This is a genomic window from Gluconacetobacter aggeris, assembly GCF_014174395.1.
GTDB lineage: Bacteria > Pseudomonadota > Alphaproteobacteria > Acetobacterales > Acetobacteraceae > Gluconacetobacter > Gluconacetobacter aggeris.
In genome coordinates this window covers 1-96432 of record NZ_JABEQD010000015.1, presented here as the reverse complement: position 1 = coordinate 96432, position 96432 = coordinate 1, and the positions used below count along the sequence as shown (strand labels likewise).

Annotated in this window: 96 protein-coding genes; 55 read left to right on the top strand and 41 right to left on the bottom strand. The window is 61.9% G+C overall.

Features of this window, described 5'->3' with window-relative positions:
• Positions 1-479 precede the first annotated feature (479 nt).
• The 11 genes from HLH36_RS16910 to HLH36_RS19930 all read left to right on the top strand — a co-directional run bounded on the left by HLH36_RS16910 (position 480) and on the right by HLH36_RS19930 (position 9070).
• The gene (locus HLH36_RS16910; RefSeq protein WP_182987474.1) at positions 480-2363 is read left to right on the top strand and encodes a ParB/RepB/Spo0J family partition protein; all 1884 of its coding nucleotides are present in this window, start codon (positions 480-482) and stop codon (positions 2361-2363) included.
• The gene (locus tag HLH36_RS16905; protein WP_182987473.1) at positions 2363-2647 is read left to right on the top strand and encodes a hypothetical protein; all 285 of its coding nucleotides are present in this window, start codon (positions 2363-2365) and stop codon (positions 2645-2647) included. Before HLH36_RS16910 ends, HLH36_RS16905 begins: the two co-directional genes overlap by 1 nt.
• Positions 2648-2840: 193 nt before the next feature.
• Positions 2841-3281 carry a hypothetical protein gene (locus HLH36_RS16900; RefSeq protein ID WP_182987472.1) on the top strand — a complete coding sequence of 147 codons (441 nt, stop codon included), beginning with the start codon at positions 2841-2843 and terminating at the stop codon, positions 3279-3281.
• 592 nt (positions 3282-3873) lie between these two features.
• Positions 3874-4527 carry an LPD29 domain-containing protein gene (locus HLH36_RS16895; RefSeq protein WP_182987471.1) on the top strand — a complete coding sequence of 218 codons (654 nt, stop codon included), beginning with the start codon at positions 3874-3876 and terminating at the stop codon, positions 4525-4527.
• Positions 4528-4598: 71 nt separating this feature from the next.
• The gene (locus HLH36_RS16890) at positions 4599-5222 is read left to right on the top strand and encodes a hypothetical protein (protein ID WP_182987470.1); all 624 of its coding nucleotides are present in this window, start codon (positions 4599-4601) and stop codon (positions 5220-5222) included.
• A gap of 75 nt (positions 5223-5297) precedes the next feature.
• Entirely contained in the window at positions 5298-5603 is a 306-nt protein-coding gene (locus tag HLH36_RS16885) for a DUF5983 family protein (RefSeq protein ID WP_182987469.1), read from the top strand.
• A 4-nt stretch (positions 5604-5607) separates the two neighbouring features.
• On the top strand, positions 5608-6048 hold the full coding sequence (locus tag HLH36_RS16880) for a hypothetical protein (protein WP_182987468.1): 441 nt from the start codon (positions 5608-5610) through the stop codon (positions 6046-6048).
• A gap of 309 nt (positions 6049-6357) precedes the next feature.
• On the top strand, positions 6358-6582 hold the full coding sequence (locus HLH36_RS16875; protein ID WP_182973650.1) for a hypothetical protein: 225 nt from the start codon (positions 6358-6360) through the stop codon (positions 6580-6582).
• A gap of 84 nt (positions 6583-6666) precedes the next feature.
• Positions 6667-7644 (top strand): hypothetical protein, encoded by a 978-nt coding sequence (locus tag HLH36_RS16870; protein ID WP_182987467.1) that lies wholly within the window; start codon positions 6667-6669, stop codon positions 7642-7644.
• A gap of 120 nt (positions 7645-7764) precedes the next feature.
• Positions 7765-8697 (top strand): ArdC family protein, encoded by a 933-nt coding sequence (locus HLH36_RS16865; RefSeq protein WP_182987466.1) that lies wholly within the window; start codon positions 7765-7767, stop codon positions 8695-8697.
• 4 nt (positions 8698-8701) lie between these two features.
• The gene (locus HLH36_RS19930; RefSeq protein ID WP_246376995.1) at positions 8702-9070 is read left to right on the top strand and encodes a hypothetical protein; all 369 of its coding nucleotides are present in this window, start codon (positions 8702-8704) and stop codon (positions 9068-9070) included.
• 98 nt (positions 9071-9168) lie between these two features.
• On the opposite strand, the gene HLH36_RS16855 is transcribed toward HLH36_RS19930, so the two are convergent.
• Positions 9169-9537, bottom strand: a complete 369-nt coding sequence (locus tag HLH36_RS16855; RefSeq protein WP_182973653.1) for a hypothetical protein — start codon at positions 9535-9537, stop codon at positions 9169-9171.
• 320 nt (positions 9538-9857) lie between these two features.
• Between HLH36_RS16855 and HLH36_RS16850 the strand changes: the two genes are divergently transcribed.
• The 5 genes from HLH36_RS16850 to HLH36_RS16830 are packed head-to-tail and all read left to right on the top strand — an operon-like array spanning position 9858 to position 11983.
• Positions 9858-10037 carry a hypothetical protein gene (locus tag HLH36_RS16850; protein WP_182973654.1) on the top strand — a complete coding sequence of 60 codons (180 nt, stop codon included), beginning with the start codon at positions 9858-9860 and terminating at the stop codon, positions 10035-10037.
• On the top strand, positions 10034-10255 hold the full coding sequence (locus HLH36_RS16845; protein ID WP_182973655.1) for a hypothetical protein: 222 nt from the start codon (positions 10034-10036) through the stop codon (positions 10253-10255). Before HLH36_RS16850 ends, HLH36_RS16845 begins: the two co-directional genes overlap by 4 nt.
• 4 nt (positions 10256-10259) lie before the next feature.
• On the top strand, positions 10260-11042 hold the full coding sequence (locus tag HLH36_RS16840; RefSeq protein WP_220792895.1) for an N-6 DNA methylase: 783 nt from the start codon (positions 10260-10262) through the stop codon (positions 11040-11042).
• A gap of 27 nt (positions 11043-11069) precedes the next feature.
• On the top strand, positions 11070-11468 hold the full coding sequence (locus tag HLH36_RS16835) for a hypothetical protein (protein WP_182987465.1): 399 nt from the start codon (positions 11070-11072) through the stop codon (positions 11466-11468).
• Positions 11465-11983, top strand: coding sequence for a hypothetical protein (locus HLH36_RS16830; protein WP_182987464.1), 519 nt, complete (start codon positions 11465-11467; stop codon positions 11981-11983). Before HLH36_RS16835 ends, HLH36_RS16830 begins: the two co-directional genes overlap by 4 nt.
• 43 nt (positions 11984-12026) lie before the next feature.
• Here HLH36_RS16830 and HLH36_RS16825 read toward each other — a convergent pair whose 3' ends face one another.
• Complete coding sequence (locus tag HLH36_RS16825; protein WP_182987463.1) at positions 12027-12536, bottom strand: hypothetical protein; 510 nt, start codon at positions 12534-12536, stop codon at positions 12027-12029.
• 381 nt (positions 12537-12917) lie between these two features.
• Here HLH36_RS16825 and ssb (HLH36_RS16820) point away from each other — a divergent pair, with 381 nt between their 5' ends.
• The gene (gene ssb, locus HLH36_RS16820; RefSeq protein WP_182987462.1) at positions 12918-13409 is read left to right on the top strand and encodes a single-stranded DNA-binding protein; all 492 of its coding nucleotides are present in this window, start codon (positions 12918-12920) and stop codon (positions 13407-13409) included.
• A 75-nt stretch (positions 13410-13484) separates the two neighbouring features.
• On the top strand, positions 13485-13718 hold the full coding sequence (locus HLH36_RS16815; protein ID WP_182987461.1) for a hypothetical protein: 234 nt from the start codon (positions 13485-13487) through the stop codon (positions 13716-13718).
• Here the strand turns inward: HLH36_RS16815 and HLH36_RS16810 are convergent.
• Positions 13683-14204, bottom strand: a complete 522-nt coding sequence (locus tag HLH36_RS16810; protein WP_182987460.1) for a hypothetical protein — start codon at positions 14202-14204, stop codon at positions 13683-13685. The two genes, HLH36_RS16815 and HLH36_RS16810, sit on opposite strands and share 36 nt — an antisense overlap.
• Before the next feature lie 38 nt (positions 14205-14242).
• Between HLH36_RS16810 and HLH36_RS16805 the strand changes: the two genes are divergently transcribed.
• Positions 14243-15145 carry a DNA/RNA non-specific endonuclease gene (locus HLH36_RS16805; protein ID WP_182987459.1) on the top strand — a complete coding sequence of 301 codons (903 nt, stop codon included), beginning with the start codon at positions 14243-14245 and terminating at the stop codon, positions 15143-15145.
• The gene (locus HLH36_RS16800; RefSeq protein WP_182987458.1) at positions 15142-15393 is read left to right on the top strand and encodes a hypothetical protein; all 252 of its coding nucleotides are present in this window, start codon (positions 15142-15144) and stop codon (positions 15391-15393) included. The genes HLH36_RS16805 and HLH36_RS16800 overlap by 4 nt, the downstream gene beginning before the upstream one ends.
• Here the strand turns inward: HLH36_RS16800 and HLH36_RS16795 are convergent, their stop codons facing one another.
• Positions 15394-15669: a WGR domain-containing protein gene (locus HLH36_RS16795; RefSeq protein ID WP_182987457.1), complete on the bottom strand. Its 276-nt coding sequence runs from the start codon at positions 15667-15669 to the stop codon at positions 15394-15396. It lies immediately after the preceding gene.
• A 608-nt stretch (positions 15670-16277) separates the two neighbouring features.
• Here HLH36_RS16795 and HLH36_RS16790 point away from each other — a divergent pair.
• The 14 genes from HLH36_RS16790 to HLH36_RS16725 all read left to right on the top strand — a co-directional run bounded on the left by HLH36_RS16790 (position 16278) and on the right by HLH36_RS16725 (position 29716).
• Positions 16278-17246 carry a DUF3991 and toprim domain-containing protein gene (locus HLH36_RS16790; RefSeq protein ID WP_182987456.1) on the top strand — a complete coding sequence of 323 codons (969 nt, stop codon included), beginning with the start codon at positions 16278-16280 and terminating at the stop codon, positions 17244-17246.
• A complete protein-coding gene (locus tag HLH36_RS16785; RefSeq protein ID WP_182987455.1) occupies positions 17243-18280 on the top strand; it encodes a hypothetical protein in 1038 nt (345 codons plus the stop codon). The genes HLH36_RS16790 and HLH36_RS16785 overlap by 4 nt, the downstream gene beginning before the upstream one ends.
• Positions 18243-20303: an ATP-dependent helicase gene (locus HLH36_RS16780; RefSeq protein WP_246376994.1), complete on the top strand. Its 2061-nt coding sequence runs from the start codon at positions 18243-18245 to the stop codon at positions 20301-20303. Before HLH36_RS16785 ends, HLH36_RS16780 begins: the two co-directional genes overlap by 38 nt.
• 190 nt (positions 20304-20493) lie before the next feature.
• Positions 20494-21030, top strand: coding sequence for a DNA glycosylase AlkZ-like family protein (locus HLH36_RS16775; RefSeq protein WP_182987454.1), 537 nt, complete (start codon positions 20494-20496; stop codon positions 21028-21030).
• Entirely contained in the window at positions 21023-22366 is a 1344-nt protein-coding gene (locus HLH36_RS16770; RefSeq protein ID WP_182987453.1) for a DUF1173 family protein, read from the top strand. The genes HLH36_RS16775 and HLH36_RS16770 overlap by 8 nt, the downstream gene beginning before the upstream one ends.
• Positions 22363-22812: a transcriptional regulator gene (locus HLH36_RS16765; protein WP_182987452.1), complete on the top strand. Its 450-nt coding sequence runs from the start codon at positions 22363-22365 to the stop codon at positions 22810-22812. Before HLH36_RS16770 ends, HLH36_RS16765 begins: the two co-directional genes overlap by 4 nt.
• Before the next feature lie 4 nt (positions 22813-22816).
• Positions 22817-23110, top strand: coding sequence for a DUF2312 domain-containing protein (locus HLH36_RS16760; RefSeq protein ID WP_182987451.1), 294 nt, complete (start codon positions 22817-22819; stop codon positions 23108-23110).
• Positions 23111-23545: 435 nt separating this feature from the next.
• A complete protein-coding gene (locus HLH36_RS16755) occupies positions 23546-24199 on the top strand; it encodes an HD-GYP domain-containing protein (protein WP_182987450.1) in 654 nt (217 codons plus the stop codon).
• A gap of 865 nt (positions 24200-25064) precedes the next feature.
• A complete protein-coding gene (locus HLH36_RS16750; protein WP_182987449.1) occupies positions 25065-25757 on the top strand; it encodes a hypothetical protein in 693 nt (230 codons plus the stop codon).
• A gap of 884 nt (positions 25758-26641) precedes the next feature.
• A complete protein-coding gene (gene ssb / locus HLH36_RS16745) occupies positions 26642-27115 on the top strand; it encodes a single-stranded DNA-binding protein (protein WP_182987448.1) in 474 nt (157 codons plus the stop codon).
• A gap of 414 nt (positions 27116-27529) precedes the next feature.
• Positions 27530-28087: a hypothetical protein gene (locus HLH36_RS16740; RefSeq protein ID WP_182987447.1), complete on the top strand. Its 558-nt coding sequence runs from the start codon at positions 27530-27532 to the stop codon at positions 28085-28087.
• A 124-nt stretch (positions 28088-28211) separates the two neighbouring features.
• The gene (locus tag HLH36_RS16735; protein ID WP_246376993.1) at positions 28212-28400 is read left to right on the top strand and encodes a type II toxin-antitoxin system Phd/YefM family antitoxin; all 189 of its coding nucleotides are present in this window, start codon (positions 28212-28214) and stop codon (positions 28398-28400) included.
• Positions 28390-28677, top strand: a complete 288-nt coding sequence (locus tag HLH36_RS16730) for a type II toxin-antitoxin system RelE family toxin (protein WP_182973676.1) — start codon at positions 28390-28392, stop codon at positions 28675-28677. The genes HLH36_RS16735 and HLH36_RS16730 overlap by 11 nt, the downstream gene beginning before the upstream one ends.
• A 244-nt stretch (positions 28678-28921) precedes the next feature.
• Complete coding sequence (locus tag HLH36_RS16725) at positions 28922-29716, top strand: hypothetical protein (protein WP_182987446.1); 795 nt, start codon at positions 28922-28924, stop codon at positions 29714-29716.
• 158 nt (positions 29717-29874) lie between these two features.
• Here the strand turns inward: HLH36_RS16725 and HLH36_RS16720 are convergent, their stop codons facing one another.
• Positions 29875-30249, bottom strand: coding sequence for a hypothetical protein (locus HLH36_RS16720; protein ID WP_182987445.1), 375 nt, complete (start codon positions 30247-30249; stop codon positions 29875-29877).
• Positions 30250-30583: 334 nt separating this feature from the next.
• On the opposite strand from HLH36_RS16720, the gene HLH36_RS16715 reads away from it, so the two are divergent.
• The 3 genes from HLH36_RS16715 (at position 30584) to HLH36_RS20125 (ending at position 32794) form a co-directional block, all read left to right on the top strand.
• The gene (locus tag HLH36_RS16715; protein ID WP_182987444.1) at positions 30584-31078 is read left to right on the top strand and encodes a hypothetical protein; all 495 of its coding nucleotides are present in this window, start codon (positions 30584-30586) and stop codon (positions 31076-31078) included.
• A 585-nt stretch (positions 31079-31663) separates the two neighbouring features.
• A complete protein-coding gene (locus tag HLH36_RS16710; protein ID WP_182987443.1) occupies positions 31664-32338 on the top strand; it encodes a hypothetical protein in 675 nt (224 codons plus the stop codon).
• A gap of 330 nt (positions 32339-32668) precedes the next feature.
• Complete coding sequence (locus HLH36_RS20125) at positions 32669-32794, top strand: hypothetical protein (protein ID WP_259657216.1); 126 nt, start codon at positions 32669-32671, stop codon at positions 32792-32794.
• 989 nt (positions 32795-33783) lie between these two features.
• Here HLH36_RS20125 and HLH36_RS16705 read toward each other — a convergent pair.
• From HLH36_RS16705 to HLH36_RS16690, 4 genes are all read right to left on the bottom strand, one after another.
• On the bottom strand, positions 33784-34425 hold the full coding sequence (locus tag HLH36_RS16705; RefSeq protein WP_182973680.1) for a hypothetical protein: 642 nt from the start codon (positions 34423-34425) through the stop codon (positions 33784-33786).
• Complete coding sequence (locus HLH36_RS16700; protein ID WP_182973681.1) at positions 34413-35195, bottom strand: hypothetical protein; 783 nt, start codon at positions 35193-35195, stop codon at positions 34413-34415. Before HLH36_RS16700 ends, HLH36_RS16705 begins: the two co-directional genes overlap by 13 nt.
• Before the next feature lie 86 nt (positions 35196-35281).
• On the bottom strand, positions 35282-36187 hold the full coding sequence (locus tag HLH36_RS16695; protein WP_182987442.1) for a hypothetical protein: 906 nt from the start codon (positions 36185-36187) through the stop codon (positions 35282-35284).
• Entirely contained in the window at positions 36163-36483 is a 321-nt protein-coding gene (locus tag HLH36_RS16690) for a hypothetical protein (protein WP_182987441.1), read from the bottom strand. The genes HLH36_RS16695 and HLH36_RS16690 overlap by 25 nt, the downstream gene beginning before the upstream one ends.
• 950 nt (positions 36484-37433) lie before the next feature.
• Between HLH36_RS16690 and HLH36_RS16685 the strand changes: the two genes are divergently transcribed.
• The 5 genes from HLH36_RS16685 to HLH36_RS16665 all read left to right on the top strand — a co-directional run bounded on the left by HLH36_RS16685 (position 37434) and on the right by HLH36_RS16665 (position 43323).
• Positions 37434-37970, top strand: a complete 537-nt coding sequence (locus HLH36_RS16685; protein WP_182987440.1) for a hypothetical protein — start codon at positions 37434-37436, stop codon at positions 37968-37970.
• A gap of 520 nt (positions 37971-38490) precedes the next feature.
• Positions 38491-38916 (top strand): helix-turn-helix domain-containing protein, encoded by a 426-nt coding sequence (locus HLH36_RS20300; RefSeq protein ID WP_182987439.1) that lies wholly within the window; start codon positions 38491-38493, stop codon positions 38914-38916.
• Between the two features lie 182 nt (positions 38917-39098).
• A complete protein-coding gene (locus HLH36_RS16675; RefSeq protein WP_182987438.1) occupies positions 39099-39368 on the top strand; it encodes a hypothetical protein in 270 nt (89 codons plus the stop codon).
• Positions 39368-42568 carry a MobF family relaxase gene (gene mobF / locus HLH36_RS16670; protein ID WP_182987437.1) on the top strand — a complete coding sequence of 1067 codons (3201 nt, stop codon included), beginning with the start codon at positions 39368-39370 and terminating at the stop codon, positions 42566-42568. The genes HLH36_RS16675 and mobF overlap by 1 nt, the downstream gene beginning before the upstream one ends.
• A gap of 455 nt (positions 42569-43023) precedes the next feature.
• Positions 43024-43323: a hypothetical protein gene (locus tag HLH36_RS16665; protein WP_182987436.1), complete on the top strand. Its 300-nt coding sequence runs from the start codon at positions 43024-43026 to the stop codon at positions 43321-43323.
• A gap of 17 nt (positions 43324-43340) precedes the next feature.
• On the opposite strand, the gene HLH36_RS16660 is transcribed toward HLH36_RS16665, so the two are convergent.
• From HLH36_RS16660 to HLH36_RS16565, 21 genes are all read right to left on the bottom strand, one after another.
• Positions 43341-43595: a hypothetical protein gene (locus HLH36_RS16660; RefSeq protein WP_182973690.1), complete on the bottom strand. Its 255-nt coding sequence runs from the start codon at positions 43593-43595 to the stop codon at positions 43341-43343.
• Positions 43592-45844, bottom strand: coding sequence for a type IV secretory system conjugative DNA transfer family protein (locus tag HLH36_RS16655; protein ID WP_182987435.1), 2253 nt, complete (start codon positions 45842-45844; stop codon positions 43592-43594). Before HLH36_RS16655 ends, HLH36_RS16660 begins: the two co-directional genes overlap by 4 nt.
• 541 nt (positions 45845-46385) lie before the next feature.
• The gene (locus HLH36_RS16650; protein ID WP_182973692.1) at positions 46386-46754 is read right to left on the bottom strand and encodes a hypothetical protein; all 369 of its coding nucleotides are present in this window, start codon (positions 46752-46754) and stop codon (positions 46386-46388) included.
• On the bottom strand, positions 46751-46999 hold the full coding sequence (gene icmT, locus HLH36_RS19620; protein ID WP_220791739.1) for an IcmT/TraK family protein: 249 nt from the start codon (positions 46997-46999) through the stop codon (positions 46751-46753). Before icmT ends, HLH36_RS16650 begins: the two co-directional genes overlap by 4 nt.
• Before the next feature lie 46 nt (positions 47000-47045).
• Positions 47046-48167 (bottom strand): type IV pilus twitching motility protein PilT, encoded by a 1122-nt coding sequence (locus HLH36_RS16645; protein ID WP_182973693.1) that lies wholly within the window; start codon positions 48165-48167, stop codon positions 47046-47048.
• Positions 48160-48522 (bottom strand): hypothetical protein, encoded by a 363-nt coding sequence (locus tag HLH36_RS16640; RefSeq protein ID WP_182973694.1) that lies wholly within the window; start codon positions 48520-48522, stop codon positions 48160-48162. Before HLH36_RS16640 ends, HLH36_RS16645 begins: the two co-directional genes overlap by 8 nt.
• Entirely contained in the window at positions 48519-49655 is a 1137-nt protein-coding gene (locus tag HLH36_RS16635; protein ID WP_182987434.1) for a secretion/conjugation apparatus DotM-related subunit, read from the bottom strand. The genes HLH36_RS16640 and HLH36_RS16635 overlap by 4 nt, the downstream gene beginning before the upstream one ends.
• Entirely contained in the window at positions 49652-50587 is a 936-nt protein-coding gene (locus tag HLH36_RS16630) for a type IV secretory system conjugative DNA transfer family protein (protein WP_182987433.1), read from the bottom strand. Before HLH36_RS16630 ends, HLH36_RS16635 begins: the two co-directional genes overlap by 4 nt.
• Entirely contained in the window at positions 50580-51017 is a 438-nt protein-coding gene (locus HLH36_RS16625) for a DotD/TraH family lipoprotein (RefSeq protein ID WP_182987432.1), read from the bottom strand. Before HLH36_RS16625 ends, HLH36_RS16630 begins: the two co-directional genes overlap by 8 nt.
• A 4-nt stretch (positions 51018-51021) precedes the next feature.
• Positions 51022-51723, bottom strand: coding sequence for a lytic transglycosylase domain-containing protein (locus tag HLH36_RS16620; RefSeq protein ID WP_182987431.1), 702 nt, complete (start codon positions 51721-51723; stop codon positions 51022-51024).
• A complete protein-coding gene (locus HLH36_RS16615; RefSeq protein ID WP_246376991.1) occupies positions 51720-52409 on the bottom strand; it encodes a DUF1796 family putative cysteine peptidase in 690 nt (229 codons plus the stop codon). Before HLH36_RS16615 ends, HLH36_RS16620 begins: the two co-directional genes overlap by 4 nt.
• 80 nt (positions 52410-52489) lie before the next feature.
• Positions 52490-53992, bottom strand: a complete 1503-nt coding sequence (gene pilV / locus HLH36_RS16610; RefSeq protein WP_182987429.1) for a shufflon system plasmid conjugative transfer pilus tip adhesin PilV — start codon at positions 53990-53992, stop codon at positions 52490-52492.
• Entirely contained in the window at positions 53989-54465 is a 477-nt protein-coding gene (gene pilM, locus HLH36_RS16605) for a type IV pilus biogenesis protein PilM (protein ID WP_182973700.1), read from the bottom strand. Before pilM ends, pilV begins: the two co-directional genes overlap by 4 nt.
• A 9-nt stretch (positions 54466-54474) precedes the next feature.
• The gene (locus HLH36_RS16600) at positions 54475-54981 is read right to left on the bottom strand and encodes a type 4 pilus major pilin (RefSeq protein ID WP_182973701.1); all 507 of its coding nucleotides are present in this window, start codon (positions 54979-54981) and stop codon (positions 54475-54477) included.
• A 66-nt stretch (positions 54982-55047) separates the two neighbouring features.
• Positions 55048-56172, bottom strand: coding sequence for a type II secretion system F family protein (locus HLH36_RS16595; protein WP_182987428.1), 1125 nt, complete (start codon positions 56170-56172; stop codon positions 55048-55050).
• On the bottom strand, positions 56169-57806 hold the full coding sequence (locus HLH36_RS16590; RefSeq protein ID WP_182973703.1) for a GspE/PulE family protein: 1638 nt from the start codon (positions 57804-57806) through the stop codon (positions 56169-56171). Before HLH36_RS16590 ends, HLH36_RS16595 begins: the two co-directional genes overlap by 4 nt.
• Positions 57806-58999, bottom strand: a complete 1194-nt coding sequence (gene pilO2 / locus HLH36_RS16585) for a type 4b pilus protein PilO2 (RefSeq protein WP_182987427.1) — start codon at positions 58997-58999, stop codon at positions 57806-57808. Before pilO2 ends, HLH36_RS16590 begins: the two co-directional genes overlap by 1 nt.
• A gap of 11 nt (positions 59000-59010) precedes the next feature.
• On the bottom strand, positions 59011-59625 hold the full coding sequence (locus HLH36_RS16580; RefSeq protein ID WP_182987426.1) for a hypothetical protein: 615 nt from the start codon (positions 59623-59625) through the stop codon (positions 59011-59013).
• Positions 59622-61325, bottom strand: a complete 1704-nt coding sequence (locus HLH36_RS16575) for a pilus assembly protein PilN (protein WP_246376989.1) — start codon at positions 61323-61325, stop codon at positions 59622-59624. The genes HLH36_RS16580 and HLH36_RS16575 overlap by 4 nt, the downstream gene beginning before the upstream one ends.
• Positions 61322-62221, bottom strand: coding sequence for a toxin co-regulated pilus biosynthesis Q family protein (locus HLH36_RS16570; RefSeq protein WP_338030483.1), 900 nt, complete (start codon positions 62219-62221; stop codon positions 61322-61324). Before HLH36_RS16570 ends, HLH36_RS16575 begins: the two co-directional genes overlap by 4 nt.
• Positions 62218-63171 (bottom strand): TrbG/VirB9 family P-type conjugative transfer protein, encoded by a 954-nt coding sequence (locus HLH36_RS16565; RefSeq protein WP_246376987.1) that lies wholly within the window; start codon positions 63169-63171, stop codon positions 62218-62220. The genes HLH36_RS16570 and HLH36_RS16565 overlap by 4 nt, the downstream gene beginning before the upstream one ends.
• A 109-nt stretch (positions 63172-63280) precedes the next feature.
• Here HLH36_RS16565 and HLH36_RS16560 point away from each other — a divergent pair, with 109 nt between their 5' ends.
• Positions 63281-64465 carry an RNA-guided endonuclease TnpB family protein gene (locus HLH36_RS16560; protein WP_182987424.1) on the top strand — a complete coding sequence of 395 codons (1185 nt, stop codon included), beginning with the start codon at positions 63281-63283 and terminating at the stop codon, positions 64463-64465.
• Positions 64466-64501: 36 nt separating this feature from the next.
• On the opposite strand, the gene HLH36_RS16555 is transcribed toward HLH36_RS16560, so the two are convergent.
• The 7 genes from HLH36_RS16555 to HLH36_RS16525 form a co-directional block, all read right to left on the bottom strand.
• On the bottom strand, positions 64502-67642 hold the full coding sequence (locus HLH36_RS16555; RefSeq protein WP_338030482.1) for a type IV secretion protein DotO: 3141 nt from the start codon (positions 67640-67642) through the stop codon (positions 64502-64504).
• On the bottom strand, positions 67639-68046 hold the full coding sequence (locus tag HLH36_RS16550; RefSeq protein WP_182987422.1) for a hypothetical protein: 408 nt from the start codon (positions 68044-68046) through the stop codon (positions 67639-67641). The genes HLH36_RS16555 and HLH36_RS16550 overlap by 4 nt, the downstream gene beginning before the upstream one ends.
• Positions 68047-68180: 134 nt before the next feature.
• On the bottom strand, positions 68181-68585 hold the full coding sequence (locus HLH36_RS16545; protein ID WP_182987421.1) for a hypothetical protein: 405 nt from the start codon (positions 68583-68585) through the stop codon (positions 68181-68183).
• Positions 68586-68626: 41 nt separating this feature from the next.
• The gene (locus HLH36_RS16540) at positions 68627-69172 is read right to left on the bottom strand and encodes a hypothetical protein (protein WP_246376986.1); all 546 of its coding nucleotides are present in this window, start codon (positions 69170-69172) and stop codon (positions 68627-68629) included.
• A 1289-nt stretch (positions 69173-70461) separates the two neighbouring features.
• Positions 70462-71754, bottom strand: coding sequence for a TrbI/VirB10 family protein (locus tag HLH36_RS16535; protein ID WP_246376985.1), 1293 nt, complete (start codon positions 71752-71754; stop codon positions 70462-70464).
• Positions 71751-72680 (bottom strand): DotH/IcmK family type IV secretion protein, encoded by a 930-nt coding sequence (locus tag HLH36_RS16530; RefSeq protein ID WP_182987420.1) that lies wholly within the window; start codon positions 72678-72680, stop codon positions 71751-71753. The genes HLH36_RS16535 and HLH36_RS16530 overlap by 4 nt, the downstream gene beginning before the upstream one ends.
• The gene (locus HLH36_RS16525) at positions 72681-73328 is read right to left on the bottom strand and encodes a DotI/IcmL/TraM family protein (protein WP_182973713.1); all 648 of its coding nucleotides are present in this window, start codon (positions 73326-73328) and stop codon (positions 72681-72683) included. It abuts the gene before it with no gap.
• Positions 73329-74596: 1268 nt separating this feature from the next.
• On the opposite strand from HLH36_RS16525, the gene HLH36_RS16520 reads away from it, so the two are divergent.
• The 6 genes from HLH36_RS16520 (at position 74597) to HLH36_RS16495 (ending at position 82970) form a co-directional block, all read left to right on the top strand.
• Positions 74597-75157, top strand: coding sequence for a hypothetical protein (locus HLH36_RS16520; protein WP_182987419.1), 561 nt, complete (start codon positions 74597-74599; stop codon positions 75155-75157).
• Positions 75157-76332 (top strand): hypothetical protein, encoded by a 1176-nt coding sequence (locus tag HLH36_RS16515; RefSeq protein WP_246376984.1) that lies wholly within the window; start codon positions 75157-75159, stop codon positions 76330-76332. The genes HLH36_RS16520 and HLH36_RS16515 overlap by 1 nt, the downstream gene beginning before the upstream one ends.
• Positions 76333-77462: 1130 nt before the next feature.
• Complete coding sequence (locus tag HLH36_RS19925; protein WP_246376983.1) at positions 77463-78026, top strand: BAR domain-containing protein; 564 nt, start codon at positions 77463-77465, stop codon at positions 78024-78026.
• Between the two features lie 4 nt (positions 78027-78030).
• Positions 78031-80340 (top strand): DotA/TraY family protein, encoded by a 2310-nt coding sequence (locus HLH36_RS16505; RefSeq protein WP_182987417.1) that lies wholly within the window; start codon positions 78031-78033, stop codon positions 80338-80340.
• 18 nt (positions 80341-80358) lie between these two features.
• Positions 80359-80850 (top strand): hypothetical protein, encoded by a 492-nt coding sequence (locus HLH36_RS16500; RefSeq protein WP_182975549.1) that lies wholly within the window; start codon positions 80359-80361, stop codon positions 80848-80850.
• Between the two features lie 512 nt (positions 80851-81362).
• On the top strand, positions 81363-82970 hold the full coding sequence (locus tag HLH36_RS16495) for a Fic family protein (RefSeq protein WP_182987416.1): 1608 nt from the start codon (positions 81363-81365) through the stop codon (positions 82968-82970).
• Positions 82971-83026: 56 nt separating this feature from the next.
• On the opposite strand, the gene HLH36_RS16490 is transcribed toward HLH36_RS16495, so the two are convergent.
• The 4 genes from HLH36_RS16490 to HLH36_RS16475 all read right to left on the bottom strand — a co-directional run bounded on the left by HLH36_RS16490 (position 83027) and on the right by HLH36_RS16475 (position 86260).
• Positions 83027-83245: a hypothetical protein gene (locus tag HLH36_RS16490; protein WP_246376982.1), complete on the bottom strand. Its 219-nt coding sequence runs from the start codon at positions 83243-83245 to the stop codon at positions 83027-83029.
• Between the two features lie 521 nt (positions 83246-83766).
• Positions 83767-84798 carry an Abi family protein gene (locus HLH36_RS16485; RefSeq protein ID WP_246376981.1) on the bottom strand — a complete coding sequence of 344 codons (1032 nt, stop codon included), beginning with the start codon at positions 84796-84798 and terminating at the stop codon, positions 83767-83769.
• A 74-nt stretch (positions 84799-84872) separates the two neighbouring features.
• On the bottom strand, positions 84873-85085 hold the full coding sequence (locus HLH36_RS16480; RefSeq protein WP_182987414.1) for a hypothetical protein: 213 nt from the start codon (positions 85083-85085) through the stop codon (positions 84873-84875).
• 254 nt (positions 85086-85339) lie between these two features.
• On the bottom strand, positions 85340-86260 hold the full coding sequence (locus HLH36_RS16475; protein ID WP_182987413.1) for a DsbC family protein: 921 nt from the start codon (positions 86258-86260) through the stop codon (positions 85340-85342).
• 124 nt (positions 86261-86384) lie between these two features.
• Between HLH36_RS16475 and HLH36_RS16470 the strand changes: the two genes are divergently transcribed.
• From HLH36_RS16470 to HLH36_RS16445, 6 genes are all read left to right on the top strand, one after another.
• Entirely contained in the window at positions 86385-86861 is a 477-nt protein-coding gene (locus tag HLH36_RS16470; RefSeq protein WP_338030481.1) for a hypothetical protein, read from the top strand.
• 227 nt (positions 86862-87088) lie between these two features.
• Positions 87089-87592, top strand: coding sequence for a transglycosylase SLT domain-containing protein (locus HLH36_RS16465; protein WP_246376980.1), 504 nt, complete (start codon positions 87089-87091; stop codon positions 87590-87592).
• 389 nt (positions 87593-87981) lie between these two features.
• Complete coding sequence (repC, locus tag HLH36_RS16460; RefSeq protein WP_182987412.1) at positions 87982-89328, top strand: replication initiation protein RepC; 1347 nt, start codon at positions 87982-87984, stop codon at positions 89326-89328.
• A gap of 139 nt (positions 89329-89467) precedes the next feature.
• Positions 89468-89947: a hypothetical protein gene (locus HLH36_RS16455; protein ID WP_182987411.1), complete on the top strand. Its 480-nt coding sequence runs from the start codon at positions 89468-89470 to the stop codon at positions 89945-89947.
• A gap of 104 nt (positions 89948-90051) precedes the next feature.
• Positions 90052-90408: a hypothetical protein gene (locus HLH36_RS16450; protein WP_182987410.1), complete on the top strand. Its 357-nt coding sequence runs from the start codon at positions 90052-90054 to the stop codon at positions 90406-90408.
• A gap of 228 nt (positions 90409-90636) precedes the next feature.
• Positions 90637-96432: two-partner secretion domain-containing protein (locus HLH36_RS16445; RefSeq protein WP_182987409.1), on the top strand; the 5796-nt coding region annotated here is incomplete at its 3' end.

Genomic DNA, 96432 nt, shown 5'->3' with positions numbered 1-96432 from the left:
CAGCGACCACTCCTCGTCGCTGACATCAGACGGATACGGCTTGCGAGGCAGAACAGGGCTCATCCAGTTCCATTAGACCCAAGCGCCGCAAAAGTACATAACACCCTCTAGGCATGGACCCCTTGCCGAGTAATATTCCTAGAAGGGCATTGGCGCAACCAATTTGCAGATATCTCAGCCAGCCGTTGGGAAAGACTAAGAGGCTAATGCCCCGCTCGCTGAGCTGCACATCGGCGCCATGTAATCACTGCCTCCAAATATAGTCGGCGCGTCGAGCTGAAGAGAAAATAGAAGACCCTGAGCACGACAGAGAGGTGGCTGCCACGACCCCGGCGCGCGCTCAAGGCCAAGGCGAGCGCGGCGTAGCCGCGGCCTTGCCCGCGCGCCGTGCCCGTGCCCGCCGGAGAGTATCAGGCAGGAAAGTGATGGCGGGAAGCCGTCGCTTGTCCGGATGCCTGCGCTCTCCGAAAGGCCGAACCATGACCACTGAATTTCGCGAAGTCGACCCGCGCACGCTGATCCCGAACCCGAACAACCCGCGCACCTCTCCGCCCAACGAAGAGAGGGACCGCCGCTTCGCCTTGAATATCCAGATCGTCGGCGTGCTGCAGCCGCCGGTTGTGCGCGAGCAGGCCGACGGGACGCTGATGATCCTCTACGGGCATCGACGGGTGCGTTGCTCGATCATGGCGAAGCTCAAGGTGATCCCGGTGATCGTGCGGTCTGGCGACGAGAAGCTCGACGACCTGGCGGCGGGTTCGGAGAACATGATTCGCGAGGACATGTCGCTGCCCGACCAGTGGCGTTACGTCGACCGGATGCGCCGCGAGAAGAACTATACCGAGCGGCAGTTGTGCAAGGCGCTGATGGTCACGCCGGCCTATCTGAAGCGACTGTCGCTGCTGGCCGGGCTGCATCCGCCGATCCTCGACGCGATCGAGATCGATTACGGTCCGGACGAGCGTGCCCTGCGGGTCATCGCGCGGACGCCGGCGGACGAGCAGAGAGCCGCCTGGGCTGAGATCTGGTCCGAAACGATCGCCGACGACGCCGACCCGGCCGAATATCGCATGACCGAGGACGAGGCGAAGGATTTCGACTGGACGGATTTCGCTCACGCTCTTGAGCACACCCAGTTTTTTGCCCGCGACGCCTCATTCGATGACGTGCTGGCGCGCAAACACGGGATCGCCTGGGAAGAAGATCTGTTTGCGGAAGGTGGCCAGGATAACCGCTACACGGTGGACCGTGAGCGCTACGCGAGCGCGCAGCGCGCATGGATCGAGGGCCAGCTCGGCGAAGACGATGTGTTGCTTGCGACGAATGAATATGGGCAACCGATGATGGAAGACGGCATGCGCCGGCTGTGGCATGCCAAGGAAGGTCCGCGCGCGTTCTACCTGGATTCCCGGACGCTGAAGGTCGGTTGCGTCTTCCTCGAGCGGTGGACACCCCAGCCAGGCGCAGGGGCGGCCATGGGGGCGTCGGCACCGGCTCCGAAGGTCCGCAGCGACATCTCGGGAACCGGTGAGAAGATGATCGGCCAGATCCGGACGCACGCGCTGCACAGCGCCCTGGATGCTGCATGCGCGACCGCGGAGCCGTGGGACCTGGTCGGGGCTCTTCTGCTCGCCTTCTGCGGAGACAATATTGCAGTCCAGGGAGATCCGACGGGCGGATTTGGGAAGCCGTCCGCGCGCAATGCCGCCACTGCCGCACTGTTCCCGGAAGGTGTGCTGGTGAGGGATCCCGAGCTGCTGCGCACGCATACGATGGCGGTGCTCAGGAGCGTGGCCAACTGCGATGTGAGCCTCCACAGCGGTAGCGGGATCGCGGCGCAGCTGCTCGGCGTGCTGTTCGATGCGGACGTGCAGATGCCGAACATGGCGTTCGATGAGTTCCTGAAGACCTTCAGCAAGGCTGGCATCACGACTGCGGTCGAGGCAGAGGGCCTGGCTGCCCAGTCCACGGGGAAGCTGATGCGCGCGGCGCTGATCGCCCATGTCGGGGAGGGACGCTGGGTGCCGGAGGCGGCAGGCTTTGCGCAGTCGACAGCCACGTGGAAGGCGAAACTTGCGAAGGACGCGCACCATGCGGCGCGCCTCGCGGTGCACGCCGAGGACGATGACGGGGACCAGGACGAGGAGCCGTCTGACGCCGACGACGGTGAGGACCTGGTGTCCGCAGAGGATGAGACGGCGTCGGAGGACCCCAATGCAGCGTGCGTGAGCGCGGCTGCGGAAATTGACGGGGCAGGGGAGGCGTTCGACGCTGTTGCAGGGCGGCTGCGGGATGAGTTTGCCTCGACCCCCGAGGCGCGCGCGCATTTCGACAGCCACGTCATGTTCGTGAGGGCGGCGTGATGTCGGGGATCGCCAGTTGGGGCAGCGAGACCGAGCCGTTCCAGTTTGCGGGCAAGAATCCGATCCCGCGCAATGATCGGGACCCGACGATGGCCAGCTACACGGCTGGCCATCTTGGCTTCCACGGTTGGATGTGCGCGGTCGACCGCGCGATCTGGAGGCGGACCGGGCTTGGCGTATTCGATTTGCCCGACCGCTGCTGGCGTGATGCCTACGAGGAGCAGATCCCGCCGGCGGAAGCCGCACAGGAGGCCCTCGAGGACGAGGGATGTCCCCTGGAATAGGCAAGAAGAGGAGAAGGACAGGCGAAGAGCGTGGGGCTGCCAGAGCGGGCAGGCCCTACCGAAAGGTGGGTGCTCCCCATGCTCGCCGGCTACGCCGCCTGCGCGTGGGATGCGCTCCCGGCGCCACGGCGCCGCTTTCGACAGGTCCTCCCCGCCCTGGCCGGCCGATCGGTATTCAAGAAGGAGAAGACCGATGTCGAATGTCTCTTTCCGCTCGTCCGCGGTCGGGCCGCGCCGGCCGGCTCCGATCCGCTGGGCCTGCACTTCAGGGCCAGTCACCTGCAGGCGGTGCTATGCCGCCTTCGAGGAAGGTGACCCCGCCTATCGGGTGGCCTGTCGTGGCTGTGCCGCGCCGGCAGGCGCCCCCTGCCGGCGCTCTCGTGGAGGGAACGAGCGGGTCTGCCACCAGCGCGATACCGATGCCATTGGGATGGGCCTGCTCGATCCATGCGACGGATTGAGCTGGGACGGCCGTCACGACAAGCCGCTGCCGTTGTTTGCTGTGCCGGTCGCCAACGCATGCCGGGTGGTCACCGGCTCGCCGGCGAATGCCGAGCCGAATGGTCTTCCGGCTGCGGCGCCGGCGGATGGACGGAGAACGAGCCTGCCGCTAGAGAAACTCTGGGCCGCCTGAATGAGCCGGTAGCGGCGAAACGGGCGATGCGTGGCAACGACATCGCCCGTCGCGGCCCCATGATCGTAGCCGGGTCAGGCACCTCGGGGCCGTGGTGCCGAAGCCCATCAGAAGAGGAAAACACCATGATCCTCGTGATCGTGGTGGATCGGACTTGGGTTGCGAAGGTTCTTCGCAAAACGAAGAAGGCTCTCCAGGCGGCTGCTACCGTCCTGAAGAGCCTCTCCGAGTAACTCGGTCCGAAACACCGGCCGAGGGGTTATCTTTTCCGGGATGCCCCTCGGCCACCTCTGATGATGGCAAGCCCGGCTGCGATTTTCAAGGGCGGTGTGTCCGGTGGACATGCCGCCCCTGGCTTGTACCGATCCGCGCGCCGCAGGCGGTCGGGCGCGAGGAAAACAGCGAAGCGAAAAGAGAGAAGGGCGGAGAGGAGGGGCGTGCCAGAACATGGCGGCCGCCGCCAGAGCGTCGCCATGCTCGCGCGCTGCGCGCCCTGCGCGTGGCTCCGTGAACGGCGCTGAAGCGCCGCTCTGGCCCCGGCCGCCATGTCCCGCCACGCGGGAAAGCATCCAGCAAGAAAAAGGAGAGCCGGATGTCCGTGCAAAACAACCCGATCGAGGTCGGCACCATGGTGTCGAGTATCCTCTACAACCGTGGTCGCGGCTACGTGACGAGGATCCATGGCGCGCAGAGGCCCGACACTGTAAGGCGGCTGTCAGGCACGGCGACCACCGCCGGCGGCGCTGCCACGTTCGACATCGTGTTCGAGTCCGGGAGCTACTCCCGCCTGCTTCCCGAGGCGATCCTGCATGGCGTTCAGTGGACGATTCATGACCGGGAGGAGGGGTTTGCCGACCAGGAACAGCTTGCTGCCCTGTGTCGCCATGCAGACGAGGTGATCGCACAGCAAAGAGCCCAGGCAGAGGCTGCGCAGGAAGCGTTTGAGCAGGAGATCGCCAGGCTGCGTGCAGACACGGCCCACGCCATGCTGACGCAGGGCGATACGGGCGACGGAACAATCGCCGCGAAGAACATCCGTGTCCTGCTGAAGGCGGCATTTCCCGCCGTGAAATTCTCGGTGCGCAAAAGGCATTACGGCGCGCTCACCGTCAGTTGGTCGGAAGGCCCGGATTCCAATGCTGTCGAGGCTATCACCGACCTTTTCCGGAGCGGGCACGATGGCAACGCCACGCCCTGGATGATGGTCTTCGGCCACTCGGAGTACATTTTTACCTCCCGCTCCTGATCGGGGGCGATCGCAAAACACTGCATCAAGGCCGCCCGTGAGGCGGCCTTTTTCGTATCTGGAGATACAGCATGCCGACAATCATCCTCTCCGCTCACCCAGCCCGCCGCTATAAAACGCCGTCGTTGAGCGGCACCCAGATCGAGTTTGGCCGGCAGGTGGCGCCCTCTGTTCGCATCGAAGCCCGTGCATTGCCGGAGATTGCCGAACAGGCGCTCGCCTTCGGCGGGTCTGTTGCGACGGCGGCGCCGCGTGTGTCCTTTATGATCTCTGTCCGGGTGGCCAGCGGTGAGCGGAAGCCGCGTGGCTTCGATGCTGCCGATCGCGCCGGCCAGTTCCACAATGCGGACTGGATCCACACCGAGATCGAGTGCCCTGTCCGGCACGTCGACGGGCCCGGCGTCCGCATGTGGGGAAGCCGCCTCGCACCATTCCAGATGGATGGGCAGGACCCATTCTGGCCTGGTGAAGAGCCGGACGATTTTACCTCGCCCGCCGATGGATCCATCGGCCTCTATGGTTATCTGCGGGCGGTCAACGCGCGCGTGCAGCGCCGCACCCACAGTTGGCAGAGCCTGTTTTCCATCGTGCATGAGGTGCCGCTGGGCGACCGCTACGCCGCTCGCGTCCATCCGTTCGATGTGGCCGCCGAACTGTTGGCCGGCCGGCTGTCGCCGACCTCAGCCGCGGCCTGAAGAAACGCAATGCAGCGGAGCCGTAATGTTCCGCCCCGCTGCCGCAACGAAAATACCGGATAGGCGGAGAGAGCCATGCCGAAAGCAGAATCCATCCCGCGTGGGGTGCGCAAATTCCTCGACCTGAGCACTGGCCATCTGCCTGTGTCTGATCGCGTGCTCATGGTGTCCTCAGCAATTGAGGCGCTCTCGTTCAGTGCTTTTGCCGGGCCCTATGGATGGTTTGTGCACGTCCCAGAGGATGGAGCCTCCATCTGCTGGACAGGGAGTGGGGCACTGAACGCCGTGCTCGCGCGCGCCCGCGAACTGGACTGCGATTACGTGCTGCTCGACGCGGATGGCCCGCGGGACGAAGCGTTGCCATGGTTCGATGAGGATTAAGAGAATGGCCGAATATTTCACCAGATTCTCAGCGCGCCTCCCAATGACAAGCGAGAGCGCTGCGCATGAGGCTTTGCTGGCCCTGGAGGGGCGGCGCAAAGCCGGAGAGGCCCATGGCGATCCGAACCCTGAGGGTTTCGAGGCGGCGTATGACCATCTTGATGCAGCCGGAAGGCCGGTCGTTTGGCTCCACAGCCGTGCAGGCTCGCCCGATAACGTCGTTGCCTTCGTCCAGGATTGCGCAGAACGCGGTCTGACCGAGCCAGGTCTGTGGACGCTCATATGGTCGTTCGATTGCAGCAGGCCCCGGTTGGACGGCTATGGCGGCGGCGCCTGCATCGTCGACCTGGCGACGGGCGCAATCGTGGAGAGGATCGACCTGAACCATTGGGCCAGCGTCCAGACAGGACGATTGCGCGCGACGGAACGAGACGGATCGAGCTGATCGTGCCGTCCTTCGGATAGCGGCTCGCAAAACGGGCTCCCGCGCGATCTGATCGCCCAGACTCCGCGAGCCATTTTGGACACAAATCCTCCGATGTCGCGGGCAATGGCAAGGCGCCGGCGACGTCGGAACGGGAGAAGAGAACGAGGAGAGAGGAAAAGAGAGAGAAGGGGAGGGGAGACCGCTCTCATGGGGCGGGGAACGCTGCAAGGGTTCGTCGCAGGCTCCCGGCGCAAGCGCCGCCCTTGCACCGTCCCCCGCCCCATGAGGCTGCCGATCAGGTCGAAAACAGACTTGAGAGAGGCAGAAATGACGCGGAATACGAGCGATCCCGACCTGAACGCCGCGCGGGCGGCAGCACGACGGTTCGGTTCCGAAGCGATGATCTTTGAGGATCTGGCGGTCGGGGAGCGGTTCTGTTTTGCCGGCAGTTCGAGCCAGACGGTCTGCATCAAGATCCGCCGGAGACGATACAGTCTGGACGGTCGGGTCTGCTACGCGACGGCCACGCGCGCGGTCGTCAGAAGCGCGTAGCCGGCAGAGACCTCACTTCTCGTCGCACTCTTCAGGCGCCCGTCAATGGGCGCCTTTTTTCCTATCAACACAGGATTTCCCGCCATGACGACCGATCCGCGGTGCGCAGAAGCCCACGGGCCGAAGGCGCGCGCGCCAGGCCCATTTTCTGGGTGCGAGCACGGTTGCCGTCTCCGCGTGACGTTTGCGAGCGGACATCCGGTCGAGGGTGAGCTTCAGATCTTCGGCGGACACCGCATGCTCATTATCCGCGATCCCGCTGCCCCGATGGGTCACCGGGTGGAAGGGCCGCTTCGCCGGGCCGACGTCACGCGCGTCGAGATTCTGCAGAGCCGGGAAGAGGTGCGCGCGGAGCAGCGGGCGCAGCGCTTTGGCAAGCTGGTCTTCACCTGGGAGCCGAAGACGCGGGAGGACTACCGCGCTCAACTGGAGGGGATTGCGCGCGCGATTGCCGATATCCCGCGTGACGGCGATTTTCATCGCCGGCTTGAGCTGGAGGCTCAGTTCGCGCACCTGGCCGGCCGCATCGCGCTTGGCCTGGCCAAGCGCGCGTGGGTGCTCGCGGAGGCAGCGTGGTATCGGGCTCACAACAGTCCCCCCTCGATGGCGGATCTGTGGGGAAGCGACCTCGCCTCACCGTCCTGCTTCCGCCGGCCCCGCGAAGAGGATTTCGATCCGGATCCGGCCGTTCGCAATCGGCCGGTGCCGGTTCCGACCTGGGCTCTGCAAGATCCGCGCTCGATCAGGAACATGCTTGCCGCCTTGCAGGAAGCAGGCCTGTCTGCCCGCATCCATCGCCTCGGCGACCCGCCTCATGCGCATGGAGGCATCCTGGTGAAAATGCCGGTCAGCGGGCGAGCCCAGTTTGCGTTGATCGGCCGAAGAAATGGCGCCGGTGTCATGGACTGGACCCACGCATGGGACGTGCTGGATACGCCGACAGGGGCCAGGCGCCTCGGCGCGGTGCGGCGATGCGCTGCGTACCACCGGATGCTGAAGGTGCTTCAGGTCGGACGGGCCGCGCTTCAGCTCGATTTCGCCACCATGCTCGAACGCCTTTGAGGTGGATGGGTCCGCCACACGCGCGCCATCCGCAATCGAGCCATTTTGGACACAAATCGCTTCGGCGTCGCAGGCAGACGGCCGCGCCCGAGGCAGCCAGAAGAAGAAGGAATCCGTAACATGGCAACCAGGGCCAAAGCCTCTGCCGTACGCTCTTCGGGTGAACGCGCCGACATTTACCAGGAGGTCACGGACCGGATCGTCGCTGAACTCGAGAATGGGCGCCTGCCGTGGGTCCAGCCGTGGTCGAATACTGTGGCGGCGCCCTCGGTGCCACGCAACGCCACCACAGGACGTCGTTATTCCGGGATTAACGTTCTGTTGCTCTGGGGCAGTCTCCAGCAGTGCGGGTTCGCAACTCAGCGCTGGCTGACGTTTCGCCAGGCATTGGCCGCCGGCGGGAATGTTCGCAAGGGAGAGAAAGGCACGACGGTATTCTTCGCGAACACCTTCGTGCCTGAAGGGCAAAAGCTGGAAGCCGAGCCGCGGGCGGTGCCCTTCCTTAAACGGTTCACGGTGTTCAACATCGATCAGTGCGACGGTTTGCCCATCGAGATGACGGCGGCGCCGTCACCTCAGGCCGATGGTGACATTGTGCCGCGAGCGGAGCGTCTGATCTGCGCGACGGGAGCGGATCTGCGTATTGGAGGTGACAAGGCTTTCTATATGCCTGCCCTGGATTACATACAGGTTCCTCCGCGATTTGCGTATTTCGACCAGGTAAATTGGTATCGAACCGTCATGCACGAGACCGGGCATTGGAGCGGCCATGTAAAACGCCTGAACAGAGACCAGACGGGAAGTTTCGGCACCCATGCCTATATGGGCGAGGAGATCGTGGCCGAGCTGACAGCAGCTTTTGTTCTTGCGGAACTGAGCATCCAGCCGTCGGTGCGCCACGCTGATTACATTGGCGCGTGGATCGATATGCTCCGCGACGACAAACGCGCGATTTTCAAGGCCGCGCGGCTCGCCACGCAAGCGGCAGATTATATTCTGGCCTTCGAGGACGCCACGGTCGAGCAGACCGGTCCCGATCAACTGGCGGCATAGGAAGATGCGCGCCGTGATCACCGTGTTCTGGGGTAATCCCTGCACGGTACCCCCGCCCGATATCCCGACACTCGACGACGGACGGACGCGCTGGGCCTGCACGCTCCTGGCGGCAGGCGATAGCGAGGCGGTCCGGGCTACGCATGCGCCGGCGGTGCGGCCTGGCCTCGGGTGGTGCCATGGCTGGTCCCCCCTGCTGGATGCCCCCAGGCGCTGGAGCGGCGAAAGGAAGGCCGCCGCACGGCGGCGCAATCTGCGGCGCCGTCTCGATCGCGCGGTGCCGCTGTTCGCTGATCAGCTGGAGGCAGACGAACTCGCAAGACGCCCCGCCTATTTCGATGCCAGCAGTATCGAAGACGAGGAGAGAACCTGACATGCTCACCCGACTGGAGGATGAGGGTTCCAGTAGGAGTGAGCATTAAGCTGCCTTCTCGGTGCTGCATGCTGCAACGGGTCGCTACATGGGTGGGGTCAGCGGCAGATTTGCGCCGCAACGGCGTCCAGTTTGCGCTCGTAAGAGGCCCGCTCGGCGGCGCTGAGAAAACCCTGTTTCTGCGCAAAAGCATCCGTGTTCGCACGGACCCGTTGCACATCTTTCCATAGCCGGTCCGCAGTGGGCTGACTCAGCCGGCGCGCCTTGCGCGCAGTGCTGATATCCGCCTGCAGGATATTGGCCCGCATGGAAATATGGGCTTGCCCCGGATCTTTGATCGTCCCGCCCAACTCCCCCACCAAAGAGTGTTGCTCCCCAAGATTGCAACTCGGAAACGCATCCGAGCGGGTTTGTGCGTGGGCTGAGGACAGACCCAAAATCAGCCCAGAAAAAATGATTAACTTCATCGATCACTCCAATTCCGCACTGCTCGTTATAGTCTCCTGGGCGTCGATTTCACACCAAGCGTGTCGCTCGTGCCGTCGGAGCCGCCAGACGAGGAGAGAAGAAGAGAGGAAAGAAATTAAGGAAGAGGGCAGGTCGCTCTCATGGGGTGGCGGCCGGTGCAAGGGTTCGTCGCAGGCTCCCGGCGCAAGCGCCGCCCTTGCACCGGCCGCCACCCCATGAGGCGCGGAAAGCATCGAGGAGAAGAAGAAAGAGGGGTCAGCGCCGTCTGCCCTGTCTTCGGCTCCCGATGCCTTTCCATCCGAGCCGCAGGAGCGCCCTCATGGCAGACCATCGCAAAACCCCGACACGTCTGACCGATACGTTCGAAGCCATTGCGCTGATCGGTAGCAGCGTTGTGATCGCATTGACCGCATGGCTGATCATCGCCGCGCCGGCCTTTCTCGCCGGGATTCCGTCGGATCTGGATCACCGGCACCCGGTTCAGGTAGCGGCCCGATGAGCGGACACGCCGAAGCCCACGACGGATCGGGGGGCGCCATCACGGCGTCTCCCAATTCCTGCACCGAGACAGTGGATGCGCTGGTCGACGAGGCTCTTGCCTATCAGGCCGAGTCCTTCGACGCCGATGAGCCGATCGACGGCGGCGACCTGGTGGAATGGTTTGCGGCCTGGCGGATCGCGCTGCGCGAGGCGCGGCGGCACGAGCGGCAGGTTTGAACCGATGTCCGCACGGATCAGGACGATCGCGAAGCTGCTGGAAGCGGCCCGGTATCGGCACGACCTCTACACGACGTTCTCCGACTGTATGGAGGCAATGGCGATTTCCATGGCGAACGCCGTCGACCTGACGCAGCGCGAGGAGCGGGAAGCCCGGTATCTGAAGATCGTCGGCCGCTATGACCGGCAGACGATCGATACCTGGCCCCAGATCCTCGCAGAGGTTGCCCTCGCGCTGGAGGAAAGCCCGACCGACATTCTCGGCGCCGTCTTCGGGATGCTGGAACTGCACAATGCTGATCGGGGGCAGTTCTTCACGCCATTCGAGGTGTGCCGCCTCATGGCGGGTGTGCTGATCGGCAATGGTGGGGACGCCCGGGGAATCATCGAGCAATCCGGATTTGTCACGGTGCAGGAGCCGGCCTGCGGTGCCGGCGCCATGGTTATCGCCCTTGCCGAGGCGTTGCGGGACACCGGGATCAATTACCAGCAACACATGCACGTCACCGCGATCGACGTGGATCCCCGCGCAGCGCACATGGCGTTCGTCCAGTTCTCGCTGCTGCATATCCCGGCGACCGTGATCGTTGGCAATTCGCTGACGCTGGAGACCCGCGAATACTGGTTCACGCCGGCACATATTCTCGGCGGGTGGTCGCGCAAGCTGGCCGCAAGTGCTGCTGCTGCGCCTGAGGCTTCAGTCCCGGTCGCCCCCGTGGCGACGCCAGGTGTGCCCACCCAGCCAGTGCCCGCCGAGCGCCCGCTGCTGCAACTTTCCCTGTTCTGAACCGCGCCGAAGCGCTGGAGAAACGCCATGATCCGCCAATATTACGCCTCCCCCTTTCAGGGGGGCGATAACCCGCTGCGCGTCGGCTGCGTTGCGGTCGGCACCATCTTCCGCCTGCCGGCGCCCAGGGAGCGTTACGCATCCTGGATCGTGGAGGCGTTTCTGAATGGCCAGTGCATGGCCTGTGCCTACAACCGGCGCACCGGGCGCTGGGAGGACCGCTACCTGTCCCGCCGCTCCGACACCGTGCTTATCCGCTCTCTGGCGCATGGCAAGCGTGTGACCGTCGCCTTGCGTTGGCTTCTGCACGAGGGAGGGGACGACGCGATTGCCGCGCCCTATCCCGACCTGCCCGACGTGCACCGCTTCCATGGCGGCTATCGCCGTGCGGTCGGGGCCCCGTGCGCCGGGAGGATCGCGGCATGACGGTCGGCGTTCAGTTTCCGGCCCTTCGGCGTCCGGCGCTGGCCGCCGGGGGCTTTACCGCGACGCGCTGGCACAGTGCCGACGAGAAGGTGCGGATGGGCGACGCGATCCTGGCCTTCATTGCGCGGGGCATGCCGAGGTCGGGTTGGACGAAGCCGCTCTATGAGCGCGTGTCGAACATGTTCGGCTTCATCGCGCATTACGATCGGCACGGCTTCTGGCACACCCATTTCGCCAGCACGGCAGGGCGGGTCGCGTTCCTCGAGCAGATCGCGGGTTATCCGTGCTGGGGGCAGCCGACGGCAGTCTGGTCGGATGTTGAGCGGGAGATCCGGGCTCGCGTTCTCGAGTCCGGGCTGATTGCGGCGTACCGCGCCCAGGAGAGGCAGGAGACGGCATGCGCCGAGCGGGAGCAACTGGCCCGCCTACTGGTGAAACATGGCCAAGCGCAGCACGGAGACCTGCATGCTGCCGCAGCGAGGCCCGGACCGGCTTCGCAATTGTCGCTCATCTAGGCGCAATGCACCCGGCCCGAGAACAATGCGGCCGGGTGTCGGATTATGCCGCTTGTGCGGTCAGCAGGCGGCCGTGGCCGTCCAGTTTGGACTCCATGAAGGGGACTGCCATCCGCGGTACCCTGCGGATGATGAACTCGGAGCCGGTTGGAATCCACAGCCACCACTGGAGACCCTTGTGCTCGAGGAGAGGCTCACCCCGCACGAACCGAATGCCCTTCCCTGGTCGGGGGATCAAGCGGCCCTTCAATACGCCCGCGACCTGCCGCCCGCCGAGATAGATATCGTCGTGGAAGCGTCGAAACAGCGGGGAGCCGCCGTTTTCTTCAACCGCGACTGTGAGGTCGACCTGATCTGCTACCGTCTCCGGCCGGCCGTCCACGCCGAAGAGCATAAGGCACATGGCGCGCAAGTCGGATTCCCATTTGGCTTCAAACCGCCATCTGCCCTTGCCGACGAATCGTCCGCGATATCGGCGAGCCTGGGTGGAGAGCTCGGGGTGGAACGGCGCTTCGAGCGTAATGTAGGCCCCGTCGACCGAAAGTATCGCCATGATGATGACCTCAGTGTGAGTCGAAACTGTCGTGATTCTATTGGCGTCGATTCGCGATGTACAGACAAAAATGTACCGGGACAGAAGAAAAGATCGTGATTGAGCAAAGAGAGTCACGAAAGAGAAGGTAGGGGTGGGGAAGGCAGTGGCTGTAGCCGCTTCGCCCTCGGGTTGCTGCGGTCTGGACCGGGCGGCACTCCCGTTAATCCCCGGCCTGCGGCCGCCTGCGGTTCCGGCGTCACCGTGAAGCGGCACGCCGCTTCCGCACCACTGACGCCTTCAGGGATCAACACTCGCTTTCCGCCCGGTCCCTGTCGACCGCACCCGAGGGAGACGCGGCTACCGCCACTTCCGGGGCGAGAAACGAGAAGGAAATCAGAGATGGCCGGAAGCGTGAACAAGGTGGTCCTGGTCGGCAACCTGGGCAAGGATCCCGAGGTCCGGAACGCGCAGAATGGCGCGAAGATCGTCAGCCTGACTCTGGCGACCAGCGAAAGCTGGACCGACAAGGCATCCGGCGAGCGCCGCGAGAAGACCGAGTGGCATCGTGTCGTGATCTTCAGCGAGCGGATTGCCGACGTTGCGGAGCGTTTCCTGCGCAAGGGACGCAAGATCTATCTGGAAGGATCGCTTCAGACCCGGAAATGGACGGATCAGTCCGGCCAGGAGCGCTACACGACCGAAATCGTGGTCGATCGCTTTCGGGGCGACCTTGTGCTGCTGGACAGTGCCGGGAGCCACAGTGACGAAAGCCGCTACGGGCTCGACGACCGGCCCTCGCGTAGCGCACCGGCCCGCGATAGCGCGTTCGGTGGCGGCAGCGCCGGCACCGGGCTCGATGACGAAATTCCGTTCGCGCCGTGCGTCGACTGAAGCCCGTGCCGCCGTGCCGCCGGACACGGCGGCAGGACCGCTGACGCGGTCGCATCCGGAAAAGGAAGAATTGCCATGTGCCAGGTTTCTACGGGGCTCGATCCCGTACTCTCAGCGCCCGTTCTCCATCGTGCGACGGCGGGCGGCATTCGCATCGGCGCCGCGCGTCGCTCATTCGCTGAAGCGGCCCTGCTGGTGGATGAGGCGGCCGATGCAGCCGTCAGCGCCGCGTCCCGCGCCGCGTGGCGGCGCGAGGCCACTGCGTTCCATCGCTCAGCGCGTCGCCTGCTGCTCGATGCGGCCCATTGATGCGTCGGCATGCGCGATCAGGGCCTCGTCCAGCACCGACCACGCGGCAAGCAGCCGGGTCCCCGTGCGCCAGGCGATCATGGTGGTCCTTGCCACCCGGGCCTGATACGCCTCATTCCAGATCTCGTCTCTGGTCTGGCGTTCGGCTTCCCATGTCAGGTCGCGCAGCTCGCTGAAGCGACGGAGCATGCGTTCGACGAGCGGTTGAAACCAGCGGGTGACGTCCTCACGCGCGGCTTGCGGATCCGCAGGCAGCGTGATGTCGCCCAGCATTTTCATGCCGGTGCGACGGCCTTGTGCCTCCACAAGCGCAGGTTCGGGCGGATCGCCCAGGTTATGGCGGGCGAGCAGGTTGTACACCGTGCCGTATTCGGGCAAGAGGTTACGAATCAGCTCTGGAGTGGGCGTCGTCCGACGCTCAACCGGAAAGCGGAGCAGGGCGCCGTTGGAGGGGCCGGCTTCGGTCGGATCGTGCATGAAGGACATACAACACCATCACGCGCGACAAAGTAAAGGATAACAATATGTTGCGAGCAATCCTGTTCGCCGGCGCCGGCGCGGCGCTCATGTGCGCGGTGACATGTGCCCGTGCTGCTCCCTGCGACGGCTTCGGCTTCGACAACCAGCTTCCCCGGCTCGTCAATTCCAGGCTCGCCGCACGGACCACCCTGGTCTGCAACCGGAATTACGCATCGCTTGTCTCGGGGCTCGCACATGAGCCGCTGTGGTCTGCAGAGCGGTTGGCCGAGGAGGACATCGAGGGCGCCGAGCGGACCGGCCGGGTAACACGATATTTCCACGTCGACGCTCGTGTTCCCGCAGGCGATCAGGCGACGTTGGCGGACTACCGAGGCTCTGGTTACGACAAGGGCCACCTCACCCCCTCGGGGGATGCGCCTGACGCGCGGGCGCAGGAGCAGACCTTCTCCCTCGCGAACGTCGTCCCCCAGACTCCCGCACTGAATGAAGGGATATGGACCGGCGTCGAAATGGGGGTGCGTGAGTTGGCGGAGCGGGACGGCGTTCTGTACGTCGTGACCGGACCGGCATTCCGTGGACAGAAGCAGGCGATCGGCAGCGACGATGTGCTGGTTCCGAGTTCGACCTGGAAGGCCGTCTATGATCCCGTGGCCGAGAAGGCCGGGGTTTATGTGTGCAAGAACAACGATGCTCCGACCTGCACGACCGTCAGCGTAGCAACGTTGATACAGGAGGTCGGGATCGATCCTTTCCCGGGACTTTCAGACGCCATGAAGGCGCAGGCCCCGGATCTTCCACAGCCCGAGGCCAGCCCCTATGCTCCTCGCGCGCGAGCGAGGCGGACGGGCTGGGAAGGTGCCGGGAGATCCGGCATGCTTCGCGACGCGGAGAGGGCGGGAACAACGGCGCTGTACGGATTGGCGCGGACATTGGAGGGCGGCCAGTGAGCTTCACACCTTTTGTCGATGATGGTGGGAGCCTGTCGGTCGACGGCCTGACGATCGAGAATGGCGAGGAGCGTGTTGCGTTCTATGGACGCCTTTCCATCGGCAAGGATCAGGCCGGGCTGAAGGACGCGAAGGCGCTGAAGGCGATCGTCGACGCGCTGGTCGCCCGTCTGGAGCAGGAACCCTCCCTGCCGAGCCATCTGCCGCCCGGAGAAAAGGCGCATCCGGTCGACGACCCGTTCGCCTGATCAGGCTGCGGTGTAGCCGCGGCGCCGACGAATGACGACCTGGTCGGCCAGCGCGTTCACGGCGGCGCCTTCATCAGGGTGTAGATCGAGGCGTTGCGTGCCTCGTGTGCCGATCCGTCCCCACTGGCGAACCAGGACGGCGCCGCCGAACAGCTCCGGCTGAATCGACAGTGAATAGAAGCGCCATTCGTTCTTCTCGGGCCGGATCCGGCGAAAATGGGCGCTGACGGGAAACAGATTTATCTGGGAGGCAGCCGGCCGGCGTTTACGGGTCATGCTCCTCTGGTCTCCGGACTGTTTGGCCCAGGACCTATCATGTCGCGATTCCGGGTACCAGAGAAATCGCGCCTGCGCGCAGTCACAAACGCTTCCTCCATGATGCGAGGAAGGCGTGGACTGCGGAGAGGACGCAATGGAAACACAGACGGGGATGGCGGCGAGAGGGACGACGATCCCTGGAATGCTGCCGTGTGCTGCGCGGGAAGCAGTGGGTGCCACAAGCCTCACTCCGGGCAAGACGCCTTCCACCCCATCTTCCTCCGCTGCGCTCCGTGCAGACGGGTCCCCTGAGAAGGCATCTTGCCCTGCGCTGCGTTTGCGGCGGTCCTGAAAGTGTCGGGACGAAAGGCGTCGCTGCGCATCGCTTTCGCCCTGTCGCCTCCGGCTCGGGTCGAACGAAAGGCTGTCGTCTTCTTTTTCTTTGTGCAAGCGGTAAACGCGATACGACGCGGGTAATTCCGTTGTGTGTATTTGGTTTTTATGAAGTGAATTGCGGTTTTGTATTGTAATTAATGCGGTGAATGCCTATACTGACTTTGAAATCAAACGGGTGTTGAGGCTCACCTCCGAGAAGAGCGCCACCTGGACTGCGAAAGGGATCCGAAATGGCTCGCTTCGAACTTTCCGATGATGACCGGGCGAACATCGCCAGTGGTGTTCCCTGCGCAGCTCTGCTCGAGCGGCATGGCTACGCCCTCGATCGCAGCGAGAGCACCCGCAATTGCCTCAAGTATCGTGCGGCCACGGGCTATCCGATCATCGTCAATCACCATGGGCGCGGCTGGTGGGACACCGGGTCCAACGAAAAGGGCGACGTGTTTGACCTGATCCGCCGCCTGGAACCGGCGCTCAGCTGGCGGGATGCCTGTGCCGAACTGGGAAAGATGATTGGTGTCGAGCCCGAAGGCGCGGTCTTCGTTCGGGAACGCAAGGCAAAGGGTGGATGCGATGCGCCACCGGCGCCGCGCTGGGAACGGTGCGCGGTGTTGGCGCCAGGTAGTCAGGCGTGGACCTATCTGACCGTTGAGCGTGCGCTGCCGGAATGGGTGGTTCGCCGGGCCGTGGCCGCCGGCGTGGTCCGGGACGGGCTGCATGCCGCGTGGTTCTGTCACCGTGATGCCCAGGGCCAGATTTGTGGCGCCGAGCTGCGCGGCCCGGAGCGTCATCTCTGCCTGAAGGGCACCGTCAAGACGCTCTTCCGATATATGCCGGGAGGTGCTCCGGTCGTGCGGCGCCTGGTCGTCACCGAGGCCGCGCTCGATGCACTGTCCTTCGCGGCCCTCGATGGTGGTCGCACGGTGGACACGCTCTACACGTCCACGGCCGGCGGCATGGGCCCGGAAACCGAGGAAGCTCTCAGGGCGCATCTGCGTGCGATGGCGCGCGAGCCGGGCGCCAGGCTGGTCATTGCCACCGACAACGACAAAGCCGGCGATCGCTACGCTGCCAGGCTCGCATCCCTGGCGGATGACTCCGGCGTGCCCTGGACGCGCGAACTGCCGGCATGGGGCATGAACGACTTCAACGACGTTCTGCGCCGTGTGGTGGCCGAGCGCGCGGCCGCGGCCGCATGATGATGACCGCACAGGAGTTCGCAGTCTTGCGGGAGCGTTTCCTTGCACACCCGCGCGCTGCCTCGATCATGAGACGTTGGCCTGGTGGCGAGGCGCAGGCGCTCTGGGTAGCCGTCGAGTGCGAGAACATCGAGATAACCGCACGTGGTCTGGTGGTGGGCGGAGACGTCGTCGACGGGGACTGGGACCTCGATGGACGATTCCTCCTGTTCGACATTGATGACGATTCCGCAGGCGCCTTTTACACCGTGAATGGTTGGTGTGGCTCCGTAAAGGAGATTGCTCGCCTCGTTCCCGATGGCGCAGGCCACGGACCCACGACCCTTATGAGAGATGGAGGAATGGACATGGACTCTGAACAAACTCGCCGGGAAATGGACGCACTGTTTCCGGGCCTTGAGCAGAATGAGGCCCTGCAGGCTGCATTTGAGGCGCATCCCGGATCCGTGGCCTTTCTGGAACTGCAGCCGGAACTGGGGCGGACCATCCCCTGGGTGCTGGTCGGGTGCAATGTGAATGGCCGGCAGATCACGGGCCTGGTGGTCGATGGGATCGTCGTCCGGCACGGTTGGGATCTCCGGGAGGAGTTTGTCCTGTTCAGCGTGGACATCGAACCCGCCGGGCGTTTCGTCACCATTCCGGGCGGTGAAGCGACCGTGTCGGTCATCGGGACCTCCCCGGCAGCCGTCGGGTTCGGCGAGAGGCCGGACGCATCCGCATTGCTGCGGGAAATGGTGGAGGCAAGCGCCGCCTGGGCGTCGAACGCCGAACTCGTCCGGTCCTGGCACGCATGCGCCGTTCTGCATCGGCTGCCGAGCTATCCTGACTGTTTCGCCGAGTTCCACAGGGATTGCGAGGTAACGCGTGGACTCGTGATTGGTGGGCATCTCGATCGGGACGGGCAGTGGGACTTCACGCAGGAGGTCCAGGTGATTCTCCGGTCGGGCGAGACGGTCATGCTCGATCCTACCCAGGCGGACAATATGGAGATCCTCCATGGCCATGATGTTGTCATGCCGCCACGGCGGGGCTGAGATGTCGGCGGGTCTGACAGGCGCGCAGAGTGACGCGGCCCGCGCCTCGGGTCCGATCGTGGTGCTGGCCGGCGCCGGAACAGGCAAGACGCGTACGCTCGTCGCCGGATTCGTCGACCGCATCATGCGGCGCGGGATGCGGCCGAACCGCATCCTCGCCGTCACATTTACCAACAAGGCTGCCGCGGAGATGAAGTCGCGGATTGTCGAAGCTCTCGGGTCTGGTGTTGCGCCGCAGTGGGTTGGGACCTTTCATGCCCATGGCCGCCGGCAGCTTCGGACCGACCCTGACATCGCCGGTCTGCGGCAAGGCTTCGATGTGTGCGATGCCGAGGACAGCCAGAAGATCGTGCGTCGTCTGTTGGAGAAGGCCTGTGCAGCCGGCGTTTTCGAGGTCGAGGATAGTGAGGTCTTCCGCCGCCGGGTGAAATCGATCACGGCACGCATCGCCATGCTGAAGGAGGAACTGATCCTGCCCGACGTGGCGGCCGCCGCGACCGAAGGGCTTATCGCCAGCCGAAAGCTCGCCGATCCGGACGACATCATGGCCTGGCGCGATGCCGCCGCTGTCTACCCCGCCTACCAGGCGCTTCTCCGGGAAGCGAATATGGCCGATTTCGCTGATCTGCTGCTGTGGCCGACCATCACCATGCTTCGGGACGAGACATACCGCCGGGATTGGGCCGCGCGCTTTGATGCGGTGCTCGCCGACGAGTTCCAGGACGTCAACCGGCTCCAGTTCCTTTGGCTGAAGGCGCTGTCGCGTGACCATGGCGAGCTGTTCTGCGTCGGCGACGACGCGCAGAGCATTTACGGCTGGCGTGGGGCAAATGTCCGCATCATTCGCAACTTCCTCAAGGAATTTCCAACCGGTCGGATGATCGCCCTGGAGGAGAATTTCCGCTCGACCGGCCACATCCTCTCGGCCGCCAATGCGGTGATCGCCAAGGACCCCAACCGGCTGAAGAAAGAACTCCACACGGCCGCCGGCGACGGGAAGCCAATCGAGATCGTGTCGTGGTCGGGAAGCGCCGAGGAGGCAAAGGGGATCGCGGCCGAGATCGGGCGACGCGCGCTCGAGGGTGTCCCCTACTCGGATATAGCGATCCTCTATCGATTCAACTTCCTGTCACGCCTCGTCGAAGAAGAACTGCTCCGGTCGAAAATTCCCTATGAGCTGGTCAACGACACCGCGTTTTGGCAACGAGCCGTGGTCAAGGACGCGCTCGCGTTGTTGCGTCTTTCCTGCTGCCCGGATGAGCGCCAGTCCGACGAGGCCTTTCGTCGGGTCGTGAACCAGCCCGCTCGTGGCATCGGTGCGAAGTCGCTCGCCCGGCTTGAGCAGCTGGCGGACGACGAAGCCGTCTCGCTGTTCCGGGCGGCCGAGATCTGGGCCGGGTCGGCCTCCGGGAAGACCCCGGTACGCCTGCAGGCGTTCCTCTCGTTCATCCGGACGATGGAGAGCCGCGCGGAAGCCTCGGAAAACTCCTTGAGCGCCCGTATCAGGACCCTGCTTGAGGACAGCGGCTACGCCGATATGCATCGTGCCGCCGGTGAGGACGGACGTGCTGCTCTTGAAAACCTGCACGAACTGCTGGAGCTCGCTCAGGAGTTCGCCGATGCCCAGGACCTGTTCGACCACGCGTCTCTCGGATCCGCCAGTCATGGGGAGGATACCTTCGGCCGCGTCAAACTGATGACCATCCATGGCGCCAAGGGGCTGGAGTTCGGGCATGTGTTTCTGATCGGTTGGGAAGACACCGTCTTCCCGTCGCGCAACAACTCAGATCCCGATGAAGAGCGACGCCTGGCGTATGTGGCCCTGACCCGCGGCCGGCGACAGGTTTCGATATCCTGGTGTGCCTTTCGCAATGGGCGTCCTGCCGACCAGAACTGCTTCGTGGATGAGCTGCCAGAGGCTGCCAGGCATGAGGGATGGCTGCGTGAGGTCGGTCACAATCGTCGGTTTAGTAGCGGCCGCCGCAGTAGTGCGGCCGAACAGAATGCGGCACTTGGGTTTTAGGATTAGAACTTAAATTACCTAAAATCAGTGGGTTGTGCGGAGTTACAAATGAATGCCGCACAATCTCACCCATGAGACGCGATGATTCCCCACCCGATTCGGCCCGGCGGCGGGCCATGTCGTGCACTGGTTGCCCGCGCGGCGGACTGGCCAGATCCCGGATGCTGTTTCCGCTCGCCCCGATGGTGTCATGATGGGGCTGCCGGATCCTCGGCAGGTTGCTGCCCGACCGTATGCCGCGCTCGGTGATGACGAGCGGGTGGCCGTCCATAGCCGAGTAATGTGTCACGTTCGGCGGGCACTCGATCGCGGCCCTCATGGCTTACTGGAACTCCGCGCCGGCCTTTCCGCCGAGGAGGCGGGTGCCTTCCCGGTCGTTCTCGCCGACATGGTGAGAGCCGGCGAAATTACCGCGCTTGGGCACAGTATCTACGTCCGAGTGCCCTGGATGCCGGCAACACGTCCCGTTACGTCGACCCCCGTGCAGGATCTCGTCCTCGCCGCGCTGACCCGGCATGGAACGCCGGACACTTTGGCCACCTGGCTGGGCCTGACCCAAGAGGCTGTCAAAGCGGCCCTCGCTGCCCTTGAGCGTGCTGGTCTTGTTCAGGAGAGCTTCGGACGCACGCGCCGGGGACACTGGCGTATCGTGTCGCAACGCATGGCGTCACACATCCGCCGCGGTGCTCAGGACCGAGTGTTCGCAGATGTGGCTTCTCATGAGTGACTGGGTGACGTTCCCGGACGGCCGCCGAGGACGGCTGGGATGGGCTTGGGACGCAGAGCGCGCCGCGTTGTGGCAACGTATGCTCGCCAGCGCGCATGGTGATCCCAGGCGACCGATCTGCGATTGCGTTGCGGGCGGCCGTCGTCTCGAGCTCGCTGTGCGCGAACTGATACGTCGCGACGACGGACGTCAGGTCCGACGCTATTGTCTCGCGCGCATGCCCCATGGCGGCACGCTCCATCAGGCAGGTTGCCCCTTTCACGAGACCGATGCGCGCCGAAGCGGACGATCGGGATATCAGCAGGGCGTGATACGCGAATTGCCGGACGGCCGGTTGAGGATCGCGATTGCCGGGGGCCTGGAGGTGCGGCAGCCGGCTCCAGAGCCGGTCGCCGCCCAAGGCGCAGAACCCGCGAATGGAGCGGCGCGGCCCCGGCAGGCACGCATGAGCCTGCTGGGGCTGCTTCACTTGCTATGGGAAGAAGGCGGGCTCAACGCGTGGTCTCCCGAGGATCGCCGGCGCCGTACCTGGTGGCCCACGGTACGTGGAGCGCTCGATGACGCGGCCGCTGGTATAATTGCCGGACGAGAAGCGCTGTCCGATGTCTTCGCGACAGTGGGCTACCGGGACGCAGATGGACCCCACCTGTTCGCCGAGGTGGCTCAGCAATGCGGCCAGAGTCGACGCATCGTTCTGGTGGGTCTTGTGAATCAAATTACGCGTTATCAGCCGCAGGTTGCGGACGGGCAACCTCCACGGCCCCCTCGCCTGCGGGTGGTCTTTGATGGTGTCCGGAACTACGGGCTCTATGTCTCGGCTCCGATCGAAGCGGGGCGCCGGCTTGCGCGCAGCTTCCCCTGGGCGTGGAGGGTCCTTGGCCAGGATCCGCGGGATCGGGCCATCCGTGTCGTCGCCGTCGTTGCTGCGCGCATCCAGCCCACACGGAGCGGCACGCACTTTACAGCGTGGGCGGATGGCATTGCATTAATGGAAACGGCACCGTCTCTCGTGCCGGTTGCAAGTTTCCACGAATTGCGTGTGCTGCAGGCATTGCAGCATGAGGGAAGGCGGTTTCGGAAGCCGCTTCGCTACGATGCTGAGCGCCAGGTTGTCCATCCCGATTTCGAATTGCTCGATACCATTGATCCTCGCGGGACGCCCATGGAGGTGTTTGGCAGGGACGATGAGGACTACGCGGCCAGGGCGGCCGAGAAGCAGCAATACTACGACGCCGTCTATGGTATCCGCGGGTGGTGGTCCTGGGATGCTACCCAGGCGGACCACTGGCCACCTTTTCCTCCAGCCTCCCAGCTTGCCGCACGGTCCACAAAATGACGGCACGCGGGATCGAAACGGTGGAGAACGATTTGGAGGCAATCGGGTGGGGGCTGCGCCAGGTCTCCCGACGCTCGGGCTTTTCCCGCGCGCGTATCACGCGGCTAAAATCGACCACGCTTGACCATGATGGTAGCCCGGCCGAACGTGCATTCCGCCGTTGGATTGCGGATCTCGCCCGCCTGCACCGGAGGTTCTATTCCCCGCTGTCGCCCGCCGTTCCGGCGCCCGGAAACCGGCCTTGCCTGAACGGCGCCGGCGTGAACCGTGCCTTGATTATCATCGGGTGGTCCGAGCGTTTTCTGGCAGAGAGTCTGGCCATGCATCGCACAGAATTACGAAGAGTCCTCGAAAACGGCGGAGAGTTGAGCCCGCGGCCGTCGCGCTGGCTCGACGTCCTGTGCGACGGTCACATTGATCTGCCGCGCCCTGATGTGACGGATTGAGACGATGGGAACCCACGGTTCGCAGGAGCGACAAGACTATGGGTCTGGACGCTTGAGCAATACGGCAGGAGGTATTGCGGTTGAGCGCCTGAGGTCGATCATTGAACGTGTCGAACGCCTCGAAGAAGAGCGCAAGGCGCTGACAGCGGACATAGGAGATATCTTCGTAGAGGCGAAGTCAGCAGGCTTCGATGTGAAAGTCGTCCGGCAGATAATCCGTCTTCGAAAGCGGCAACCCGCCGAAGTGGAGGCGGAAGAAACTTTGCTCGCGATCTATCGGCAAGCCCTGGGGATGTAGGGATGGAATATCGGCCCCTCGTAAAGCAACTCACACCGGCCGTGTCTATCTCCCTGCCGGACGCCGTCGCCCGCCGCGCTTCACGTCCGCCGCATGGGGGACGCGGACTCGTATGGGCGGCAGCGGCGGCCCTGCTGTGCGATTTGTCCGATGGCTACATTCTTGCGGACCAGTTTGGGGCACCCGGTCGCTTTGCCCTCTCAATACTTGGGCCGACCCGGCTGGTCCTGCCGCCCTGGATCTGGCTGCTTATCGCTGTTGCCTCCCTCAGTGCCGGATGGTTCCTCGATCGCGCGCAGCGTGGGCGTGCACGACAGCTGCGTTTGATGGTCAGGGCATTGCGTTTCGGCGCTCTGGGGGTGGGTGCCTTCCTCCGCCTGGCCAGCTGATCGGCGATCGGTTCGGAGTCACAAACGATGGGCGTAGCCTGATCCGATGTTAGATTTTCCGCCGCGCCTGTGGACTGGTCTGGCCAGTGGCCTTCTATTGCCGCGCGGGCTTCTCGTTCATCCGGATCTCGATCCGGATGGTCACGGGGCGAGGGTAGGAATTCTGGCGCGTGCGATAGGGCTGCCGTTAATGCCAGGTACCCCTGGTGATCGCCTTGAGCTGGCCGGTTGCATGCATGACGTGGGGAAAATATTCGTCCCCCCAGAAATTCTCAACAAGCCCGGTTCGCTCACGGTGGACGAGCGCACGATCATGAACAGGCATCCGGTGGATGGAGCCTGGTTCCTCAGCGCTGTCCGTCCCGATCTCCACCGAGACGTGCTCGATGCCGCGCTTTATCACCATGAGGACTTTGACGGGCGCGGCTACCCATGTGGGCTTACGGCCCAGAGGATCCCTCTTGTGGCGCGGATTATTGCCGTCGCTGACGCCATTGATGCGTTGCTGTCCCCTCGCGTCTATCGGCCAGCCTGGGTTCCAGGACGCGTCCGCCATTACCTCGCCGATCGTAGCGGGACGCGCCTCGACCCGCTCGTCGTCTCAGTCGCGATCGACCGGTTCGATACGCTGCTAACGCTGCGCCAGGGGCGCGGGAAACGGCGGGCGAAGCTCATACTTCTTGCCGAAAGGGAAACATAGTTGTGTTGCGAGCCTTCCGGGACTGGCGCTTTCTCCTAGACACGGCCAGCGGCGCGGTAGCCCTCGCGTCGTTTGCGTCCTCTTGCTGTTTCGCGTTGGCACAATTGTGGCATATCGCGATACCGGCTTATCGGTTTTATTTACTTGCCGGCGCGCCCTACGCCGTCGGCGTCTTCTTCGAGGCGCGACTGAGATCCAGAAGAAGCGGCGTTATGCCATTTGAGAAGGCGCTCAGGCGAGAGAACTGACCTGCAGCCACAACTGGCGGTGCGCCGCAATGGCTCGCCCAAGGGCTGGGCGCAAGCGCCCGCCATTGCCCCGCCCCGCCAGCCGTGCCCGCCGGAATGGGATCAAGAAAAGGAACTGATCCCGTGCAAAATAAAAACTTCAATATTTCCAGAGTCTTCGTCGGCAGACGATCTGCGCTTCCTGCCGATATGACCGTTCCGCCTATGTCTGTTTCCGTGTCTCCGGGGGACGCGATCGCCGATATTCGCGAACGGCTTACAGATGATGTCATCCGAGTCCTGTGCCCGGAGGATTGGCGGGCGCAGAGGTGCGGGCGATGGTGCGGGGTACTCCGCCCGTGGGTTGAAGCAGCTATTCCCGGGCCGCCGGCAGCGCCTGCCGACCCGGCGGCACCTCCGGCACCGTTGGGGGCGGTGCCATGGCCTCTTGCATCTGATTCGGAGGCTTACGGTGATCACGCCGGATGGTGGATTGTGGTTGACGCGACCGGAGAGCATGAGCTCAGTGAGGCTTATCCGACACCTGAATTGGCCGAGTGTGAAGCACAGAAGATAAACGGCGCGGATCCGCACGCCGAATGGTATCGGCATTGGTTCGCCTTCCAGGGAGGCGTGTCATGAGCAACTGCGCCATCAACTGGTTCCAGCTTATCGGCCCGGGCGCCAGCCTTCAGGCTGCTGCCGATCACCTGTCGCTTGTTCCTCCAGCAGCGGAATGTCACGCGTTCGAATTCGATCTGCCGGGTTGGTACGATGGATCCGCGTGGCATGTCGCTGACGATCTTGCAACACGCTTCCCGGATCTTGCCGTGCGTTACGAGTTTCGGCCGGAATTCGACAATTTCGCCCTGCATGGTGTTGGTGCGTGGGAGGGCGGGACGGCGCTCTATCGCGCACCGCTCGAAATAGTCGATAGCTGCTGCTATTCGACTCCCACGACGCAGGGTGCACAGCATACAATCCCGTTGATGCGGCGCACCGAAGCGCTCACGCGAGCGGCTTGCCATTTCCCACTCCAGCACCATTTCGAAACAATCAGACGAATACCTGCCGGTTCGGATGGGTGGCGGGTTCTCGAAAGCTATCCGCCGCACGAGTTCAGCGCCATTCACCTTCCGGATGTCGGTGCGACCGGTCAGGTAGTGGTCCTCTACCCGGAGATACACCGCGCTATGCTGTTCCAAGGCGTGAACACAGTGGGCGCGTTCGAAGTGAACCGCGCCTTGCAGACGGATGAGGTTCTGACGCTGACATGCTTGCCGGGGTGGGCCGTCGAGCAATGGACGTTTGCCAACGGAATAGCTGGTTGATCCCGGATCGAGCCCGAATGTGCAGCGAAGGCCGCCGGTGCTGGCACACCGACGGCCCTCTGTTTCCACCCCTGATGCACGCAGAGGAAGAACGTAACCGTTCATAACAATTGGCGCTGTTATCGGCAATGTTTGGCAGTGATCGTGACGCTGCTCACACCTGAGACGCATGGGCGCCCCTTCGGGGTTCGCTCGCCCAGGCCCTCTAGGCGGTCGAGCCGCCAAGAGGGATCGAGCCCCCTGCGGGGTCTCGCCGCTTTCGCGCTAATGCTCTCCTCCGGGCCGTGGGCTGTGCTGCGTGTCGGCGGGGCGGGGGAGTAATGGGCGGCGAGGGGAGTGTGACGGCTCCTCGACCCCCCTGACACGCCTGCGGCGCGTCAGGGGGGCACGCTCCGGGGATTACGCACCGCATCCAGCTCCAGTGTGACAACAGCCCGTGCGGTCTATCAACAGGGGAACGACCCTCGCCGCGCCTGGGCCACCCCGCGTTCATCGCAGGCCCTGCGGTCCCGCGCTGTCCGCAGGGCGACCGGCTTGCTCAGGCCGCTCCCCTGTTGACAGACCACCCGGCCCGTCGTCTTGCCGAAGGCAGGATGTGGCTCAGAAAAGCGCTCCATCCCCTGCGCTCTCGTCACCGTCGCGGGCGCTCGCCGCCCCGCACCCCGGCAGCGATGTGGTCTAGTAAAGCAATCGGTTTCGTTCAGTGGCGCAAGCAAGAAAAGCGGAAATAATACAAATAAATATCGCCATTATTGGCGGGTTTATGCCGTTTTCTCTTGCTGGAACTCGGCAATCTGTACTATTCTTTTCTTGTCGAGAGGGATTGGCCCTCGGCAAGGCCAGAATAGCTGGTTCGGAAATACTGTAGATGTGGAGTGTAGATAATGGCCGGTTCCGTCAACAAAGTGATCCTCGTGGGCAACCTGGGCAAGGACCCCGAAATCCGTCAGGCGCAGAGTGGTGCGAAGATCGTCTCCCTGACGCTGGCGACCAGCGACACCTGGAACGACAAGGCGTCCGGGGAGCGCCGCGAGAAGACGGAATGGCACCGCGTCGTCATCTACAACGAGCGCATCGCCGATGTCGCGGAACGCTTCCTCCGCAAGGGGCGCAAGGTCTTTCTCGAGGGATCACTCCAGACCCGCAAGTGGACCGACCAGTCGGGCCAGGAACGCTACACAACCGAGGTGGTGGTCGACCGCTTCCGGGGTGACCTGGTGCTTCTGGACAGCAACCGCGGCGAGGGTGAGGACTTTGGGGGCGGGCAATCCGCGAGTGCCCCGGCGTCTCGTGGCAATGCTGGGCGTTCGCCGGCAACCGCAGGTCGGCCGGACCTTGATGACGAGGTCCCGTTCTAAATCCTTCGGACGGACGGGCGGCCGCGCGCAAGAGTGGCCACCGCGCCTATCTCATTGAACAACCAATACGCCGGTGGCCCAATGTTGCCTTCTCACCTTTTCGGAAACCGCCCAACGTCGGCCTCTCTCGCGCTGTTGCTTCATCTGCGCCGCGAGATGGAGCGGATCGAGGCGGCGTCAGTGGTCCCGTTGGACCCGACCGATCTGGTCGACCATGCTTCCGTCGCAATCGCCAACGCTCGCCGATCTGGTCTCGACGCGGTTCACAAGCATTATTGGCGGGAAGCAACGAGGGTTGTTCGCTCCCTTCTGCGGTCCAATGCCGGCCGCGCGGCTCTCGCGAGCGTCGGACTGGCCGGTGACACGCCGGCACAGGTCCTCTCCTGTACATCTCGCTGAGTGAGGGCTGATTCAATGGGCAAGAACGAGACCGCGGCTCGTAACCTCCTGGACGCCGCGTATCGCACGATAAACGCGGACTCTGGACACGCCATGGACGCGGAGGCGTTGTTTGCCAGCCTCTTCTTTGAACTTGGACCTGAAGCGTTAACGCCCCAGGCCCTCGATCGCCTTGGCCGCCTCTATCTCGAATACTGCGCAAACTTCGGCGTCAGCCCGGTTATGAGCGACGCAAAGCCAGATGTGGGAACCGGCGGCGACCTGCCGGCGACGCCGTTGTCGCCGGTCGGCGTCATGATGCCGCTTGAGGTGCCCGACACGACGCGCCACTTGGGAGCGAGCGATGCGCAGGGCCGCGCATCCGTGAGCGCGTTGTGGTCGAGGATACGCGATCTGGTCGCAGACGCCGTCCGCGACGCCACTATGCAGGCTGACGGGGCTGCCGAAGCGCATGCCCATTATCGAGAGCGGTTCACCCGCTTCGAGGCCGGCGTGACTTGGGGGAAGGCGTTTATCGGGCGGTTCAGGGAGCCGTGCAGATCGGCGGTTCAGGCTCGCTCCGTTGGAAAGTAGCCTTGAAGATACCTGTTCAGAGACCTATTATTAGACCTGTAAACCGATCATATCAGAGGCGCAGATGGTATATCCAATCCTTGCCGAGGTTGCGGCCAGTGTGTCCGAACTCAAAAGGAACCCAATGGCGACGGTCGCCGCTGGGGACGGCGCTCCGGTCGCGATCCTCAATCGCAATGAGCCAGCTTTCTACTGCGTGCCGGCGTCGGTCTATGCCAGCATGGTCGAGCGCCTTGAAGACGCCGAACTCAATGCAATTGCGGATGCTCGCCAGGGCGAGCCCGTGATCCCGGTCGTGCTCGATGAGCTATAAGCTCGCCTTTCTCGATTCCGCTCTCAAGGAATGGGGCAAACTGGACGGGACCACGCGCGGAGCCTTCAAGAAAAAGCTCGCCGAGCGTTGCGAAGTGCCCCGCGTCCCGTCAGCACAGCTCTCAGGCAGCCGCGACAGATACAAAATCAAGCTCAGGGGCGTTGGGTACAGGCTCGTTTATGAAGTCCGCGATACGGAAATCGTGATCGTCGTCATTGCCATCGGACGACGCGACCGCAACGAAGTCTACAAGACCGCAGGGCGGAGAGCGGACTGATGCAAGCGCCCATGGTGGGACCGTATGTGAGTTCCGTCCTGACAGGTGACGCGCGGAGGGTCTTGTCCAATAGTAAAGGTCGTGTCTAACGGGATCGAACTCTACACTAAATGCAAATTATCTCGGTGATGTTCTCGCATAGATATTGACTATTATTTGATTGCTGTACTACAATTACAACATTCGCAGAGAATGTAGGCGAAACGGGCGCCTCGCCGTTCATCAGGGGCAGGAACCATAGCATATGGACCTCGGACTCAGCACGCTGACCGATGACCAGCTCGTCGAGCTGGTGCGCGCCATTTCGGCCGAGATGGCCCAGCGAAATCCGGCTGTCCTCGACGCCGCCAAGCGAGCGATAATGGACGTTGTGGCCCAGGCCACACAGAGCCAGGACATGACCTGGTCGATCAAAAAATGGCTCGGAAAGATGGTGGTCGACCATCTCGGCGAGGGCTGGAAACTCAACGTCTGGAATGCACGCGATCGGGACGAAACCCGGGTTTATCTCGAGCACGCGGGTACCGACCGGCGTGGGCGCGACGCCATGAAATATTGTTATTACGTCACTGGCGGTGAAAAATTCCCGCCCGGCTCGCTGTCCCTGGTCAATGGCAGCAACAACAGGACCGCTGACAACACCATCGTCAAGATTGTCGCCAAAAGCGCATTCGCGCGCTTTCCCACAGGCGTCACCATCGAGTGCGACCGGGCCGCACAGACAGATTACGCTACACCCCCAGAGCCGGTTGAACTCACCGAATATGTCGAGAAACTTGCCATCCGGGCACACTACAAGTCGGAGCGCGATGCTGAGCGGGAGCGGATCTGGGCCGAGGAACTGGAATCCGTGCGTGCCGAAATCGCTGCGCTTGCAGCGCAGCGGGGCCGGCGCATATGGGGCCCGTATCCGACCGTCAACGACCTCGGGACAACTGACCCGGATTACACGCGCCTCAAGCAGGATAATGACGCCGCGACCGAGCGGGCGCGCGCCAGGCTGGAAGCGTGGGATGCCGAACACCCGGAGCCAAACTGATGGATAATCCGAAGGGCAGGGGCGCATTGGCGTCCCCTCTCGCCGCCTTGGTGGCCCGTGCCGCGGCCAGTCTTCCGACCGAGACTGGCGCGACCGCAGCCGCCGGCGCCCAGCGCCAGAATGGCGGGTTTACCGTAATTCTTGCCGACGTTTCGTCATCAATGGCGGAATACGCCGGCGCGCGCCGTAAATGCGACATTCTGGACGATGCCATCGCTCCGGCCGTCAGGGACGGGGCCCACGTCGTCGCTTTCGGGAGTTACGTCAAGGACCTGCCAGCAGGGGCGCGCCTCCCTCCGCCGGCAGGAAGCACGGCGCTGCATCTCGCTCTGCGTCACGTCGAGGCCACGCGTCCGCGCCGCCTGGTCGTCGTAAGTGACGGAAGACCCGACGACCCCGCCGCCGCCCTGCGGGCGGCCGATCGGCTCGGATATGTGCGCATCGACGTGATCTACTGTGGACCCGATCACGATGGCGAAGCGCTGCGATTCATGCAGCGCCTCGCGCGGGGCGGCGGCACCGCCTCTGCTCACGATATGGCACGCGAGCCCCAGAGGCTTGCCAACACCCTCAAACGCCTCGCCGGGCCAGCCGGAAATTGACAAATCACCCCAACCGCCGCCCAGGTGCGGATCATGCAAACCGGCATCTCGTGCGCAGAACATATCTCGCATTCTGCATCGGGGCGGGCCTTCAGCCCGCAGACGTCGAACGCCTGCTCCTCGCTCGCGGCCATGCCATGACCGCCGACCGGCTGCGCGCTCTCGGCCGGCAAGCCGACCCTGGCGCCGCTATCACAGCCACGGAGCTCTACGATCTAGTCTCCGCATGGGCACAGGAGCAGGCCGCGAAGCGAGGGGACCGCAAATGACGAAACTAACTCACCTTACGCTTAATACCGGCCATCTCACCCGCACATCCCGCGAAGATGTCGACCAGGTCGTCGTCGATGCGCTCCTCCCGATCGTCGACGCGGACGGTGGACCGATACCAGGTATCCCCGGCTGGTATCTCGACTTCATGCGTCCCCTCAACCCGGACCGGTCCGCACCGGTCAATGGTGCGGCCTTCTTCCAGATTGCCGACCAGCCAGGGCGCAGCCCTCTTCCTGCCGTCCTCGCTGTCGCGTGCTGGAAGGAAAACATGGCGCCCGCAGCCTGGAAGCAGATCATCCAGGGCTACACCGTCCTCGAGCCGGCACTCCGCTCCGCCGGCATCTGGCGCGCTCCGCCTCCCGCACACCCACGCCATACCCCCTGGCTCGTGGTCGCCCTCACACCCTTCATCGCCCTCGCAGACGCCGAAAACGCCAAGGCTTTCGGTGATCTCGAGCGCGCTGTCGCCTGGGCTCTCGCCCTCTGATCTGCCTACCCGGCCCCGCTATCGGTGGGCCGGCGATCGGGCGTTCCCCTGCGCTGCGCTCCGGGTCGCGTGACCCGGGCTCCGCCCCGAGCCCCCTGCGGGGTCTCGGCCATTCGGCGGATCCCGCTAACGCGCTGCGTGGGCGGCGCCGCGTGGCAAGCATGCCGGCAGAGTAATGGGCGGCGAGGGGAGGAAGACGGCTCCTCGAAGCCGCCCGTGAGCAGCACACCGTTGTTCGGCAGAGCCATGTCCGGCGTGGACGCGCTTCGCGCGGCCTACGGCTGCGGCGTGCTACGCCGCATCCACGCTGTGAGCGTATTGTGCAGTGCTATACTGCCTGCTTAAGAAGCATAGAAGCCTGAGAGGTCAGGTATCCGTCAATGTTATAATCTTGTTGGACGATGAATATTTATATTGGCATGAGTCTGGTACATGCCTTAACGGCTAGGTATGCAATATTACTTATATTCATTCGGCCGGAATGCAGCTATTCTTTTTCTTGTCGAGAGGGATTGGCCCTCCGAGCGCCCCGGCCGGGAACTTCCCCTTCCCGTCCGGGACTTCGCCAGAATGAAGGATAATTTCATGTCCGACGCAGCCAACGCTATGAACCAAGCCATGACCGCCGCGCAAGAGAAGAAGGGCACGCGCAAGGTCGCGCCGCAGGCCCGCAAGGCCGCCGCCGCCCGCCAGCGCACGCAGGCCCTTTCCGCTCCGACGCTGGCCGATATCCTGCGCCTCGTCCCCAACGACGACCAGATGGCCAAGATCGTCGCCGCGTTCGGCGTGGAGAGCGGTGACGTGGACGAGCTGACCGGCGCGGGCTCGAACCTGATCCGTGACCAGTATGCGCTCCTGTCGCCCGTGCTCGTCTCCACCATCCGGGGGGAGGCGAATTATCAGGGCCTCAAGCTGCATCTCGATCGCGTCGTGGATGGTCTGATCCGTTCCGCCTACGGCGCCGCCAATTTCTACGAAAACCGCCGCATGATCGCCAAGGACGCCGCCGATAGCTGGGCCAACCAGCACCGCGACGAAGACCGCATGGGCGTGGATGGCGGCGAAAACCGCGTTGCCGGGCTCCGACGCATCGCGGCTGAGAACGGCGCCAAAGCCTACGCACTGGCCGCTGTCGCCGCCGGCGCCTGCGCCGCCTATGCCGAACTCATGGGTGCCGAATGGATGCCCTACCAGCCCAACAACGGCCGCACCCTCGACCAGAAAGTGGCCGCCGCGCAGGCCGAAGCCCTCGGCTTCTGACCACCACGCCGGGCCGCCCACCGCGGCCCGGCAGCCGTCATGGAGATTTCCTTGCGACCATTTCTGCGCCGCATTTTGCGCTCACTTTTACCGCCGCCCCAAGTGCCGAAGCACAAGGAAGACCGGTTCAAGGCCCTTGCCGGGGTGCTCCAGACAATCGCTCTCAGCACATGGGGCCTCGGTCTCGTCTCTCCCCTTATCGCAGGAGCCGGTACCATCACCCCCCGCAAGGTCGTGGTGGCCCTTGTGCTCGGGGTCGCGTTCGAACTCGCATCTTTGACACTGCTCGCCTACGTCCCATATGATGATGCGAGTAAGGGAGGCTAGACCATGGACACCATGACTCAGGGATTCCTTTATATCCTCATTCCGGCAGCCGTGCTGACGGTTTGTCTCGGTCTCGCAATCGGCCCTCTTGCGGATCGCCTTGCGAAGTATCGCAAGGCGCTGCGATAGCAGCGCAAGACAATTCCAATACGAAGGGCGGCCGACGGCCGCCCTTTTTATTTTCTGACCTTCAATTGACGATCCGTCGTACGCTCGACCGCGAAAGCGTTCTTTCCACGGGCCGCGTTGCCCCCGTTTACCACATATCCACCGGCCGCGATCCAGACTCTTGGCGGTCGATCGCGGCCGGTGGATATGCTCCGGCGTCCCTGCGGGACGCCTCCGGCCCTGCGGGCTGGAAAACGGGGACAACGCTCCGGTCGGCGGAGCCGGCCACAGTCAACCGCCCTTCATCTCCCGGATGAAGCCCAGTCCGGAACTCGCCGCGCGCGGCGCCCTCGCCGGTCTGAAAGGCTTTGGCGGCGGCATCCGTCGCGGCTATCGCCCAATTGGTTTTTCTCGCTCTGCTCGCCTATATCCCGGACGACTCCCGAAAGAGGACTGACACATGGACGGTTTTTTGCGCGCGATCGTGCTTGTCGCCTTGCCGTTCTGCCTGGCAGTCGGACTCTTCGCCCTCGCTTTGGGGCCAATTGCCAACCGGCTTTCCCAGTTACGCGAGACGCTGCGATAGCAACACCACCAGCGCTTTTCGCCGAAAGGCGGCCGTCGGTCGCTCTTTTATGCGCCGCCCCTCAATTGAAGACGGGTCGTACGCTCGACCGCGACACCGCTCTTCCCGCGGGCCACGTTGCCCCCGTTTGCCACATATCCACCGGCCGCGATCCAGACTCTTGGCGGTCGATCGCGGCCGGTGGATATGCTCCGGCGCCCCCGTGGGGCGCCTCCGGCCCTCCGGGCTGGAAAACGGGGACAACGCTCAGGCCAGCGGGACAGGCCCTGTCCGCTCCGAGGCGCCGTTGATTGATATTTCCGGCGGTGCCAGGGCGCGGGCAATTCCTCGGGCGCGCGGAGGGCGGCAGTCGAACTCCCCCGCTTGCCTCCGGAACCGCGGGACGAACCTGGACCAAAATGGACACAATCCTTCCCCGCTGCTTTCAGCGCGCGGCCTTGGTTTGACCGGCTTCCGGGCTCCCGTTCGGCAACGGGTCCAACGCACACCACGCCATCCCGCTGGTCGGATCGCGGTGATAATTGTCCTCGCAAAAGCGGCCAGTGCGCGCAGCGTGCCAGTTCCACGTTATGCCGGTGCTGAAGCCGAGTGTTATCAGGATCGCGCCTGCCAGAATCATGCGCACGTAGGCCGCCCAGCGCGCCTCTCTGTAAAAGCGACGCTCATTGGCTGGGATCTCCTCGCGGAGCGCGTCAAAGACGCGCTCCTTGAGATCCGCCGTCAGCCCGGACACGAGCCCATCCAGCGCCACCTGGAGTTCACGCTTGCGGAAGAGTTCCTGCTTCCGAATGTTGGTCTGGGCGATCAGCGCCATCTGATTCACCTGCTCGCGGCCCGCTTCGAGGTCCGCTCGCAGGGTGCTCAACTCCTTACGTGCGCCGGCCAGCAGCGCCTCTGCGGCGGTCGTGGCATGGAACATTTGATCACATGCGTCGGCCGTCGCCTCACATTGGCGCAGGAACAGCACCCCCAAAGGGCTGTCGCGCTCGATCCCGGCATCGTGCAGGCTTGCAAGAAGGTGTTCCCGCGTTGCCTGGCGACCATCCGGGGCGGCTACGGCAGCCACAGATGCACGCCTTCCTCCTCGATATTTGCCCCGAAATCCCGCAACCATTTGACCGCCATGTGGCGCCAAAGGGGGTTTACTTGCGATCCATCCGCCTTCGGCTTGCCGGCGATCACGTCGAATACATTCAGGCCGTCGTTCTCAAGATACTTCATGCACGTCAAGGCTGGGAACACGACGGTGCGAACACCCGCATCGTGCATCGCTCGCAGCCGCTCGTCCTTGCGCAACCATGCGAAGGGATCGGAGGACCGCGAGGTGGAGCGGTACAGTCCCTCGTTGAGGAAGAGGACCGAGTCACCGTCCTTGAATGAGGACGAATCCCAGATGCGGTAGACGTGATCGAAATCGTCGCGTTCAGGCCCGGTGAAATAGGCGAATGTCGGGATTACGCCGTTCGCACGGAGAAATGCGCCAAGGTCTGATTCCGCCGCCAGTTCCTCGCTCACGCGGTCGCCGCCGCCCATGTCGATTACGATCGACGCATCCTCGGACAGCGCCTCGGCGAGTGTGTTGGCGAGCCAGATCTTGCTCGCTTCCAATTCTGCGCTCGTCGGACGATCAACGCCATAAGGCCCGTCCGACGGAAAGAGCTTCGATAGTGTCGGATTGTTCGGATCTCCGTCTGCCGCCAGTGCTGGGCGTCCCGCCTCAATTGCCCAATGCATGAAGCATGAGAGCGCCAAACTGCCTCCGCTGCGCCCACGGCCAATTCGCCAAACCGACCGACGTTGGTGCCGCTCATCGGAGCGGGGTGTGGTGTCCGGCATGCTTGCGTCGTCTCCCTTCCATGTTGCTGGCAACATGCCAGCGACAAGGAAGGCTAGCCCGATCGTTTGTGACTGCGCCCCGACGGCTAATAGAGATTCGGAATCCTCGATTTTGCGGTTTGCATGACGTACTTCTCCTCGCGGGTCATCGTCAGGTTCGTAGGGTGCTTGGCTCGAAGCAGGCGACCGACATCGCGCAGCCAGTCCTTCTCGTACTCGTAGTTACGCTTGCTGGGATATCCCGGGAGATCTCCACCAATTTCCCACCTGGCGCCTGTCGCTTTGCAGATGTCGCCCTCCTTCACAGGGGGCAACGACGGATCATGCGGCAGATAGGCGCGCGCTGATACGTATGGCGGCGGATAATACGGCAAGTCGAGCGTGACGAGAGTGGCCTGATCATTCGCTCGAGCAGGCTCAGCCGCAGGCGTTGGCTGCCGTGTCGTGGTGCCGGTCTCCGGAATGAGACCATTGGCCTCCTGTCTGGCCCGCAGTCGCTCACCAGCTTCACGCCGATACGGCTCCTCCTCTGCGGCCTGGCGACGCTTCGAAGCGGCTGCGCGGTCCGCCCGCTCCATCCTCCTGCGTAAGATGGCGTCCGTAGCAGCCGCTTCGTCTCTAACAGCGCGTGCGGCCTCGAACGCCGCGGCGCGTTCAGCCGCACGCTTGGCCGCCAGCGCTTCTTCCTCCGCTCGTTCGATTTCATGCTGTGCGCGACGAGCCTCGAGCTTCTTGCCGACGCGGTTCCACATGACCTTCGCGCAGGCAACACTGGCGAACGTGCCGTTCCTGTTCGTCAGTCCAACTTCCTCGAACCAGCGGCATAATGCCTGCCAGTTCAGGCGACGCCGCCCCCATTTCTCCAATAGCGCGTCGCGATTGAGCTCCATCCATAGCTGGAGCGACATCGCTCCATTGCTGTTCTGAAGCGCTTCCAGGGCACCGTCGAAGCCCAGTGTGGCAGCCGTCACGTCGATGCGTCCCTCACACATTGATCCATCTCCATCGACGTCACATTGGCCTCTGTTTTTCTTTCTTGTTCGAGCCTCTTGCCGACGCGGAACCAGATCATTTTCGCGCAGCGGATGTTGGCGATCTCTCCGTTGCTGTTTGTCAGGCCCTGCTCCTCGAACCACTGGCACAGAGCCCCCCAATTCATGCGGCGAGACCCCCATTCCGTTCGAATGACCTCGTAGTTCAGCTCCATCCAGAGCTGGAGCGACGTCGACCCTTTACTTTCCCTCAATGTCTTGAGTGCGCCTTCTGGACCCAACGTCGCCGCCGGCATCGTGGAGTGCCTCCCCGCTTCATTGAAGCCTGCTTATATCAGACGCTTCGGTCGATAACAATTGGACTCTGACGATATCGGATTCGCTGCGCTAAGAGAGCAGAACGGTAACAAATGGGAAACAGAAAAACTCTTTCTCCATACACAAATGCACCCTTTCGGGTGCGGCCCCTGCGGGGCCAAAGGGCGTTCGGGAAGACTCGGATCGTTGATCCTGCAGCGGACGCCGTATGTTACCAAGCTGGGCGCGCGCACGCGTCGTGACCACCGCGCTCGGGCGCACCGATGCATACGACCAAAGACCATCCCACGGTGACACCGGCTGGCCTTGAATTCTCCATCGTCCGGCTGGAGGCCAGAACCCGGCATATGCCGTCCGCACAGAGAGTCGAAGCTCAGGTGAGTGTGGGCCCTTTTCAGAAGAGGCGAGCGCTCATGGAATTGATGCCGAGGCTGCTTCCCGCGGAGATCATGGCCGAGGCCTGCAGACATGATCTTGAGCATGGAAGGAACGCAGTGTCCGGCCGCAATCGCTCTCTTCGCTGAAACTTTGCTCTAATAGAGCGAGCGCTCCGGAACGGATTGCGGTGGCAGTTTGATCCGCTGTCCTGACAGAGGATATGACAAGCGCGGTCGCATCGTCAGTCGTGCGCCGGGGGTTGATCGAGCCTGAAGGGGGGCGTTAAGAGCCAGAAGCACCGGTTGTTGGGATGTGCGGAGTTGGCCGGGGGGCTCGAGTCGTAAACTCGGGCGTGGAGCAGATGAGGCGTGGTTAGCACAAGTGTCGACGTAGTATGAGCGAGTGTTGGACTAAGGGGGCTGGATATTGGTTGCTAATTACTAATATATGAGTGTTCTAGTGCATTACTATATTGCGCATAGATCAAATATTCATAGAAAGACATTAATATAATAAATATTACCGAATAAAATAATGAGTGAGACGTGTAATGACTTTTAAATCTGCCAAGATAAGGTACCGATCTTTTTTGGTTGCCGCAAGAGACGCGGTAGAGCTAGAATGGAAAGCAAAGTACCCGTCTATAAGAATTGTGGGAATCGACCAAGTCGCAATAAAACATGCGAACGAGCGATGGGTATATGAAGAGAATAGGCCGCGAGTTTTTAACTGGTTCTATATAAATGAGCACTATAGTAAATATATTAGAAAAATTGACGTGGCTATTTGGCACGGAGCAGATTTGTGCGGAATGGCTATTGGAAAGGCATCCAGAGGAAAGAATGCAGAAAATTCAAACGTCACAATTGAATTTATTCAGGGGGCTCCTGGTAGTATAAACCCTATAAAAGGAAACGTAGCACCCATATCTGTAGAGGTGTTTAACAATTTTGGCTTCCTGACTGACAAGCGTGTAGTTTATTTGGAGAGTCCATTGCCTGCTGTTGTGCCATACTATACCAATATTGGATTTTCCATTGACGCGAGCGCTCCAAAGGGTCTACGTATGAAAAAAGAGATTATATGAGTTCGAAACCTTTTGGGTGACAAAATGTCAATCAGATTTGATGGTGTCGATCGGTTTATATATGAGCAGGCGTTGGAGAGGCTCAGAAAAAGGCGGCAGGAAACGCCCGTTTTTTCTGCGGAGCAGCTAAGGTATGCTGAGAGTCATGAAAATTATCAAGTAGGCTCAGTAGCTGAGCAGACTCGCTACTGAGCCAGTATTTTTCACATCCTTCCGAGAATATTTCTTTCTGCTACGCTTTGAGAGAGACTTGCGGTGGTTCAGCGAGTCTATTCAAAGGGTCCTTTGTAGCAGCGCGCGGGGCTAACGTATGAAACGGCCGCGTTAGGGAAAATCTGTTATAGATGTGACCCGCTCACGAGCTTGAATCTCGATGATTCGATTGTGCATGGAACCGTGTTGATGCTGTCGCCGCGTGCGGAAGGGCAGCGTCAGAAGGACCGCGCGTTCTTGGATATGGTGCCAATGCCGCTCGCCGCCGAAGGCTTTACGGCTCGCGTCGGCCGGGCGAAAATCGCGCATGAACCACACCCATCTGCATAGCCGGCGCCCACGCAGCGACATGGCCCGGGAGATCGGCACTCGGATCCGCGAGAGACGGGATGCGCTAGGCCTTACTGTTGCCGAAGTCAGCCGGGCGCTTGGCCTCAGTAGCGGGGCGGTTTCGCAATACGAGACTGGTCGCGCCGCTCCGAAGCAGGAGAAGATTGAAGCGCTTGCCGAGGTGCTGGGCACGTCGCCAGAGTGGCTTATGACCGGGCATGAGCCGGAGCATCTTGGCTATGCGCAGAGCGCAGCCGAAATTCGGATGCTGGCTCTCATGAGAAGGATTCCGGCGAGACTCCACCCCATTGTACTTGCTGCGGTGAAAGGTATCGCTGATGCGGAGCCGTCGCCAGAAGGCCAAATGGCACGCCCGAGCCGAGGTGATCGCTCGCCTTCGTGAGTGCCCCGCCCATATCACTTCTCGGCGCCGGCAGGATGGCGAATCAAATAGCCGGTCCGACGCGTCGATTGCGACTGTGACGCGCCCCTGGGCGCATCCTTAGCAACATGGCACCGGCCGGGCCGCAGTCACAAAGATGCTCCGGACAATAGCGGCATCATCCACCGCTTGGGGCGCGTTACGTGACAGACGGTATTCCGCAAACTCCCGAACCTCTTACCTCCCTATCCCGAGGTCAACTCCACATCATCGCGGTGCTGCAGCACCACGGTCAGATTCTGGCCGAGATCCACCAGATGGTGAGCCCGCCTGAGACCCGTGACGAACCTACGCTGCGGGACATCCTGGGGAGGATTGCCGAAGCGCTGGACCGGCAGACAACTGCCTTGGACGCGTTGACCGAACAGGTCAATCGCATCTCGGCGGCTGCGGAAAAAGACGGGCCGGCCTGATGATTACCTATCGGAAACTGACGGCGGCAGGTGCCGGCAAGCTCATTGTTGCCTATCTCCGTGAGCATCAGCTCGAGCCGGGCAAGGACGTACGGTTCGAAAGGGACCGGAGCGATGTGGAGTCAGGAGATCGCCTGAATACCTATTACACCGGTCGGGACGGAAAGGGCGCCTGGGGGCCGAATCTTGGAACCAGGATCACTGACGCCCTTGGGATCGACGTTGGGAAGATCCCAACGGATGAAGCATTGGCCCGTCTGTTCGAATGCAAGAGGGCAGACACCGGCGCGGAGTGGGCGGGCGCTCATGCAACGAGAACCATCTCGGGTTTCGATTTCACCGCGTCCCCCGATAAGTCTGTCACGCTGGCGGCTGAGTTCGCTGCCACCAAGGCAGAGCAGGCTCTGATCTGGCTGGCGATCCACAAGGCGAATGACCGGGCTATGGCATTCATTGCCAAGGAAGTCGGCGTTGCCCGACGCGGCAAAGGTGGAATGTCCTATGTGGAGGCAGGTGAAGTCGCCTGGGTCTCCTTTCGCCATTATACGGCCCGACCAGCCATGAAGATCCAGGACGGCCCGAACGGCGCAACTGCGGCAGTGGAGATCCCTGTGCCGGGAGACCCGCAAGCGCATATCCACAACATCATGCTCAACGCCGTTGCGACCGAGAGCGGACATCTGGGCTCCCTCGATAGCGCGCGGATCACGAAGACGACCTCGTTCATGTTCGGCGCCTATTTCCAGGCCGAACTGGCGCGGGAGTTGCGGGGTCTTGGCATCCAGGTGAGCGTGGACAAGAAGGGACGGGCGATCGTCATCGACGGTATTCCCCAGGAGGCGAAGGAGCTCTTCTCAAAGCGCAACAAGCAGGCGTCGCAGATGGCGAAAGCGTACGCGAAGCGCCAGGGGCTCGACTGGAATGAGATGAGCGCCGCGCAGAAATTCTCCATCCTCCACACGGCAAATCTCGCCTATCGCTCGAAAAAATACGACGGATCGAACGATCGCGAGATCTGGCGCGAGCAGGCGACCGAGATCGGGTGGCACCATGAGACTGTGCTGACAGACGCCGCTTACGGAGAACGGAGCGACGCACAGCGCTTCGACATGGCATATGGCATTGCGGCGGACTTGCTCGCCAAAGAATTTGCGACCGCGGCGGTGATCGACCGCGACGCTTTTCGTACCCATGCCGCACACGGGCTCATCGCAGCAGGCATTCGTGAACCTGAGGACGTCGAGCGGGTGGCGGACTTGATCGAGGCACGGGGCATCCAGATCGACGGGAAGCACGTTGCTTTCATCAAAGAAGAGCAGGAAGGGCGTGTCCGTGTCGCCACGACGGAGCAGCTCCGGGTGGAGAAGGAAATGGCGCGGCTCGCTGCGGTCTCATCGAGGACGCGGGCTGGCGCGCTCTCCGAAGCAGCCCTCGCGGCCGCGATCGAGCGATCTGGGCTCGATTTCGATCGGGAGCCCGAGCACGGCCGGGCCCAGCTTGCTGCGATAAGATGTCTGGGTCTGGCCGGAGGGCTCGCCTTTCTGACGGGCGTGGCAGGTGCCGGCAAAACGACGCTTCTGCGTCCTCTCGTCGACGCATGGCATTCGGACGGCCGTCGCGTCGTTGGAACTGCCATTGCGTGGCGGCAGGCCGAGGCCCTGAAGGACGCCGGGATCACTGAGTGCTACGCGCTTTCCCCGTTGCTCAAGCGGATGGCCTCGGGCGAACTGGTCCTCGGAAAAGATAGCGTTCTGGTGATCGATGAAGTGAGCCAGGTATCGCCCCGGCAGCACCTGCAACTCCTGGAGTTTCAACAGGAGCAGGGCTTCGCGCTGCGTATGCTGGGCGATCGCGAGCAGGGCCAGGCCATCGAGGCCGGCGACGGAGTCGAACTCATGATGCGCGTTCTGCCAGCGGAAGCTCGGGCGGAACTGCTTAGTACGGTGCGCCAGAAGTCCGCTCGGGGGCGCGAGATCGCCGGGCATTTCCGGTCCTCGGGTCGGGACTTGTCCAAGACAGAGGATGAACAGCGGCAGGCTGACACCGCTCGCGCGCGGGCGGCAATCGACATGAAGCGCGAGGACGGCACGATACGCCTGGTCGGCGGCGATCATGACCAGGTCGTCGCGCATATCGCGGACCTCTACTTGCGCCGCCGGGATATCCTCATTCAGGCCGGTATGACGCGCGGTATCACCATGTCCGCGCCGACAAACGAGGACGTCATGGATTTGAGCCGTGCTGTTCGCGAGAGGTTGCGTGCGCGAGGTGAGATTGGCCGCGAGGAGATCGTCAGGGCGGCTATCGATCAGCGCGGCGAGATATACGATCTGCCAATTTCTGTAGGTGACCGGCTCCGCCTCTTCAGCAGAACGCACGCACAGGTCGCGACGCATCGAGGCGCGAGGTGGCGTGAGTTAGGATCCAATGGTGACTTCGTGACGGTCAAGGGATGGTCAGACGAGGGGATCGTGTTGGAGAACGCCAAGGGACGGGTGGGATTGGTGCCGTGGTCCCGCCTGGCCGATAAGGAGTCCGGGCGGCTGCGCCTTGGCTTTGGCCACGCGATGACCCACGATTCCGCACAGGGGATCACCTCGGACGAGCACGTAAACGCGATGCCGCGCGGGTCGGCCGGGGTCACAGGCTTTACCACCTATGTGGGCGAAAGTCGGCACGTCTATGCGTGCTGGACCGTGGTCGCGGAAGGTGCTCTGAGGGAAGCCGAAACATGGGCCCGACCGCTTGGTGATATTCGCCCCATCACGACGGAAGACCTTTATACCCGTCTGGCCGCGGATATGGGACGCCACCCATACAAGTCCCTCGCCGTCGATCTGGCAAAGGCTGATCTGGCAGCCGATGAGCAGACGGCGCGCTGGATCCGGCAGTCCCATGAGAACGAACGCGCGCAACAGCGTGGGCAGGAACCTGGGCGCCAGATCAGACGCGAGATTGACGAGCGTCCGGTTCACGGGATCAAACCCGAGCAGTGGGATGACGTCAGTCGAAAGCTACGGAAGGCTGGCTTCGCCACCCAGGCGGCTCTGGACGCCGCTCGCCGATTGAACGAGAGGCCGCTTCGATCCGCACACCGTGGCCCGAACAACGCTCCCCCGCCGCCTTCGCCGGCGCACTCACATCCGGACCGCGATAGGGGGGCCGCCTCCAGGGTTCCATCGGCCGACCGCGACCTTTAGGCTCTCACGAGGTCCAGCGAAGGGAGCGGAACATTGGCTGAAGGACGTAACCAGGTATTCTCACCGGCTGACGTGCACGAACTCGCAACATGGCTCTTCTGGCTTCGGGTCCGCTCAGTCGGCGTTGCCGCATGCAAAACCGAGGTGATTGAATCGCGTGGCGTCTCGCTTCTGAACCGAGAGAACCTCGAATTCGTCCTGCGCGCAGACGTGAATCAGAAAGTCGGGGAATGCCTTACCGATCCTGCCCACGCCCAGGACCTAGTGACGGCGGCTGCTTCTGAAGCTTATGCCTACTGTTCCGGAGACGCCAACTTGAACGGTATGGTCTACGCCGACGAGGCTATGGGCGGCCGTGATCTGTTCGCCGGGCGTTTCCCTTACCCAGACCTTCCCGTTGCGCCCATCAATATTGAAGTGGTGGGGGCCAGCATTCCCACAATGGGCAACTGCTGGTGCGCACCCCGCTGCCGGCGGCTGTCGCCGTGCGGACGCCTGAGGTTCCTCCGCTCTTCTGGGTCCGGGACACCACGGCCGCCCTGGGGAAGGCATATCCGGTCCTGTTCATGAAAACCGGCGTGGCGCAGCTCGCGCAGGACCTCTGGTGCGTTCACGGGTATTGCAACATTCCTGTCCCCACCTTGGACTGGGGAGATCGGTTTTCGCTCGTGATTCCCAACGGCATGTTCTCATTGGAGCGGCATGTGTTCACGGGCGATGCCGGCATTATCGAAGCGCGCTACGACTGGCGCTGAATGCGCCGGCCGGGCCGCTATGAGTGACCTGACGAACGCAATCTCCGGGCGACGACACTGGCGGCGTTTCTGCCGCCTCGACTGTCGCTGGCCGAAGACGGGATGATGATCACTGCCTTCGGATTCTCCATCGGGAGTAGACGAACGTGCTTTTTGGTTTCCACCACGTCGAAGCCGAAGGCGCGCAGCCGGCGGCGGAGCGCCGCCGTCATCTTGCGATAGCCTCGCAGCATTCGCCGAAGTTCTGCGACGCGATCCACATCCTCCTTCATGCGGCGCCTGAGCGGTGCTTGTGCGTAACTCGCGCGTGAAGGTTGAGCGCGTGGACGATCCTGCCTTTCGCCGTCGCCTCCGACGCTCCCATGGCCATTTCAAAAGCGACCAGTTCGTCGCAGAGCGCCTGGTCGACCGAACGATCGAGCGGCTCCTTCGTCTCCGGCGTTTGCTCCGCCGGTTGGATCAGATTTCGGAATAGCCCCGCAAATGGGTCTGGAGCAGGTCTGATTTCCTCCCCGTTGAGTGTGAGCAGGTCTTCCGCGTCCTGAAGAGGTGATGCATCCTCGCCGACGATGATGGCCAGGCGCGAATACAACGCCCTGAGACCGCCGGTGAGTCCCGGCAGGCGGTCCGGTTCGACAAGATCCGCCCCTGCCGCAAGGTGACGGGCAACGCTCTCTACTACCGGAGATGAAGACGAGACGAGGCGCTCAGGCACAGGGGGAAGCGTCGGGAAAACCCGGTTGACGCCCTCAGGGCGGACGCCGGCATAGAAGAGTCGTGCATAGATGCGTCGTCCGCGGAACAGGATGATGGCCTGCCCCTGCCTCAGTTTCTGGATGTCGCTCCACGACACCCTTTTTACCTCCCGGATATCGGCGCGCTGCTGGTCGGCGTAGAGACCCAACGGGGAAGAGTTGTCGTAACCTGGGAGCACCGTGACCGGCATTGTGCCCCCGGATTCCTCGATCCACTGCCGGGTCGGACCTGCGTCCTCGACGTTCATGAGGATCTTGAGTTTCGGGTTCCCCAGAAGGGGCACGGTAAAGTCGCGACCGAGGGTCGCATAAAGCGTGCCGACCTCTTGGAACGAGATGAGGAGGAAGACATTCAACTCTCGGCCGAGTGCCATCATGGAATCGATACCTCGGGTCGCGAACTGTCCGACTTCGTCCAGGACCATCGGATACGGCACTTTTGATGAGGATGGTCGGTTGGCAACGAGGTCCTCGTAGTCTCCCTCGATCGACGTACCCAATGCGGCGGCGAGCGCGTACCGAAGAGCGGTGATAACTGCTTTGCCGAGCGCGCGGTTCGTATCGGGATGATTTTCGAGAGACGGCAGAAGAACGACGAGAATTCGCCGATTGTATATTATGTCGCGGAAGTCGATGTCACCGACATTACAGCCGAAGACATGGCCGAGAGTCGACGACATCTGAGTGAACGTCTTGCCGAATCCGCCGACGACGTATGAGTGCTGCTCCCGAACCTTGTCCTGCTCGCTGACGTCTTTTTTGTCCGAAAAGCCGCCTGTCTCGCTGACGTAATCCCTTACCGGGTTGAGCAACGAAGTGGGGAAGTGTTCCGGGAGTATGGTCTCACACGCGACGCCCTGATCCGCATCGTAATAGCTGAAGCGCCTTTCGCTATACAGTAAGCGCAGCCGGTCAATATCGCTGAACATTGTCCGGACAGTCTCTGCGGTGATGGGAACGCCGAGATTGTCTCGGACCCACACGAAGACGTAGGCCATGCCCCGGATGAGCGATTCAGCACGGTTGCGGAAATGGTCTGAATTTCCGCCGCCACCCTTGCTTTCTTCAGGAACGAATAGCGTAAGAAACAGTTCGGTCATGCCCTCCGCATTGACCGATGCAAACATGTTCCAGGTATTTGTGCGCCGATCTCCGCCGGAAACCATCAGGTTGATGATCCGGACGTTCGCCTCCTGGCCCCAGCGCCGGGCCATTGCCATGATGGTAAAGGGGAGGTTGTTGCTCGCCTTGCCGTCGACGATCGTAAAGCCGGTGCCTTGAGCCAGAGCATTGCACAGCAGGCTATAAATCAGTTGGGTTTTGCCAGATCCGGTTGCGCCTGGCGCAACTCCATGCATCGTCAGGTCATTGCCGGACAGCCAGATTTGCTGGCCGGTGACTTCGTCCCAGCCGAGTAGCCAGTCTCCGGTAGGGGGGCCCGGAATCTCGACACCTGGTCTTTTCGGGTCGGGCACCGGGTTCCCGTAATCCTTCCTCCCGGCATTCGCCGGCAGCCGCAGCGGAAGCGTCACCGGCCTTGTCATGACGTAAGCGGCGTATGCAGCCGCCAACGGGAGTGTCAGTGTGGTTAAGGCGGGCACCACGGCCGTCAGGATCGCGAGTGCGACGAGGCCGACGGCGGAAAAGCTGGTAGTGAGAAGTTCACCGACATGCTGAGAGAGGCGTCGGGTGTCGCGATAGGACAGGCCACCCGCTTGCTCGTGAAAGTCCTGAGGGCCGTCTATCTGGCGGCGGATGACGGCCATCTTCTAGTCAAGTCCGAACGCTGCGTTCGGCCCTCCCGGGTTCGGCTGACCTGGCGGGACCTGACGGATTGTCGGCGGGGGAGTGTCCGTCGCGGCGTTTGGCCCCCGTATAGTCTCCCCTACGGTTCGACGAGCAAGCGATGCTGAGTCCGCGGAGCTACCGTCATGCGCAGAGCCCGTCGCCCAATGCCATGTCAGGCCGCACACAAGCGCAAAGAGACTGGCCGATACAAGAGTCCTCAGTCTTGGCGGCGCAAGCACGCGAGACGGGTCTGTGCGTATCGTCGACGGCGGAACGGCCCAGTCGCCCGGGAGAGGAACAGCGGCGCTGCGGCCGTTCTCCCTCTCGACCGGCGAATGGGCGCGGTCCGGCGTCCGCTCGATTTTGACGATTGTCGCGTCGCCGTTCCGTTGGATGGTCACGACTGCTTCACTCGACGGGGCAAGAATAATCATAGACACCTCTCCGCTGTCAGAATTCCAGCGTAGAGACCCCGTTTGTAACCTCAGATTCTTCCCGTCCGCCCGGGGGCGGCAGGTGTCACCCCGCGACGCGCATGGCCTCGCCGGCAAGAGCGTCGAGAGTGATTACATGGTCGTCAGCCAGTCGCTGCAGGACGGCGTCGATCGCCAGCAGCGCGATCGCGGCAGGGACGTGGAAAAGACCGATCAGCCGATGACCTGTCAGACTGATTTCGTCCGGAACGATATGAAGGCCGAACCCGCTGCCGGCAGTGTCCTGCCGCCATAATTCCTCTGCCAGGCGAAGGAAGACGGGAAGGAACATATCCGGCTGGCTGATGCGCCATGACGGAATCGTCTCGAGGCCCGGTATGCCGGTTTCAAATCGATAGCCTCGCGCGTCGAGCATGATCTGAAGAGCACGCGCGAAATCGTCCGGATCGGTCATGCGTAGGCCCGCTTCTTCCTGGAGGGAAGACGGGGGCGTCGGGGGCCGCACACGATGACACGGAACATTCTCCAGGCAACCGGTAACGTCAGCCCTAGCCATGCGAGAACGGCGAAGAAGACCACTCCAGCTACAGCGGTTATCAGCGTCCACAGACGCATGTGGACAAGGAAGAGAAGCATCGGAGCCATTGCCCGAGCATCGACAATGAACAGCCGAACGGGGTCGGCCGAGAAGCGCCACATTTAGGAGTTACCTCCGGAAGCGAGTGCGTTTGTTCCCTCAGGCATTTCATTGCTCCTGTTGCATTGCTGCCGCTGCCACGGCTTCGGAAATCCGGCCGGCTTGGAACGCCTTCGTTATCGCCTGCTCAAATGTCTGGCCGTGTTTGTGTACAGCTTCGCGTGTCAGCCGCGGCCACTGGTCACGAGGGGCGTCAAGCAGCGTGTTGCGGATGGCGCGGTTCACGGGCAGGAACTCACGGATCGGCGTTCGCTTCCCATCAGTAGATGGCAGCAACCTCTGGTTCACCAGCAGCCGGAGGTTTTCCACGAAGGAGATGGTAAGATTGTCGCGCTGGTCCCCTGGACAGAGAGCGGCGACGCGACGGATGGTGGATTGGCAGTCGAATGTGTGCAGCGAGGACGTCAGGCGGTGCCCTGAAATGGCTGCCTGAATAGCACTCTCCATCGTGTCGCTGTCGCGGCACTCACCCACTACAATGTCAGTGGGCTCGCGGCGCATGGCTGCGCGGATGAACTCTCCAAACGTCGCAACATCGCGGGGAACCTGGCATTGCGAGATTGTCGAGTTCCTGCGTTCAACCAGATCGTAGAGAAGTTCGAGCGGCTGCGATCCCTCGATTATGTCACAGTGGATGCCGGGATCTTCCAGGCGTGCCCGGTTCACTCCACCCATCAGGGTCGTCTTGCCGGACCCCGTGGCGCCGCAAATAAGGTACATTCCCCGGTCTCCAGCGAGTGCCTCCATCAATGCCGGCTCGACGTCCTGTTCGGACAGCGGCCGCGGTATGTCGGCGAGCGGTCGGAAGGTCATCGAGATACCGGTCTCCGAGCCGACCTGAGTACCGATGGCATTCAGCCGGAAGGAGTGCCGTCGCGAACGTCGATCGAGACGGATTGTGTGGCTCAGATCCAGGGGCGTGCCCTTGCGGAGTTCAGCGACGCCGGTCGCGGATCGAAAGACGTGGGTGACCGCATCCTCCACATCGAGCGGAAGGCTCGCGTCGCGGGTAACCTGCCGGTTTCGGCCATGCACCCGTATTGTAACAGGCATCTTCGTTTGGATTTCGATGCGCGAGGCCTCTTCCGTCGCGCACCACACAAGGAAACGGTCCAGATTCTCGCTTCGCAGGTGGCTTCCGTCCTCGGGCCAGTAATTGTCTTCACCCATCGCCGCGCTTCCTCTGGGGCCCCTCAACGACCCTGATGACCCGGCGATGCGCACGGATGAGCGACTGCGGGAGTTCGGCGCGGGCACGTTTGGCTCCTCCGCCGCGTAGCGCCGTCATGTAGGCCTGTATGGGCGTTCGGAGAGACGCAGGGGCTGCTGATACGTCATAGCCAAAATAGACGTCGAACCTCGCGGCCTGGTCCAGTTGAGGGAGTACGGTGACCATCGCCGCGTCAAGATGCGTATCACCCAGGTTGTACCGGCGGACCACCCATTCCCTAAGCTCGAGGGCGGCCGTCCTGGCGGTGATGAACAGAATCATGAGGTCGGTCGGCGGAGGGGGAGGCGTGATCATGGCTGGTCTAGTGCGTGGAGGATTGACGTGAAATCCGGCTGGACGAGCGGGCTTCCCGCTCGACACTCTGCGCCCCAGTGCGCGATGGCGGCGGCTGCCTCAGCGCATGGTGCGATAGTCATGTCATGAGCCGGCCGGCCGTCCCGGGGATAGGAGGCAGCCGCAAGGACCAGCCACAGGTTGCGATCCACGAGCTGCACAGAGGCAAAGATGCCCGGGTTCACGACGCCGGAGCGGAGGCGTGCTTGTTGCATGAGCGAGAGCAAGGCGGGCCGCGTCCAGGCATGCTTGCCTATCAATGCGAGCGCTGTTGGGAACCTCTCCTTCGAGAGGCGCCGATCAATAGACCGGACATACCGTGCGGGCAGCGTCGCGAATGCCGTCGGGGCTCCCTTCAGCCGTGGGTTCGACAGCGCCCTCGATAGCTCCTCAAGGGCCGCCAAAGCTTCATCCTTTCTCCGCTGGTCAAAAAGGGCGAACACGAGGAACAACGTCCGCTCTATCGGCGAGAATGACGTCAAGCTTTTCAGTTCGTGACCCAACTGCGACCTGAGGGCCAGGCTGCCTTTGATGAATCGCTCATGTCGCGTCTCTCCCGTCATGTGCCGCTCGCGCCATTCAGAGGCACGTAGTGCCGGGTCCATCGGGCGTAGCGGCTGGTTCGCCGGCGCGGGCTCAGTGAGCTTGGTGCCGCGCCCGATCCACGCCAATCCAAGCGGGTGGATCCGTGCAAGGGTGGCCTGCATGCCATCAAGACCGAAGCGTCGACGGTAGCGCTCGCGGGGAGCGCGCGTGAGGCACAGGAAAGCAAGAGCAACAATAACGGGAATGGCGACCCAGCGTAAAACGGACCCGGTAATGGTGCACAGTGTCCAGAGCGTTCGGGCGGAGACATGTTCCGGATCTGCGTCGCGGAGGTGCTCCCGTAAGGGATCGAATTGGTGCGTGAAGGCTCCGATGGCCTCCAGTTCCAGCGCCTGCACCGCCAGTATGGCGGTGGCCATCTGGGTATGGAATTTCCACCACAGAAAGAAGGAGAGCAGCGCAGTGCCGATCGTCATCCCGACGAACAGGCTGCTCAGGCGCTCAGGATCGAGGGTTCGTGTGCCCGCGTCAGGGGTGAAGGGCTTCATTGCGCGTCTTCCGTCACACGCCAATGCGCCCGGTTCGCGTCGAGGCCTGGCTGCATTCGAATTTTCAAGTCGTCATTGCTGAGGCGCATGATGTCGTGCCCACCCTCGACGTCTACATGCCGGTAGCTGATCTCGGGCGGCGCAACCTTTCCGGCACGGAGTAAGAGTCGGTAGCGGGCCATTCCCATCACGTCACGTTCGAGGCGGCCGAGATCCGCGAGGAAGATATCGACGGCCTGCCGTTCGCCTGAGGCCCAACCGTAAGCGAGCCCGGTTTTCCAGATTTCCACCTCGTGCGGCGTGCGCGGACGCAGAACGTCGGGAGGGGGGGCGACGGCGCCGACGGTGCGGACAAGCCACGTCCTCCATTGGGGCACGGCGGAGACGAGGCGGGCTTCTCGCGTGATCTGGTAGACTGTTGCAGTTTCACGCGCCGTTTGGCCTGTCGGATCGAGAGCAAGTGCCATTTGCGCTTCAGTGACCACGGGCGGCCGAAGCAGCGTCTGCCCGTTGCCGGCGGGAAGTACGAGCGTGCGGAAATCGATCTTCCGATCGAGGATAGGCGCGTAGCGGCGGAGCATCTCGTTGATTGCGAATGACTCTGCTGCTCGGCCGCCCTGTGCGCCGGCTGCCCATGCTGCCTGACGAACGGCCTCGTCCCGGTCGTGGCCCTCCTCCTTTTTTGGGGAGTAACCGGGCCGGATGGCCATCAGCGCTTCAAGGGATGGCGGCCGATCGACGTCCGGAATATCGGGAGCTTCGGAAGCTCCCGCGATCGGCGTGTCGATCGCGTTGGCAGCCGCAGGCACCGTGGCCGGGATCTGAGGCACCGGGCTCTCGACGGGACCGTCGCTCTGCGCGGAAGCGTGCGCGGGATACGCGCAAAGGGATGCAATGAATAAGCCAATAGCGGGACGGAGTGCTTCACGCATGCCAAATCACCCTAAGAGTATGGTTGGGGACGTCCACCTCGATTACTGCGCGCCCGGCAGACGCGGCGGCGATTTCGTCCAGTAGACCGCCAATCGTTGTGTCCTCACGGTCAATCCGGACGGTCGGCACAGCGGATGCCGCAGGAATGTCGGCTTGATAGCCCAGTCGGTTTGCGATCATGAGGACTGCTCGATCGACCGGACCGCTCCAGTGCCAGTTCATCGGGCGGTTCATCTCGGCCGGGAGAACAGAGCCCGCCCGCACCATGGGAAATCGTACAGCCCCGACCTGGTCGAACGAGTTGAGAATGTGGGCCATTCCTTGGTCGACCGTAGGTGTGGGCTCGCTTTCGCGCGGAGCGCACGCCGAAATCGACAGAAGGAAGAATAAGGAGATGGGAGAAAGGGAGCGTGGTTCGCTGCGTCGCATGACGTCAGGATGGTCCATGTGATTGTGACTGCGCGGCGATGGATGCGTTCCGCCAGACCTTGCGCTGATAAGCCTGGTTGAGCTTCGGAGTGCGGGAATTGTAATTCCCTACGCGCCGCCAGAATTCTCCTGGCTCGGCCGGCGTATGACCGTCAAGTTCGCGGGCGAGGATCCATGCGCCGACATGGAGATTCAAGCACCCGTCGTTGATGAGTTCGTCGCGGGTGATCCCGAAATGAGCGAGTTCCGCGAGATGGGTTGAGTTCACCTGCGCCGGCCCCATGTCGTACGAGCCGTTTGGATTGCGGGAGATGCGTCCAACCGCGCCGCCCTCTGTCAGCAGGATAGCGCGGAACAGGACTTCCGGAATGTGGTAGTGGGCTGCGGCGCGGGTAACGCAGGTGGAAAGGGCTCCAGGCAACGGCCTCGCGGGCGGAGGAGCTTCGTGTTGATGCGGCTGCCCCCCATGGCCGCCGGCACCTGCCCATGCGAGAATCCACGCGCCGGCGGCGATGTTCATGCAAACGTCGTCCCGAACCAGTGTTGGGTCGAACCCTGCGCGTTCGAGAATAGGTAACCAGCCGGGATCGATGCGCATCACGCCAATCCCCCTTTGTCCGGAGTTTTCCACTACGTGGGCGATGATGGCACTCGGCACATGATATGCGTCGGCGGCGACGGCAGCGCATGGCGGGAGATCCGTCATTGAACGTCCGTCAGGTCGAAGTGATACTGGTAAATCAAACGCAGGATCAGGAGCTCGTCGAGGACGTCGGGAAAGTACCCCAGCGCACTCTCGTCGGACGCTGGCCGAAAGTCGTAGAGCCGCGATCTGCCTCGCCGCTGAACCAGTTCCATGCCGACGCTCTCGCCGGCAAGGCGGGGGGATTGCAATTGCACCGCCAGAAGTTCGGCGTTTGGGCACTCGCGTTCAAGAAGATCCGTCAGGGGCTCAAAATGCCAGCCGATTGGATTCGAGGGTCTCGAAATCATAACGAATAGCGTGGCCTCGCGGGCCGCCATAATCCCTCTGAAGCGCGCGATGCGCCGCGCAAAGGACTCGCGGGTCGAGGCGGAGGTCAGGTCGGCATGGGGAAACATGTCGGACAGGCCGAAACGATCTCGATAGGCGGGGTGGGCCTGCCCGGCCGGTGGCATGAAATCTCGGAAGTCCGTCTCGAGGACATGCAATATCATCCCCGGCGTCGAGAAGATCCAGTCGAACGGCAACGCATATCGCCTGAGCTCGGCGGCGCGGAGAATGCCTGCTGCGAGACAGTGAGTCCCGAGGGGTACGATGTGGCGCACCTTCCTGCCGTTAATCGAGCGTGTACCGTAATCCGGCATTTTGCCTGAGCGCCGATGCTGATACCGCGTCAGCGACGTCCGCATGGAAAGAAGCCATGCTGGGGTGAAATCATATGTCCCGCGCTTCACCTGCGCCCCAGGCTCGCGGTGGATGGCGTTGCTTCTCATTCGGCGCTGCAGAGATGGAGGGAGCTGAAGCCGTAATCGCCATACCAAAGTTGTTCGATGTTCATGTCGGTTGTGCCGGGTGGACAGCTGTAGCCACCGGTAACGAGATTCGGACGATTATACCCTGTGTACCGGAGCGTCGTTGTCGGGACGTAGGTCGATATCTGGGCGGGAGGAATTTGCCATGTACCATTCAGGCACGACAGCAGACGGCCGGAGCCGTCTGCTTTTGCCGCAATCGTACCATTAGGTTCGCATGAATTGCCCGGCCAGGCGTTGCCTCCGTCGGTGCCGAGTCTGACGGAAGTGAACGTGGCGTGGTCGGCCTGAAGATCCGCGTTCGTCCCGTCGTAATGTTGCATTGACACGGAGCCAGGGGTCTCAACGGCAGCGTTGGTGGTGTCTCCGTAGAAGCACGCTCCGCTGACCCATAAACCGCACCCGGGAGTGATGACGCTGGCGTGGTCTTGAATGTCGACGTGATCGCCGACTTTTACGTACCCGTTATTGGCGATGATATTGCTTTGGTTGCCACCGGTCCCGGTGGCAATGGTCCCCTCGAAATAGCCGTCCTTCGCATGCAGGCCCCCGCCCCAGCCGGCAGGAAGTCCGGCATACGGATCAAGGCCGTTGACCCCGATGTTACGCGTGAAATAGCCGGTGTCGGCACCGATATTCGCCGGGGTGCCGTCGTAGTGCTGCATGTAGACGGTCCCGGGCGTTCGCACCGCAGCGTCGTTGTCATCGCCGTAGAGATAGGCCGACCCGACTTTTACACCGCCATAGCCACCATTCGGGTTGCCGGCGTTGAAGACGCCGCGAGTTGCGTTGACGTTGTTGGCGTCGTTGATGTCGTTCCCACCCATATCCAGCGAGGCTCGCATTGTGTTCAGTTCAGGATGTCCAGCGACTGAATCGCGATAAAGGTAATCCGTGGTCTCGCTCGATGCGTTTGCCCCGACGAGGATGCCGTACAGATGGCCTGGGCCTGGATTTGGCAATCCAGCAAGAGGCAATTGCCAGGAGCCGCTTGCTCCATAGGCATTTGAGGAATTCATGGAGCCGAACATTCCGTCCTCGGGCACGAAGCCGCCCTGCGCGCCCGTCAGGGACGCGATCGCAACGGCGGATTGGCCGGTCAGTGTGATCCCGTCGGAACTCTCGACGATTGCGTCGAGGGTTTTACTTTCAGGTTGGCGAACGTAGATTTGCCAGTTCTGACGGTATGGATTGACGGTGGTGAAGCCGGACGGCAGGTCGCCGTCGGCAATCAGAGCTGAGATGTCGATCGGCGACGTTCCTCCTACGGGAACAGTGCTCGCGAGATCAGATCCGTGCTTGTCGATGTAGAGCTGGGCGGCCTTCAGGAGCGCCTGGAACTGTCCGGCTGTGGTGGCATTCACAGCCTGCGTGGTGCCGTTCTCGATCATGCCGAAGTAGCGCGGGAGAATTGTGAGTGTGATGAGCGTCGCAATCATCACGCCAATAAGGGAGCTCATCGGTAGCCGGTTCCCGAGAGGCTTACGACAGACACAGCGTCTCCCACTGGCGCGGAAACAGGAAGCAATCCCATGTTGCCGGCGGAAGGAGTCGTCCATCGATCGCCGAGTGAAGTGCCGATACTCATGTCGCCGTTCGTTATGTGGATGGCGGCGGCAATCTGATCTGACGTCAGTTCCATCCACGCTTCGATGGTGACTGATTGGTCGTTGCGCACGATCTGATTTCCTGCGCTGGAGAGATCAAATCCATTACTGCCGAGGCCGAGCTGACCGAGAGTAATCGAGCCGGTAGCGCTCGGGTGGTCCTCGAGATATTTGAGCAGCGCCGCCTTGTACGCGAGCCACGCCTGTGCCGCAGCAGCGCCGCTACCCGAGGATAGCGGCGTGTTCTGGTTCTGCACCACATGGAGGCTCAGCATCGAACTCGTCACGGTTACAATAAGCCACATCGCGAGGAGGATGAACGGCATATGTGCCGGTTATCCGGCATACTCGAATGTGACGGAGGCCGTGCTTGCGCCGCTGGAGGCGTTACAGGCGTTGGCAATCTGGGTTGCAGCATCACTGTTGGAGAGCGGAATGTCGTCGCCATTGATATTGACGTTCTGAGGCGCCTGGCTTCTGGCGAAGGTCGCGCAGGAGTCGCCGTCGACATTGCTCCAGGCAACCTGGAATCCATTGCCCCATGTGCCGATCGTCACGGTGGAGCCGCCCCATGGACCGGCAATAGTATTGCCATCGCCGTTGAGCATGGACTTCGGCACCAGCGCCGCGCGGATCGCGGAGCTATTGGAGATGCTCGAGTAATTACGAGCCATCATGCCGCCATTGTAATAGGTCTCGATGTTGGTCGCGAGCTGGCTCTGTTCGCCGGCGGCAGTTGAACCGTTGTTGCGTGAGAAGACCTCGTAGGAGCCGGCGAGCACGGCAACCACGGCGAGCAATACCGCCCCGGCCTTCACGAGTAGGGAGATAATCTGGTCCATGCGAAGCCCCTGTGATGGTTTTGTAAGGCAGTATCCCCGGCTCGTTTGTGACTGCGCGCACGGCGGTCACATTGGCTGGCCGCCGCCCATGTTTGAGCCGATGTTGTTGGATGCGACGATGAGTGCCCCAGCGAGGAGCATCATCAGCGTGGTGGCGAAACTCTTGATCGCGGCAGCCTGCGCGAGCGTCGAAAGCTCGATCTCGTCGGCCCACATTTTGCTGGACTCAAGGAGGCGCCCATATGCTCCCTTGCCGCCCCAGCTAGCTTCGATATCGTCGATGACCTCGGGAGACGGAAATGCCAACCCGCTGTCCTCCATCGCTTCCGGAAGCGACATTCCCCTCGGACCAAGGCGCGCCAGGATGGCGCCAAGGCGCTCGGCGAGCCATGGCGAAGCCCCCTGCATCTGGTGTGCGAGAGCATCGGTATCGGTCATCCCGGCGCGTACGAGGGCGATGAAGCTCGAAATCCAGATGTATCCCTGGATGTTCCGGTAAATCGACCACGGGGGCATGCGCTCCAGCACCACACGCAGCGGCCCGGTCAATCTCGTCAGGCTGAGCCAGACCGCGACAACGGTGGCGATCAGCGATCCAAGTATGATGAAGGCATTCGCACCGGTCGCAAGGTTTGCCGCAAAGACGAGCACGTCTTGGGAGGTGCTGGCGGCGTGCTGGCCTGGAACCCCGTGCAGGAGGGAGGGGATGACCATTTTGGCCATTGCGTACAGGTAGATAAAGAGCACCACGATGTACATGAGCGGTTGAAAGGCCGCACTTCGCGCCGCCCGCATGATCCGGCCTGTCCTCGTCTTGATGTCGCACACCAGGTCCATTGCCGACCCGATGTCGCCGGCACGCTCTCCCGAGAGGATCATCATATATTCGTCGTCGGGGATGTATGGGCGAAGCGCCTCGGCGAAGGGCAGGCCTTGTTCCGTCATGCGCCTCAAAACGCTATCGAGCAGGCGGGGCACGGAGGAGCGGCGTCTGCGCTTCTGTTGGCGCGAATACATGCGAAGGATCCGGTCTACTGAGGCATTCTGCCGCATACGAACCGAGATCATCCGGTAGAGCTGGGCTCTTGTCCTCCAACGGAAGGACATATGGACGTCGAGCCATTCCGTCAGATTGGCGGTAACGCCAGGGCGGGATCGCGCGCTTGAGGTGTAAACGATGTTGAGCGTCATGCTGCCTCGGCGGCGCCGGCGGCGCGTTCAGCCATGACGGCGTCGTATGTACGGATGCGATCGACCTTCGCGGTGACCTGGTATGGATCGACGAGGCCGGCAAATACCCGACCCATGGCGGTCTCTACCATCGAAGCATCGACGCCTTTTCGGGCTCGAAAGCGATGTCGGGCGACCGAAACGCCGTGTCGCACAAAGTCGCTCATCAGCTCCTCGTCGGTTTCCACGACTTCCGCGACTGCTGTTCGCCCCCCGATCCCGGTACCCAGGCAGTGATGGCAGCCTGGTCCCGCGCGGCGGATGCGCGATGGATCTGGGCCCCATGTCGGTACAGCCTCGCGGGTCCGACGTGGCATACGGTCGTCGTCGCCCTTCCAGGGCACGGCACAATGGGGGCAGAGTGTGGGCAGGAGCCGCTGCCCCACGATGCCGCGCACGATCGAGGCGTTGCAGGTGGTTCGGAAACTCAGACGTTCGTAATCCATGTTCTGCAGGCGCAGGGGATAATCGAACGGGTCATCGACGTGGAGCGTTGTGACGACGAAGTGTCCGGTCTGGGCTGCGTCGAAGGTGGTGAGGGCCACCTCGGTATCACGGATCTCGCCGACCATCATATCGTCGGGGTCCATACGCAAGGCGTTTCGTAGCCGCGCCTTGAACTCCTTTCCGGCAGCGTCTGCGGAAAGGGCGTTGGAGATATCCATCTGGATAGCCCATGGCATCGGATATTCGGCCGGCTGTTCGATCGTGACCAGACGTCTCCCAGGCTCCGTACGGGCTTTATGCTGCAACGTCTCGAACAACAGCGTGGTCTTGCCTGAGCCGGTCGGGCCGGTGCAAATCAGCACGCCCGAGGGCGCTATTGAGATATTGAGGATGCGATCGACCTGGTCTTGGGAGAAGCCATAGCCCAGGAGCTTCAGGTGCCCTTCCGGCCGTCGAGGTGCGTGGAATTCAACCGCCGGCTGGGTGCCACGACGAGCACTGCCGGACCTGGCATACTGTAGTCGAAGGATCATGAACTTGCCGCCCTCGGATACCGGCAAACAAGGACCCTTCACGATACGAACATTGGCGAGGCCAGTGCCCTTGAGGACATCGCCGGCAACTGCTGCATCCTGGGATTCGCCCTCGCTGTACGCGCTGTCACGAGAACTCGCGAGCGTGTACATGGCGCGGATCAGACGGTCGGCATGGTCATTCGTCAATTCGTGGGCGACGACGAGCGTTCCGTTAATCCGGAACATGATTTCAGTATGGCGTTCCTTGCGGTGGATATGGATATCGGAGACTCCGCTTTCCGCTCCCTCACGAAGCAAGGCCAGGCATTCGCCTCGCACCTCCTCATCGAGATTGTCGTCTCGAGAAACCACAAGAGCGTCGTGGTGTGCCTGCTGGATGCGCTCTGTGACGGTCCCCATGCGCTCCCACTCGACACGAAGCGTCGCGAGGCGAGGCTCATGGCGCGCTTCAGCCAACCACGTCAGCATGACCTCGCGACGTTTGAGCGCCTCGTTCGCGAAAACAACCTGGTTAATCTCGTCGATGTGGATTTGCCCGCGCAGTTCGGCGGGAACCTGAATCGCATTGTCTTCTCGGGCCGTAGCCTTCTTGCGGAGAAGCAGATTGAGCATCAGCTCGCCTTCCCTTTGGTCACTGGCTGCACGGCGGGTTCGGTGAACGAGACCTTGATTTGCCACGCGCCCAAGGTGGGACCAGCTTCGCTCCCAAGGTACGCGCGCTTCATTTCAATCATCCGCAGCCCTTTGAACTGGTCCCACCGCACGGCCATGGGATCGCCCGGCCACGCGAACGTCGCGCTCGTGGTTGTCATGGGCAGCCGACGGTTGCCGATCATCAGGGTGACGGGCGAGCGATTAATCTGCGCCGGCGCGCCTGCAGCCTGGAGGAATCCGAACAGGTCGCGTTCCTCGAGCGTGTTGTCTTGCTCCTCGGGAACCCCGGGCGCGACAAGCAGGGGTAAAGCGTCGTCGACGATGTTGCCGTTGTTGGTGATATCCCCGGGGGGAGCGTCGCTGAGCGAGCCTCCCCTACGCGCCCATGAAACTGTCGTCTTGTCGTCTGCACACAGCACGCCAGCAACGACCCAGCCGCGGTGGAATGCGGCGGACGGCACGGCGGAGACGCATGCTTTAACCCACGCAGACGGCTGAATGGTCGGCGGTGTGCTCGGAGCTTCCGGCGCCGGCTTAGGCTTCGTTGGGCGATGCAGCATTGCCTGCCGCGCTCTGGCCCGGACGAGTTCCTGCTGATGCTTGTGGTAAACGTGGGTGCCTTCGGCAACACCGAGGGCAAGGGTGAGGGTCGCAGCCGCCGCGAGATATACGGGCCGGAGCGAGGTAGAGCGGACAGAAAGGGGAGCGTCAGGAAGGCCGGCTTGCAGCGTTTCGAATTCTGCTCTGGAGAGGATGTCCCGGCGTTCGAACGTGAAGCCTTCGAACCCGCTGCGGACGGCCGCGATTGTCTCGTCTCGGTAGATGGTGTCCGATCCGGGGAGAGGGCGGCCGGTGTCGTCTGTTGCCACGACCCAGAACTGATCGAGGCCAACCTCGTATTCGCCATAATATCGCGGGCCAAACGTCGATGCGACCGCGAGCATCAGGCTGTGGAAGGATTCCTTGAGATCTAGTTGCTCGGCTACAAGAAAGCCGATGGCCCCCGGGAACAAAGGAGAGCGAACCGTGTAGTTTGCTCCGAGGCCGAGCGCCTCGGAGCGGAGAGCAAAGAGCGAGGGACGTCGTTCGTATGTCCGCCAACGCAGGTCGCCGCACCAGATTCTGTGCTCAGCCCGAATGAAGAATGCCATGATTCGCCCCGTTAACCATGTGTCGGCGGCGGATAGCTCGGCGCGCCGGGCACTGCGATGATTCGGGTCGGCGTGGGGGCGTCGCTGCTTCCACGCAGGGTGAGGACGGAGCCGTCCGGCCGACGCAGGGTCAATCCGCGCGATGAGATGGCGGTAACGACACTCTCGTCGCGAAGGCGCGTTCCGCGTTCCACGTCCTGGCTGCTGCCATCGCTGAAGCGCAGGGTAGCGCCTGTCCGCCCGCCGTCGGTCCATATGGTGTCATAGGTCGGCGCTGGAGACGGCGCGGGCGGTGCCGGCACGGCGTCGTCTTGCCGTGCAGGGAGGGGTGGCGGCTGAAATTCGAGAGCGGATCGATCAGGCGCTCCGACCGCTGCTCGCGGTTTGTCTTTCTCGGTCAGGCGGCGAATGTTCTCCTGCATTGCCGTGCCAAGGTCGGAGACGATCTTCGCCTGCTGCATTACGGTGACGCAGGCGTTATTCGCATCCAGTTCCGCCGGCGTGAGTACCTGACCGGGCGCGGGTTCCGCCAGACGGCTCGCGCATTCAGGGATTGGGGTTTGGGCCCGCACCTGGAGAGGCGCGGCGAGGGCGATGGCCGCGGCTGCAATGGCGCTGCGTCTCATAGGGTCCGGGCCTCCACTGTGACGACGACGTGTGTTTTGGTTACCTGGGCGTCACCGCCGCCGCCGAAGAGCCAGTTCAGTGCTGATCCCACGCCGGTACGGCTGCGGGACGTGGCATCGTCGACGTAGCCGCTCAACACCAGGGTCGAGCCGCTCGGGAGCGCAACGGTGTCGTCTAGCGAAGTGCTCGACGTCTTCGGCGCCTGGATGCTTGAGCCATTCGACGTGATGTTCTGCACCGCAAGGAGTGTCTGGAGCAGGAAATTGGTGTGCAGCAGAATGCGGTTGTCGACGATCTTGGGCGTCACCGAGCCCATGAAGCCCGACATCACCACGCCGGGGGACAAGGAGTTGGCCGTCCCGGCATTGGTCGCAAGGGTGGATACGGTGCTGGCCAGATACGTCGTGTTGATGCCGTTCTGGAGGGGCGCAGTGACACCGTTGGTGGTGACGACGGACCGATCGTATTGCTCGGTGACGTTGCCGAGTTCGTTCAACGCCTGGAAAACGACGTTCGATCCGGAGAACAGGCCGCCGGTTCCGCGACCCGTGTCGAGGATCGATGCGCCGAAGCGGAACGGAGTGTCACCCGACTGGATCGAGGGGATCGTCGCCGGCGTCGACGTCAGGCCGACCAGGCCGTTGTGCGACTTGAATGCAAATTGCGGACTCCAGCCATAATTCGTCTCCCGAGTGATCTTCACCGTGTAGACGTGGACCTCGACGGCGACCTGCTTCATCAGACTTTCGTTGACGCCGTGCATCCAGTCTTCGATGCGGGCGACCTGATCGGGTGTGCCCGTGACGGAGAGTGTTCCGAGCCCGTCATCTGCGACGACCTGGGCTCCTCCTGAGACAATCTGGGCCGTGCGCTCGATGGTCTTCCAGCGATTGGTTTTACTGGTGTTACTGATCGACGCCATGCCAGCGGACTGGCCGGATGAGCCTCCCGAGGACCCGCCCATACCGCCACCGCCCATACCGCCGCCGCCACTCATGCCCCCGCCCGACATGCTCCCGCCGGATGAGCCACTCCCGCCCCCCGTGTAGGCCACGATCGAGGTGTTCGCGTTCGTGTCTCCGGGGAACGCCGGAATGGTGAACGTGCGCGTTTCTGTCCGGAAGAACTCGATGTGTCCATCGACCCAGCGCTTCCATACCCCAAAGCGTGTCGCGATCGCCTGGAAGACGCCCTCGCGTGTCCCGCTATATGCCAGCCAGTTGCCGCTGCCGCGCCAGGCCGGGAAGGAAGAACGGGTTCTTGAAGCGGCGGCGGAGGCGAGAGCGGACGCAACCGGCGGCGGAGGCAGGTTGGTGCCGTTGAAGGTGATGGGAGTCTGATTGCCGGCAGACCCGAGACTGTCCGCCAGATCGTCCTGTTCGGCATCCGGAGCGATCCGGACGGGGATACCGGTCTGGCGACTGGCCTGGATGGCGGCATCCCGCAGGGAGACCGGGCGCGCGATCGTGAGCGAGGACTGTACCTTCAGAATATCGGGCAGCGGATCCGCATCATGGAGTGTCTCCCCCACGAGCCACGGCTTGTCGCTCTCGGTGATAATTGGCGTGTTCGGTACCCTGGAGTCACGCGATCGCGCGAGAGTATCGTCTTCGCTCCGCCTCGCCTCCTGGAAGTCCTGACACGCGCTTAGAAGCGCCATCATCGCGACGGCCGAGAGAATATGACGTTTGGTTTTCAACGGCCCTGTCCTCCGGGCGACGTGACGACAAGAAAACGGTTGCTCGAGTGGAATTCCGCGCGGATGGACTTGCCCTCATCCGCGATCGTGCGAATCACGTCGCTCATGACGGTGTGGAAATCGCCCGTGAAGGTGGTGAGGGCAGGCACATTCCAGTTCAGCTCGTGCGGCCACTCGACCTTCCAACCGGCGCGGTCGGCCCAGGCGATCATCTGATCGCGGATGGGCTGTCCTTCGACGAGCGTCCAGATCTCCGCTGGAGGCTGCAGCTTGAGCGGCGCGGCCGGCGGGGCCGTCGGCGCCTGCGGCTGCCGGTTGATGAGCGTTTCGTGGATCGGGAGTGCGGCGCCTGTCCGCGCAGGCGCCGGCAGCGGAGATACGTTGACGCCTCGGATGTTCGGCTCGACCGTATGAAGCTCCGGCTGGGACGGGATGCGCATTGCAAGCGAGGCGCCAGCGCGCAGTGTGCAGCTTCCCGTTCGGATCAGTGCTCCATCGGCTGCATGCCCGTAAAGGCACGTTGCTGCGGCGTCATCGACATCGAGTTCGAGAAGCAGGTTCAGACCAACGGCCGAAATCGAATAGCGCACGGTGTGCGCGCCGGGGTAAGGCATCCCGTCCGGGGAAAGGGCGAAACCGCGCTCCCGCAAGGTGTCGCTGAGAAGCGTCTGTGCGTGGGCCTCGTCGGCTCCTCCAAATGGAGACAGACGCAGGGTTGATTGCCCAGGGTCCATACTGTTGGCGAGGATATCCGCGATAAACACCGTCAGCGCGGACGTGTCCCGGAATGTTGCCCCGGTAACATGAGAGGCCCTGTCGGCGGGCGTCTCAGTGGCACAGCCGGCCATAAGCCCGAGCAGAGTTGCGCCGATAAGGGTGGGGTGGCGTCGGATCACGTCTTGCCTCCGTGGGTAATTCGGATCACAGGCGCGCCAGGCCCGGCTCCTATCAGCATCGCTTGATCGACCCGCCGATCGACGACGTAGGAGTCCCCAATCACCCTGTAGGGCTGCGCGGCACTAAGCGCAGGTGAGATGACGAGCAATCGAGGGGCTGAGACGATCCCGCCGGGCGGGAACTGGAAATAGGTGTGCCCGTCGTCGCAGTAGACACGCATCGGCTTCCAGGGGAGATCGGGACCCTCAATGTGGTAGGTGAAGTCCGGTCCTGATTTTCCCGGGGATTGTGACGTCGGCGTCGGCGGCTCAGGTTGGGTCGTGCCGTCGGACGGCCCGTAAGTGAAGGCGACTGTGCGCATGGTGTCGCCGTCTGGCTGGAGCGCGAGAGCGTAAGAGCGCCGGCTCGTGGCGAAGTGCAGAACCGATGGCCGCGCGCCGGCCTGTGGGGTCAGAGCAACTGCCCACCCAGCGTGTACGCCTCGCGTGCCCCGAACGAGGTCGGCGCGCCACCCACCGAGGTCGGCGCCCGTGAGCGCGCTTCCGTCCATCGTCTCGCCGCGCTGCAGCCTCACAAGGCAGATGCTTCCGGGCGCACAGCGGATCCGCGGATAACCGTCCCCGTACGCGAACCAGACCGCTGACGGTCCAAACACCGGACGCGCTTCTTGGGCCTGCGCCGGCTCAGGCACGGCGCTCGGCGTGGAGGTCGGTGGCGTGATGTTGAGGGGCCGCTGCGCGCGGCGAGCGTCAGTTACGGCGAGAGGGATGGCCCCGCGTGCGGGGGTCTCGATCCGCTCGTTGATGCTGCCTAGGAAGCCGTTGATCCGATCGAGGCTGCGTTGCAGCGCCAACTCGGGAGAGGGCATGCCTGGAACCGAGACGGACACGGGCTCGCTCGCCGCCTCGCTGCACCCGGCAATCAGGGCCGCGCTGATGATAGGGGTCAAGATCCGGGCAGTCTTCATCCTAAACCGCGCTGGAAACCCCGGCATTTTTGCCGGGGAGGAAAGCGAAAAGCCTCTGTACTTTTCTCTCGTTCCATATTAAGTTAGCCGCGTGGCGTTTCGCGGTTTCACATACCGACTTGAACCCGATCTTGCGCAGGAAGAATCCTTCGCGCAGTTCGCGGGCGTCTGCCGTCTGGTGTGGAACCTCGCGCTCGAACAGCGCCGCAATCACTGGCGCAACTATCAGGCGCGCACGGGAAACAATCTGAACTATGTGGCGCAGGCGCGGGAACTGACCGCCCTGCGCGCCGATGTCGATTTCGTCCGCGCCGTCAGTCAGGTGTGTCAGCAAAACGCGCTCAAGGCGCTTGATGACGCCTATCGCCGTGCGCTCAAGGGCCTCGGCGGTTTCCCGCAGATGAAAAAGAAAGGCGAACACGACAGCTTCACATTCGCGGGGCGCGATGTTCAGGTCGAGCGCCTTAACCGTCGCTTCGGTCGCGTGAAGCTGCCGAAGATCGGCTGGATCAGGTTTCGCATGACACGAGACCTGTCCGGCAGGATCACCGAAGCCACGGTCTCGATGACGCCGCTGGGGTGGCATATCTCCATCGGCTGCAAGGATTGCGACGTGCAGGCGTTCGCGACCGACAGAACCGTTGGCGTTGACCGGGGCGTGTCCGTTCCGCTGATGTTGTCTGACGGAACGCCCTATGCGCTGCCGGAGACGTTGGCGCTGCTGGATCGTCGGGCTCGCAAGGCGCAGCGCGTCGCTAGTCGTCGCAAGCGTGGATCCCGCCGATACGCCAAGGCCCAACGTCGGGTTGCGGCGATCCGCGCCAAACAGGCTCGCGTCCGCAAGCACTGGGCGCACGGCGTCACGACTGACATCGCCCGAAAGTTCGGAACCGTCGTGATCGAACGGCTTCGCACCAAGGACATGACGAAATCCGCGTCCGGCACGATTGCTGAGCCAGGTCGGAACGTCGCCCAGAAGCGCGGACTGAACCGCGCCATTCTCAATGTAGGCTGGCATCAGATTGAGGCGATGCTTTTCTACAAGGCGAACCGGGTCGTGAAGGTCGATCCGCGTTTTACCTCGCAGACGTGTTCGTGCTGCGGAGCCGTGGACAGTCGAAGCCGCAAAAACCAAGCGGCCTTCGTCTGTTCTGCCTGCGGCTTCCGCGCCAACGCCGACCACAACGCTGCAATCAATATTCTTCACAGGGGGAACACTCCTGTCGTGGAGCCGTCCGTGAGGACGGCGTTGAAGCGAGAACTACAACCGGTCTGACCGGAGAAATCTCCGTCCTTCAGGGCGGCGAAGATGTTAAGGGGAGACTATGGAGCTATCGTTTGTGACTCCGGTCGAATCAGCGGACGGCCTGATCACAGTCCCCAGGCCCGTGCCGTCGCAGATCTCGCGAGCGAGTTCGTCGATGACCCCTCCGAGGTCAATACTGGTGTCTCGCCCCGCTTTGATGCGTGCCGTTTCACGACGCTCTATTTCGGCCTCCGCGCTTCCGCGCGGGAAGACCTTTGCCAGCCTGCGGCGTGCCTCAGCGGTGCCCAGCGCGTCGTATAGGCGCCGCCGCAGTGCGGTGTCCTTTGGGCTGGTGGACAGGGCCCAGAGCTCGATAGGACCCATCAGATTCAGCACAAAGAGTTCGAAGACTTCGTGCTTTACGCGGGTCTGCCAGATCAAGGGCGCACCGCTACCGTCCGGCCGCGGTCCGTTCAATCCGTTATAGACGATCGCCCGTGCGGCGGCGCTGAGCTGGAAGCGCTCGCAGATCGCCTTTGCTTCCTTTTCATCGGGCGCGCCGAGAATAAACCGGCCCGTTGAGTGAGAGATCAGGTACTCTCCGAAGTCGTCGAGTTTCTGGCTTGCCAGTCCGATCTTTACGTTCAGCTTGGCCGAACGTCGGGCCGCTTCCTCAAACTGCCGCTGGATATGTGGAGCGCCGGCCGTGCGTTGAAATTCGTCACACTCGATCCGCTTGAAGCTCTCACGAAACTCCTCGAACCGCCTGCGATGGTATTGTTTCACATGAGGCGGCACGCTCTCGGCATCGTCTGGGTGAAGGAAGAAGTTTTTGGCGACGATGTGAAAGCCGAGAAGGTACATCAGCTCGGTCTGTCTTTGGGACTCCCCGATCCCTTCGGGCGCCACCCGGCCGATGTCGAGGACGACGATCCGGGCGTCGCCAAGGTCAAGACGGGTCGGCCGGTTCAGAGACGGGTATTTGTCGATAAAATGGGTGATGTAGCGGCGGAAAATCCCGATAGTGGACTCTTTTCCAGATGTCGGGGTGACGTCCTCGAACCGCTGTAGGCGCGGCTCCCGAAGCACACGGATCAGATCACCAATGGTCGGCGCTGCCCACTGTGTCGCCCGATGTGCCATCCGCATATCGCCCGCTTCTGCGAACAGATCTGCAATTTGCCACCAAGGGGTGTCTCGCTCAGGCGCAAGTCGATTCCGGGACAGTTCCCTATCGACAGTCGGATCGATTCCAGGCCGCCAGACCTTTGGCTGCACCGAAGGTCCATCGTCGGAGAAGAACTCGTAGACAGCCGGGATGACCGCGTCGATCAACTGGTTCATGGACTCGAACGGCTGCCCGTCAATCGGCGTGCAGATCAGGCCGAGGAAGTTTCGCAGGAAAGTCGTGTGGTATTCCAGCGGCATCCGGCAACAGGTCTCAGGATCGAAGATGTTGACGGCGTGTTCTTCGATCAACTGAAACGACACATGAAGTGCCAGATACTGGTCTGCCGCGCGCAGGCCGGCACGAACCATGTCCACGAACCCGGAAGATGAATCGCCGACATCGAGCTTGCCGATCAGAGGGACCCGGGCTCCGTGTGCCGTCATTGCCGCCGGGCTCAGCACAGTGTTTAGGAGCAGTGCATTCGCGAGCATCGACTTGCCGTGTCGCGAGGGGGCGACAAAGAGATCGAGCACGGCGTCCCGGCCGGACCCGGCAGGGTCGTAGTGGACGATCGTCCCGTCGGCCGCCCGGAACAGCATTGCACCGTCGAGCCACGGCGACGCCGGCCGTGCCCACGGCATCATGGCGAGCATTTGTGAGAGGGGACCCGCTGACGGCGGGGCTGTCGATGCGAGGGCCAGCCCTGGCACAGACGACAACACGCCGGCGAGAGGGTCGCCACACACCCGGCTTGCAGAGGCGCCGCCCCACGACTGGATAGCTTGCTCCAGGCGCGAAGCCCGTACTTTCAAGGTTTCGGTTTGCCCTGCCGGCGCAGACGTTGCGAATGCCATGCGGAGCTTGACCGGGGTATCCTCCTGGCGTGCCCGCATGTCCTTGATCTCGGCGAATGCCATGTTGATTGGGAGGTTCGCGCCAAATTTCAGGAATGTGGCTATTGCGTCCTTCCAGAGCATGTACCCGGGGCGGATGCCCTCGATCATTCCAACCATACGCCAGGGCATGCGACGGCCAGCCAGCTTCGCAGCGAGTTCCGTGAAACTCGGTATGGGCGTATTCGGAGCCCCGGGATGCGGCATCTCAGGTGCTCGCGTGAGCTCAAGCGGTGTCCAGTCAAGCGTGGACAGAGTGGCCGTCGCAAAGTCGGGCGTCAGCGCATCGTCACGGAATAATTGCTCGCGGAGAGGGGGCCACAGGACGTCCGCGACATCCCGGGGCGGGATCTCGTCAGGGACCGTCTGGCTGCAGCGCCCCAGCGGCGTGGAGGGCGTCCAGTCGCTTCCGGCGGTCTCAGGGTAGATCTCCTCCCTGATCGCCCGCAGGCCAGCTTCAGGGGCAAGGATGTCAGCAAGCACGGCCTCGCCGGCCAAAGCCTGTAGGACGCCTTGGACAAACGACGAGTGGATCGTGCCGAGTTCGAGGCTTCCCAGAAAAGGGTTTTGCGCGTCACCTAGCGGCGGCAGTCCAGCGAGATTTCGCCGGCGCTCAGCCCTTGCCTGTCGTGCCTCTTGACTGGAGAGGCGGCCTGGCCGCGTCCACAATGTGAGATAGATGCGCTCCTGACGCATAAAAGGCGGCAAGACACGCTGGCGTTCGGCAAAGATATCTTCGAACTCTGCGTTCAGCGCTGCGGCAATTGTGCGGCGTTCGTCGAGATTACGAGCGATTGTTTTCTCGACCCCCTCAGGATCTGCCGCGTATGAGAACTGCAGTGCGTGTCCGGGGGCGGCAAACAGGCTCGTCAAGGCAAGCCGGAGACGAGACGACGCAGCCCGGATTTCCGGCCCGCTGGCGATACGCCGCATGCCTCGCAGTCTCAGGACTGTCACGTAATCACCGCCGAACGTGACGATGCCATGCCGGTCACAGGTCGCAAGGTCGCAGAATGCAGTCAGGTCCCGCTTGAAGAGGCTGGACGTTGCGGCGATTGCCTGAAGGACTCTATCGCCGAGCGACAAGCCTGCCCGCGAGACTGGAGCCGGCTTCTCTGACTTTTCTTTACGTATGAGGTTCACGGGCCGCAGATCCACTCAGCCGCGGCAGACTGGTAGAGCCCATTGTCGGGCCCAAACCATCCCCCCAATGCAACAAAGCGCAGCGCGGAGACACCGGTGCGCTTCGGAATGGTGATGCCGTTGAGTGACAGGCCGGCGGCGCGGAGCACTGACGGGCGATCGGTGCCGATCCGGGCGATGGCAGCGGCACGTTGCGCAAGCAGCATGTCGAGGACAGCTTGGGCCGCTTTGGCAAAGCCCACCGGGTCAGTGGTGGGGTTGGCAGTGCTATCGGCCGCGCGGGCTGTATGGACGGCCGTCACCAGGCGGCTGACCACCGGCTGGTCGAGGTGGGGCAGCCATATGAGCGCCGAGACCTTGTCGATGTCCGGCTCGTCCAGCGCGAATGCTGGAACGCATGTCATGCAGAGGGGCCGTCCCGCTACCGAAGCCGCTGGCGCGAGATGACCGCAGCACGCGCAGCGATCGGGTGCGTTTGCGGCAAGCGGACCAAGTCTGAGCGCGCCGGCGGGCTGCATCGAAAGCGAGACGGGGTCCATCACCTGTCGAACCGCATCTGCTGCTGCTCGCCGGTTACGGTCGGGCCGGAGTTGAAGATCGTAAAGGAGGCAGTCTTGGCGAAAAAGGGAAAGGCAAGAAACACGCCCCCCAGCACTCCGGCCGCGACCAGCATACCCGGCCGGCTCCCGGCGTTCGGGTTACGCTGATGCTGATACCAGCCGAGCCCGCACATGATCAGCAGGACGCTTCCAAGGATCCAGCAAAAGGCATTCATGAGGTATGACCACGCGCTGAGAGCATGTCCGGTCGATTGCTGCATGATGTCGTCGATCGCCTGGGCGTGGGCGCCGGGGGCGAACACCACGACCGAGAGCGCAAGTGCGGTGAGCGCCGTGGCGCGGCGAATCCCCGGCGTCCTGCGGGGTGAATCTAAATTCGGCATGGAGCCTCCTTTGGGGTGGATAACGAGAAGCGACGGCCGCATCAGGAACCCAGCTTGAGTTCCTTCAGCAGAGCGGGAGCGATGACGTCCGCGTTCATCACGAAGAAGCCTGAAATGCCCATGACGGCGTTCAGCGCGGGCGAACTGTTGTTTGTGCCTTTGGCGCGGCCGACCTGTCGGACGAGTGCGAAGTAGACGATTAGCGCACCGTAACAGGCAAAATAGGTGTGCCAGACGGTCAAGATTGCGGTGAGGGTCTGTAGCGGCCCACCTCTTGCGGCGTTGGAGAGCGTGTCCGTCGAGAAGCTGAGCTTTTGGGACGCTCCCAGGTCAACGTTGGCCGCAAAGCCGAGTGTACGGTTTCCCACATTGAGGAATTCCGGGAACGACAGGAACGTTGCACCGACTGCGATCATCAGTTCGGGGACGAACGGCTTGGCGAGCAGGCCGTTCGGCGCGGCAGACCGTTGCAGAATTCCGAGGAGCCCGCCGACAAGGAACCAGGACCCGCCGACGTAGCACAGCAGCGGGAGGACCCACGACAGGGCGAGACCGATGTCTTGTGCGAAGTCGAAGAGACCTTCCATGACGTCGGCTCCTACCGAATGACGCCATGCTCGGTGTGGACGACGAACGCGTTGCCAATCTGCGTAATGCCCTTAACGGCGCCCCAACCAGGAACGGTGTCGTCGTTGACGACGCGGATTGCGTTCCCCGAACTATCCTGGAGTATCGCAATACCAGGTGCCCCCGCCTGCACGTGATAGACTGGGCGTGCCGGCTCGCTTGGTCCGGTTGGCGCAATGGGCCGAGCTACTGAATTCGGGGGTGTCGCGTGGCTTTGTGGCGACCGGGCTGGACCAGTTTCCTGTGGCCGTGCCGTAGCCGCTTGAATCGTTGTCAGGGTCTTCTCAACCAGATCCTCTCGGTGCTGCAGTTCATCCATCCGGCCGCCGGCTGCTCCGATCCTCTCCCCGAGGGACACCTGCAGGCTGCTCACCTGCTTCTCGAGCGTCGCGAGATGATCGGCTAGGCCTGCCATCTGCTTGGCGAGGTTGAGCTCAAGCATCTCGTCCCTGCTGGGAGCGGGGCTTTCAGTGTCTGCTGATACGGTCGGGACCGGCTGCGCACTCGGGGCGCGGGAGACGGTCTGGATCGCTGTTGGGACCGCCGCAAGGGGTGGCGTGCCAGGTTGGGAAACAGGACTGGAAGGCTGTGGTTGAGCCGGAGCCGGAGCCGGAGCTGGGGCGATGGCCGGCGTTGGTTGCGCGGGCGCACTGGGCACAGCCGCTACAGCAGGTGGCCCGGGAATACCCGCACCGCTGAACGGCTCTTCAGTGTTCGAAGCATCCTCTTGCCCGGCGGGCGAGGGCATGGCCGGCGGGGTCAGGGCATTTGCTGGAGGAACGTCCCGCGCCGCAACGGTGACCGAGGGGGTAGTTGTCTTGGCCGCCGAGGACGCCAGGGAGCGGACTTTGGGCCCTGCGGTCCACAGGTGAGGCCCGACCAGCGCGACGCCCGCGACTACGGCGGTCGCTGCGGTCGCAAGGAAGATCGGTGTGGTGAGGCGCCCTCGTCGGACGCTCCCACGATCACCGTCTGTCGCCGCGGGCACCCTGCCGTGGGAAATCCGGCCCGCCGCGTCGCCGGCGTCCTCACCGGACGCATCGAGCGCCGATAACTCCTCGGACTCCGTGGCGGGGTCGTTTGTGCCGCTGTCCTCGTCGGTTCCCTGTGCGCGGCGGCGCGCACGCAACATTTGGGTCACGTCGGAGACATTGTCATGTCGCATCGCGCTACCTCGCATGAGTGTCTGGCCCTCCTTTCGGCGAGGATCAGGATCGCGCATGCGTGTGTAACCGCAGGGGTTCTGGCGCTATTCGCCGGGGGCGAAGACGGGTTCCTCAAAAACAACACCGACAGGATCGCCGGACCGTAGCCAGACCGTCGCCTGTTGGGGGGTCGCCTGCTGGAGAATCTGGCCGAGCTGTTGTCCCGCCTTGCCGGCGGCAACCCCCATTTGTTGGGGCAGTGTCAGGTGTGTGAAGGAGGCAAGGCCAACCCCGCTCGTATAGCTGCTCGTGTTCGTATTCTGCATCGCGTTGCCGAGGCCTTCGACGAACGCCGCGGCTGTCGGCAGGATGATTCTTGTCGCGATATGCTCGTCGACGTCTGACGCGACACCAGTCTCTGCCGTATCGGGTGAAACAGCGTAGGCGGAAATGCCGATCGGGTCGGCATCCCCGATCATGAGCTTGTCGAACTTGATTACGAGGAAATTGTCTTTTCTTTGAAACGCACCGGAGACGCGAGCGTGGATGAGCGCTCCGCTATCGATTTCTACGAGCGCCTGACCACCAATATCACTGTTCGCAGTCAGTACAGCGTGTCCGTAGACGCCACGGCCCGCCGCGACGAGCGGACGCCCCTTGCTCTTGCGCGGCGATGCTGCTGGAGGGCCCGACGATCCGCTAACGGTCGTGGCCGTCTCCGGCCCCGATTGCTCAGGAGTGCGCGTAAAAGCCTGTCCGTTCGAGCCTTGCTTCGCTGCTACAACGCCCTGGCTCGGTAGCTTTACATCGAGCGACGGGGCATGGCTGCTCCAGGCGGCGAATAACTCCGCTTCTGCCAGGTCGGAAAGACTTCCATTGTTCGCTCCGCGGGACCCGCGTGCGCTGTCAGCGCCATGGGAAGCGTCTTCCGCTGGGTCTCGCGTAAAAGGGTTGCTTCCATCGGGCGATTGCGGGGGATCCTGGTGGTGCTCCGCTGGTGGCGGTGCGCGGCGAGGGGGCGTGGTGGAATGTTCGTGTTCGCCGGGGGCACTGCCGATGACCGGGGCGTTGTCTCCCTTGAGGTGATCGTTTGTCGCGAGCGCGCTTGCGAATGACTTATGGCTCGCCTCGGCCGCTCGAGCGTCCGCCATTTCCTTGTCTCGCATGGTCCGGTCGAGCATGTCCGAGTGATTCTGCCCCCCTGCCGGCGCCGCCATCTGAGGCGGCATCAGATCGCTGGCTTTCGGCCGAGGGTGATCGTCGTGCGCGAGGAGATACCATCCACCCCCGAAGACGACGACCAGGCCGAGAACTGCCAGACCGATGGATCGTGTAGCGACCAAACTCTTTCCGAGTGGCGTGCGGCTAATCGGCGTCGCCGGAGCTCCGTCGCTCATGGGGCGTCATCCGACAGGGACACGCTGATCATCCGTGTTCCGGTTGATACAAGGACGACAGAGGTTTCCGGAATCTCGAAGATTTCCACATCATACTCTGACTGGTGGGCGCTCGGGGCTGGAGATACGGGCCAATATCCATTGTCCATTCGAAGAAACATCTCGTGGCCGATTTTCCATGCACGGGTGTGATCGGGGCTGACACCGCTCACCGTAAGCGGAACGGCATCGGCCGGCGGCGCACCATCGAGCAAGGCGTTGAAGAACGACGCTCCCGTAACCGGGGCATCCGCTTCCGTAACCGGGACGGACTTTGCATTGGGACCACGGCCTTGCACTCGTGCGGTCAGGTCGGCGTCGTAAGCGCCCGTACCCGCCATAATCATGAAGTTGATGGGCTTCGGCGCGCCTTTCAGGCTCACCAGGACCCCGCCGTGGGCGTATCGGGAGATGGGCGTTAGCTGAAGGACGTTCGAACCCGCCTCGGGCACGCAAGCATATATGCCGACCCCGCGGACGGCTGGGTTTTGTCCCTGTCCCCTCGCATCGCAACCACCACCCTTGTTGGTCGCGAGATCCCACGCGATAGGCCACGGTTGGCCCGTTTCGTCCAGAAACGTAATTGAGGCGGGATAATCCTGGGCTATGCGCACAATGTTGGTCTGAGCGCCCGGTGCAAGCGAGATCGTGACCGACCTGGAGACAGGCACAGCGAGGCGGTGCGGGTCGTCAATCCCGTCAAGGTTCTTCTCGGCCTGATCGTAGCGGTCGTATAGGCCCCTCATGACCGGCGGTGGCGGGAGATTGCGGAATGCGGGATCAACCGGGTTGCGGTCTTGCGCCTCCGGTTGAGATTGTGCGAGCGCCGTCGAGTGGACGGCGGCAAGCGCAAGCCAGCCGCCGACGAAACCATAGAGACGCCGCATTTACCCTCCGTTATCCGAAGCGCGAGGGGCGTTGAGCTCTGTAATCACGAGCCCATCGGGGTGTTCAGGCGCGTTTGTTCTTCGGATCGTGACATCAATAGAGAGCAGGTTTGTTGTTGATCCGGAAGAGTTCTCCCACCGTAGCAGCATCGGGAAGTGAACGTGCCATTCGTATTCCCCATGCTCATTCTTTCCCTCAGAACGAATTGTCGCTGCGCTTTTTGGAGAGGCGGTGAGGAAGACGCGCTTCTCCTTGATAAACTCAATGTTGCCTGGCCCCTTAAACGCTTGCCCCCATGCGTTCCACGCTGGAATGTCGAAATCGGCTGCGGCTACCGCAAGGTGCTTGGCATAATCGACGTAATTCATTGTGTAGAGATTGGTTACTTTGGCGACAGCCCAATTCGTTATTTCCGAATCCGAAAAATACGGCTGATCCGTCACGATGAGCTCACGAGGCTTGCCCAGTGAATCGTGAGCGATGTAGCGCACATGTGGCGTGTGGGAGACCTCGACGACCAGGGCCAGCGCGAGAAGTATGTTCAGGCACAAGCTTACCGTGAAGGCGAGTAGTGCGTGTTTTATCGTGCGCTGGAGAAATTCCGGATCAAGGAGGCGGCGCTGCAAGGCCATGCGACTGTTCAGCATCAATGAATGCTACCAGTGGCACTTCGTGCAATTCGGAGCTGACCAAGCCTGCTGTAATGCTGTCGTCGACGGTCTTTTGCATTCTGATAGAAGATGGTCCGCGTGATCTGGCAGACTCTCTCTATCATCTGTTCGGCGAGTACTTGGCTCTCGGGGACGTCGAGCGGGTTTCCGCTGGGCGCCGACTTGAGAAGGGTCAGGCCCGCGCGGCTAGGCAGCCCAGCGCGTTGGGCTGCTGTTTTGATCGTACCGACCGGAAGCCCGAGATAGTCTGCGATGTACGTAGGCGAGTACAGACGTTTCCACAATTCCGCGAGATGAGTAAGCGCCGCACTGTTCCAGATCGCCCGCCCAGATCGAGTCCGTGGAATGAGCGATTTTGGACTGGACCGCGATGCCTCTTGGTTGACAGTGATTCGCAATTGTGCGGGGGGGGGGGGGGGCTTCAATAGCAGAGGCGGCGTCAGCCGCCCGTCCGCGCAGCGGACGCCTTAACCCCAGCGATCGTGCTTTTGCACGAACGGCGCTTACGGAACGACCGAGGTCTGTTGCTATGTCCGTTACCGGCTTGGCCGTCGGGTACACGCGCTCAAGTAAATCCTCCTCGTCGCGCACCCAGAAGCGTGTCGGCTTCCATTCGTTGTGCGTATAGTGCGCGCTTGCGCGCCACTCGCCAAGGGTCTCGTATAATGTCTTGCTGAGATCAGCGGGTTCGGGCGGCGGCCCAACCTTTATCGGACGCCTGTAATAGCGGAAGCAGACTGCGCTCTGCAGCATCGACCCTCAATCCCTGGTGTTCGAACGGTGTGAATGTATCCTTTCGATACAGCATAGTACAAAATGTTCCGCAGTTCGCCCTATTTTTAACACTATGTTTAGATGTGAGGGCCTACAACTAAATGGCGCGTAACTGCCAAAAATACCCGCTTATGGCACCCACGCATATCAGATATGCGTAAATCGTCCACCAGCGACATGCCATTCCCAAGTGAGCGTGCGCGCTCCGAGTTACACACGAGTTCATTATTCTCTCCACGAACAAGCAGATTCAGGAAGCGAGCCGCCATAGTCAGTTCGCGGCACATTTTCTTGCTGGGGAAGGGCTGCGCGATGTCGAACGAAGAGCGGGAGAGTAATGACCGAGAGAACGACAAGAGGCCCGATTGGCTGACCTATAAACACGCCCGGCAGGCGTTGGCCCAGCCACGGCGGGACCTTATGCGATTTTTACCACCATCGAGACCGGCCCCCGCAGGAATAAAAGAGCCATGAGGACTTTCGCGAGGGCGGGGTTAACAATCCTCATACTGGCGTCTTCTGTTACCCCAGAGGTGGTGCGTGCTGATGACACGCCTGCCGGGTGCGAGGCCCTGGTACAGGCGGCGGCGACCGGGATCGCTGCCGACCTCAAGGCGGATGACGCTACGATCCATCAACCTCAGTCGGTAACCAAGTTCACCTGTCTTGGGAATTTCTTTAACGGTATTGGACTCGATGTCCTTACCAATGGGATCAATATAGCGAGCATTGCCCAGGCTGCTATGGGTAAAGTGTGTTCGGAACTGACGTCCGAGTGGGAGAGCCTGCAAGGCGCCGCCCAGTGCGGCTTGTCGGTCACCGGGCTCGACACGAATTTCAACCTCGGCCTGGGTGCTGGCAGCTTCTGCCCAACTATCAATGTCGGCGGTGGCGGTGACAATCTTCTCAGTGCTGGCATGAATGCCTCGGGGAATGTTTCGTGGGATGTCTCTGGGCGAACACAGCTTCCCGACGGATATTCCCTTGCTTTGATTGGAAGTAGCACCGGCTATTCTACGGTGGAACGGTAATGGAGCGTCTTACCAAGGTATTAATGAGGATTTTGGCTATTCTTACGTTTTCGTTCGTAGTTGGCGCCATAGGCGCCCCCCGTCCAGCCTACGCGCTGTTTGACAGCGTGCCGATCGTTAACGCGATAGTTACGATGCAGGGGGTACTCAACGGCACGCTCTCGGCATTCCAGAATATGGTGAACCTAGCGCTGGGTCAGATCAATGGGGTGCTTGGGCCAGGGTTCTCTCAGCTCAGTAATTACATGAAGGCGCAGGTCGGGGCGCAAGAACAGATTGCCGATGCAACTAACATGGTGAATGCGCGGCTGGCGCGCGAGGTGCGAAATTCCGAACAGCGTAACAATCATGCTGTAAACCGGCAGGACTGTCTGAATCTCGAAGGCGGACAGGCCGCCGTCGTGGCGGCGAGGAAGGGTGACGATGTAGCGGCTGCCCTCGATTCCGGCAAAAGCGGGAGAGCCGAAGCTCACAAGGGTACGCCAGCATGGGAGGGGGCCGGGCAGGCACAGCAGGCCGCCAACAATAACCATTTCAGTCTGTATTGTTCAGACGCGGAAGCGGATGCCGGCGTCTGCACGCTCGCGTCCCAGGAGCAAAAGGACGCGGACCAGAACGCGAGCAGCCTCCTCACGCCGCCTGTCTATGTCGACAAGCAGGCAATTACGCGGGCGAATGACTATGCCACAACGCTGATCCAACCGTCGCCTCCGGCAGCTCTGCGCGGGAGCAGCCTTACGTCCATTGAGGGACAAGGTTCGCTTCCTGGGCGCAGGTCATACAACGCGGCCATCACATTGGCGGAGCACGTCACCGATGGCGTCCTGGGTTGGCACGCGAATACCGTGTCGCTGAGTTCCGCGCAGAAGGCGGAGGCAACACGGGAAGGAATAACGAATACCGATGCCGGCAGCGAATACGAGGCGACTGACCTCGAGATAAACCGGAAATATAGTGGTACGGATTGGCAAGCTGACCTTCAGGCAATGCCGGCGCCAAAATCCGTTCTCGTTCAGATTGCGCTGCTCGATGCTCAGCGGAACTGGATTCTCTGGCAGCAATACAAGCTGGAGCAACAGCGCGCATTGATGGAGGCAACAAGGCTCTCCATCGAAGCCGAGCGCCGTTTACGACCGGTCACGCCGATGCCGGTTCCAACCTCAACACTGAATTAGAGGACTTCGTCATGTCGGAAACAGGCGTAGCCGCATCTGGGCCCCTTGGAATGGCGCTGGCAGCGCTCGACGCGCAGCAAGCTCGCGTGCCAGAGGCGGAGCGCGGGCTCGGAAAAGAAGTGGCCGATTTGCGAGAGCGGCTGAAGGAGAACCCCCGCCTGGAAAACGACGCCCGTTTCACCACGGAGGTCGCTTGGCTTGTCCAGGATTGGAAGGCGCTTAGCGGCACTGGGGAGGATCCGAAGATTTCCCCGCTCCTCGCTGCCGGTCTCCGCAGCTTCGCGACGGACCTTCCCGGTCTCGAGAACGAAGAAATGAAGGGAATGCTCCGCAAGGCGGGTGATCTTGAGGATCGCTCACTCGCCCGAGACATCAGGCAGCAGGCGCTTCAGGTCGCAGAAATGACGCCGGAGGACCAGGCGTCGATTGCGGCAGCAAGGATCGCCGCAGTGCTTGACTACCGCCTCGGTCGCGCGAACGCTGCACCTGCACCTGCACCTGCACCTGCACCTGCACCTGCACCTGCACCTGCACCTGCACCCGGAACTCCGCCCGAGCAGGCAGAGGCCTCCGTGCCACGTTCCCAGCCGGAGAATGGTCCGCTGAGCGGCGGGGATGGGCAAAGGCCGTCTGAAAGCCCGGCGGCTGGCTTTGCGGACAGCGATCCCTATCCTCCATCGGGAGGGGCGGCACCTGAAATGCCTCCAGGTGAGGAGGAGGCGTATTTGCGCTCACTCGGCGTTGAGGCCGACCAAGGGCGAAGGGCAGAGCGTCGTTCGACAGACGGAGGTAATCGAACCGCGAGGCCCCTGGATGCGGAAAGTCCAACTGGCACGACCCCTGATAATTTCAACGGCGCGGAAGGCCCTGAGGCACGCGAGCAACGTGCGCGCCTTGAGGAGGACCATAGGGCGACGACCGCAGAAGACAGCAGGCCGTCGGAGGCCGTGAGGCCGGGTCCCTCCACACAGAATAGTGGCGGGCCCGGTCGAGACCCCTTGTCCAGGGAGGGAGATTACGAGTCCGGTCCCGCAGCGAAGAGCCAGCCCAGCACGGAGCCGACTGCAGACAAAGCAAAGGCGCACGCCGCCGTTTTTGGGGGTGCCGTTCGCAGTGCATTGGGAAACTTCATGGCCGATCGCCGCGAGCAAAGTGACGCGCGCCATCTCGAAGGACGAGCCCGCAAAGTTCGCGACGCTAGCCGGGCGGTTGAAGAGGATCTCGGAGCGCTGAGGAAGGTAGGGCGAGATTTCTTCGAGGCGTTCGACGAGGCTACCGCGAAGGAGGGCGCCAGTGTCGAGAAGGTAATTGCAGGCATGACCGAGAACGGGGCGTATGGGGATCTGAGGAAGCAATACCACACTGCGCTCGATCAGACGCCCGGCTTCGCTGACGCCTGGGAAAAGCTTAGGAAATCCGCGGGGCGGCTTGGGAAAGAGGCGGAACTTCTCGCATCCGATGCATCCGTACGCGGGGCCTCCGGCGACGCTTCGGTGAAGGCGGCAGAGGAAGAGGCCGCGAAGGTAGGACACAAACTCGAAAAATTACCGGGCCACGAGCCTGGAAAGGATTTTATCAAGGAGGTCGGCGCTGCGCTTGAAAGGCTGGTGAACCGCTTCCGCGATTTTTTTACAGAAGACCGAAAGCGGACGAGGGACCGGACGCCCGATAACAGCCCCAGCCCTGGGGCCTGACCAAATGGGCCTGTTGAGAGTCGAGAACCTCAAAAAAGGCGCCCGCCACGGTGTGATCGCCCTCGCGATGCTCTGCGCTCCTTTCGGAACGGCGTTCGCAGATACAGACCCGTCCTCAATTTCCTGGAGCGACCTTAGCGCGGGGGACGATTGGAGCGCCCAAGTTCTGGACTCTCTGTTCCCAATGACATCCGGCGGCTCAACGGCAGCCGGCACGATGCTTCAGTACATTTCTGCCTATGTGATGCTGATTGCCGCATTCTGGATCACATACGGCTCCGTCGTCCAACTGCATAGGACCGCAGAGTCAGGCAAGATTCTTTCGGCGCACTTTTCTGGCTGGGCGCCGATACGGATCGTGATGTCCGTAGCGCTCATGGTCCCCGTGGCATCGAATAATGGGTTCTCCGTGGGCCAAGCCATCCTTGTTCAGGACCTGGCTAAACCCTCGATCGGCATGGCCAGGAATCTTAACAACGTGGTGGCGAAAGCGGTTGGCCCTGACGCACTGCCAATTGCCGAGCCAATTATTCCCGGGACACGTCAGGTCGTGATGGCGGTCATGGAGAGTGAGTTGTGCCGCGCACTGGTTGGGGCCGCGACCCACAACCCGCTCGTCGCGCCCGAGCCTTCGGTCGTCAACCCGGGGGGCGGAGCCGCGGTAACAGTTGATTATAAGCTGTCATCGGGGAACGCGAGTGGCACTTCCGTCTGCGGGAGCATCCGGGTGAGCATCCCGAGCCAAGAGGGACAGCACGCGCTTGGGACGACGATCGATCTCTCCGACGTGTCCGCGCAACAAGTGACCGCGCTCAAAAGCCTCATAGAGGCTGTCCGACCGCCGATGGAGACTCTGGCCACGACGTTGTGGCAGACCCGTGATGCAACCGCGTTGCGAGCCATGGACGCGGTCCTGGTGTCCGCGAACACAGCATATTCGGCCGCGTTAACCTCTGCCGCAAGCACAGCCGTAAGCAAGATCCGAGCTCAATACTCTGACGGGGCGTCCTCCACCACCGATTCTGGCTATTTGGCGATGAAAAACCTCGGCTGGACAGGGCTTGGCGCCTATTATCTCGAGATCTCGCGGCTCAACTCTGAAGTGCTCGCTGTGGCGTCGATCGTCCCTTCGGTGACTCACCCTAACTGGCAGGGGCTCGGTCACGATTTAATGCTGGATCTCGCAGCTTCCGCGGATGCCATCGAGCGGTACCAGGCGACTGAAGAAAAGCAGCTTGCAGCCGCTGACAGTCCGAGCGCTCCCAATGGGGCCATGCGCCTGTATCACAATGGGGAGATCCCAGACTCTTCCGAGAGCGGGTTGGACAAAGCCCTCCAAGCGGTTGGCGTGTCGAACGGCTTGATGACGTTGATTGTGAATCATCTCATCTCACCTACGTCGGGCACGGGTTGGACCGACCCGCTCGGCGCGATGATAACCCTCGGGCACATTCTGATTCACACTGCGCTGGCAATCATCGGGGGCGCGGCAATCGCCAGTAGCAAGACTGCTTCCGGTCTGGCGACTGCCGCGAACCTCGTGACGGGTGACCTGCCTGCGGCTGCTGCCTCTGCCACCACATTTGCATTGAGCGGGTTGATCAAGGCGCTACTGACACCGATTTTCGCGGGCGCCTTTCTGCTGCTCGGTCCTGGGATCACTCTCGCGTATGTGCTGCCAATGACGCCCTTCGCCTATTGGACAGTGGGTGTCGCGGGTTGGTATCTGGTCGTCATCGAGGCTGTTGTCGGGTTCCCGCTTTGGATGCTGGCTCACATGGTATTCAAGGGCGACGGTCTGCACGGTGGCGGCCTGCGCGGGTATGAGGTTTTGTTCACCATCATCTTCCGACCGGTGATGATGATCGCAGGTCTTATCTTCAGCTACACAGTGTTTGCGGCCATATCGTGGTTGATTATGAAAGGCTTTACAGTAGCAACCGGCTTCGTGTTCGATCATGGGTGGCTTCTGGACAATATGATCGGTCTGATCGTGCTCCTATGCATGTTTGTCACGATGGAAATGAGCCTCGCGGTCATGGCATTCCGGCTGATCTCAACATTGCCGCATCACATTCCAGCCATGGCCGGCATGACCAGCATTGGCCGTGTCGATAGTGACGACTTCTCCGACAAAAGCACTGGGCAGGGTCTTTCCACGCCCACGGAGAAGGCCGCGGGCTTGGCGAGAGACACAGCGGTTGGCCTTGGAAACGGAGGCAATGGTCCGGAAAACATAGACAAAGCCGGCGCCCCCCCTGTAGATTCGGCGACGAGGTCGCTGATGATGATCGCTGGCCAGGAAGAAGAGTAGGTTTAAGGGATCCGGCGCATGGATATGCTTGCTTACGACAAACTGGTTCGGATTACCAAGGCGACGGAGGCAGCTGCGTCCGCGATGGCTCGTGCGCAGAAACAGGGGGTGGCGGTCCCGCTCTCTCAATATAACGAACTTGCCGATATGTATAATAGTCTCGTTGTGAAATATAATGCACTGTATCACGAACGCGATCGGCAGAAAGAGAAGTTGGCCGAATGGATTGAATATGGCGACAAGACTGCCGCCCGCAGGGACGAATTAAAGGAAATTGCGCAGAACTCCCTGCGCCGAGAGAAAACAATTGCGGAAGAGCGGGATGCGTTGAGGGAGCGCGCGAGAGCCCTAGCGGAAACGTGCGACGACTTGACCGCCAAATACCAAGACCTGTGCACCAAGGGTAAAAATTGGGCCGACATGTGGAAGGCCCGAGCGGAGGCGGCTGAGAAGGAACTGGCCGATCTCAAAAGCGCGACTAAGCCCGTCTCGCCGTCCAAGGCAGCATAATGCACTGGTGCCGCGTCTCCGCAGTAATTGTCCTTGGGTTGGGTGTCGCAGGATGCGCGCACGGGAACATACGGTCGGTCGCCTCTTACCATCCGCCGCCTCCGCCCCATGTGAAGCAACCCCTGTTTGACCCATACGCGCCGTACGGCTCCACACCGGCGGTGTGGCGGCCGGCGTTGGCCTCACGGGCCGGGACGATCGTCAAACCGAACGATCCAGTGGACCAGGCCGATCGGCCAACCTACGAGACCAGTGCCTGGTCGATCGATCAGAAAGCTGCGAAGGCCGGGACGTTCTGAAGCGGCCTGTTCAGGGCAGGACGTAGGCCAGAAGGCCGCCTAAGGCGAGTGCCGCGCATCCCAAGCGCAGGAAAACAAAGCCGAAGAGGTTAAATTCGATCACCCCCACATCTTCTCTTGCATCATTTTTGTGTCGGAGAGACCATTTTTCACCATTTTTGTGCTACACTTACCGTTCTTGGGCAAGGTGGCCCGTTTTTCACAGGTGGTGGAATGGCTGGCGCAGGCACGACTTGCGGGGGGCTATGGCTCGCAGAGACTTTCAAAGCAGAGCCCTTTGGCGACCTGGCAGTGAGAAGTTATATCGGAACCAACCGCCGCACGACAGACCTCGGGCCCTATATCACCGAAATCTATCCTCCCCAGATGTATCCCGGAGACGGAGCGGCCGACCACCTTCAGTTCCACATCCGTCATGAGCCCATAAACTTAGAGCTGCTCTCGCGGGTCTTCAGCGTCGCAGGTCCCCGGTTCGTCCAGGAGTGGGTGAACAGCAAACCCACAAGTCAGTACGCCCGGCGCGCTGCGTTCCTGTACGAGTTCCTCACTGGCGAGGATCTCCTTCAGCCGTCGGGCCTGCGAGGATCTTACGTTTCAGCGCTCGACAGCGAAAAGAATCTGTCTGCGAATATAGTGGGAACGGAAGACCGCATCTCGAAATGGAAAGTCATCAATAATATGCCCGGGACGAGGTTTTTCTGTCCGGCAATACCTCTTTCCGAGCGCCTTATGGACGCATTTAATTACAATATTTCACGTCACTATGATGAAATTATTGAGGAATTCGGGGCGGAATTGCTCTCCCGTTCTGCATCATGGCTCACAACACGAGAAAGCCGGGCAAGCTTCGCCATTGAAAAGGAGTCTGGAGAGACTAACCGCATCCAGCGTTTTGCCCAGGTTATCGCGACGTGGACCGGTCATGATGGCCCGCCTGCCCATGGAAGTGACGTTCCAGACGGTCGCAAGCCGTACGCAAGCATTCTGTCGGAGCAGAGACTGTCCAGGCTTCAGCAAGCCATCCTAGGCGACGCTGCTTTGCTCCCATCCTGCGGATATCGAGAGTCTCCCGTTTTCGTGGGCCAGACATCCCACCACTCGCAGGTCGTGCACTATTTGGCGCCCCCGGCAGAAGACGTGGCGGTCATGCTTGAGGGCATTGAGACATTTCTAGAGCGCACGCAATACCAGTCACCAGTCATGCGAGCCGCCATCGCATCTTTCGGGTTCGTTTACGTCCACCCACTCATCGATGGCAATGGCCGCGTGCACCGGTTTCTTATCAATGACATTCTGCGTCGGGACGGTGCGACCACGGACGACGTCATTCTACCTGTGTCCGTCGCTATTAATGACGACCCAACCAGCCGCCGTGCCTATGACGACGTCCTGGACAAGATTTCCAGCCCTCTGATGAATCAAATTAGGCCACACATCTCGTTCGCCGCAAAGCCGACAACGTATCCCGACGGCATGGAATCAGATCTCGTCTTTTCTGAGGACGGCATGGCTAGGCCGACCTGGCGATATGCCAACTATGCTCCGCATGTCATTTACATGGCCGATGTGATCAACACCACCATAGTCCATCACATGCGGGCTGAGGCGGTTTATCTCCGCAGCCACGATAACGCCCGGCTAGCCCTGAAGGAGATTTGCGAGATGCCGGATACGCTGGCGGACGAGATAATCCGCTCCGTGACGGGAAACAGTGAAGACAGCGTAGGCAGGAAGCTGCGTCGCGACCATTCGCAGGTAACGGATGAGATGTGGGCGTCATTCGTGCAGGCCGTCAGAGATGCCTTCGCGCAGAAGAGGTAGCCTCCACAGGAGCGACCTCCCCGGCGGTTCAGCGTCACCCTGGCCCGGCCGGCAGCTTATGACAGAGCGCGGATCACCTCATCCCCCGCCCTATTATAGCGCACCAGTTCCCGGTGCCCGTCCGGGTACTCCTTGATCAGCATCTCCGTGGGCGTGTCATCCGCGCGATAATAGATGGGGATGCCGGCCGCCAGCGTGTCACGCGCGGCGTCGCCGAACTGTTCCAGTGTGCTCAGATCCCGCCAGATGTCCTCGTTTACGTCAACAGACGCCAAGGTTTGGCTCTCCATCGCCCCATCTCCTCCAGAACCAATTCTCGCACCATTCTTAGCAGCTTTACGCCCGAGAAGACATCTGACGATCGGCCGTTGATAGGACAGCCGATCTCTGGGATTTTTTACCTTCTCGGTAGGTTCTGACGGAAGCCGGAACAGCCGCGGTGGGCGAATGTGATCGTAGGCACCTTGGGCAGCAAAAAACAGAAGCCTTACACTCAATCCGGTGCGTTTCGTTCATTCCGGCCAGAGGTCGCGGTCGTCCGAGGGGAACGTGAAATGGCTCCCACTCCGGCCGGCGTGCGCCTGCCAGTTTGGGGAGACAAATGGCAGGAACTGGCCTCCAAGCGCGGCGCCGATCGCGATGCGCATTATGCGTGCGGGGGCGAAGATTTTCACGGCGTCGACCAGGACCGGGAGGTCAAGCCAAGCTGCACGACCCAAGTGTGTCGGCGCTGCCGATGTGGCCTGATGTGCTCTCTAGAGGTCGACGTGTCCTCATACCGTCGTCGTTTTCCCGCTCATTGCCAGATATCGAGGTCGCCCCATTGGCCGAGAAATCCTCCTTGTTTGGCGTTTGCAAGAGGCATCGGCGGGAAGTTGATCCAGTGCACCTTTAGGCGGTGGCCCCAAGATGTGCCTGCGCTGATCTCCTTGAGCAGATAACTCGCCACGGCAGCTGCACCATACACACGGGTTCGACGGACGACGTCCGCTCCAATGTGAACGACGGTAGCCGCCTCTTGAGGCTGCGGAACATTTGGCTGATTGATGATTGGTGTATTCCAAAGCCGAGAATGGTGGGCACAAATGTTGCGGACGAAGGCCAGGCACCTGATCCAGCTTACCAACGTATCGGGTAACAGGCCGTATCGAGATGCGATATCAAAACGATCTTGCAGATGCGCCATTTCCAGAAGCCAGGAGAGCGTTCCGAAATCCCACGTCTCGACTGCCATCCAGATCGGCAGCGGCGAATTGTATGTTGCGAAGAACTGCCTTACCCAGTCCTCCTTTGAGCGCCGGATGGACTGATTGGCCTTGTCGAGCCAGTTTTGATGACGTGTGCTACCTTGAAATGCAGCGTTCGCACGTCCGGCGTCGAGGAAATTTGGCGTCAGGTGTGCCCATGGATCACGCTTCCCAAGGGCGTGCGCCAAGTCCACACGCAACGCCACCTCGATCCGCTCGATCGCATCCAGGAAGAGAAGACGCAACTGCTTGTCGAATAGATATAGCTCGACAGCGTGTCGAAATTCTGCCCCGGATCGAAACTGATCGGCAAGAATGGTTCGTGAAGGATGGCTTGGATCAGTGCATCTTTGCTGAAATGGCGCCCAGTAAGGTGCCAAACGCCCGTAACCAATGCGCTGAAGGTGGTGGATCGCCTTGGCCCGGTTTGTTACCTCCAACCCCCTACTAATCAAGAGATCAACTTGATCGGTAAAACTCAGGTGAGGTTTGGTATAAGGCGGAAGCATGAGCCTAGAAATAAAGAAGGCCGTTCCTTGATGGCGAAGGCGTATGCCAACGACAACAGCGGGAACGGCCATGTTGAGACGTTTCTAATCATAGACACCTTCGGCGTCAAGAGCAGAATCCGATCGCTCCATGCAGTGCGCTTCGTTCATCGCGGCCAGACGTTGCCGCCGTCCGAGAGGAAAGTGGAGAAGCTCCCGCTGCGGCCGGTGCGCGCCTGCCAGTTCGTGAGAGCAAACACCAGGAACTGACCGCCGAGCACTACGCCGATCGCGACGCGCATGATGCTTGCGGGGGCGAAGATTCCCACGCCATCGACAAGGACGAGCCAGCACCAGCAGGCAAGGTCAAACAGCACCAACGTGGCGAAGAGCCTGCCAAGAGTCCTGCTCCGGGCCCGTACCGGCGTAAGGCGCTGAATCGCGTTCTGGTCCCCTTCCGTTTGACCCGGGCCCCGAGCTTCAAGAGTGTCATCGACGGCCAGCGTTGGCGCGTCATAGACTCCGAGCAGTCCGCCTTTCGCCGTTCGGTACGCCGGTCTGAGGGCCATCGTGAAGGGGCGGGCGAGCCAGCCGACAACGCCGGCGACGCCGCCCCGGGTGCCGCTCCGCCGCCTCACGACGGCAGGCTCGCGAGAAACTGCGCAATATCATCCGGCATGCCGGTTTCCTGGCGCGAGGTACCCGTCTTGTCTTTCCAAATGAGAGTGGGCGTTCCGCGCATTTTCACGGCGTGGGCCGCGGCCAGGTTCAGCGTCAGTTCCGCCGAGGAGGCTGCGTCCGGCTCCTGGCCTGGGACCGCGTGTCCGACGTCGCTGATACGGCGCCACGCGCGAGCCATTTCCTGTGACGGCGCGGATAGCATCTGCATTGCGGCTGGTGTGCTTGCGCCGCCGTTTTCATGGTCATTGATCGCGACAGGGACGAGCGCGAGTTGGAGCTTCCCGCTTTCAACGTAGGGCTGAAGGGCTCCGAACGCTCGGGTCGAAAACGGGCATAGGGGATCGATGATCATATAGACGCGGGGAGCATTCTGCCGGCCGTCCACGCCAAAGTGGGCGGCTGCCAGCCGGGCCACCGGATCCACGACCGCATCGGAATGTGGGAGGTCGTCGTTCGCCGAAGAAGAGGGCAATGACGCCGGTGCCCAGTGGGCGGTTGGGATCGCTCCCGGTATCTCTGCGACCTGGGCACGAGTGACGTTGTGGCCGCTCGCATCCCACATGACGCCGCCGATTTCTGCCTGGTCATCCGGGGTAAGGTAGAAGACCCGGAATTGATCTCCAGTCCGCGCGAATACGCCTCGTAGACCATGCTCCTCTTTCAACCGGTAGAGGACCGCGCCACGGCTCGTGATGCGCGTGAGGGCAGGTGATGCGGCGATCTCCGCGGCCGTAACGCGGGGCGCGTCCGTCAACAGGGGGGGCGGTTGAGTGATGGCTCCTGTGGCGATCGGCTCCGGAGTGGGGCAGGCGGTGCCGGCGATGGCCACCGTCGGGACACTCGCGATAAGTGCTGCATAGGCAAGGGTTCGCATTGCAAAATTCCTCCTTGCGGTAGCATGCCGCGGCTGTTTGTGACCGGGCGCATGGCGCTCGTGCGCGCAGTCACAAACGTGACGGGCATGGTACGCACGACAGCAACTGCGTGAGAGATTCCCCGTGTCCCGTTTCATTCTATTCGTGGCCTTGGCGGGTGCGCCGATCCTCTGCGGCGCGCCGGCTCATGGTCAGCACTTGTCCCCCGAGCAACTGGATCGCCTCTCCCAGGAGCGGCAAAGCGAAATCGGCCCGCGAGACTGGGGGACGCCACCCGCGAACGGCAAGGCGGCAGTAACGGTAGCCAAGCCCACACCCGTCCCGACCAGGTGCATGAGCCCGGCGCACGACTTCGAGCCGCTTTTCCAGGAGCCGCGTGCCTCGTCGCAGCGTGTCGGGTCTGCAGCACCGCAGATCGCGGTGACCGACGACGTGCAAGCCGGGTGGCGGAAGGTACTGCGGCGAGGGACGAACTACGCGTGGCTGCCGGACGCGGATGTACTCGACTATCGGCCGCTCGTGCCTTCGAACCCGACACGCTGTGAGGTCGCCGGCGAGGGGAGTGACGGCCGGGTGTTGTTCACGCACCCTAAGCTGTGATGGGTGCGCCCTTCTACCGCGTGGTCGTCGGCGCGGTCTTGACCGGGCAGTTGCTCCATGTCTCCCCGTCTGCGGCGGCGATACCGGAGCAGGTGGTTCCGGCATATCCGGAAATTGGCGCGCCAACCTTCACCAGTCCGGGGGGGAGTGGTACGTCCAGCAGCGGGACCTCGGGGACGGCCACATCCTTTGATGGTGCGTGGGGCACATCGGACGCGTACGAGACGATGATGGCGCAGACCTACGGCGCTGATGCGGTTGCGGCCGCGCAGGCTGCCGGCATCAATCCGGACACACTCGCTGCGTTCGGGCAAATCGAGAGCCATTTTCAGAACGTCGGAAACGGTTCGTCGAGTGCAGATGGCGTCTGGCAGGTCACGGACGCGACCTGGAACCAATACGCTTCGCAATTGGGCCTCTCCGACGCGGACCGCAGCGATCCGGCGACGCAGGCGAAGGTGGCTAGCGCAATTATCAGTGACTATGCCAGCGCGGTCAGTAGCGCCACCGGAGGTACCGCCACTGGGGCCCAAGTGTATGGCGCCTACATGTTCGGAACGAAAGCCGGCTCAGCGATTGCAACGGAAACGGATGCAGCGACGCCGCTCAGCACGTTTGTTTCTGCGAAGGCGTTAGCGGCCAACAATATGACGGGATGGACGGTTGGCCAGTATGAGACGGCCATTTCAACTCGCATGGGCAGTGGCGCCACAGAGGCCGTGATCTCGTGAACAACGCTGAGCCAAAATGGACACAAAATCAAGGGTTTTTGTCATCAATTCTTCGTGATTGTCCGATTCGGGAATTGTTGCCCGACGGAAAGGGCGGCAGCGTGCAGTCACATCCGTGCTGCCATATGGCGCGGGCATCGCGATTCGCTTTTGGAGGCTCAATGCACTGACAAACGCCAGATAAAAGAAAACCCTGCCTCCCCCGATCGCCAAATCGGAAGAGCCAGGGCCCCAAAACCAAACAAACGCTATCAATCAAACAAACAAAGCAATTTGATTGATAGCGCCAACTCCCTCGGTAACGCAAGCGAAAATTGCGAGCGGGAGTGTTTTGTCCGGGGCCTGGCACGGGAGGCGAGCCTTCCAACAGCCTCACCGCGGATCATCGAATGGATATCCCTGAAAGCGGGCGCGAGCCCGCGCTCCCACCGTCGCGCCAAGGGCGACGCCGGTTTACCCCGTCCATGGCTGCCGCCCAGGACGAACTGAACGGTCCTCCGCCGGCTACGCCGTCGAAGCGAGACATCCTGAACACGCTGAAGTCGTTAAGGGGTCAATTGCCTGTCAGTCGGCCCGCTACATCAACGCTGATCGCGATGATCGAGAAAACCCGGCCGGATGATTGGGAACCTCTCGAGACGCCGTTCATTTACGCCCACAACACCACGCTCATGAGCTGGACCGGGCTTTCGCGGACGGCGCTCCAGCGCCACATTCGGGAATTGGCTGACGCAAAGCTCCTGGTCGCCCAGGACGGGCGTAACGGTCAACGGGGCCGCCGCTGGCAGGGGGCAGATGGAGAAGTGCGGGTAGGATTCAACCTGTCCAGCCTGCGCTTTCGATGGCCGGAGTTAGTCGAGCTTTTGGCAGACGCGCGCCGGCGCCGGGAACGGGTTTCCTTCCTTTGCGGGGCGATAGCGGATCTCAACGATCTGGTGCGTGCAAGCGCCGAGAGAGCCGGTCTGGAGCAGATTGCCAGAGACGCCATGCGTCTTATGCGTGCTCGACTTCGGACCACCACAATTTCCAGGCTCGAAGCTTATCATTCAGAGATGGTTTCGCTTCACCAGGCGGTCGGGGACGCCGCTGGCGACATCGCTGTGGATAACCGTGTTGAATCATGCGCTTACACACAAGAAACGGAGCCCATGGGTCCTGATTTCGGTGCCCACTATACAGATACAAAAAACAATCAATCTCTAAATAAAGTAGTCCCTGTAGCGGCCGACGGCCGCAATCGCATTGAAGCAATGCGGAGTGCGAAATCAGACGTTCCGGCCGACCTAAATCGTGTTGACGATCGCGCGGCCCTCAGAGGATTCAAAGGCACAGCGTTGTTCTACCTGGAGATTTGCAGTCGTTTACGTGAGTTTTGCGTCTCGGCTCGGCCCAGTGCTGATGAGCTCGTCGTCGCGGCCGGATACCTATCTGGCGAAATAGGGGTTTCCTACCACGCCTGGACGCAAGCACGCGCAGTGCTTGGGCCCCTCCAGGCCGCTATCGCGATCATCATCATGGCCGCACGCCTTGAACGCGGGGCAGTCATATATCGTCGTGACGCTTACCTCAGAGCCCTCACCGAACGCGGATGCCGAAGCCAGCTTTACCTGGATCGCAGCTTGTATGCGCTCCGCGATGCTCGAGCCCGTGAGCTCGAACCGGCGCGCCTGGCGAAAGAGGGCAGTCACTTGTGCCACGGTCTCCCTCAACCGGAGTTACAAATGCCGCGCAGATAATGTTTTGGACGCCCATTACTGATCGGATTTGCGGACGATGGCCTCACTCGCGAGCATTCGCTGCCTACCAACACTTTTTTTGTCTCTCTTGGCGGCTGGGTGCGGCAATTCCGGAACGTTAACGCCGGGGAAAGACCGCATGCAGGCCGTAAATGCGGCTTTCAGCCCCACAGAGACAGGCCAGAAAGCCGGGCACGAAGGGTCGCTGGGTACCTTCTCGATCAGCCTTCGTGGCGGAACAGAAACACGTTCTCTGGTCGTCTCGACATCGGGCACGCCGGTGCCCTGGTCGCAGTTCACAGAGATCCCTTATGTCGGCGAACTGGACGTTCGACCGGGGAAACCGCCGGTGTCGGTCGGGAAAATCTTCCACGATGGCATGTCAGGGACCGTCAGCGCAGTGGTGGGCACGAACCATCACGTCACATTGAGGGTCGATTTGACGGACGAGGCCCTCTTAAAAATGGACCGCACAACCCTCTCGGGCGTCGGTACAATAGATTGTCCGGTGTCGCGGGACTTCGAATTCCACGGCGTCATCGACCTCGCAGATGGTGAATCGGCGACCCTGGGCACCTCTGGAGAAGCCGTCTGGACCGTGTCGTGGAGGTCCTTGTGAGGACCGGACGAAAGACGACGAAGACTATGGGCGAGCCGGCCATTCAGGAGCAGAATGGATCTACCCGACGCTCACCGAAAGCACCTTGGCGCCGTCGAGCGCTAGTGGACGCCTTCTTCATCGCTATTGGCTCTTTCGGTGGCGGCATGTTGGTCGGGCTGCAGGTAGAGTACAATCTCTCCCGCCAAATGGCTCTGCTCTCCCTCGAAAGCCGCGTCGCCATCGACGTGCGATGCGTCACCGAGGTGCGGGCCTTCCGAGAGGCCATCCAGGCCAACCTCTCTCCCACGCAGCGAGAGACGATTCTTGCTCGCGTCAAGGCAGGGACCAGGTCGCCGCAGGTCACGGGCTCACAACGCGGGATCTTCGCCGCAGCGATTTACGGTCCCGACCCAGCCCTCGCGAGGGCCATCCGAGACGACATGAAGGAACTGCTGCCAGATAGGAAGCCGACGCCGTGAAACCCCGGACTGACATATCGCAGCGACGCCTTCTGAATCGCTCGGCGCATCTGAGGGGCGCAGTTCAGCCGCTACCTTAGTCGTTCCGAAACGCAGATGGATCAAAGCCGCGAGAGCTGTGATAACAGGCGGTAAATTGACGGGCGAGCTCGTTGCGGCCAGCAGAAGAACCAGAGTTACAAACGCCCACGCGATAATCCAGGGAAAGGAAATCGCGCGGGACGGTCGATGAAACTCTCTCTCAGGCTACTGGTCGGCTACACGATCCTCACGCCGGTGGCGGCGCTGGCTCAGGCGTTACCGGTCGGGGGTAGCTTCGTAGCGGGCGCCGGGCATATCGATCGATCGGGGTCTGGAATGACCGTGACCCAGTCGAGCGGGCGCGGAGTCATCGACTGGCAAGGTTTCTCTGTCGGCAGCGGTAAATCTGTTCAGTTTAACAACGGCTCCGGTGCAACGCTCAACCGCGTCACAGGCGGACAGATGTCCGAAATCGCCGGCAAGGTGAACGCGACTGGATCGGTTTTCCTGATTAATCCGAACGGAGTGGTCGTGGCGCCTGGCGGCCGCGTAGTCGTCGACGGATCCTTCACGGCCTCGACCCGTGACACGAGCAACGAACAGTTCATGTCCGGCGGACCGGTGACATTGTCCGGCTCGTCAAAGGGGCAGGTCATCAACAAGGGCGCCATTTACTCGAAAAATGGATCCGTGACCCTCTTCGGGCAATCCGTCGCCAACAGCGGTCAGATTCAGGCGGGCAACGGCACTGTCGCGATGGTCGCCGGCGACTCTGTGATCCTGACTGAGAAGAATGAACGCGACGGCATTTTTGTCAAAACAAAGTCGAGGACCAAGGGAGATGTAACGAACTCGGGCCGCATAGAAGCGGCGTCGGCCGAATTGAGATCCGTGGGTGGAAACGTATATGCGCTTGCTGGAAACCACGAGGGTGTGATCTCGGCAACCGGGGTGGTTGACGGCTCCGACGGCGTTTACCTTACGGCGGACGAGGGAACTGTCTCAGTCTCCGGCAAGGTGGCGGCGCATACAAGGGGCGGTGCAGGCGGGACGATCGTCGCAAACGGACATGATGTCGAAATTGGCGGAGCGGCTACGTTGGACGCGCGCGCCGTCGATGCGGCCAAGCCTGGCGGAACCATTTTAGTTGGTAGCTCCGCCAAAGGAGGCCACCAGCTCGCTACGAAGGTAAGCCTCGACAGCGGGGCGAAGATACTGGCCGGCGAGAGCAAGTCTGCGGGATACGTGGAGACGTCGGCGCGCAGTTTGACAACTGGCGCGATCACCGTCCGCGCTGGTGTCGGAGGAGAATGGCTGACCGATCCGGACGACCTGACGATCGACAGCGCCGCTGCGACCACGATTTCCTCAACGCTCAATACCGGCACGAACGTGACCGAGCAAACGACGAGTGCGACGTCAAGCGGCGTTGGCGTCATTGGAACCGGCGGAACCGGTGCGATCAATATCAACGCGCCGATCTCATGGAGCAGCGGAGCTGCGCTCACGCTGTCCGCATATGGTCAGATCAATTTTAACAGCGGCGTCACCGTTCAGGGTGCCGGGGCAGTCGCCATGACTGCACAGGGCATCAATTTCAATTCCGCGACCCTCACTTACGCGACCCAAGACAGCGGTTCCCTCAGCATCAACGGTAATCCCTTCACACTGATCTGGACACCGGCGGAACTGGAGACGGTTGCCCCGAACGGACTTTACGCGCTGGCGAATAGTGTCGACCTCAGCAGCATTTCCAATTTCATCCCGATCGGAAATTCTGTCGCATCGGGATCTCCGGCCTACACCGCGTTCAACGGTGCTTTCATGGGGCTGGGCAACTACATCAACAATCTGACCATCAATGATGGCCAATATGCCTATGTCGGCCTTTTCGGGCAGGTCGGATCGCAGGCCAATATCCAGGCCCCGAGGCTCAGTAATGCCAACATCACCGCCACCGCATCAGGCACAAGCGCCGGCGTGCTTGCCGGGAGCAGCGCCGGAACCATTATCGGGCTGTCGGCCTCCGGAACCGTCACCGCCAACGGAAATGCTGGCGGTGGGCTGGGACAGAACTCCGGGAACGTCTGGTATAGCTCCGCCTATGGAACGGTGACGACGACCTCTTATACACAAGCCGCGGCCGGCGGTTTCGCGGGCCTGAACACAGGCGCCCTGAATAACGTCAACGCAATCGTCAATGTCAGTAGCCCAGTAGTTTCCGGAGGCCTCGCCAACACCGACAACCTCGGAGGACTGGTTGGGTCCAATGTCGGCTACATTACGAACGCCCTGGCATATGGAAGCGTCACGAACGGCCAGGATGTCGGCGGCCTGGTCGGATGCAACAACTGCAACCAGCCCTCGACAAACGGAACGATCACCAGTTCATCCGCAAGTGGAAACGTCAGCAACGCATCTGACACCTTTAATTCGGACGTTGGCGGCTTAGTCGGTTATAACTCCGGCACCGTCAACACATCCTTTGCCACCGGCAACGCATCGATTACAGGTGGAAACACCGGATCGCTCCAATACAACAATGCTGGTGGCCTAATCGGCTTCAATGTCGGCGCGATTTCAAACACATACGCGATCGGAAGCGCCTCCATTTCCGGACCATCAACAGAAAACAAGGCCGGCGGCCTAATCGGTGCGACCGGAGTATCCACGAACGGGACGATCTACACGCCAGTCAGCGTTTCCGACTCTTTCTCGACCGGAACGGCCTCCGCGACAACGGCCGGCGGCGCGTTTGGCTATTCCGACGGAACATCCATCTCGAACGTCTACTACAATACGGATACATCGGGACAGTCGGTTGGGGTCTCGAATGGCGTCTCCACCGGTGTCACAGGCCTGACCACGAGCCAGATGACCGCAAGCTTACCCTCCGGATTCGACCCAGAGTCCTGGGGGAATCAGAATAATCAGACGACCCCCTATCTCACAAAGAGCGACCCGAGCCAGTCGATACCTCAGACTGTCTACTTCGGTAGCTCCGGCAGCTTCTCTGCCACCACGCCCGTCAGCTTGATCTTCTCGGCCAACAGCCTTTATCTCATCTCAGCCAATCTGAATGGAAATTTTGCTCTCGCGAATGATATTGATGCATCAGCGATTGGACTGTTCTCCGCGATAGGAGGAGAATCCGAGTTCCATGGCACGTTCGATGGCCTCGGGCACACAATTTCGAATCTGGCGCTCAATCCGTATCTTCCTTACGTCGGCCTTTTCGCTCAGAACGCCGGATCGATCACGAATGTTAATTTCAACAATGCAGCCGTATCTGGAGCAACAGCATCCAATGGCGTTGGCGTTGTGTCCGGCACCAACTCCGGGACTATTTCCAATGTATCTGCGACAGACATAGACGTATCAATAAGCGTTGCGACCGGCTTCAATACAAGCTCCAGTGCCCCGTGGAGCGATAGAACTGAGGTCGGTGGGCTTGTAGGAATCAATACTGGATCTGTCAAATATGCTTCGGCCGCAGGTACACTTTCCTTGGTTGGAAACGCCAGCCTTATCTCCGATGTAGGCGGCTTAACCGGCGCCAATAGCGGCACGATTTCATCAGCATACGCCAATACCGCCGTCTCAACCTCTGGCGCTCAATCTGGAGGTGTCGGAGGCCTGGTCGGCTGGAATGGATCTTCAACGGGCATAATCACGAACGCATACACGACAGGAAGCGTCGGAAGCACATCCACAGCTACAATGTCTGCCGGCGGCTTGGTCGGAAACGAATGGAGTTCTCAAGGCGACGTCTCTAACGTTTACGCAACAGGCTCCGTGAGTGGTCCCTCGGGAATGTCCGCTGGCGCGCTGTTTGGAACCCTACAGACCTCAACCATCACTTACAATAACGCCTATTACAACTCGGCGCTTGGCATCAGCCCTGTTGGCAACGGAGATAACCACGGAACAACAGGCACGACCATTGCAACCCTGGCCGAAGCACTGCCTGCCGGGTTTTCGGCGTCGATCTGGGGAAACCAAAACGGCGAAACTCCATACCTACTTGGGATCGCCGGGAACCAGCTTGGCTACTTTGGCGCCAGCGGGACTTTTGCTGCGACAACGCCCGTCTGGCGCGTTCAGTCCACCTTCGGCCTCCAAAGCATCAATGCCGCCCTGGCGGCAGATTACGTTCTGGTTTCCGATATTGATGCCACCAGCGTGTCAAATTTTGCGCCAATCGGCGGCACATCAGGATATTCTGGTATTCTCGATGGACAGGGACATGCGATCTCGAACCTGACGATCGATGACTCTACAGACGCCTATGTCGGCCTCTTTTCTCAGCTATCCGCCACAGGGAAAGTCTCCGGTCTCACCCTGGATAATGCCAACATTTCATCCACACTGACTGCAGCCAACATTGGGGTTGGAGCGCTCGTTGGCTGGAACAAGGGGGAAATCGACTCCTCATATGTCTCTGGCACCATCAATGCCAATGACACCAATACAAATTACTCCTCAACAACGGGATACGGCCCGCTCGTAAGCATCGGCGGCCTCGCCGGGCGCAATAGTGGATCAATTCATGACTCGCACGCCTCGAATGCCATATCATCGACCACAGCCTATGATGGCACGAATGTTGGCGGCTTGGTTGGCGCCACTGACGGAACGATCTCTCAATCATCCGCTACTGGAAATGTGTCTTCTCAGGCGTCTGCAAACGTCGGCGGTCTCGTAGGATACACCGGGAGCGCATCCTCGACATCGACTTCGTATGCGGCTGGCACCGTGACGTCCGCACAGTCCGGCAATATCGGTGGTTTTGTCGGCTATTCAGGTGGCACCATAACAGATTCCTATTCAACGGGATCAGTGGCTGGCGCCTGGACGCCAAGCATCGGTGGCTTCGTCGGTTATAATGTCGCGACGGACAACACGATATCGAACTCATATACATCGAGTTCTGTAACGAGTGCGACTACTCAACAAGCGAAGATCGGTGCGTTTGCGGGGAGCGATTACGGAACAACGTCGAACGACTATTTTGATTCGACGACAGCGCTCTCCCAATTGGCCACGGGCGCAGGGACATCGACGGACGTAACCGGCCTGACAACGGCTCAATGGGCATCCGGGGGGTATAACCTTACCGACGGGGCATGGGTATCTGGAATTCCATATCCGGTGTTATCCGCGCTGCCATACAAGATCATCGACGTTAGCGGGACCCGGGTTTACGGATCTTCCGACGTATCCTGGTCCAACGCGGGCAGCAATCTTGATTCGCCCGTCTCCGGATATCAAACTCTGGCCACATCAACATCATCGGTCGGCTCCTATGCGGCATGGGGAACCGGTGCCACCAAGGCTGGATATCAGATCACATACGCTGGGACGAACACTGTAACTCCGGCTCATTTGGTCATCACGGCAGGAAATCTGTCCAGCGTCTATGGAACGACTCCGAGCCCTTCGGCCACGAATTACTCAACCAGTGGCCTCGTCAATGGCGATACGATAACGTCTGTCCGGATCACGACGGCGGCGACCGGATCTGTGCCAGTCGGTGTTTATCCCGTCGGGGCGGTTGCTGTCCGAGCAACCATGGCCCAGGGAGTGGGCCTCTCGAACTATGCGATCTCATACGTACCAGGCACGCTCACCATCAATCCGGCCTCGTTGACGATCACCGCGCTCAACCAAACCAGCGTTTACGGCACTACACCAAATCTCGGAACCTCAGCGGTTTCATCGGTCGGCCTGGTCAACGGCGACACCGTCTCCGCCGTCACCCTGGCCACGGCCGCCACGAGCGCCAGCAGCGTCGGCGCCTACGGCATCACCGCCAGCGGGGCGACCGGCACGGGCCTGTCGAACTATGCCGTCACCTATCGGGGTGGCACGCTGACGATCGACCCGGCCGCGCTGACCGTCACCGCGCTCGACCAGACCAGCACCTACGGCAACAGCCCCGCCCTCGGCAGCTCGGCCTTCAGCACGACCGGTCTGGTCAATGGCGACAGCGTCTCCGCCGTC

Bases quoted from the DNA above. Each gene is read 5' to 3' on its own strand.
- HLH36_RS16910 (WP_182987474.1), top strand. From the start codon at position 480: ATGACCACTGAATTTCGCGAAGTCGACCCGCGCACGCTGATCCCGAAC.
- HLH36_RS16905 (WP_182987473.1), top strand. From the start codon at position 2,363: ATGTCGGGGATCGCCAGTTGGGGCAGCGAGACCGAGCCGTTCCAGTTT.
- HLH36_RS16900 (WP_182987472.1), top strand. From the start codon at position 2,841: ATGTCGAATGTCTCTTTCCGCTCGTCCGCGGTCGGGCCGCGCCGGCCG.
- HLH36_RS16895 (WP_182987471.1), top strand. From the start codon at position 3,874: ATGTCCGTGCAAAACAACCCGATCGAGGTCGGCACCATGGTGTCGAGT.
- HLH36_RS16890 (WP_182987470.1), top strand. From the start codon at position 4,599: ATGCCGACAATCATCCTCTCCGCTCACCCAGCCCGCCGCTATAAAACG.
- HLH36_RS16885 (WP_182987469.1), top strand. From the start codon at position 5,298: ATGCCGAAAGCAGAATCCATCCCGCGTGGGGTGCGCAAATTCCTCGAC.
- HLH36_RS16880 (WP_182987468.1), top strand. From the start codon at position 5,608: ATGGCCGAATATTTCACCAGATTCTCAGCGCGCCTCCCAATGACAAGC.
- HLH36_RS16875 (WP_182973650.1), top strand. From the start codon at position 6,358: ATGACGCGGAATACGAGCGATCCCGACCTGAACGCCGCGCGGGCGGCA.
- HLH36_RS16870 (WP_182987467.1), top strand. From the start codon at position 6,667: ATGACGACCGATCCGCGGTGCGCAGAAGCCCACGGGCCGAAGGCGCGC.
- HLH36_RS16865 (WP_182987466.1), top strand. From the start codon at position 7,765: ATGGCAACCAGGGCCAAAGCCTCTGCCGTACGCTCTTCGGGTGAACGC.
- HLH36_RS19930 (WP_246376995.1), top strand. From the start codon at position 8,702: ATGCGCGCCGTGATCACCGTGTTCTGGGGTAATCCCTGCACGGTACCC.
- HLH36_RS16855 (WP_182973653.1), bottom strand. From the start codon at position 9,537: ATGAAGTTAATCATTTTTTCTGGGCTGATTTTGGGTCTGTCCTCAGCC.
- HLH36_RS16850 (WP_182973654.1), top strand. From the start codon at position 9,858: ATGGCAGACCATCGCAAAACCCCGACACGTCTGACCGATACGTTCGAA.
- HLH36_RS16845 (WP_182973655.1), top strand. From the start codon at position 10,034: ATGAGCGGACACGCCGAAGCCCACGACGGATCGGGGGGCGCCATCACG.
- HLH36_RS16840 (WP_220792895.1), top strand. From the start codon at position 10,260: ATGTCCGCACGGATCAGGACGATCGCGAAGCTGCTGGAAGCGGCCCGG.
- HLH36_RS16835 (WP_182987465.1), top strand. From the start codon at position 11,070: ATGATCCGCCAATATTACGCCTCCCCCTTTCAGGGGGGCGATAACCCG.
- HLH36_RS16830 (WP_182987464.1), top strand. From the start codon at position 11,465: ATGACGGTCGGCGTTCAGTTTCCGGCCCTTCGGCGTCCGGCGCTGGCC.
- HLH36_RS16825 (WP_182987463.1), bottom strand. From the start codon at position 12,536: ATGGCGATACTTTCGGTCGACGGGGCCTACATTACGCTCGAAGCGCCG.
- ssb (WP_182987462.1), top strand. From the start codon at position 12,918: ATGGCCGGAAGCGTGAACAAGGTGGTCCTGGTCGGCAACCTGGGCAAG.
- HLH36_RS16815 (WP_182987461.1), top strand. From the start codon at position 13,485: ATGTGCCAGGTTTCTACGGGGCTCGATCCCGTACTCTCAGCGCCCGTT.
- HLH36_RS16810 (WP_182987460.1), bottom strand. From the start codon at position 14,204: ATGTCCTTCATGCACGATCCGACCGAAGCCGGCCCCTCCAACGGCGCC.
- HLH36_RS16805 (WP_182987459.1), top strand. From the start codon at position 14,243: ATGTTGCGAGCAATCCTGTTCGCCGGCGCCGGCGCGGCGCTCATGTGC.
- HLH36_RS16795 (WP_182987457.1), bottom strand. From the start codon at position 15,669: ATGACCCGTAAACGCCGGCCGGCTGCCTCCCAGATAAATCTGTTTCCC.
- HLH36_RS16790 (WP_182987456.1), top strand. From the start codon at position 16,278: ATGGCTCGCTTCGAACTTTCCGATGATGACCGGGCGAACATCGCCAGT.
- HLH36_RS16785 (WP_182987455.1), top strand. From the start codon at position 17,243: ATGATGATGACCGCACAGGAGTTCGCAGTCTTGCGGGAGCGTTTCCTT.
- HLH36_RS16780 (WP_246376994.1), top strand. From the start codon at position 18,243: ATGGCCATGATGTTGTCATGCCGCCACGGCGGGGCTGAGATGTCGGCG.
- HLH36_RS16775 (WP_182987454.1), top strand. From the start codon at position 20,494: ATGATGGGGCTGCCGGATCCTCGGCAGGTTGCTGCCCGACCGTATGCC.
- HLH36_RS16770 (WP_182987453.1), top strand. From the start codon at position 21,023: ATGAGTGACTGGGTGACGTTCCCGGACGGCCGCCGAGGACGGCTGGGA.
- HLH36_RS16765 (WP_182987452.1), top strand. From the start codon at position 22,363: ATGACGGCACGCGGGATCGAAACGGTGGAGAACGATTTGGAGGCAATC.
- HLH36_RS16760 (WP_182987451.1), top strand. From the start codon at position 22,817: ATGGGAACCCACGGTTCGCAGGAGCGACAAGACTATGGGTCTGGACGC.
- HLH36_RS16755 (WP_182987450.1), top strand. From the start codon at position 23,546: ATGTTAGATTTTCCGCCGCGCCTGTGGACTGGTCTGGCCAGTGGCCTT.
- HLH36_RS16750 (WP_182987449.1), top strand. From the start codon at position 25,065: ATGAGCAACTGCGCCATCAACTGGTTCCAGCTTATCGGCCCGGGCGCC.
- ssb (WP_182987448.1), top strand. From the start codon at position 26,642: ATGGCCGGTTCCGTCAACAAAGTGATCCTCGTGGGCAACCTGGGCAAG.
- HLH36_RS16740 (WP_182987447.1), top strand. From the start codon at position 27,530: ATGGGCAAGAACGAGACCGCGGCTCGTAACCTCCTGGACGCCGCGTAT.
- HLH36_RS16735 (WP_246376993.1), top strand. From the start codon at position 28,212: ATGGCGACGGTCGCCGCTGGGGACGGCGCTCCGGTCGCGATCCTCAAT.
- HLH36_RS16730 (WP_182973676.1), top strand. From the start codon at position 28,390: ATGAGCTATAAGCTCGCCTTTCTCGATTCCGCTCTCAAGGAATGGGGC.
- HLH36_RS16725 (WP_182987446.1), top strand. From the start codon at position 28,922: ATGGACCTCGGACTCAGCACGCTGACCGATGACCAGCTCGTCGAGCTG.
- HLH36_RS16715 (WP_182987444.1), top strand. From the start codon at position 30,584: ATGACGAAACTAACTCACCTTACGCTTAATACCGGCCATCTCACCCGC.
- HLH36_RS16710 (WP_182987443.1), top strand. From the start codon at position 31,664: ATGTCCGACGCAGCCAACGCTATGAACCAAGCCATGACCGCCGCGCAA.
- HLH36_RS20125 (WP_259657216.1), top strand. From the start codon at position 32,669: ATGGACACCATGACTCAGGGATTCCTTTATATCCTCATTCCGGCAGCC.
- HLH36_RS16700 (WP_182973681.1), bottom strand. From the start codon at position 35,195: ATGCCGGACACCACACCCCGCTCCGATGAGCGGCACCAACGTCGGTCG.
- HLH36_RS16695 (WP_182987442.1), bottom strand. From the start codon at position 36,187: ATGTGTGAGGGACGCATCGACGTGACGGCTGCCACACTGGGCTTCGAC.
- HLH36_RS16690 (WP_182987441.1), bottom strand. From the start codon at position 36,483: ATGCCGGCGGCGACGTTGGGTCCAGAAGGCGCACTCAAGACATTGAGG.
- HLH36_RS16685 (WP_182987440.1), top strand. From the start codon at position 37,434: ATGACTTTTAAATCTGCCAAGATAAGGTACCGATCTTTTTTGGTTGCC.
- HLH36_RS20300 (WP_182987439.1), top strand. From the start codon at position 38,491: ATGAACCACACCCATCTGCATAGCCGGCGCCCACGCAGCGACATGGCC.
- mobF (WP_182987437.1), top strand. From the start codon at position 39,368: ATGATTACCTATCGGAAACTGACGGCGGCAGGTGCCGGCAAGCTCATT.
- HLH36_RS16660 (WP_182973690.1), bottom strand. From the start codon at position 43,595: ATGAAGGAGGATGTGGATCGCGTCGCAGAACTTCGGCGAATGCTGCGA.
- HLH36_RS16655 (WP_182987435.1), bottom strand. From the start codon at position 45,844: ATGGCCGTCATCCGCCGCCAGATAGACGGCCCTCAGGACTTTCACGAG.
- HLH36_RS16650 (WP_182973692.1), bottom strand. From the start codon at position 46,754: ATGACCGATCCGGACGATTTCGCGCGTGCTCTTCAGATCATGCTCGAC.
- icmT (WP_220791739.1), bottom strand. From the start codon at position 46,999: ATGTGGCGCTTCTCGGCCGACCCCGTTCGGCTGTTCATTGTCGATGCT.
- HLH36_RS16645 (WP_182973693.1), bottom strand. From the start codon at position 48,167: ATGGGTGAAGACAATTACTGGCCCGAGGACGGAAGCCACCTGCGAAGC.
- HLH36_RS16640 (WP_182973694.1), bottom strand. From the start codon at position 48,522: ATGATCACGCCTCCCCCTCCGCCGACCGACCTCATGATTCTGTTCATC.
- HLH36_RS16635 (WP_182987434.1), bottom strand. From the start codon at position 49,655: ATGAAGCCCTTCACCCCTGACGCGGGCACACGAACCCTCGATCCTGAG.
- HLH36_RS16630 (WP_182987433.1), bottom strand. From the start codon at position 50,587: ATGCGTGAAGCACTCCGTCCCGCTATTGGCTTATTCATTGCATCCCTT.
- HLH36_RS16625 (WP_182987432.1), bottom strand. From the start codon at position 51,017: ATGCGACGCAGCGAACCACGCTCCCTTTCTCCCATCTCCTTATTCTTC.
- HLH36_RS16620 (WP_182987431.1), bottom strand. From the start codon at position 51,723: ATGACGGATCTCCCGCCATGCGCTGCCGTCGCCGCCGACGCATATCAT.
- HLH36_RS16615 (WP_246376991.1), bottom strand. From the start codon at position 52,409: ATGCGGACGTCGCTGACGCGGTATCAGCATCGGCGCTCAGGCAAAATG.
- pilV (WP_182987429.1), bottom strand. From the start codon at position 53,992: ATGAGCTCCCTTATTGGCGTGATGATTGCGACGCTCATCACACTCACA.
- pilM (WP_182973700.1), bottom strand. From the start codon at position 54,465: ATGCCGTTCATCCTCCTCGCGATGTGGCTTATTGTAACCGTGACGAGT.
- HLH36_RS16600 (WP_182973701.1), bottom strand. From the start codon at position 54,981: ATGGACCAGATTATCTCCCTACTCGTGAAGGCCGGGGCGGTATTGCTC.
- HLH36_RS16595 (WP_182987428.1), bottom strand. From the start codon at position 56,172: ATGACGCTCAACATCGTTTACACCTCAAGCGCGCGATCCCGCCCTGGC.
- HLH36_RS16590 (WP_182973703.1), bottom strand. From the start codon at position 57,806: ATGCTCAATCTGCTTCTCCGCAAGAAGGCTACGGCCCGAGAAGACAAT.
- pilO2 (WP_182987427.1), bottom strand. From the start codon at position 58,999: ATGGCATTCTTCATTCGGGCTGAGCACAGAATCTGGTGCGGCGACCTG.
- HLH36_RS16580 (WP_182987426.1), bottom strand. From the start codon at position 59,625: ATGAGACGCAGCGCCATTGCAGCCGCGGCCATCGCCCTCGCCGCGCCT.
- HLH36_RS16550 (WP_182987422.1), bottom strand. From the start codon at position 68,046: ATGACATGCGTTCCAGCATTCGCGCTGGACGAGCCGGACATCGACAAG.
- HLH36_RS16545 (WP_182987421.1), bottom strand. From the start codon at position 68,585: ATGCCGAATTTAGATTCACCCCGCAGGACGCCGGGGATTCGCCGCGCC.
- HLH36_RS16540 (WP_246376986.1), bottom strand. From the start codon at position 69,172: ATGGAAGGTCTCTTCGACTTCGCACAAGACATCGGTCTCGCCCTGTCG.
- HLH36_RS16535 (WP_246376985.1), bottom strand. From the start codon at position 71,754: ATGAGCGACGGAGCTCCGGCGACGCCGATTAGCCGCACGCCACTCGGA.
- HLH36_RS16530 (WP_182987420.1), bottom strand. From the start codon at position 72,680: ATGCGGCGTCTCTATGGTTTCGTCGGCGGCTGGCTTGCGCTTGCCGCC.
- HLH36_RS16525 (WP_182973713.1), bottom strand. From the start codon at position 73,328: ATGCTGAACAGTCGCATGGCCTTGCAGCGCCGCCTCCTTGATCCGGAA.
- HLH36_RS16520 (WP_182987419.1), top strand. From the start codon at position 74,597: ATGAGGACTTTCGCGAGGGCGGGGTTAACAATCCTCATACTGGCGTCT.
- HLH36_RS16515 (WP_246376984.1), top strand. From the start codon at position 75,157: ATGGAGCGTCTTACCAAGGTATTAATGAGGATTTTGGCTATTCTTACG.
- HLH36_RS19925 (WP_246376983.1), top strand. From the start codon at position 77,463: ATGGCCGATCGCCGCGAGCAAAGTGACGCGCGCCATCTCGAAGGACGA.
- HLH36_RS16505 (WP_182987417.1), top strand. From the start codon at position 78,031: ATGGGCCTGTTGAGAGTCGAGAACCTCAAAAAAGGCGCCCGCCACGGT.
- HLH36_RS16500 (WP_182975549.1), top strand. From the start codon at position 80,359: ATGGATATGCTTGCTTACGACAAACTGGTTCGGATTACCAAGGCGACG.
- HLH36_RS16495 (WP_182987416.1), top strand. From the start codon at position 81,363: ATGGCTGGCGCAGGCACGACTTGCGGGGGGCTATGGCTCGCAGAGACT.
- HLH36_RS16485 (WP_246376981.1), bottom strand. From the start codon at position 84,798: ATGGCCGTTCCCGCTGTTGTCGTTGGCATACGCCTTCGCCATCAAGGA.
- HLH36_RS16475 (WP_182987413.1), bottom strand. From the start codon at position 86,260: ATGCGAACCCTTGCCTATGCAGCACTTATCGCGAGTGTCCCGACGGTG.
- HLH36_RS16465 (WP_246376980.1), top strand. From the start codon at position 87,089: ATGATGGCGCAGACCTACGGCGCTGATGCGGTTGCGGCCGCGCAGGCT.
- repC (WP_182987412.1), top strand. From the start codon at position 87,982: ATGGATATCCCTGAAAGCGGGCGCGAGCCCGCGCTCCCACCGTCGCGC.
- HLH36_RS16455 (WP_182987411.1), top strand. From the start codon at position 89,468: ATGCAGGCCGTAAATGCGGCTTTCAGCCCCACAGAGACAGGCCAGAAA.